The sequence below is a fragment of the Priestia sp. ABM2_011 genome (genome assembly GCF_056158845.1).
Genome location: NZ_JBSWUB010000001.1, coordinates 4,142,457 through 4,257,799, shown reverse-complemented (window position 1 = coordinate 4,257,799; position 115,343 = coordinate 4,142,457). Strand labels below are relative to the sequence as shown.

The following is a 115,343-nucleotide window of genomic DNA, read 5'->3' as shown; positions in this document are numbered from 1 at the left end:
TCTACTATTGGTACATTGTTCCCGTCACTGCCTCAGCAAATGAAAGATATCAACGTCGGATTTATTGCGCTGCTTATCAACTTTATCGTAATGTGGGCAGTCAGTATGCTCACAAAGCAAAACGAAGCTGAGACAAAAGTATATTAGACGAAGTGAAAAACGAACCATTGATCAACACGTTTGATTAGTGGTTCGTTTTTTTGTTAGGGTCAACGGTAGACCCTTCTAGCAGTTGATTGGAGGGCAAGACGAAGACTCCTGCGGGAAAAGCGGAACAGGTGAGACCCCACAGGAGCGCAAGCGACGAGGAGGCTCAACGGCCGCCCGCGGAAAGCGACGTCTTGCACGGAAATCAACTGCGGTGTCACAAGCGGTTCAGCTCATGTCTACCGTTTGTTCGTCTTTAGATTAGATTCATCTCATTATGTCTCAGCCTTGTTTTTTCTAATCAAACAGCAAAGAGCCAAAGGAATAGGATCATCCTTTGGCTCTTTACGTGGCTTTTAACCGATAATTTGTAAAATTTCCTACATCAACTGATTTACGCTAAAGCGGGAACTCGGTCGTTATAGTAAATAACTTCCGATAGGATCTTACACCCTTTAATCTCCTGAAATGTCTTTTTCGCCTCTACCTCTGATTCAAATTCAAACATAGTCGGACTTTGGTTTTTCGAGTAAACGGTAATGATCCACATTGTAAAATAAGCTCCCCCTGTAAAATAATAGTTTTCCTTTTTAGTGTAGCTATCAGGTGATGTAATAATAATTGAATAGTTGTGATACAGCCTCACATTTTAAAAGGTACTTCTACTATACAACAAAAATTACAAAATAAAACAAGAAAATCTAAAAAACTACAAAGAATAATGAAAGAGAATAAATAACCGTTTATATATGGGCTATATTTATAAATGGAAGTGGGAGTGTAAAAAATATAGGAAGAGCGATTGTCTTTTAGATTGCTAAACTATATACTTATGTTCAAAAAGTGCAGGACGTGAACGATGAAAGTTGATACGGTAGTAAAAAAAGATGTTTTACTCATTTTGGTGATGATAGTTGTTGTGCCGCTAGCAGGAGAGCTTAAATATTATCCTTTTCATGATACGTATAGAGTCAGCTTTGCTGTGCCCATTTTTTTCTTTTCACTGCTGCTTTTAAGAAAGGTATCTCCTGTAATACCAGGTATTTTAGTTGCGAGTGCTATAGTGGGCTTTCGAATGTACCTTGATTGGTATAATTACGAATCATTTGATTTTCTGCATTCTTTGCAGATCCGGTGCTCAGCAGGGATTTATTATCTTGTTTATGCCATTGCTTTTTCTTGGTTTAAGATTAACGATTTTCATTCAAAGCCGTGGATTATTGGCATATGGAGCATCATCATCGAAACGGTTTCAGGTGGCATGGAACTGCTTTGTATGTATGTGATGGTTCACCATCATATTGTGTTTCCGGAGTTCATGCAAATTTTTATTGTAGGCGTCTTTCGAAGTTTCTTTGTTTTATGTCTGTTTAGCATGATCAAGCTTTACGAAGGGCAGCTGAGAGAACGGCAAATCTCTCAAAAAAATGATCAGCTGCTTGTTGTGCTTTCAAATTTGTATGAAGAATCCATTCATTTGAAAAAAACGCTGCAAGACGCTGAGAGAATTACGAAAAAGTCGTATGATTTATATGAAGAACTACACGAAGCAGATATCCACCAGCTTACTTCGCTGCACGAATTTAGCCAAAAAGCATTACAAATTGCAGGGGAAGTACATGATATTAAAAAAGACAATCAGCGGATATCAGCAGGGTTGTCCAAGGTCATTACAAAAGAAGAATTTTCTGAGTATATGGAAATCGAAAGTCTGCTTCAAATCGTCATGCGCAGCAATGAAAAATATGCGGCGCTGTTAGCAAAAGATATTCATTTTTCATATTCGGTTCTAGGAGAGCATCCTCGCTATCACGTGTACTTGTTTTTATCATTAATTAATAACTTAGTAACGAATGCAGTCGAAGCGATTGAAAAAGAAGGCGCGATTATTATCGACGTATGCCGAGAAGAAGACCGCATTTTACTATATGTAAGAGACAGCGGTCCCGGTGTGAAAAAAAGGCATGAACGTCTCATTTTTAAAGCGGGATTTACATCCAAATACGCAAAGGACGGGACGCCTTCTACAGGTCTTGGGCTTGTCTACGTTAAGCAAATGACCGAGCAGCTGGGCGGGAGTATTCAATTTATTAATCTGTCTCCAAGCCCCGGTGTTCAATTTACTATAGATTTACCTATGTCTACGTTAATGGGGGATAAGGACTAATATGCGATTTTATATCATAGATGATGACGAAGTCTTTCGTTCAATGTTAGCTGAAATTATTGAAGATAATGATTTAGGAGAGGTTATAGGGGAGGCAGAAGACGGAATTGTCTTAAATGATCAATCTTCTCTATTGCAGCAGATCGATATTTTATTTATTGATTTGTTGATGCCCATTCAAGACGGAATCGAAACCGTGCGCAAAATAAAGGATACTTTTAAAGGCAAAATTATTATGATGTCACAGGTAGAAACAAAAGATTTGATTGGAAAAGCCTACTCGCTTGGCATTGAATACTATATCACGAAGCCGCTTAATCGTATGGAAGTGCTCATGGTCATTCAAAAAGTAATTGAACGAATTCATGTTCAACAATCAATGGAGAAAATTCAAGAATCGTTAAATACCGTACTTAATATAGGAAACCAGCAAAAAACGCCTGCTTCTGGTAAAAAAGAAAGCGATCCGGCAGAAGCGTGCAGGTTTCTTTTAAGAGAACTTGGGATTTTAGGAGAAAGCGGAAGTAAAGATTTAATCGAAATCATCAATTACCTGCATCAAACGGAAAAGAGCACGATGTATGAACAGCATTTTCCGTCTCTCAAAGAAATTTTTGAGAAAATTACCGTGAGAAAGCTTGGTTCACCTTTTTCAGAAGACGTGCTGCAAAAAGAAATGAAAGCAGCCGAACAGCGAGTCAGAAGAGCCATTTATCAGTCTTTAAATCATTTGACTTCCCTTGGAATGGTTGATTTCTTTAATCCTAAATTTGAAAATTACGCTTCTAAGTTTTTCGATTTTTCAATGGTGCATCAGCGCATGAGAGATATAGAAAAAGGAACGGGCAAAAGCAGTACGCCAAGTCGTATAAATGTAAAGAAATTTATTCAAATGCTCTATTATGAAGTCAAACAAACGCTGTAGTAAAAAAACTACAGCGTTTTCATTTTGTAATTTTCTAAAAACTTTTTGTTAGTTTCAGTAGGTTTTTGTTAGATTTTGTGATGCCCATGATAATGTAATCTTATGAATAAAAGAACTACTTAATAAACAGTTCTTAATGGAATTGTATCTGTTGAATACATTAAGTGCAAATAAACAGCTTCGAGCTGTTAGAAAAAAGAAGGAAGGTGCAAAGATATGTTCAAAAAGCTTGGATTAGCAGGACAAATTCTAATTGGTTTGATTGCAGGTATTATTGTAGGGGCCATTTTTTACGGAAATCCTAAAGCAGTTGAAGTACTGCAGCCAATTGGAGACGTATTCATTCATTTAATTAAAATGATCGTGGTGCCGATTGTTATATCTAGTATCATTGTGGGCGTTGCGGGTGTTGGTGATATTAAGAAGCTTGGTAAATTAGGCGGAAAAACAATTCTTTACTTTGAAATCATTACAACGGTTGCCATTGTTGTAGGCTTATTAGCAGCTAACTTGCTTCACCCTGGTACTGGTGTGGACCGCAGCGGTCTTGAAAAATCAGATATCAGCAGCTACACATCAACGGCAGAAGCTACAGAGCAAAAAGGATTTGTAGAAACATTTGTTCACATCGTTCCAACGAATGTATTTGAGTCAATTGCTGCAGGCGACATGCTGCCAATTATTTTCTTCTCAGTCCTATTTGGACTTGGAATTGCATCCATTGGTGAAAAAGGAAAGCCGGTTTTAAGATTTTTTGAAGGCACGGCAGAAGCGATGTTTTGGGTAACGAATTTAGTTATGAAGTTTGCACCGTTTGGCGTATTTGCATTAATCGGTGTAACTGTATCAAAATTTGGACTAGCGTCTCTGATTCCGCTTAGTAAGCTTGTAATTGTTGCTTACGGCACAATGATTTTCTTTGTATTAGTTGTACTAGGACTTGTAGCTAAATGGGCAGGCGTTAACATCTTCCACTTATTAAAAGTGTTAAAAGATGAACTGCTGCTAGCATTTTCAACTGCAAGTTCAGAAACAGTATTACCGCGTATTATTGCGAAAATGGAAAAGTTCGGATGTCCTAAAGCCATTACATCTTTTGTTATTCCGACGGGGTATTCGTTTAACTTAGATGGATCTACTCTTTATCAAGCGCTTGCTGCGATCTTTATTGCGCAAATGTACGGTATTGATATGAGCATCACACAGCAAATTTCACTGATATTAATTTTAATGGTTACATCTAAAGGAATTGCAGGAGTTCCGGGCGTATCGTTTGTTGTACTGCTTGCAACGCTTGGATCTGTAGGACTTCCAGTAGAAGGGCTTGCTTTTATCGCTGGAATTGACCGTTTGTTAGATATGGGACGTACAGCGGTAAACGTAATTGGAAACTCACTTGGTGCAATCGTCATTTCAAAGTGGGAAGGTCAATTTAACGACAAAGACAAGGAAGCTTATATTAACGAAGTAACGAAAAAAGTATCGTAATTACAAACGTATTTTAGTTGAAGGAAGATCCGAACGAGTAATCGTTCGGATTTTTTCGTTTGAATTTGCTTTGAAAAGTTGGGAATAGTAACTAAAGATGAAAAACAAATGATTGATACAAGGAGGTCACAACATGGGAAGAGCAAATAATCACAAATCATCACATAACAACAAAGGGTCACTGCCTCAAACACCAAAAGAGTTAAAAATTGCTCCGGATCAAGCAAATGAAGAATTTTCACGCGAGTTAGCGCAGCATCATGATGCTAAAGCGAAACAGGACTTAATTTTGAAACAGCAAAAAGAAAAGTAAAAGAAAAAAAGCTGAGACATAATGAAATGAATCCAGCCTAAAGACGAATAAATGAGATACATGACCTGGACTGCTTGTGACACCGCAGTTGATTTCCGTACAAGGCTTCGCTTTCCGCGGGCGGGCGCTGAGCCTCCTCGTCGCTTGCTCTCCTGCGGGGTCTCACCTGCTCCGCTTTTCCCTAAGTGAAAAATGCTTTTGTCCCATCCTCTTTTTGATAAACAACTAAAGATAAAAATTCCTAAGTAACCATTTTGTAACATTATTTAATCATAGCGTAATAGTTTTTGAGGCTTTTTTCATTATAATTAAACCGAACACATTGAAAAATAGGTTCATAGAAACGTAACGTTCGGTTACATAATGGAGGAAAAAAATGAAAAAAGCCATCATTGGGTCTATAACGGCAGCTGCAGTTTTATTTAGCGGAGCCAGTCCGTTTATTGCACCTGCTCAAACAGTGGAAGCAGCGTCATATTCATACAAAGACACGGCTATTGCTACTGGTAAAAAATTAATAGGTGTTCCTTATAAATGGGGAGGCACAACAACAAAAGGTTTTGACTGCTCTGGATTTATTCAATACATTTTCAAAAAAGCTGGAAAAACACTTCCGCGCACAACGGAACAAATGTATCGAGTAGGGACAAGCGTTTCAAAAGCAAAGCTTCAAAAAGGAGATTTAGTTTTCTTTCAAACGTATAAAAAAGGTCCTTCACATGTAGGCGTGTACTTAGGGAACAATCAGTTTCTTCAAGCTTCTACGTCTAAAGGCGTGACAATTACATCTCTTAGCAACAGCTACTGGAAAGCACGTTATATTGGTGCAAAACGGATTTAACCATCCGTCATTTTTTTGGAAAACAACACTACATTGTGTAGTGTTGTTTTTGTTTGCATATACATAACATATTGCCGATATTATTTTTAACGTTTTATACAAAAAAAACCATATTCTGTGAGATAATAGCGTTAACACATTTTGTACTTTAACATAAGGAATATCCCACTCTATTCGAAAGTTTGGTGAGCGAAGATGAAGCGCTTAGTATGGAGTTATGGAATAGGTATTGTTGCAATAGTAGCAGTACTCTCATTTTTCTTTATGATGAAAGGTCAAACAGAGAAAGCCGTCGTTAGCGGAGATGTACCAAAAGCTCATGCGCAGGGAGAAAGAGTGAAGCAGCCCATCTCACAGTTCCGAGCAGTACAGCCTCATGAAGCAGGTAATGAAGTGAAAAATGTAAAAAACAACATGCCTGAAAAAGCCGATCCGCCTCCGTTTTTAGTCTACATTGACCCTGGTCATCAAGCTCAGGCTAACCTAGAGAAAGAGCCAATCGGGCCGGGAGCAGCAGAAACAAAAATAAAAGTTTCCGGAGGTACATCAGGTGTGGTGACCAAGAAGCCGGAATACAAGCTGACGTTGGAAGCCTCTATGATATTAAAACAGCTTCTCGAAGAAAAAGGCATAACCGTAAAGCTTACTCGCAGTTCTCACGATGTGAATATCAGCAACCGGGAACGAGCGGAGCTTGCGAATAATTCAAAAGCTGACTTACACGTACGTATCCATGCAGATGGTTCTGAAAATACTTCTGTAAAAGGATTTTCTGTGCTCACTCCTGCAGAAGATAATTCCTATACAAAGTCTATTTATCAAAGCAGTTTACAAGCATCTCAAGCTATTCTGACAGAGGTGGAAAAAGATCAGTTTGTCGAAGTGGACGGCATTCGCTATCGCAGTGATCTTTCAGGATTTAACTGGTCGACTGTACCCGTAACGCTAGTAGAGCTTGGGTATATGACGAATTCAGAAGAAGACCGGAACCTGTCTGATCAGGCTTACCTTACAAAGCTGATGAATCATGTTGCAGACGGTATCGTGGCATATGAAGGAATGACAAAATAAAAGGTGGGAAGACCTATAAAAGCGTGTGACTAAATCAATTGATTTATGTCACACGTTTTTTTTGTCGTTCATATGATATAAAAAAGCGTTTTTTCGACAAAAAAATGGACGAGCAGAAAAGAAAACTAGGTAAAATGCTTTAATTTTTATAGAACTGTGTCGATATAACGAGAGATATTAAAATGCGTTAGACAGTACATGAAAATGGGGGAACAAGATGAGAAAGTTAACGGCATTAGCTTTAGTACTAAGCGTACTGCTGTTTCAATTCACGCCGCTTGCTAGCGTGAAAGCTGAAACGGTAGAACCAGTTGTGTCTGTAAAATTAGTAAACTATTTAGGAGATCAGCATGCAATTACAATTAAGCCGTCTTATTTATACACTATTAAAAACTCGGATTTGGTCTTAAATGCAAATACAGAGTATACGGTAACCGCAACAACTCAAGGTGTCACTTTAAAACAAGGAAGCACTGTCTTAGGTGAATTTACAAGCTTTGAAATTACACCGTCTCTTTATAAAAATCCCGTATCTATTAACGGCAGACAATACTTAGGTGACGTGGCGTTTACAAATGAAAAGGGAACGTATGTCAGACCTGTTAATACGCTCCCGATTGAAGACTATTTAAAAGGCGTTGTGCCAAATGAAGTCTATACATCTTGGAATCTGCAAGCTTTAAAAACTCAGGCGGTAGCAGCGAGAACATACGCAATGAGCTATGCAGGAAAAGTAATCAATGACACGGTAAGCTATCAAGTATACGGTGGCTATACGTGGTACGACAGCACAAACCAAGCAGTAGATCAGACATTCGGACAAGTAGTCACCTACAACAATAAATTAATCAACGCCGTTTTCTCATCAAGCAACGGGGGAAGAACCGAATCAAACAGCAACGCTTGGGGAGGAACTCAGCTTTCTTATTTCCCGGTGAAAGAAGATCCATACGATAAGCAGACGCCGTGGACGTTAGCTATTCAAAAAACGCAAATTGATTTAACAGGAAAAGATTTAGCTAACTATAGCGCTTGGTGGAATACGGTTTCTGAAAAAGATAAAACCGTTACAGATAATTTGAAGTCATGGTTAGTAGCCAATAAGCATCCTGGTAAAACGATTAAAATTACGTCTATTCCAAAGGTGAGTTTTTATGCTCCTTCATCAGGAGGCCGTGTGACTAAAGGTGCGATTACAGTGGACTACCTCGTTAAAGGAGATGTAGACAGTTCGCAAAAACTAGTGGTTCATCATTTGGAATTAAAAGATTTAACATCGACGAAGCTAAAATCAATGTTAAACAGCCGTGCGATGCTTAGTCTGCTTGTAACGGAAACAAATGAAACAAGCACATCAACAACTTTTAATGGGAAAGGAAATGGACACGGTGTTGGAATGAGTCAATACGGTGCTCAAAAAATGGCAAGTCTAGGAAAAGACTATCGTGAAATTTTAGATTTTTACTATCCAACAACTACTCTTTTAAGTTTTTATACAACAAAATATCCGCGAAAAGAGCAGGAGCAAGAACCACCGAAAGATACGGTTGCACCTGATGCACCTTCAGTTAATGCATTAGGAGATAACCAAACATCGCTTACGGGCGTGACAGAACCAAATGCTTCTGTTATTGCAAAAGTGGAAAATGAAGTAATTGGAACGGGTCTTGCTGATGAAACTGGAAAATTTGCAATTACGATTGCCAAGCAGCCAGCAGATACAAAAGTGTCTGTAACGTCTAAAGATGCAGCTGAAAATGCAAGCACGGCTACAGTAGTGAGCGTAACGGATCAAACGCCGCCTTCTGTTCCAATTGTAAATGAAGTAAGTGACCAAGATACGACCGTAACAGGCGTAACAGAAGCAAACGCCGTCGTGACGGTAAAAGCAGGCGATGCAACGTTCTCTGCAGTAGCGGATGGTAACGGTACATTTACTGTTTCAATTCCAGTACAAATAGGCGGAACAACAATAGCGGTAAGTGCAAAAGATAAAGCAGGAAACGAAAGCCAAGCGCCTTCTTTTGCGGTTAAATCTATGTTAAAAGCACCGCTTGCACCCAAAGTAAATGAAGTAAGTGATCAAGACACAATGATCAAAGGAACGGCTGAAGCAAATGCAACGGTTATCATTAAAAACGAAAGTCTTCAGCTTGCAGCAGGAAACGCGGATGCTAAAGGAAATTACAGCATTTCGATTGCAAAACAAAAAGCAGGAAGCACGCTGTACGTGACGGTTCAAAATGCAGGTGGAACAAGTTCAGCCGCTGCGGTGACCGTACAGGATAAAACGGCACCAGCTGCGCCAAAAGTAAATGCAGTAAGTGATCAAGATACAAAAGTTACAGGTGCAGCAGAAGCAAATTCTACAGTTACGGTAAAAGTAGGAACTACAACTGTAGGAACGGCTAAAGCAGGTGCAAATGGAGCGTTTTCTGTTTCCATTTCTCATCAAAAAGCGAATACAAAGCTAAGCGTACAAGCAAAAGATGCAGCAGGAAATAGCAGTACTGTATCGACTGTAACTGTTACGGCAAAGCAAAAAGCTCCGGTAAAACCAACAGTGAATGAAGTGAGTGATCGAAGTACAGCCGTTACGGGTACCGCAGAAGCAAATGCAACGGTTGTCATTAAAAACGGAAGTCTTCAGCTTGCAGCTGGTAAAGCAGATGCTAAAGGAAATTACAGCATTTCGATTGCGAAACAAAAAGCAGGAAGCAACCTGTCTGTAACGGCTGGAAACACAGCGGGCGTGAGTCCAGCTGTAACTGTAACCGTGCAGGATAAAACAGCACCCGTTACACCAAAAGTGAACGCTGTAAGCAATCAAGATACAGTCGTAACGGGAAGCACAGAAGCGGGCGCGGAAGTGCATGTGAAAATTGATAAAAAAGTAATTGGCAAAGGAAATGCGAAATCGGATGGAACGTTCAGCATCACCATTCCAAAGCAGCCTGCTGCTACAAAATTAGCTGTTATTGCAAAAGATGCAGCTAATAACTATAGCTCCAATGCGTTTGTAACGGTTAGTGCCGTACAGACAAAACCAGCGCTTCCAACCGTTAATACGCTTACTGAAAAAAGTACAGCAGTAACGGGAACAGGAGAAAAAAATGCGTCCATTTATATTAAAGTAGGCGGAAAGATTATTGCAAGTGGGAAAATTGATGGAAACGGCAAGTTCAGCGTGAAAATTCCTGCTCAAAAAGCAGGAACAGAAGTGACGGCGGTACTGCAAAATAAAGTAGGATACAGTCCGTATAAAATTGTAAAAGTGCAAGACACAACCCCGCCGGCACCTCCGGCGGTTGATGCCGTTACGTCTTTGTCCACGTTTCTCTCTGGAAAAACGGAAGCAAATGCCGTGATTACGATTAAAAGCGGTACAAAGCTAATCGCGTCAGGCAAAGCAGATACTAAAGGGCAATTTAAAGTAACGATTCCAAAACAAACAGCAGGCGTAAAGCTGGCTGTTACAGCAAAAGATGCAGCCAATAACTACAGCTCCAATACGTTTGTAACGGTTAGTGCCGTACAGACAAAACCAGCGCTTCCAACCGTTGCTACGCTTACTGAAAAAAGTACAGCTGTAACGGGAACAGGAGAAAAAAATGCGTCTATTTATATTAAAGTAGGCGGAAAGATTATTGCGAGTGGGAAAATTGATGGAAACGGCAAGTTCAGCGTAAAAATTCCTGCTCAAAAAGCAGGAACGGAAGTGACGGCAGTTCTGCAAAATAAAGTAGGATACAGTCCGTATAAAATTGTAAAAGTACAAGACACAACCCCGCCGGCACCTCCGGCAGTGAATGCCGTTACGTCTTTGTCCACGTTTCTCTCTGGAAAAACGGAAGCAAATGCTGTGATTACGATTAAAAGCGGTACAAAAGTAATCGGATCAGGCAAAGCAGATAGCAAAGGCCAGTTTAAAGTAACGATTCCAAAACAAAAAGCAGGCGTAAAACTGGCTGTTACAGCAAAAGATGCCGCTGGAAACACAAGTTCAGCAGTCAATATAAACGTTAAATAAAAACAAAAAAGAATTCTCTGCGGAGGATTCTTTTTTTAGTGATTTTTAAGAGGGATAGAAGGTTACTAAAAAGTTACCTTAGAACTTTGAAGTGCCTAACTTACTTTAAAGTGGGTTCTATCTTTTTCTTTTTTTCTGTTTCATAATAACAAATGTAAAGAAATTAGCAGGGGGTTTTTTATAATGAGCAATCATTTGCAAGATACAGTAACACTTCACAACGGAGTCAAAATGCCTTGGCTTGGATTAGGTGTATTTAAAGTAGAAGAAGGGCCTGAATTAGTGAACGCCGTGAAAACAGCTATCGTCAAAGGCTATCGCAGCATCGATACGGCAGCTATTTATGAAAATGAAGAAGGTGTAGGAGAAGGAATTCGCCAAGGTCTGAAAGAAGCAGGTCTTTCACGCGAAGACATTTTTGTTACATCAAAAGTTTGGAACGCAGATTTAGGCTATGAAGAGACGCTAGCTGCTTATGAAACAAGCTTACAAAAGCTTGGCTTAGAATATTTAGATCTATACTTAATTCACTGGCCGGTAGAAGGCAAGTATAAAGCAGCGTGGAAAGCATTAGAAACGCTGTATAAAGAAGAAAAAGTAAGAGCTGTGGGCGTAAGTAATTTTCAAATTCATCATTTAGAAGACTTAATGAAAGATGGAGAGGTTAAGCCTGTTATTAACCAAGTGGAATATCATCCTCGTTTGACGCAAAAAGAGCTGCATGCTTTTTGTCAAAAGCACGATATTCAGCTAGAAGCATGGTCTCCGCTTATGCAAGGAGAATTGCTAGATAACGATGTGTTAAAAGAAATTGCTGAAAAACACGGCAAATCAGTTGCTCAAATTATTCTGCGATGGGATCTGCAAAACGGAGTTGTAACGATTCCAAAATCAACAAAAGAGCATCGTATTGTTGAAAATTCATCGCTATTCGATTTTGAATTGGATGCTGAAGACGTAAGTAAAATTAATGAATTAAACCAAAATCACCGAGTAGGTCCAGATCCGGACAACTTTGATTTTTAATAGAAGAACTAAGAGGCTGGGAGAAACGTATTTTAGCCCAAGTGAAAAACGAACCATTGATCAACAAGTTTGATTAGTGGTTCGTTTTTTTTTATGGTGAATACAGCTTCATCTGTTTCGTCCTTCCAGCGGTTGATTGAAGGGCAAGGCGAAGACTCCTGCGGGAAAAGCGGGACAGATGAGACCCCGCAGGAGCGTAAGCGACGAGGAGGCTCAGCGCCCGCCTGCGGAAAGCGAAGCCTTGCATGGAAATCAACGGCGGTGTCATAAGCGGTTCAGCTCATGTATCTCATTTGTTCGTCTTTAGGTTGGATTCAGTTAGTTCTGTCCCGGCCTCTTTTTATGCATTATTACATAAATTTAACATTTTCTTCACAGTAAGCTAAAGGACGAGCCGTATCATAAAGAAAGGTCGTGAAAGATAGAGAAATCATTTCATTTTTAAGCGTAAAATAGGCGGTGTAACGATGACGAAACAAGCTTACTCTCACATACAATGTAAAAAAACATCAATGATTGATTTATTGCTGGATGCAGGAGTTTATAAAAAAGGAAACAAGCAGCTATACGAGCTTACGCTTCAAGAGCTAGAATCAGAATACGAAGCTGTTTCACAGCAGCGCATATCTCCATGAAATTTTGATACATTGCTAGAATTTGTTATAATAGAGGAAAGGATAGGAGTTGATTTATATCGAAAAGCACCCGACAGACTCGCAGCCCATCCGTATGGATATCCTCGATTCTATATTTGCTAAAATGGTATTAAATAAGGCTATCCGAGATTTTAGAAGAGATCAAATTTTACGTGAAGTCGATCAAACATTAGAAGAAAGAAACAAAGAGAAATTTTTTCAATTAATTGAAGAATTAAAATCAATTTCGTAAAGGGCGTTCGCGCGATAGAATTTGATTTTATCATTTTAGCATATAAAAACAGGTAAGAAGCGGCATGCTTAGTTACCTGTTTTTTTGTCGTTTTATTGTAAAACAAGGCCTTACATAAGAAGTGCACCTTGCTAGTAAACAGACAAAAAGAGCAAGTCTAATGTACTCACTCTTTTCAGAAAGGTATGGGTGTTAATGAGAAAATGAATGTCACTCTCTAAATGTTGCGTGTGGGGTTTAGAAAGTTCTATGCATCTGCATATTTTCTACTTCATTCGCTCTATGTATTGTTAAAGTAACAATATAACCATATCTTATCACATGAAGGAAATTCGATTCAATATATTTATTGATTTTCTTTTTAAATTGTTCTAAATAATTAGTGAATGTAAAAAATTGTTTTTATTGGGTGAATGTGTATCTATGAAAAAACAATAGAAAAATCTAGTGAGTTTTTATGGGAGACATTTGTTTATTTCTGACGGACTGTAAGCTTCAAAAGAGTACAATCCGTCCTGTAAATCAGTATTAAGAAAAAATGAGCTGAACCCAGTAGAATAGGAGGAAAAGAGTAACGATCGTGGTAAGCGGGATAACAATAAGTGATACTTTTAAATAATCTTTCCATTTTACCTTGATATGATTTTCTTTTAAAATATGCATCCAAATAAGAGAAGCCAGTGTTCCAATCGGCAATAAAAGCGAGCCCATATCACTTCCAATAATATTAGCAAGATAAATGGTTTTAAGAGTAATAGGATCGAGCCCCATTTCAGTCAAGGTAATGGTTCCGACCATTAAAGCAGGGTGATTGTTAAACAAGTTAGAGAGAATAGAAACAAGTCCTCCCATGATAAAGCTTGCTTCAAAAAGTCCTCGATTTACAATTGGTTCGCAAACTTTTACAAGCAGCTCCGTTAACCCTACGTTATGCAGTCCGTAAATAATAACGTACATCGAAAAGGCAAAAACGAAAATGTGCCACGGCGTTTTCTTTAAAATATCAATCGGGTTTGTACGTAAGTGATACCATCTCCAAATGAGTAAGATCAGTGAGCCCAGTACAGCAACCAATTCGATTGGTATGCCGAAATAAGAGGCGACAAATAGGAGACAGCGCATAACAAATACAAATAATAAAACTTTCAGCATAAATTGTGTGCGTTTACGTTTTGTTTCAACAGAAATGCTTCCTTTTAAGGGGTGAAACTGTTTCGTAAAGAAACTTTCTTCTATATCTTTTGAAGCATGCGGCAGTTTTTTTGGCAAATGGCGTTTTACGACCGTATACATGAGCCAAGACATAAATAATAAACCAAGTGTCGCCGGTACAAACATCATCGCTGTGTGCATATAAAGCGACATATGAACAATTTTTAAGGCAATCAAATTGACAATATTACTTACACCTATAGGCGCACTGGAAGCGGTAGCAATAAGCGCTCCACTTAAAAGGTAGGGGATCTGCTGGTGGGGTTTTAGCTGAAGGTTTTTCAAAAGTAGAATTAAAATTGGAGTGGTAATTAAAATACTGCCGTCATTATTAAATAGTAAAGTCATTAAAAAGCAAAGCAGTTGAATGTACCAATATAATCTGTACCCTGAGCCTTTGGATAAACTCACTAGTCGTGCAGCTGCCCAGTGGAAGAATCCAAAACTTTCTAATATGACGGCCATGACAATGGTGGCAATAATGGTGATAGAAGCGCCGCTTATCTTTGCAAAAATATCAACAATGTCTGATTTGGATACAATCCCTGTAAGCAGGATAATGGCTGCTCCTATGGCTGCCGGCCATGCTTCGTTGATGCCGTTTGGCCTCCAAAAAATGACGAGCATTGTCATTGTAAACACGAAAATGGCAATTCCAATTTCAATATTCATCAGTATGCTCCTTTCTTCTAAAATTTGTAATGAATATACCCTTGCATGTCCCTTACACTCTATTTATATTCATTTATTACTAGAAGGATTGTGCATAAGACCATTTTTGCTAATATGTTTGTTTATCTTGCCAAGGCACGTATCATCTCGGGAGAGGAGCCTATAAAAAAGAGGCTGGGACATAACTAAATCCATCCAATCTAAAAAGAAATCAATTGAATAAAGGAGCTAGTATGCGTTGCTTTTTACACCGCTGTTGATTTCCGTGCAAGACTCCGCTTTCCGCGGGCGGTCGATGAGCCTCCTCGTCGCATACGCTCCTGCGGGGTCTCATCTGTTCCGCTTTTCCCGCAGGAGTCTTCGTCTTGCCCTCCAATCCACAGCTAGAAGCCACTACATACATGAAACCTACGTTCACGTTTATCATCACAATAAAAAGATCCGAACGATTCATCGTTCGGATCTTTCTTCAACTAACATACTTTTGGTCCAGGATCTTCAAGGTCAGCAAGTATAGGTTTTTTCGTGTAAAGTTAGCGCTTGTATCTGGTCACGGTCAGGTTCATAGCCAATGCCTGGTGTATCAGGAACGGAAATAATACCGTTGTCGACCGTGATTTCCGGGTGAACGATATCACGCGGCCAGTATTTAGATGATGCAGCCGTATCTCCGGGAAGCGTAAAATTAGCTAGTGTGGTAATGGCAATATTATGTGCTCGTCCTACACCTGATTCGAGCATGCCGCCGCACCATACGGGTACACCGTGAGTTTGACAAAGGTCATGAATTTTTTTGGCTTCGGTTAGTCCGCCTACCCGGCCAATTTTAATGTTAATAATTTGCGTGCTTCCAAGTTTAATAGCTTTTCGAACGTCTTCAGCTGAATGAATGCTTTCATCCAAGCAAATAGGCGTGCGCATGCGGGCCTGCAGTTCAGCGTGATCAATTAAATCATCATGAGCTAACGGCTGTTCAATCATCATTAAATCAAACTCGTCAAGCTGAGCAAGGTGATCAGTATCTGCAAGCGTATAAGCAGAGTTCGCATCAACCATCAGCGGAATAGAAGGGAACGCGTTTCGAATCGCGCGCGTCAAGTTAAGATCCCAGCCCGGCTTAATTTTAATTTTGATTCGCTTATATCCTTCATTCAAGCCGGCTTCAATTTTTCGAAGCGTTTCGTCAATCGTAGGCTGAATGCCAACGCTGAGACCAACTTCAATTTGACTTTTACTGCCTCCTAGCGCTTTAGATAGAGAGAGGTTTTGCCTGCGCGCATACAAATCCCAAACAGCGCCTTCTAACGCCGCTTTTGCCATGTAATTGCCGCGAATATGAGCAAAGCGTTGAGATACTTCATCAGGATGCTGAATGTCTCTCTGTTGAAGCAAAGGAATTAAAAAATCCTCCATGATGTGCCAGTTTGTTTTGAGCGTTTCTTCTTTATAAAAAGGATCTGCGCACGCTACGGATTCAGCCCAGCCCGATCGTCCGTCTTCGTCTTGAATTTCTACTAAAATAAAATCTCGATCCACTTCTTTTCCAAGACTTGTCGTAAATGGATGAAGTAAATCCATTTTTAAATGGCGTAAAATGACGCGTTTGATCTTCATTTTTGCACCTCTTTTTTCGTTAAAATGTAAAAATGAACGGGCGCGCTGCTTTCTGGATGCTTCATAAAATCTGTTACTTCAAATCCTTTTGCAAAACACGTTTGAAATACGTATCTTGTACGCATCCGCCAGTCCAATGCGAGAGAAGGAGAGACTTCTTTCATTTGCTGAAAAGCAGACGGAATAGCTACAGACACGACGTCACGACCCAACCATTTTTCATCAATACCTGTAACAGAAGGAAACCCTTTATCCGTTAATGTCCATTGAATGAGCGATGCGTCCATTATTTGATCTGGCGTATAGAGAGGCTGAGCTCGCTTTGTATCCTCTAAAGATGCCCATTCTACAACGAATCGATCAGAAGGCAAGTCAGCATTTAACGGATCATTCATGTCTCCGTAGCAGTTTTCAATATATGTAGAACAAACGGCTCCAAGCTTTCCAATATTTAAATACCCGTTGGCGCTTTCTAAAGGATCATACGTCCAGCTGATATATGAATAGCCCTTTTTTTTACTTTCCTGGCGCTGCGCATGCTTAAGTTTGGCACCGATACCCATGCTGCGATAGGCAGGGTCAACTGCTAGTATATGAGAACATAAATACACGCAATCTCCGTCAAACCCTGGAAAGCTATATTGAAAGCCAATCAGCTTTTCATCTAGAAACGCACCGAGAACAAGACCTCCGTTTTTAACAGCGGTCAAAGTTTGATGAACGGGCGTTGCTTCTTCTTCTCCCCAGACGCGGCTTTCTAATGCGCGTACTTCTTCTAGTTCATTGGTTGTTATAAGTGAACGAATCGTTAAAGCTTCAGTCATTTGTTTACTTCCTTTCTTTTAATCATTTATTCTAAAAAGATGCCTTGCTCGGCATAGAGCTTTTCTAAGCTTTCTTGCCGTTTTCCAGCCGTTTTTTCATCTCTTTTTTGCATGCTGCTAATGACAATTTGAGATAGGGCAAGAAGCGATAAAATATGTTCGGTTGTACCGGCTAAAAGCGTGATATCAGCGATTTGACCTACCGGAGACAGACGGCGGTCTGTAATGGCAATGACTTTTGCTCCTTGTTTTTTAGCCTGCTGAGCTACTTCGAGCGCTTCTTTTGTATAGCGCGGCAGTGAAAATACAACAACGGCTGATGCGCTCGTGAGATTGCATAGCGTTTCAAGCAAAAATCCAGTTGGAAAAGATAAAAGAACATGATTGCGAAGCTGATTCATTTTATAATACAGCCAGTAGGCTGCCGTATGAGATTCACGGAAACCTGCAATATACACTTGATCACTTTTGATAAGCGCATCTACAGCTTGAGATAATTCCTTTTCGTCAACAGGGGAAAGCCATTCACTAAAAGGTTTCTTTTCTTCCGCTTCAGGCTTGCTAGCTGCTTCTTTTGATTCTGCAGAAGAAAGCCATTCTTTTCGCATTAGCTCCTGCAAATCGGAAAAACCATTTAATCCAAGTGCGTAAGCTAGACGAATAACGGTTGTTTCACTGACACCTGCTTCTTTGCCAATTTGCCCGGCCGTGTACAGCGAGCCTTTTTCCATAAAATTGACGAGAAACTCCGCCACTTTTTTCTGACCGCGAGAAAGGTCAGGGAATTTATGTTTAATTAATTCTTGAAATGATTGATTCATATAGCCTCCTAAAAAAAAGAAGTTATAACTTCATAAAAATATATTAATGCATTTTTAACTTCATTTCAATTACTGTTTCAAAATAAAAAGAAGCCTTCGTGATATAATAAATTGATTATTCAAAAATAAATGCCGTTATTCAAAAACGAATTGTATTTTATTCAAAAGTGAATAGAAAGCGGGGAGCATACATGAATTCAGAATGGAATGAAAATCAGTGGATCCTTCATTCATTAAAAGATGATTTGCTTGTGACGGATGAAAAAGGCATCATTGTCCGAATACATGAAGGAACGGGAAACATTTACGATGTAAAAGCTGAAAAACTGCTGGGAAAGTCTGTGTATGAACTTGAAAAACAAGGACTGTTTACCCCAATCGTTACCCCAATTGTGCTTGAAACAAAGAAGAAAATTACGCTTGTACAAACAACTAAACAAGGCAAGCAGGTGCTCGTTACGGGCATTCCGGTCAAAGATGAAAAAGGCGAGATTAAAAGAATCGTCAGCTATTCTCACGATGTGACGGAGCTGATGGAAATGAAAACATATCTTGATGCGATGGAAGGCGAAATGCAGCGCGTAAAGAGCGAGCTTATGCTGCTGCGGAACCAAAATCTATCAACAGAAGGAATTGTGTGCAACAGCGATAAAATGCAGCACGTTCTTCGTACGGCCGTTCACGTTTCGAACGTAGACGTAAATATTTTGCTTTTAGGGCAGTCCGGAGTAGGAAAAACGCATTTAGCCAAGCTGATACATAACAAAAGTACAAGAAGCAAAGGGCCGTTTATTGAAGTGAACTGCGGGGCGATTCCAGACCATTTATTTGAGGCTGAACTGTTTGGATATGAGGCAGGGGCTTTTACCGGTGCATCTAAAAATGGAAAGGTGGGGCTGGTCGAATTAGCAGACGGGGGCACGCTTTTTTTAGATGAAGTGGGAGAGCTGTCACCGGCGCATCAAGTGAAAATTTTAAAGCTCATTCAAGAAAAACAGTTTTATTCCGTTGGAGGAAGAAAGCCTAAAACCGTGGACTTTCGCTTAATTGCAGCGACGAACAAAGATTTAGAAAAAGCCGTTGCCGAAAAAGAATTTCGAGAAGATTTATATTTTCGTTTAAGCGTCGTACCGATTACCATTCCATCTTTGAACGAGCGCCCTGAAGATATTTTTCCGCTGCTCACACATTTTGCCGAGCAGTTTGAAAAGAAATACAACCGAAAAAGAACGTTTGATAATGCGGTTATTCACGCACTGCTTGCACATGAGTGGAAAGGAAACGTACGAGAGTTAATCAATGTGATTGAACACGCGGTGGTTGTGTCTTCACAAACGCTGATTACAATGGAGCATTTGCCGCATTCTCTGCATAGGAAAAAACGGATTCAACACGTTGAAGAACATGGGGAAATGAAGCTTAATGACGCGTTAAACGAGCTGGAAAAAGAGATATTAGTAAAAGCAAAAAAACAGTATAAAACGACAACAGAAATAGGCGAAGCACTCGGAATCAGTCAGCCTTCAGTTGTTAGAAAATTAAAAAAACATTCTGTTTTTTAACGTCTTTGGCACGCTCTTTGCATGTAAAACAAGTACAAACACATTACTTGATAGATTGCGAGGAGGAAGTCAGATGACACAGGCATCACTTACACAGTTAATGAACAGTTTACCGGATTTACTAGCACCAAGCATGGCGAAAGATCACCCTAATTTACCCGTGGTAAAAGCAGAGGGCTGCTACTACTACGGAGCGGACGGAAAAACGTATTTAGATTTTACATCAGGTATTGCAACAGCGAATACAGGTCATCGTCACCCTAAAGTTGTACAAGCGATTAAAGATAGCGTTGATCATCTTATGCACGGCCCGTCAGGTGTGATTATGTACGAATCTATTTTACAGCTTGCTGAAGAATTAAAAACAGTATTGCCAAGAGGCCTGGACTGCTTTTTCTTTGCTAACAGCGGAACTGAAGCAATAGAAGGAGCGTTAAAGCTAGCAAAATACGTGACGCAAAGGCCTTATACGGTTTCGTTTATGGGCTGCTTTCACGGCCGTTCTCTCGGAGCGCTTAGCGTGACAACATCAAAAAGCAAATACCGGAAATTTCTTCAGCCATCGGGCTTAACGTATCAAGTGCCTTATGCAGACGTGACTCAGTGTCCAAAAGGAGAAGATCCGGAAATCTACTGCGTGGAAAAGTTAGAAAAAGATTTTGACACGTTGTTTAAGCATCAAGTAACGCCGGAAGAAGTGGCGTGCATGATTGTAGAGCCGGTTCTTGGAGAAGGCGGCTACGTAATCCCTCCGAAAGCATGGCTGCAAAAAATAAGAGAAGTATGTGATAGACACGGCATTCTGCTTATTTTTGACGAAGTGCAAACAGGGTTTGGACGTACCGGCGAGTGGTTTGCAGCTCAAACGTTTGACGTGACGCCTGACATTATGGCAATCGCAAAAGGCATAGCATCAGGACTTCCGTTAAGTGCTACTGTAGCTTCCAAACAGCTCATGGAAAAGTGGCCGATTGGTACACACGGAACAACTTTTGGAGGCAATCCCATTGCTTGTTCAGCAGCACTTGCGACGCTGGACGTATTAAAAGAAGAAAAGCTGATTGAGAACTCAAAAGCAATGGGGAAATATGCAGCGGATCAGCTTCAGCATTTAAAAGCGAAGCATGAAGTGATCGGAAGCATTCGTTCAGTAGGACTAATGATTGGAATTGAAATTATTAATCCAAAAACAAAGCAAGGCGACGGAAATCTTCTTCTTGAGATTTTAGACAAATGTTTGGAAAAAGGGGTGCTGTTTTACCTTTGCGGAAATAGCGGAGAAGTGATTCGAATGATTCCTCCTTTAACGATTACAAAGGAAGAAATTGATGCCGGGCTTCGCGTGTTAGACGAAGCATTAACAGAAATCACAAGCCTTCACGTGATCTAAAGCTTTAGGAAGCTCTTTGTTTCAATGAAAGATAGATTGACCCATAATAAGGAGGAATCTGTTATGAACGGACTGGATATGACGGTTATGTTTGTCTATTTTGGCGTATTGGTTGTAGCGGGTATTATTGGCTCGTTAAAAGCAAAGTCATCAGAAGATTTTATTTTAGCCGGAAGAAACTTAGGGATGTTTATGTATTTAGGATGTTTATCAGCCGTTATTTTAGGCGGAGCGTCAACGATTGGAACGGCTCAGCTTGGCTACGAGCACGGGCTGTCTGGCATTTGGTTTGTGACGATGATTGGACTTGGAATCATTACGCTTGGCACGATTTTCATTAAGCGGATTTCGTCGTTGAAAGTGACCACTATCAGTGAGCTGCTAGGAAAAAGATATAACGCTCAAGCGCAAATTATCAGCGCGGTTGTTGCCGCTATTTATACACTCATGGTATCAGTCACTCAAGTGATTGGAATGGGAACAATCATTCATGCGTTGCTTGGATGGAACATGACGGCATCGATGTTAATTGGCGGTTCGATTGTTTTGTTCTATACGATTTTAGGCGGAATGTGGAGCGTAACGGTTACTGATATTATTCAATTTGTTGTGATGACGGTAGCGATTTTTGGATTTATGCTTCCAATGAGCGTATCAGAAGCAGGAGGTTTCAAAGCCCTTACCGGAGATTTGCCATCATCTTATTTTGATTTTTCATCGATTGGATACGGTCAAATCTTTCAGTATTTCCTTCTATATACGCTTGGTATGGCAGTATCTCAAGATATTTGGCAGCGAGTATTTACGGCGCGAACAGAAAAAATTGCGCGAAACGGCTCCATTTTTGCAGGGGTGTACAGCATTGCCTACGCGATTGCGGGAAGTGTAATTGGAATGTGTGCATATTTGCTGCTGCCAAACGCAGAAAGCAGTCAAAGCATTTTTGCGACGCTTGCGATTCAAATTCTGCCTCAAGGGTTATTAGGTCTCGTACTAGCGGGCGTTTGTTCGGCGCTGATGTCAACTGCTTCAGGAACGCTGCTTGCGTCTTCTACGCTGATTAGTAACGATATCATTAAAAAAGTGTGGCTTAAAAATATTTCAGAGAAAAACTATTTAGTTTTAACCCGTGTGAATACACTTATTGTCGGCGTACTTGCTATTATTTTTGCTCTTTGGATTCAAGACGTGCTTGTTGCTTTAGACGTGGCGTATGCGATTTTATCAGGAGCGATTTTTGTTCCGTTTGTTGTGTCCCTGTTTTGGAAAGACATTCATCCAAAAGCAGGAGTTTCAGCGATTGTTGTTAGTACGCTAGTAGTACTTGGAGGTCTATTGATTGAAGGACTTTCTTCTACCACTCCAATTCTATACGGTATTTCAAGCAGCATCATCGTGATGGCTGGATTTGCGGTTATGGCTCGAAACAAAGAACTGTCTGATCAAGAAAAGGTTCAAGAAGATATGTGAATAAGGGGGTAAAAAGCTTCTCATAGTAAAGTGAGAAGCTTTTTAGCATTTTGTGTGCATAAGTATAGACAACAAACGGCAGAGAGGAGTACACTAGACGCTCAGATTATAGAGATAAGGAGATTGTCAAATGAAAAGCAGAACGTCCGTAATGGTTAGTATTGTACTGGCAATGCTAGTGGCTTCGCTTGATTCAACGATTATGAATACGACGATGCCCGTTATTGCAAAAGAGCTTGGAAGATTCGATTTGTACGCGTGGTCGTTTGCTTCGTACATGATTGCAAGTACGATTTTATCTCCGGTAGCGGGAAGATTATCGGATTTATTTGGCCGCAAAAAAGTATTTGGGTTTGGAATTATTGCTTTTTTAATTGGTTCGATGCTTTGCGGCGTGGCAAATACGATGATTCAGCTTGTTCTTTTCCGTGCGGTTCAAGGAATAGGAGCCGGGTTTATGGTGGCCTTTCCCGCTATTATTGCCGGAGACTTATTTCCAGTTGAGAAGCGAGGGAAAATTCAGGCGCTCTTTACAACGATGTGGGGATTATCAGCTGTGTTGGCTCCGCTTTTAGGCGCTTTTTTTGTGGATTATTTAACGTGGAGATGGATTTTCTTTATTAATTTACCGGTATGTATCGTTTCATTTCTTACGTTAATGCCGTATCAAGAAAGCTATGAGCCGAAAAGAGCAAAAGTCGATTACATCGGTGCTATATTGTTTGGAGCTGGCGTTACGTTACTGCTGCTCGTGACGGTAGTGGAACAAAACCGAATTGTTTATGCAGTCGCTGGACTTATTTTATTGGTCATTTTTTATCTCCATGAACGAAAACATGCTTCTCCGATTGTACCGCTGTCTATGTTCCAAAACAAAACGCTGTCATGGATTAATATCAATGCGTTTATTGGAACGGTGGCTTTATTCGGAACGTCAAGCTACATTCCGTTATTTTTACAGCGAGTAGCGAATTTGTCACTGTTTATGAGCGGAGTTGCGCTGTTAGGAACAGCGGTCGGATGGATGTCTGTGTCCGTGCCTGCAGGTAAATGGATTTTAAAACATGGCTACAGAAAGCTGTTGTTAATCGGGAATGTGCTGCTCGTTGGCTCAGGAACACTTCTGCTGATGCTAAATGAAAGCCACGGTTTCTTCTACGTGTTTTGCGTCATGATTGTACAAGGGCTATCGTTTGGTCTGCTGTCTACGGTTGGAGTCATTGGTGTACAGCAATTAGTAGGAGGACATGAAAGAGGTATTTCAACGTCATTTTTTATGTTTTGCAGAAACATGGGAACAGCAATCGGCGTTACGATTATGGGTGCGTTGCTGACTTCAGGCGGAAGCTTTATGGCAGGCATTCATCACTTGTTTTTATTTGGCTTTGCCGGAAGTATCGTGGCTTTATTAACGTCGTTAAAGATTCAAAACGATACGGAAACAAAGCACAGTCGAGCTGCTAGTTAAGGGAATTTATGCTAAATATGTTTATTTCATAAAAAAACGGGAAGAAACCAAATAAGGTCATAGAATTGCCTGAGAAATCGTAGGCATATTCTTCTTCTTCTTTCACTTACTACATGTGGGACGCCGGGGATGGCGTCTTTTTTTGCGTTGTAAAAAAGCTGCTTATATAACCCAAAGCATATCTATAAATAATTTTGTTCAAATAATGGGACTTTTTACAAAAATAAGTCTTTAAATGGTAAGAAACATTAGGTATAATTTAGTGGTTATTTAGCATATTTTAGAAATGTTTGACTGAGTTTGTACGAAAAAGTGAAAGGGGATATTTCATGTCATGGCTCACCAAATGGTCGTTTAAAAACAAAGCGGCTATTACCATTATGTCTATTTTAATTTTAGCTTTAGGAGTCATTAGTTATTTTACACTTCCGATGGAGTTCCTGCCGACCGCTGATCAGCCTCAAGTGTCAGTAGTAGTTATGGGGCAAGGAACGGATGCAGACTCGATGGAAAAACAAGTGACGTCACCGATTGAAGAAGCAGTAGCCGGTGTTAAAGGAAAAAGCAACGTGTATTCAACGACGGGAGACGGCTATTCCAAAATCGATATTTCATTTGAATCCAAAACGGATATGAAAGAAGCAAAAACAAACGTCCAAGAAGCGCTGTCTTCGGTGCAGCTTCCAGCCAGTGTATCAAAGCCTAATGTTATTCAATTAAATACCTCTATGATTCCCATCGCAGATATTTCACTCACATTTAAAGAAGGATTAACGAGAGACAATCTGGATATTGCAGAGAAAAAACTGATCCCTAAATATAAAGACGTTAAAGGCATTGCGAGTGTTCAAACGTATGGAACAGCGGATTCCTACGTGTCTATTAAAGTTGATAATAAAAAATTGTCACAAAAGAACGTGACTATTGATAAAGTCATCAGCGTGTTAGAAGGAAAAAACACGTCGCTTGCAGTTGGAGAAAAAGTCATTAATAACAAGTCGAGCAATATCAACGTAACTGGTAAAATTGATAGCTTGGACAAAGTGAAAAAGCTGCCGGTTGCACAGGATGTAACGCTAGGCGACCTTGCAAAAGTAGAGGTGAAAAAGCCTGAAGGCGTCGTGACGCATATTAACGGAAAAGATGCACTTTTACTTATTGTTACAAAAGACAGTCACTCAAACGCCGTTAGCATCACAAAAGAAGTAAAAAAACTGTCTCAGCAAATTAACAAAGACTATAACAATGTGAATGCTTCTGTATTTTTTGCAACAGGGGACAGCGTACAAAACTCTGTTCATTCAATGATGAAAGAAGTGCTGCTAGGCGCACTTTTTGCGACCGTTGTCATCATGCTGTTTTTACGCAGCGTTCGCTCTACGTTTATCACGATTGTATCCATTCCGCTATCGCTTTGCTTTACGCTGTTCTTACTGTCTAAATCAGGCGTCACGCTCAATATTTTAACGCTTGGAGGAGTAGCGGTAGCGATTGGGAGATTGGTAGATGATAGTATCGTTGTCATTGAAAACATCTTCCGCAAAATGCAAAAAGAAGAGTTTTCGCTTGGACTGATTATTGAGGCCACAAAAGAAGTAGGCTCTGCTATTACCGCTTCTACGTTAACGACAGTAGCCGTCTTTTTACCAATCGGCCTTGTAAACGGAGGACTTCAAGACTTTATGCTTCCGTTTGCTCTAACGCTGACGTATTCGCTGCTGTCTTCATTAATTGTGGCGCTTACCGTTGTACCGTTAATGAGTGCAGGATTATTAAAAAATGAAAAACTTCGCAAGCACAAGCAGCCGGTTCGTTTTACAAAGTTTATTACATGGTCGCTTAATCATAAATGGGTTGTACTGCTGCTTTCGCTGCTTTTATTTGTCGGATCTATTGGCGCGTACACGATGATGCCTAAAGGAGCGGTTGATAACTCTTCATCTGACTTTGTAGGCACAACGTTAAGCTATCCAAATAACACGCCAATTAAAACCGTAGAAGAAAAATCACTGCAGCTTGAACGCTATATTTTAGCTCAAAAAGAAGTGAAAGAAGTATACATGCAGCTTGGTAATACGGCCGAAGGAGCCAAGTGGGGAGACGTTGGTTCGCCTACTGAAGCTACGTATACGATTACCGTAAAAGACGGTGGAAACACTGATTCGCTAATGAAACGAATTCAAAATCAAAAGAAACTCTATGACGGAGGAGATCTTAGCGTCAGTGCAGCTTCACTAATGGGAGCTTCTACTACTTCCATTACCATTGATGTAATTGGAAACGACATGAACAAGTTAGAAAAAACGGCAAGCAGCATTAAGAAAGAAATCAGCGATATAAAAGGAGTAGACAAAGTTTCTACGAACCAAGACGAAAAGAAAACGATTTACTCTTTAGACGTAGATCCAACAAAAGCGAATACGCAGCAAGTAGCGCAGCAGCTTGGCGTTATGCTGAATAAAACGCCGATTGGAGCGATAGATTTAGAAGGCAAGCAAGCAAACGTGCTTCTTGAATCTGTCTTAAATCCAACATCACCAAAAGAGTTAAAAGATATTTCTATTATGACAGAGACAGGACCGTCACCTGTTTCAAAAGTGGCTTCACTAACGCAAGCTGAAAAGCCAACAAATCAGTTTCATAAAAATGGAGACCCGTATATTCAAGTAACAGCGGATGTCAATCCAGAAAAGCTTTCAGAGATTAATAAAAACATCCAAACAGCGATTTTTGGAGACGGTAAGAGTAAAGGGTTATCCATTTCAAAAGATGTTGACGTTGTAATCGGCGGAGCAAGCACGCAGCAAGGAGAAGATTTCTCTGACTTGTTCATTACCATGCTCGTGTCGATTGGTATTGTGTTCTTAATTATGGTGATTACGTTTAAAACAATCCGCACGCCGTTTGCGATTTTATTTTCACTTCCGCTTGCAGCGATTGGTGCCATTTTAGGATTATTAATCAGCCGCATTCCAGTAGACGTAACGGCTTTACTGGGAGCACTGATGCTGATTGGTATTGTTGTAACCAACGCCATTGTACTATTAGACCGTGTGAAGCAAAATGAAAAGAAAATGATTATGCGCGATGCCATTGTTGAAGCAGCCGCTACGCGTATGCGTCCAATTGTTATGACGTCTGCTGCTACGATTTGTGCAATGCTGCCGCTTTTATTTAAACAAAGCGAAAGCGGAAGCCTTGTTTCTCAAAGTCTAGCAGTCGTTGTAATCGGAGGATTGGCTGTTGCAACTCTTCTTACCCTTGTAGTCATTCCAGTTGTATATGAACTGCTTCACTTCAGAAAATCGAAAAAGCAAAGAATACAGCAAAAACAGCAGGAAGACGTAATGCCGCTATAATGTTTAAAAGAGGTTAGGACATAAGTAATTTAGTTGAAGGAAGAGGCTGGGACAAAAGGATTTTAGACAAAGTGAAAAGCGAACCATTAATCAAGATGTTTGATTCGTGGTTCGGTTTTTTTGTTAGGGTAAACATAGGTTTCATGTGTGTAAGTCTTTCTAGCAATTGATTGGAGGGCAAGGCGAAGACTCCTGCGGGAAAAGCGGAACAGGTGAGACCCCGCAGGAGCATATGCGACGAGGAGGCTCAGCGGCCGCCCGCGGAAAGCGAAGCCTTGCACGGAAATCAACTGCGGTGTCACAAGCGGCTCAGCTCATTCTCTCATTTTTTTGTCTTTAGCTGGAATTGATTTGGTTACGTTCCAGCCTCTTTTTTATGAAACTTTTTGACTAGTCAAACGTATAGTTAGATAAAGAAATGGAGGGGTAGTATGTTTCGAATAAAAGAGCGATGTTCCGTTTGTCAAAAAGAAATTCAGCCGAATGAAGAAGTATGGATGAGAATGAAGTATCCGAGTAGAAGAGGAATGACCGAAATCAAAGCTTTTTTACATCAAGAGGCGCAGTTTGTATGTATGGACTGCTTTGAAAAAACAAAAAAATGAGTCAAATGCGGTGTTCTCTTTTCAAAATATTGACATATTATATTTTATAGTTTAATATTTAGATAATTATCTAAATACTTAAATATGATGGAGATGAACTTCAATTGAATGAAACGTTTAAAGCCTTAGCGGATCCTACTCGCAGAAAGATTTTAGAGCTGCTAAAAGAGCGGGATTTAACCGCAGGAGAAATTTCCGAGTATTTTAATATGACCAAACCAAGCATCTCAAATCATTTGAAAATCTTGAAGCAAGCGGACCTCGTTCAAGATGAAAAAAGAGGGCAGTTTGTGATTTATTCATTAAATACAACCGTTTTTCAAGATTTAATTGGCTGGTTTTTCAGCTTTCAGAAAGGAGAGAGTTAAATGAAAAAACACGTATTTCCTTTAAGCATTACTCTTTTAACACTAATTGCCTGGCTGATTGCACTGCCGAATCTTCCAGCTACGATGCCCATTCACTGGGGAGCAAATGGAGAAGCAGATGGATTTGCAACGAAGATAAATGCAATGATCTTAACAGTAGGAATCATGGTACTTATTTATTTTATCATCGCATTTGTTCCGCGAATTGATCCGCGTAAAGAAAACTATAAGTACTTTTCAAAAACGTATAATATCCTGTTAAACGCCGTACTGCTATTATTCTTTTTTGTAAATATGAGCACTATTTTACAGGGGCTTGGCTATAACGTGCCGATGTCGTACATTGCTCCGATTATGGCTGGACTCGTTTTTATCATTATCGGAAACTACTTGCAGCGCGTGCGCTCTAACTATTTTATGGGGATTCGTACACCGTGGACATTAAGCAATGAAAACGTATGGAAAAAGACGCATCGTTTATCTGGAAAGCTCTTTTTTATTGGCGGACTGCTAATTCTTATTAGCGCTTTTTTACCTGATGGATACAAGTCAGTTATCATGTGGGGGAGTATCGTTCTGTGCGTGGCGGTTCCTTATCTGTATTCGTACTTGGCGTATAAAAAAGAAATGAATATGTAGTCATACAAAAAATCCGGTGAACATACCGGATTTTTTTATGGATAACATATCAGCCGTAACGCCACCGTTCGTGTCACGCCGGCTGATGGGAATAAATACAGCATAAAGTATGAAACGCGTTTCAGGTCAAGACTTATCATGAAAAAACTTACATTTGCTTGCGGTCGCTTGCTTCAGGCGGCTTTTCAATCCAACCGTTTTTAATCATCACTTCGCTGCAGCGCCCCGCTACTTTTAAGTCTCGTAAAATACACGCTTCACAGTGACCGACAATATCGAGCCTCATGCTGGTAGTCATTGCCGTTGCGTAATAAGTAATGGCTACTTTAAACATTGCGCCTGCGTGAAACGTCATCAGCTTTTCTGAAAAAGGCGCGTGCGTAGACGTTGTGATTTCATTATCCAAAAGCGGAGGCGTATGAAGGTTTTCCTCGTGCATGATGGAAGAATAAAGCTCGATATGCTTATGCGCCACATCAAGCCCCGTCTCCATGACTTTCCGCACGTCTTTTCGTTTGCTCACTTGTTTAAAAGCAATTAAAAGCGCTTTGGTTGCCATGCTTTTGCGTAAATTAAAATAAATATTACCGGCTTCCGTTGCGTTTAAAAGGCGCTGCTTGCCGACAAAATCAAGAGCGTAAGTCAAATCTGTGATGGGCTCTTGTTTTTTCGGATTTAAAAAATAAGGAGCGGGTACATAAAGATTTTTTGCTAAAAGCAGATCGAGCGACCGATTATAGATCTCCATCGCATCTAAATTGCACTGATGATAATAATCTCGAAGATCTCGGCGAACCGAAACGCTAAATGAAATGCCATACCCTGATAAGCCGTGAATCGTCATGTCATGAAGATACTTCAGCCAAAACGAGTCTGTAAAAAGCGGAGGTGCGTGCAAGTCCACATCTTCATCTGTAAAACCCTTTGGCAGCGGAAAATGTTCAGCATGAAAAATGGCAGTCAGCAGCTCAATATGCTTTTTCGATAACTCCAGCGAAAAGGCAAACAGCGACCGAATCTCTGCATCCGTTATCGTTGCAAGAACGTGTTTCGCTACACAAACCGCCAGCGTATCCTGCTGATACTGGGCGCATAGACTCGTTATTTCAGGCGAAGTCAAACGCTTGCTTTCTGCGTTCAATTGGCTTTCCTCCTATCTATAAAAATGGTACGTATTTATAAAAAACAGATAAGTATAGTGTGGACAAGGGTGTGTTAAATTATTCCATGAGCAAAACGCTTATTAGTGAAGAGTTAAAAAAGGTGCTCGCTGATTGTTAAGTAGATAAATTATTTTTTCTAGGTGATGTAAGAATATAAGAAGGAAGTTTGTTCTTGATTAAGATCAATATCTGATTGAACACGACATTTGCACTAATTAGTGGATATTTATCGAAAAATGTTCTTTATTGAGGTTTACTTTTTGTCATTTGTTCTCTATAATAGTCATTACTTGGTGATTATTTAGTAAAAAAGAATTAAAAACAAAGTTTGATTAGATATATATGACAAATAACAGGGTGTAGTGGTTATCTTTGTTCTTAATAAAGAACAAGGAAGTCGTGAGAGGAGAAAATATGAGTGCAATAGCTGGAATTTACCATTTCAATAACAATCCCGTATCTCATGAAGAGGTAGCTAACGTTCTTCAAGCTTTATCCAAATATCCAGCTGATGACATACAGGTATGGAAAAAAGAAAGTGTTGCACTTTTGAGCCATACTCAATGGATTACGCCAGAATCTGTTGGAGAAAAATTACCTTATTATGACTACGAGAAGCAATTAGCTATTACCGCAGATGCGATTATTGATAATCGTGAAGAATTGGTAGATCAGTTGCAAATCAAGGATATCTATAAAACGAAAATTACAGATAGTGAATTGATTTTGCTTGCGTATCATAAATGGGGAGAAGAAGCTCCGAAATTTCTAGTGGGAGACTTTGCTTTTGTCATTTGGGATGAGAAACAGCAAAAGTTATTTGGAGCAAGGGATTTTTCAGGAAACCGTACTCTATATTTTTTCAAAAATGCTACAAGCATGGCTTTTTGCACCGCTATTAATCCGTTATTTTCGCTACCTTATATAAAAAAATCTTTAAATGAAGAGTGGCTTGCAGAATTTTTAGCCATTCCAATAACATTTGAGTCAACGGATGCTGCATCAACTGTTTATAAAGAAATTCAACAAATACCGCCTTCCCATTCAATAACCATTTGTCATAATCGGCTTGAAGTGAAAAGGTATTGTATAGTGCGAGAAGAGAAAAAGCTGAAACTAAAATCAAACGAAGAGTACGAAGAAGCATTTCGCGATGTATTTCAGCAAGCCGTGGATTCTAAGCTTAGAACCCGATTACAGGTCGGCGCTCACTTAAGCGGAGGATTGGATTCAGGATCAGTAGCTGGTTTTGCTTCTAAATCTCTTTATAAAGAAAACAAAAAATTACATACATTTAGCTATATCCCAATAAATGAGTTTGAGGATTGGTCCCCTAAAAGCAGAGTGGCAAATGAAAAGCCCTTTATCAAATCAACTGTCAATTACATAGGTAATATAGAAGATAATTACTTTGATTTTGAAGAAAAAAGTCCTTTTTCCGAAATTGATGAATGGCTGGAAATACTAGAAACACCGTATAAATTTTTTGAAAACAGCTTTTGGCTTAAAGGTATTTATGAACAAGCCTCTAAAAAAGGAGTAGGAGTTTTACTAAATGGACAGAGGGGAAATTGGACAATCTCCTGGGGGCCTGCGCTAGATTATCAGGCACAGCTTTTAAAGAAGGGAAATCTAGCTAAATTCTTTCGAGAGCTGCGTTTGTACAGCAGGAATTTAGGAGTAGGAAGATCTCGTGTTCTTCCTGTAGTGGCCAAAAAAGCTTTTCCAAGGTTGCATTCGCTCATCTCATCAGAGCAGGGTACACCATATCCACCTATCATTAATCCTGACTTTGCCCAGAGATTTGATGTATATGCCAGACTAAAAGAACATGACATCAATATGGATGGCTTACTTACTAAAAGTGCTTATGAAATAAAGAAAACACAGTTTTTACAGCCATATTACTGGAGTATTAACGGTACATATACAACAAAGCTTTCGTTATATCATTCTTTATGGGATCGTGATCCGACAAACGATTTAAGAGTTATTCGTTTTTGTTTATCAGTTCCTGAAACGCAGTTTGTTCAAAATGGTCAAGATAGATCTCTGATTAGAAGAGCAACTAAGAATGTTCTTCCGGACGATATAAGGCTTAATCAAAGAACAAGGGGCTTGCAAGGAGCCGATGGCATTCAGCGTATGATACCAGAATGGAATTTGTTTATAAATGAAATGGAAAAAGTAACAAACTCTGATTTTATAGCTGAATATTTTGATGTGAACTTAATAAAGGCCGCTTTGGCAAATTTAAGGGACAATCCTAAACCGGAATCTGTATTCAGCACTGACTTTAAGCTGTTAATGCGAAGCTTAATAGTATATCGATTTATAAATAAGTTTCTTTGAAGGGGGGTGAAACTATGAAAAAAGAGTGGAAAAAGCCAGTACTAGAAGTACTTGATGTAAATATGACGATGGCCGGTCCAGGAACTAGTATTCCTGATGCGGTACAGCCAGATCCAGACGAAACAGTTCACTACAGCTAATTTGAATAAATGATTATAGACAACAATTGCCCTGATACACATTAAGTTGTATGAGGGCTTTTCAAAAAATTAATAACATCTGGAGTGAAATCAATGATTAGTATCAAGAAAAAATATACTTATGATGCTTTTGGGCTAAATATTTTGAGTGAGCTGTCTTTGCCAGAATTAAATTGTCCAGCTTTTCCAGGTGATCATATAGACGTTTCTATCAAACTTTCAGACTTATCAATAGACAAAATTGAATTGGATCAAAAAAAGGGCTTCACGGTCCGCTGCCATTACGTAGCGTTTGAAGTTCCTAGTCTAGCCGTTTTTTCTATAAAGAACGGAAAAGAAATTGTAGTAGCACCCCTTAATGACTTTGATGAAGCTAAGGCGAGGCTATATATACTGGGAACTTGTATGGGAGTTATTTTAATGCAGCAGCAAGCTTTGCCTCTCCACGGCAGTGCAATAGCTATAGATGGAAGAGCTTATGCTATCGTTGGCAATTCTGGAGCCGGAAAGTCTACCTTGGCGTCAGCTTTTATTCAGAAAGGATACAAGCTTATAAGCGATGATGTCATTCCTCTTACGTTTTCAGATGAGCGTATTCCGATGGTTCAACCAACATATCCTCAGCAAAAGCTGTGGGAAGAAAGCTTAAACGAGTTCGGGATTGATTCCAGAAAATATAATCCTTTGTTTGAAAGAGAAACAAAATATTCAGTGCCCGTAAAAGACAGTTTTTATAATCAACCAATTCCTTTAGCTGGCATCTTTGAGCTTGTAAAAGGGAGCGGGGAATCTGTAGAAATTCGTCAAACAAATGGATTAGAAAGCTTTCGGATTTTACTTCACCATACGTTTCGAGGTTCACTTTTGCAGAGGCTAGGGTTAAAGGAGTGGCATTTTATTTATTCTTCAGAGATTCTTAAAAGCGTAAATACGTTTCAAGTAACGCGATCTTCTTCGAACTTTACCCCGTATGAGTCGGTCTCCAAAATACTAAATATAGTGAAAGAAGGGAATTTAATTGATTAAATCAGAGCAGATTCTACCTAAGCATGTTGTAACACAGAGTGAGGGAAATATCGTAAGTGATATGGGAAATGAGAAAGTTATGCTAAATATTGAAAACGGTAAGTACTACAACCTAGGTGAAATTGGAGGAGACATCTGGGAAAGCATTAGTAAACCCACACAAGTAAACGAATTAGTGAATCATATTGTAAAAAAGTACGATGTTCAAACGGATAAATGTGAAGAAGAAGTTATTTCATTTTTAGAGAACATGTATCAAGAAAATTTGATTGAGCTGGTTGTGGAAGGCTAAATTTTTATGTGTATTTTATATGAATAATATTGGAGTAGCTGTGATGAAATTGATAAAAAAAGCTAAACATTTTTTATGCTTAGATATCAGTCAAAAGCTTTTGTTACTAGAAGCATTTTATTATCTTGCTTACGGAAGAATCCTTAAAGCATTGCCATTTTCAAAGGTTACACCTATGTTAGGTGAGCATATGAAAGAGAGCAGCATGGATGAAGATAGCTATGAAACTAAAACGTTAAAGCATATTTCAAACGCTATCTATAAAATGAGTAGATATACTTTTTGGGAAAGCCAGTGCCTCGTGAAAGCCTTCGCAGGTATGAAGATGCTAGAAAGGCGCTGTATTGAAAGTACGCTGTATTTAGGTACAGGAAAAGATGAAAACGGGAATTTTATTGCACATGCCTGGCTGCGAAGCGGCTCAACATACGTAACAGGATCAGAGGGAATGGAAAGGTTTACAGTCGTAGGGAACTTCTCTAAAACCTTGAATAATAAAGGAAATCGAAAGGAAAAACAATGATAGACAAACAACCAATAATTGATACAAGTCAGTCCAAAGAGCTTCATTTTTTATTGACGCTGTTAAGAGAAGAGAACACATCTGAAGAAATCATACCCTTAAAAGAGCTTGATTGGAATCATTTTCTTGAGCTAGTAAAGCATCATCGAGTTTGTCCGTTAATTTATATAAGGTTAAAAGATAAGTCGGATGCTGTTCCATCGCACGTTATAGAAGTGCTGCTTCAAGAATATAAAAAAAATACCTTTAAGATGCTTCAGTTGAGTGGAGAAATGGAAGCACTAGATAAGGTCTTCAATGAAAATAATATTGAAACTTTGTTTTTAAAAGGGCCACCAGTCGCTTACGACCTGTTTAAAAATATTTCTCTTAGGATGTCTAAAGATTTAGATATTCTAGTGAGAGAGGAAGAACTGGAAAAAGCAGAAAATATTCTTCTCAGTCTAGGCTATGAAAAGGAAGAAATACCAACTGTATTAAATGAAATAAAATGGCGCCATCACCACATTGCCTATTATCATCCAGAAAAAAAGATTCAGGTTGAAGTTCATTGGCGGCTGCACCCTCGTTCAATGAAAAGAACGAGGTTTGAAGAACTGTGGAACGGAAAAAGAGAAAGTCAATTAACCAAGCACCCTATATCTTTTATGGGTACAGAGGATTTGCTGCTGTATTTAATTTCTCATGGGGCTCGTCACGGTTGGTTTCGTCTGCGTTGGTTAAAAGATATCGACCAAATGGTAAGGAACAAAGATATCAACTATGTGCGTTTTAAGGCACTGGCAATCAGGCATCAGCAGAAGCACTTAGTAGGGCAGGCATTTCAATTATCTACTCTGTTTTTTCAAACGCCGGTACATGAAGAGATTCAGGATATTGTAAATACAAGGAGAGCCAATCGATTAGCGGACAAAGCAATCCCTTATATAAAGGAAATGGTTCAATTACATGTGCATCCTCAGCCGAAAAATCTAGAAAAGTCCTATAAAAACTATTTATTCTCGATAAAAACAAAACGACAAAAATGTAAATTTTTCATTATTTCATTTTATCCCAACCCTCTAGACGAACGAACCTTTAGGCTGCCGAAAAGTTTGTATTTTTTATATTTCTTACTAAGACCACTTTTGTGGTCGTGGAGAAAACTAAAGAAGCCAGTGTTATTTTAAACTTTTCTTGTAAAATGGTTAGCATATGTGAATTAAGCGCGGGTGGGATAGATATTTTATAGGTCAAACTGATAGGAGGCAGAAGAACGTATATTGGAACCGTTACTGTATTATATTAAGAAACTGCATTCTTCAGCAGGGAAAATTATATATTTTAATGTTTTTGGTATGGCCATTGCTAGTTTAATGGAGGGATTCGGCATCTTGCTGATTATCCCGTTGTTAAGCATTGGTGGAGTAATAGAAACAAATACTGCGTCTAGCAAGCTCAGTCAGCTGTTTAATTTCCTTACTGCATTGCCGTCGTCTTTGTATTTACCGTTAATCTTGTGCATGTATGTAGTAATTATTATTGGGCAGAATCTCCTGCAGAGAAGCTTAGCTATTCGAGATGTTAAGATTAGAGAAAAATTCAGCAGAGACTTAAGAATTGAAATTTACAGCTTGCTGCTGCACTCGAAGTGGGCGTTATTTTTAAAAAAACGAAAGTCAACGCTTATTAATCTATTAACTTCGGAGCTGGCACGTGTGATAGGCGGTATTAATTTTGCTCTTCAGCTGCTGTCTAATACTATTTTTATGATTATACAATTAGCTATTGCCCTGTGGCTGTCTGTCAAAATGACTCTTTTTATCGTGCTGTTTGGTTTGATACTAGGGTATCTTTCAAGAAAGTTCGTACAAAAATCTAGACACTTAGGACGTAGAACCTCTCAATTAGGGGAAGACTACATGGCTGGAATCACAGATCAGCTTAGTGGCATTAAAGATATTAAAAGTAATAAATTGGAATACAGCTATATTGATTGGCTGCGTTCTTTAACTTCAAGAATGAATGCAGAACAAATTGAATATGTAAAACTTAAGTCAAGCTCTCAGCTAGTATATAAAGTGAGTGCGGCTCTTCTCGTTGCAGTATTTATATTTATATCTGTAAAAGCTTTTCATGCTCAAGGCGAGCAGCTGTTGTTAATTATTCTTATCTTTTCTCGGTTATGGCCGAGATTTATTGCGATTCAATCAAATTTTGAACAAATAGCAGCTACTCTTCCCGCTTGTCAGGCTGTTAAGAAGCTCATAGAGGACTGCTCTAAAGAACAAGAATTCAAGCAAGCAGACGCGCTTTCGCCAATTACAGAGACGCAAATAGAGTGTAAAGACGTTTATTTCCGCTACAAAAAAGGCAGTTATACGTTAAAAGATATTAACTTGACTATTCTTCCTAACCAAATGACCGCTATTGTAGGTCCTTCTGGAGCTGGAAAAAGTACGCTTATTGACTTATTAATGGGACTGAACTCTCCTGAAAGAGGCGAGGTGCTTGTAAATGGCCACCCGCTTAAAGATGAACTCCTACTGTCTTTAAGACAAGCCATCAGCTATGTACCTCAAGACTCGTTCTTATTTAACACTACCGTAAGAGAGAATTTACTGACGGTGAATGCACAAGCTAGTGAAAGAGAATTATGGGAAGCATTAGAATTTGCGATGGCAGATCAGTTTGTAGGAAATTTGCCTCAGGGTCTAGATACTGTTATCGGAGATAGAGGAATGAAGATATCGGGCGGAGAACGTCAAAGGCTTGTTTTGGCAAGAGCAATTCTAAAAAAACCAGCTCTTCTCATTTTAGATGAGGCTACAAGCGCCTTAGATACTAATAATGAGAATAAAATTAAAGAGTCAATTGACCGGTTAAAAGGGAAAGTAACGATTGTTGTTGTAGCTCACAGGCTGTCCACTATACAAGCTGCGGATCAGGTTCTTGTGTTGGAAGAAGGAAAAGTGATTCAAAAAGGGAGCTTTAATCAGCTGGCCTTTGAAGAAGGCGCGTTTCATAAATTATTAGAAGGACAATTTCAAACTGTTTAATAAAGGTAAGCGCTCTTAATTTATCAGCATAATCTATTTGATGTTTAACTCACAATAAAATAAAGGCGCAATATTATTAAAAATTTCACTTATAACTATTAACGGTGTTCCTTAAGCTAAATCTACATTTTAATAAGGAGAGTGCTTAATAATAATGATTGGTCGTCGTGTAAAAGAAATAAGAATGCAAAAAAAGCTGTCGCTTTCACAGCTTGCCGAACGTGCTGACATTGCTAAATCTTACTTAAGCAATATCGAACGTGATATTTGTATTAATCCAACAATTGATGTAGTTGAAAAGCTGGCTCAGGCCCTTAAAGTGCACCCAGCTGTTCTTTTAAGCTGGGAAATAAAAGAGCTGGGTTCTGAGAGTATGGATGATTCTTTCAGCTGTATAAAAAGCCATATCAGTACTTTAGACAGCTTACAGCTTAAGGAACTAAGAGATTCTATTGATATCGTCGTCTGGAAAAGAGAAAAAGTTCCTTTAAGTGACTTAGGTAATTTAATATAAGTGTGTTAAAAAGAAGATAGTGTCACGATACCTTTGCAGCTTAAAAGAAAGTTGATCTTACGAAAAAGACAAATTTTATCCATTGATATTTTTGAAAAAACAGATAGAATATTATAAGAATATAAAATTATTCTATCTGTGTAAATAAAAGTTTTTATATTGAATTATTTTACATATGTTTTTTGAGAGTAACCAACCGCATCGGTTGGTTTTTTGCATGAGTTGATTATTTTGTGAAAATTAAAATAAATATACCGCTACACAAAGAAATTTATTATATATTTAAAAATATAAGAGCGTTTTGGTACCAATGGGAGGCCAGCACTTGTGTCTATAAAGAAAAAAATATCGCTATTCTTTACTTTGCTAGTGTTGTGTATTTTACTGGCGAATAACACTTTGCATTACATTAGATCTAAAAATAGATTAATAGATTTTAATCAAAAAGAAATTACTCTTGTAACGGAAGAAATTGCATACGAGGTAGAAAACTCTAAAAATAGCGCTTTGTATATGGAAGATAGAATGGCACAGGAATTAAGAACAGCTTCAATTGCTATACAGCGTTCTCTGCCTTCTAAATATCAGGATATAAGTAATGAGCAGCTTAAGGAGTTAGCAAAGCAGCTCAGGGTATCTCATATTACATTATTAGCTCCTAGCGGAGATGACATTATTGGTGTGAGGTCGTCAGACTCAAAAGAAATTAATATGTCTACTAAAGAATGGGGATATTGGTACACGTCTTTTCAAGAGCTTCTGGCTAATAGACCGGTCACTACAAAAAAAGGTATGGCTCTGCCCAACTTTTGGAGCGGTCCAATTGAAGTAGCTTCTAGTAATCCAAAGCATGTTGATAAATGGGGATATTATTATGATGGTTCGACTAACTATATTATTAACCCATATTTTCGTGATAAGAATGTAATAGATATTGAAAAGCAGTTTGGCCCTACTAATGTTATGAATCGCTTTACGAAGAGTTTAGAGGGTGTTCTTGAATTAACAGTGTTTAATCCCAATAATTTTGGGAAACAAAATCAAAGCGTCTATTTGAATGGAAATAGATACGTGAAAATGAAAGATCAGCCAATTTGGTATGGAACATATACATATCAAAATACGAATCGCGATAAAACATTTATTAAAAATGCCTTGAAAACAGGAATGTCGCAAAGCTATCTTTCAGAAATCAACAAGAAAAAAGTACTAAAAACATTTGTACCAATCAAGGAAGAAAAATCTGCTTCCTACGTCATAGGGGTCGTCTATGATTATGATTTGATTGAAACAGAGCTTCATGATGAATTAGTGAAGCATCTGCTTTTATCTCTGCCTTTTATCACCCTTGTACTGATCGTCAGCATTATCTTTTCTACGTCTATTACACGCCCTATTAAAAATTTGGTGGAGCACGTGAATTATATTGCAAAAGGGAATTTCGGTGAACTATCGACTGTAAGAAGAAGGGATGAACTGGGAGGTCTTATCGAAAATATTAATCATTTATCACATTTCTTGAAAACGTATTTGGATGATTTGAAAAGCAGTCAAGAAGAAAGTGAATTTCATGCGTATCACGATTTTTTAACAGGACTGCCTAATAGAAGGTATTTCAAGGAAGAACTCAATAAGCGTTTAATGGAATCTGAGCAAAAATCAATTAAACATGTAGCTGTACTGTTTATGGATATAGATCGGTTTAAAGACATTAATGATACGTTGGGGCATTCAAAAGGCGACCAGCTGATACAGCTTGTAGCGAATAGAATTAAAGCTTGCCTGCCTCCATACAATAGCTTTTTGACAAGGCAGGGGGGAGATGAATTTGTAGTTTTATTCAGTGATTTTCCACCTGTAGAGGTCGAAAAGCTGGCCACGAAAATTATTTTAGATGTTCAGCAGCCTTGCTATATCGAAAGTGATGAAATAGTTGTAAGTATAAGCAGCGGTTTAAGTTTTTATCCGGAGCATTCTGAAAATCTTGATACACTCATTACGTATGCTGACATGGCGATGTATGCTGCTAAAAGACAAGGTGGCAATAAAGTCGTGACCTACCATCAGCTATTAAATAAAGAACAAACTGAAAAAATGCAAATTGAAAAACGTTTGCGTAAAGCTATTCAAAAAGAAACAATTGAGGTATACTACCAGCCGAAAGTAGATGCTAGACATAATACGGTAACAGGAGTAGAGGCTCTTGTTCGCTGGCATGATGAAGAGCTTGGGTTTGTTTCGCCTGAGGTATTTATTGGTATAGCGGAAGAGGCGGGTTTGATTCATTCCTTATGGGGAAGTGTGATGAACATAGCCTGCTGTCAAATCAGCAAGTGGAATAAAATGTTCAATCAAGAATTAACATTGGCAATGAACTTTTCACCACGCCAGTTTCAGGACTCTTCTTTACTAGTTCATGAGGTTAAGGCGGCTCTCTCCTTGTATAACCTTAACCCAGGAAGCTTTGAAATGGAAATCACTGAAAGCACACTGCTTATTAACACTCAGGAAACAATTAAAGCTTTACATGAACTAAAAGAATATGGTATATCAATTTCTATCGACGATTTTGGTACAGGTTACTCTTCGTTGAGTTATTTGAAAAATTTACCTATAAATTGTTTGAAAATCGATCGATCTTTTATTATGGATATGAATGAAGATGACAGCAACCGTAAGATTATACAAGCAATTATCAGCTTATCTGAAAGCTTAAATTTAAATGTAATTGCAGAAGGCGTCGAGCTAGACTACCAAAAAGATTTTCTACTTAAAAATGGCTGTGTGCATATGCAAGGATACTTATTTAGTCGACCGCTATGCGCAAAAGGCTTTGAATCATTTTTTTGTAGCGGCGATGATCAAAGTATCGATTGAGATAGAAAATTAATTAAACAGGAAAGAGGAAATAGAAACATGGCACTTAGTACACAAAATTTAATTGCTCAAAAATTTTTAGAAACAGTAGGAACAGACTCAACTGAAATAGATAAAAAAATAGATCAAGCTGACACATTTATGAATGCGGTGAAAGAACTGATTGATTTATGCGGAGATAATCCGGAAAGAGACGGTCTTGAAGAGACGCCGTACCGCGTGTTAAAGGCATTTTTGGAATACACGGAAGGCTACCGAGAAGACCCGAAAGCTCATTTGGAAAAAACATTCGATGTAAATCACAACGAACTGGTATTAATACGAGATATCGAGTTTCACTCAATGTGTGAACATCACTTTGCGCCGTTCTTTGGCGTTGCCCACGTTGGGTATATACCGGATAAAAAAATTACAGGTCTATCTAAAATCGCTCGTACGGTAGAAGGATATGCAAAGAGATTTCAAGTTCAAGAACGTCTAACAAATGAAATTGCAGATGCAATCGAAGAAGTGTTAGAGCCGAAAGGAGTTATGGTGATTATTGAAGCGAAGCATATGTGCATGTGCGGAAGAGGAATTAAAAAATCTTCAGCTTCTACAGCCACTTCATCCGTTCGAGGAACATTTATGGAAAAACCAGAAGTTCGAGGAGAATTTTTATCTCTTTTACAGCGACAAATGTAAAGAAACAAAAAGCCATATAAGCTGAGAGGCAGAAGCGAGGTGAGCTGTATGCAACATGTTGACGTACTGATTATTGGCGGAGGACCCGCTGGTATCTCTGCTGCCGTGTGGTGTAAGAGGCTAGGCGTTGAGTGCTTGCTTCTTGAAGAGCAGGCACAGTTAGGCGGACAGCTGTTTACGATTTATAATGAGATTATTGATTATCCCGGAATACAAGCGGAAAATGGAATTGAGATGCAGCGTAAAATGGTTCAGCATTTTATCGATATGGACTGCTTATATGAAGCGAATACAAAAGTAATTTCTATTGACGAACGTTCTAAAACAGTCAAAGTAAAGCAGCAGGAAACAGAAAAAGAAATTGGCTATACGTATCTTATTTTAGCAACGGGTTCTAGTCAGCGAAAGCTCGGAGTGCCGGGTGAACAGCGAATGATTGACCGAGGAGAAGTATATTCAGCTTCAGCAGACGGAGAGGGGTTAAAAGGTAAAACAGTGGCTATTATTGGGGGAGGAGACCGGGCTTTTGAAGGAGCACATCTTTTAGCATCAAAAGCAAAGCAAGTATATTTGATTCATCGCTCTACGCATTTTAAAGCAAGAGAGCAATACGTTAAAAAAGTTCTTTCCGACCCCGGTGTTAAAGTAATGACAGATACCGAAGTGACGGCTATCCACGGAAAGCATCACGTCACATCGATCGATTTAAAAAGTAAAAACAGTGAATGTAAAAACCTATCAGTAGACGCAGTGCTGATCAGACTAGGCGTAGCGCCCAATGTTGAACTCATTAAAGAAAAAGTCACCACTACGCAAAGCGGACTCATCGTCATTAATGAAGTGCATCAAAGCAGCAACCCAGCTATTTATGCCATTGGAGACGCGTGCACGACTCCCTTGTTTTCTAGTATCAGCTCTTCAGCAGGTCAAGGAGCGATTGTAGCCAAGCATGTATCGAGCCTTTTGAAAAAGTCATAATATAAAAAAGCATCTATCAAATCGATAGATGCTTTTTTACGTAACATAATAAAAGAAACATAGCAGAAGTACGTTCACAGGCAGACAAATCGTTTGGAAAAAAGCAATGTAGTTTTTAGGCGCAGCGCTGATTCTTTTTACTAGAATACACTCGGTGATGAAATTAAAAAGAACGATGATGCAAGACACCATTATATACGCCCAGACGTTCTGCTGAAACAAACGAGTAAAAAGAGGCGAGAAAAGAAGTAGAAGAGTAGCGGTTTGAAAAGAGCCTCTAGAAAATAAATCATGTTTTTTAGCACTGTAAGTCAAATAATCCCTCCTTTACATGTTTTATTTTACCAAACAAAAAAGCCTTAAAAAATACCTTTGGCTATCTTTTCCTGATATGTTCCTCATTTCGGGAAAATAAAGTAAAATATATGTCAAATATAGCTTATAATAATATAAAAGAAATAGATAAAAGGAGGCAGCATGAGACCTTGCCAGATAAAAACACGGAGAAGGAGCAGTCGATCATGATCATGAAACATCTTGATCGTTTGAATACACAGCTTTTAAAAGAATACAGTGAAGGTATTTTTTTTATCAACTGTGAAGGAGATATCATGTTTAGCAACGAAGCAGCCTTCAAGCTAACAGGAAACGAACACAAACAAAAAAGCCAGGAGCTGACAGCTCTTATACATAAATCGAAACAACAGCAGGCACAAGATCTTTTTCAACGTGCTTTAAAAGGGGAAAAAGTTCAGTTTTCGACGACAATTGATCACAAAATGAAAAAAGAACTTCACTTATATATTACTCTTATCCCTATTGTCGTAAATGAGCAAGTAGTGGGTGTCTATGCCGTATGCCGAGATGATTCAAAAGAACAAGAGCGCTCTAATCACATTTCTCAATTAGAAACACATTTGAAAATGGAGCAAAAGCTTGCGAATGTAGGAAGCTGGTATTACGATGTGACGGAAGATAAAAGCTATTGGTCACCTCAGCTGTATAATATTTACGGATTAAACACTAATCAGCTCTTTACTCCTTCTTTTAAAGACGTTCTTCAATTTATTAATGACTGTGATCAAAAAAGGTTAGAAAAAGCCGTTATGGAGGCACTTTCAACCGGGGACAGCTATAAAATTGAATACGTGCTGATGCGGCCGAGCGGTGAAGAACGTACGGTGTTTGAACAAGCGGATGCAGTAGCAGACGAGCAAGGAAACGTTATACAGCTGATTGGTGTTGTTCATGATATTACAGAATCAAAAGTGATTACGAATGAATTAAAGCAAAAAGAACAGCAGTTTCAAACAATTTATAATAATTTGGACGCTGGAATATGGTCCGTTGATGTGCAAAGTAATAAAGCAATTGTATGCTCAAAAGGGGTTAGCAACATTTACGGAGAAGACGCTGCTAGATTTTTTGGGAACAGGGATTTATGGGAAAGCTTTATTCACCCGGAAGATAAACCAGCTGTTGCAAAAGCGCAGTATCAATTAGAAAAAGGAAAAACAATTCGCCAGCAGTATCGGATCTACACAAAAGCGGGAGAGATGAAATGGCTAAAAGGTCGATGTATTCCAACGCTTGATGAGAACGGTAAGCTAGTGCGCATAGATGGCATTATTGAAGATATCACCGCAGAAAAAAAGTATATGGATCAAATTGAATATCTTGCGACTCATGATTATGTGACGAACTTACCGAATCGAAGAAAGTTTGAAAGAGAATTAAAAACCTTCATTCGACAGATGAAAAAAGATAGAGGTTCATTAGCGGTCTTTCATCTAGGGCTGAATCGTTTTAAACAGATTAACGATACATTAGGCCATGACGTAGGCGATCGCTTGCTACAGTGTATTGCCAGTCGGTTAAAAAAATTCGTGACGCCCCGTGTGATGCTAGCCAGAGTAGGAGAAGACGAGCTTGCGATTTGTTTTTTATCTCTTGCACATATAAATGAATGTCAAAAGCTAGCCGCTGCTCTTTTTCAAGAAATCGAAAAAGAAATTACGATTGACGACTTTTCTCTGTACATCACAGCCAGTATAGGAATCAGTATTTACCCGCATGACGGTGAAGATGTGAAAACCTTATTGACGAATGCCAACCTTGCTATGCGCCGTGCAAAAGAAATGGGGCGAAGCGACTGGCAGCTCTATTCTCCGTTAATGGACAGCGAGACGTATAAAAGCTATCATCTGGAAAAAGGACTGCGCAATGCACTTCTGCAAGATGAGTTTTTTATTGAATATCAGCCAAAGGTTCATACAAACAGCAGAGAGATTGATAGTATTGAAGCGTTAATTCGCTGGAATCATCCAGAATGGGGACGCGTATCACCAGGAGACTTTATTCCATTAGCGGAAGAAACTCATTTAATTATTGAACTCGGCGACTGGGTAATCGAGCGTGTCTGCAAGCAGCTGCAGCAGTGGAGGAGTCAAGGGTTACAAACCGTGCCTGTGTCGATTAACGTCTCGTCTAAACATTTGCTGAAAAGGGGATTCGTAGAGCACGTTCAACAAACGCTAGCCCGTTACAACATCGATCCTTCATTTATAGAATTTGAAGTAACGGAAAGCTCGATTATTCAGTATGAAGAACACGTAAAAAAAGTCATGGACGAATTAAAAAAATTTGGTGTAACGTTTGCTTTAGATGATTTTGGCACCGGTTTTTCTTCGTTATCACATTTAAAAGACTTTGAATTTAACACGTTAAAAATCGATAAAACGTTTATTCAACACGCGACTGATAAAGGAAAGCAGCAGGATATTACAAAAAGCATTTTGTACTTAGCTCATGCTCTTAACATGAAAGTTATCGCAGAAGGTGTTGAAACAAAAGAGCAGCTCGCCTTTTTACAAAAGCACAAATGTTCTTTTATTCAGGGCTATATCGTCAGTCAGCCGGATAGTCATCAAAAAATCGCCGAATATTTAAAGAAACGATTTCTATAAAAAAAGTGATGTCTCCGTCGAGACATCACTTTTTTTACGCTTGAATAGGTTTTCGAAGCGTCCAAATTTGGTAAAACATATAAAGAGACTGATAGATGGTCAAATACGTCAGCAAAATCCAGCCGTTCATTAAGTACGGATAAATGGCTTGCTGTACAGAAGGGCTCGTTAAGTAGTCACGGAAATAGATGCAAAGCACAACAATCATTCCTGTAAACGCAAAGCCCGTTAAAATCCCTTGCCCTAATTTACTGCGCGTTCTCCCGTTTTCTGCGTTGTATTGATTCGCCCAGCCATCTTTTTTATTCGCGGCAAGCCTCTCCAGCCATACTTGACTAAACGTAATCAAGTTCACCCACAAATAAATTTCCGGACTAATCAAAAGACCGGCCAGTATCACATCAATCGGCCTGTGCATCGGCGTTTTAACAGCGAGCATAATATTTAACACAGAAGCTAACGCAATTGGAATGATCCAAAGCCACGACCAGTAAAATTGATCGGTCGCAAGCGCAGCCGATAATAATAAAATAAACAGCAGGCGAATGAGTAAATCACACAGCGTTTTGATCTGTGAACGCCACAGCTTTCCTTTATGCTTGGTTCTAACGTCCAAGTTTCCGTTTGTCAGTAAATCAACGGTTCCAGCCTTCCATTTATTACGCTGTTCACGATACGTGTGATAGCTTCTCATCGAATCCACAAAGCAGCGAGCGCCTGGACTGATTAACGTTTTCCAGTTGGATTTTTGCAGCTGCCACGTCAGCAGCATATCTTCAACGTCGCTGTCATTTTGCCAAGGACCGTCAAGCTTATTTTCTTCCACTATATTTTGAAGCGCTTCAGGGCGAAACAGCGTAGCCTGACCGCCAAGTACATACGTGCTTCCGCCGTGGTACTGAAGATCCAAAAGCCAGCTTGCCATATCCTGCTTTTGCTGATGCGTCCACCACCGGGCGATTGGTCCGCCGTACTCGCCGCTTGCGAGCTTTTCCTCGTAGTGCACATCATCTTTTGAAAGCGAGCTTTTCTTTTTAGGCATTCTCATCGTATACTTTGCCATCACGCCGCCGATGTTTCGCGACGTCATTAAATCTTCCCATAAATTAATGAGTGCTTTCGGAGCCAAGCGGCTGTCTGCGTCCATCCCTAAAATCGCTTTAATCGACTCTTTATATAGCTGCTGATATTTCGTCAGCGTCGTATTATATAAATCCAGTGTATCTCCATATATCTTTTTCCAAGCCGTATTTAACGCGCCGACTTTTCGCTGTTTATTGCCTTCAGTGACCAGTACTTTTATATTTAAATCAAATTCATCTCCAGCCAGCTCCGCTTTTTCTTTTGTGCGGTCCGTACAGTTATCTGCAATCACAAACACATCGAGCTCCACGTTATTGGGAAGAAGCTGATCGCCTAATCCTGCCAAGCAGTCGCGAATTGATTTTTCTTCATTGTGCGCCGGAATAAAAGCCACGATGCGCGGCCTCATATACGAAGCTCCAATACTTCCAGTAACAACACGCTGATTGTTCATTTTTTTCTTTACCTCCTGATGTATCAGGAAACCCGGCCGTCCTAGTCCTGTGACCTTAGACCCGAGGTTTTGCGTCCCAGCCTTTCAACTGGTTTGCCCTTGTCTGTACAAGTATCAAATTGTTTTTTAAAAAGAACATAAAAGATAAAAAAGAAACTTTATAATGAATATTATTTTATATTTTACCATATAAATAGTTTTTTTTACCTATAAAAGTATAACAATATTCGACTGATTTTTTATTTGTTTTAGGTTTTTGAGACTATAGATGAAGTGGTTTGCTTAAGGATTGTCAGGTGCTGTAATAGCAGGAGATTCAAAGAGGTGTAATTACTAGTAAATAACATAAATTACATTTAATTCTCTTATTGATAAACTTAGCTAGGTATGATTAACTATAAAAGTTAAGTAAAAAATTTGAAATATAGGGCGAAATTATAATTATTTTTATGGTCGAAGCTTCCTATTAAAACAAAAGCTAGTCGAAATAAGGAGGAAACAATCGAAATGGTGCTTAGTATTGTCTTAATCTGTTTGTTTTTAGTCTTTGCTTACGGAGCATGGGAACAGGTTAAACATCAAAAAAATATCGATTCTATTCCGGTGAGAATAAATATTAATGGCATTCGCGGAAAATCGACAGTTACTAGATTGATAACTGGAATCGTAACAGAAGCTGGATATAAAACTATTGGAAAGACTACGGGAACTTCAGCCAGGATGATTTATTGGTTTACAGATGAAGAGAAGCCAATTGTCAGACGACCTGAAGGGCCAAATATCGGAGAACAGAGACGCGTTGTAAAAGAAGCGGCCAAACTTGAAGCTGAAGCATTAGTCAGCGAATGTATGGCAGTGAATCCTGATTATCAAATTACTTTCCAAGAAAAAATGCTTCAGGCAAATATTGGAGTTATTGTAAATGTATTAGAGGATCATATGGATGTCATGGGACCAACACTGGACGAAGTAGCAGAAGCGTTTCTACCAACGATTCCTTATAAGGGGCATTTAATTACAATAGATGGTCCGTATCTTGAGTATTTCAAAACAGCAGCTGCAAAAAGAAGAACAAAGGTAATCGTAGCAGATAATTCAAAAGTTACGGATGAGTTTTTAAGGAAATTTGATTATATGGTATTTCCAGATAATGCGTCGCTTGCGTTAGCGGTAGCAGAAGCATTAGATATTCCTGAAGAAGTTGCTTTTAGAGGAATGTTGAATGCTCATCCCGATCCGGGTGCAATGAGAATTACCCAGTTTGGAGATCCGAAAGCACCTGCGTTTTTGGTGAACGGATTTGCTGCAAACGATGCTGCTTCAACATTGAGAATTTGGGAAAGAGTAGGAGAAGTTGGGTATTCAGTAGATTCGCCAATTGTAATTATGAATTGCCGCCCTGATCGTGTTGATCGTACAGAGCAGTTTGCGCGAGATGTTTTACCATATATTAATACCGACATTTTAGTGTTGATTGGGGAAACAACAAGTCCTATTATGGATGCCTATAATGAAGGGATAATTCCAGCAAAAGAAATTTGGAATCTTGAAGGTCATAGTACAGAAGAGATAATCAATAAACTAAGACCTGAGTTACATAATCGAATGATTTACGGAGTAGGAAATATTCACGGTGCTGCTGAGCCGTTAATTGAAGCAATGAAGAATTATGAACATATTGAGGAAGTTGTCTAGGAGGAAAGTGCATGTTTGGCTCGGATTTATATGTAGCGTTGGTATTAGGGGTTATTTTAAGTTTAATTTTTACAGAAAAAACAGGGATTATTCCTGCAGGGCTAGTTGTGCCAGGTTATATTGGCTTAATTTTTGATCAGCCGGTTTTTTTAGTTATGGTATTAATTATTAGTCTATTAACCTATGTCATTGTAAAACACGGAATTGGAAGGTTTGTGATTTTGTACGGTCGTCGAAAATTTGCTGCCATGTTAGTAGTGGGAATTTCACTGAAACTAATATTCGATTACTTCTATCCTGTTATGCCTTTTGAAATCTATGAGTTTCGCGGTATAGGGATCATTGTTCCTGGCTTAATTGCAAATACGATTCAAAAGCAAGGGTTGGCAATGACGATGGGAAGCACGCTTTTAATCAGCGGTGCTACATTCAGCTTAATGTTTGTATACAACTTTTTTATTTAGGGTGATTTGATGGATAGGAAATTGGATTTTAAAGAAAAGTTACTAAAATTTATAAAATCAACAAAAAAGAATACAGATAAACATGTATGGATTACACTGGCCATTTTGGTAGTTTTCATGTACGGAGCTATTTGGATCAGTAAGCCAAGTGAAGCAGTAGAAAACAATACCAAAGATGATTCAATAGTAACAGCAACAATGGTTGGAGACATTATGCTCGGACGCAATGTTGAAAAGGTAACAAATCGTCAGGGACAAGACTATCTATTTCGTAATGTAGAATCTTATTTTAAAAACTCAGATTACTCTACGGCAAACTTTGATCATCCAGTAACAGCGAATGACGAATATCCAGCGCAGGATAAACCCATTGTACTACGAACTGATGAGCAGTCTGTAAAGACCTTGAAGAATCTTAATCTTTCCGTCTTGAATGCAGCAAACAGTCATTCTATGGATTACCTTGAGCAAGGATTAAATGATACGGTGAAGGCATTTAACCAGTCTAAAATGGACTTTGTAGGAATGGGGAGAAATCTCGAAGAAGCTAGCAACATTAACTATCAAACGGTTAATGGAATTAAAATAGCTACCCTAGGTTTTACGGATACATATACTGCTTATTCAGCTGCGAATGACAATGATCCGGGAATTCTTCCTGCTAAACCAGAAATCTTTATTCCGCTTATTCAAGAAGCAAAAGAAAAAGCTAATTTAGTTGTCGTGCATGCGCACTGGGGAGAAGAGTACGACACAACGCCTTCTCCTAGACAAAAAGGATTGGCAAAAGCAATGGCAGATGCGGGAGCTGATATTATTCTAGGTCATCATCCGCACGTGCTGCAGCCGATTGATACGTACAAAAATACTGTGATTTTTTACAGCTTAGGAAATTTTGTATTTGATCAAGGGTGGTCAGCATCACGAGAAAGTGCGCTCGTGCAGTATAAGTTGAAGAAGGATGGCACAGCTAGATTTGAAGTTACACCCTTACTCATTAAAGAAGCTACGCCTACGCTTTTAAGTAAGTGGGACGCGTATTACAAAGAAAAAATCTTTAAACGTTTGACTAAAACTTCTTCAAGTGCTCTTGCTATCAAAGAGGAAAACAACAAGTTAGTCTTTACGGTCGACCACTCTAGAGTAGTAAAAAAGGGGTTAGCTGAATAAATGAAGCGAAAATGGATTTACTGGTTGATATTCCTCATAGCTATCGCAGCTGGAGGGTATGCTGTTTTACAGCAATTTAATAGTCAAACAGATAATAAACTATATAAAAAAATTAATAAATTCGAGTCTAGCCAAGCAATTAAGAATGGCTCTGGTGAGTATGGCGTAAGTTCTTCAAATTCAATTGCTGTCGAAGTTGGAACAGATGTTTTAGAAAATGGAGGGAACGCAGTAGATGCTGCTATTGCCGTTTCGTATGCTTTAGGTGTTGTAGAGCCTTACGGATCAGGTATTGGAGGAGGGGGCGGGATGCTTATTCTTCCTGGCAATCAATCAGACAAGCCTACCTTCTTTGATTACCGAGAAACAAGTCCAATTTCAACTGAAGGTTCTGAAAAAGAGATAGGTGTCCCTGGGTTCGTAAAAGGAATGGAATTCATTCATGAAAAATATGGAAGTGAAAACATGGACCAATTAATCGACCCAGCTATTAAACTAGCTAACGATGGTTTTCCAGTTGGTCAGCAGCTTTCAGAGCGTCTAAAAGGTGCGCAGTACCGCCTATCAGAAGCGGAAATTCCTAATTTCTTCCCTAGAAACAAGCCGATTGAAGAAGGTAAAACGCTCAAGCAGCCTGAACTTGCCGAAACGCTTGAGCTCATTAAAGAAAAAGGTTCAGACGTCTTCTATAATGGCGAACTTGCCGAAGAAATAGCAGAGGACGTGCCAGGAATACAAAAAGAAGATTTAGAAAAGTATTCTGTGAAAGAAAGAGAACCTGTTCACGGAGAATTTGCCGGCTATGATGTTATTTCTGCGCCTCCTCCATTTTCTGGGATTACGCTGATACAATCCTTGCAAATGGCTGAAATGTTAAATATTCAAAAGACAGAACAAGATACGGCGCTTCTTACACATGTTATTTCTGAAATTACTAATAGAGCGAATAGTGATCGCGTGGCTCATATTGGAGACCCAGCTTTTTCTGATATAGATGATGAAGCGTTAACGTCAAAAGAATATTCAAGGAAGCTTGCACAAGACCTCTCGTTAAATAAGCTATCTGATAAGTATAAGCTTGAAGGCGATGATTTTGAAGAAGAACATATTAGTACGACGCATTTTGTTGTAACAGATAAAGAAGGAACGGTTGTATCCGTTACAAATACACTCAGCAACTTTTTTGGTTCAGGAGAAAATGTAGAGGGATTTTTCCTTAATAACAATTTGAATAACTTTAATAACACAAAGACTTCTCTTAATTATTACGAGCCTGATAAGCGTTCACGAACGTTTACGGCACCTACTATCCTTAAAAAAGATGACGAGGTTATCGGGATTGGAACGCCTGGAGGAAGCAGAATACCTATGATGCTTACGGAAGTGTTGGTTCGCCACCTTTTATTTAAGGATTCTTTACAGGATGCAATTGATGCACCAAGGTTTTCAATAGAGAATAACCATCTGTATACCGAGTTTCAATATCCTACGAGTGTAAGAGAAGAACTAGAAGGAATGGGATATGACGTGAAGGAGAAGAGCTCTGCTATTTACTACGGCGGTATACAAGCGATTGTTATTGATCAAAAAAACAATCGTATTTACGGAGCAGCAGACCCTAGAAGACAAGGAACTTGGAAAGTTAAATAATTATGTATTTAAAGGAGAGTACCATGACTATTGTAAGAAATCTTATGAAAATATTTGTTCCTATTATTATCGTGGCAGGATTCTTTTTTATTATGTCTAACTTCAAACATACACAAACATTAAGCAGTGCTGAAGAAAAAAGAATTAAAGAATACGCAAGCCTTATGCAGCAGGCTAAAGCTAAAGAAGAAGATAAAACTCAAATTCTATCGCTTAGCAGTGTAGCAGCTCTTGGCAAAGGTTCAGCAGGAGAAGAAGTAAAAGCGGTTCAAAAATCTTTAGGACTTAATCCAGACGGTTACTTTGGTCTAGAAACAGAGCAAGCCGTAAAAGAATTTCAAGTAAAACAAGGTTATACGGCAGATGGAGTAGTGGGTCCTCAAACGTGGGATGCGCTAGTAAATACGAGTAAAGATACTGCGGCATCTACTAGTAATAGCTTATAACATTTATATAAAAAAGCGAGCTTTCTTAGGAAAGCTCGCTTTTTTATTAACGTAGTAATTGAAGTACGCCTTGTGGCTGCTGGTTAGCTTGACTTAGCATAGCTTGAGAAGCTTGAGATAGAATTGAATTCTTTGTTTGTTCCATCATTTCTTTCGCCATCGTGCGAACATTTGCTTTCACAAATGACTAGACTATATCTTCACCCTCTAAAAAAGCAGGGGCCGGGCACTTCGGATATTAATATACGGAACGGCATATTAAATACCTACGGATTTCATCGTCATAGCACACATTGCCTTAGACGGTTTATCCTAGTCGTTGAACTGTCTCCAGAGTTTCCTCACAGGAGCTTAGCTGCTGATTGCCCAATCTTTTCTTTTTTAAAACCGTTACGTCTGTCGTTTCCAACTGCGCTGTGGTAAGAAAAGCTCTCAGGGGTTTCCAGCAATTCACCCGGTTATACTCACTAGCCGTTACCAGCTAGGACGACTGTGCTTTTTGCTGCTTACGCTGCTAAAGCATAATCTACGTCGCGAATTCTTGATTCAGACGCTGTTAGGTTTTCAGATGATGTACTTAGGTTATTAATAGTATGATCCAAACGGTTTTGAGTGGCACCTAGTCCAGAACGCTGCTCTGACACTTGGTTAATAGCACCATCAATAATAGCTAATTGATCATCAAATGATGTAGCAGTAAAATCTTTAACGTTAATGCTATTAACAAAAGCATCCGCTGCACCGTCTGAATTAGTATCTGCTCCTAAAGCTCCAGCACTCATATCTCCAATTTTTAAATTTACCTGCTGTCCTGCGTTCGCTCCAACTTGAAGCGTAAGATCCAGACTGCCATCCAACAGGTTTCGGCCGTTAAATTGTGCTCGATCAGAAATTCCTTTGCTGTCAGTTTCTCCACCGATTTCTTCGATTAACGAACCGATTTCATCCTGAATAGCATCTAAATCTTCAGTTTTGTTTGTACCATTACCTGCTTGAACTACTAATTCACGCATACGCTGAAGAATATCATGTGTTTCATTTAAAGCACCTTCTGCCGTTTGGATTAACGAAACACCATCTTGCGCGTTGCGAGAAGCTTGATCTAACCCGCGAATTTGTCCACGCATTTTCTCTGAAATAGCCAATCCAGCTGCATCATCAGAAGCACTGTTAATACGCTGACCTGAAGATAACTTCTCCATAGATTTTGCCTGAGCGTTGTTCGCATTGTTAAACTGACGGTACGTGTTTAAAGCTGTAATGTTGTGATTGATTCTCATTTTTCTTACCTCCGTATAATGGTTTTACTTCTTGGTTTACATCCTTGTATACAAGAAGTGTCCCGCCTTAAGACGGGATAAAAGTAATCGAACATCTTTTGAAAATATGTTCATACTATATATCGGCTGAGAGAGGAGGTTGTTTATAGCTTTTATTGATTTATTTAATGAAGAATTTGCGGATATAAAGAGAAAAACCAGTTCCCTATCTGAACTGGTTTTTAGTATTAATGAGTAGCTCCTCCTGAAACTAAAATATCATCTTCCGTTACAATTGTAGTTTTTATGATAGAAAGCAGTCCTTTCACAATCAAATCCAGCGCCATACTTGCTTTCCCTGAATGATGCACAGCCTGTTCAGGAAGATAAGGAATATGCACGAACCCACCTTTAATCGAACAATTTTGAATCATGTTCATCAGCCCGTAAAATACGTGGTTACAGACAAACGTTCCAGCAGTTTGAGAAACGCTGCTTGGAATGCCTACTTGGCGCAGGTTTTCGACAGCTGCTTTGATGGGCAGTGTCGAAAAGTATGCGGCAGGTCCGTTTACGATAATAGGGCGATCAATGGGCTGCTGGCCAATGTTGTCAGGAATCCGCGCGTCGTCCACATTAATAGCAACGCGTTCGACCGTAATTCCTTCTCGACCGCCTGCTTGCCCAACGCAAATGACAATAGAAGGGCTAATTTCTTCTATATACGTATGAAGCTTTGCAATTGATTCGCCAAACACAGTAGGAAGAGGCTTAGCGATAATGTGATAGTCTTCGACAGCTACGCCGTCTAAGGCTTTGACAGCTTCTAAAGACGGGTTAATACTTTCACCTTCAAACGGTTCAAAGCCGGTTAGTAATACAGTTGTCATTCTACTAGTCTCCTTTAAAAGTGATATACAAGGTAGTACATTAATAGTGTATTAACAACAAAAACGGATAGCGCAATCGGCACTTGAGCTTTAATTACGGCATTTTTGTCTTTTAATTCAAGCAGCATAGCAGGTACGATATTAAAGTTAGCTGCCATTGGCGTTAACAGCGTGCCGCAGTAGCCAGCAAACATGCCAAGAGCTGCCATAATGGCTGGGTTTCCTCCGTGCATATGTACAATCAGCGGAAGACCAATACCTCCCGTAATAACGGCAAACGCCGCGAAGGCATTTCCCATTACAATTGTAAATAGCAGCATTCCCAAGCAGTAAGCAAGCACAGCAACAAATGCATAGTTAGTTGGCAAAATATCACTTACAATATCTGAAACGACTGTTCCGACGCCTGACTTTGAAAAGATGCCGCCAAGCGCAGCAAGCATTTGCGGTAAAATAACCGCCCAGCCTACTGCTTGAAGCAAGCGGCTTCCTTCTTTAACAGGCACGTTCATTTTTGCTTTGGTGACGCCCATTGAAGCAATAAACGCAATCACAGCAGCGATTGCCAGTGAAATTAACGTGACTTTTTCTGGGTCGATCAATGCCCAGTTTCCAAACTTGATCTTTCCAAAAAGAAGAGTACCGATAATCGTAAAAATAGGAATAAATAAAGCCGGTAAAAAGATTTTGTTTTTTAATCTTTGCGCGTGCGCTACTCGTTCTTCAGCAGGCGTTTCGGCTTCATTTGATTTGGTCACGCGATTAAATGAAGCAAGCAGCACCATGATAATGACCAAGCATCCTACATAAAAAGGCGGAATCACGTTGCCAAATAAAAACGTAATGGAAAACAGCGCCCAGAATAGAGAAGATCCTAAACGGTTAGGATGGTTGTGATCGCGTGCGATTCGAATCGCGATAAAAGCAACAATAATACCGAGTAAGTAGTAAATCGTATCAAGCGTCAGGATACTTTTCATTTAACTCGCCTCCGTCTTTGAAGCTGATGTCGGTTTGTGTTTCGTCATTTTTTTGTGAATTCTTCGATCTAACTGACGGAAACGAATCGCGCTGATTAGCAGCGCTGCGATGGCTGTTGGGATACCCCAAAGCGCCATATCCCAGACGTCAACGTGAATGCCTACGGAGTCGAAGAATCCTTTCATTAAAAGAATTCCACCCGTAGCGATAAAGATATCTTCGCCGAAAAACCAGCCCGTATTTTCAGCTGCCGCGGCGTGAGCGCGAATATCTTCTTTTACTTTAGGCGGAAGCTCTCCGTATTTTGCGCGAGCAGCGCCTTCAGACATAGGTGCGACTAACGGACGCACAGACTGAGCATGTCCTCCAATATTTAATCCAACTGCGGCTGAGATTTCACGGATAAAAAGATATATAAGTAAAACATTTCCAGAAGAAGCGTTTTTCGCTTTTTTAATCAGTACTTCCGCTTGTTCTTTTAACCCGTATTTTTCTAACACGCCAAAGATAGGAAGAGTAAGTAAAATAGCCATAGACATATAGCGGTTATCTACAAAAAATTGGCCGAACATTGTAATTACTTCATGAAGTGACAAACCTGACACAAGGCCAGTCACGATGCCTGCAACAGTTACCACAAGCAGTGTATTTAGACGAAATAAAAAACCTACTGCTACTAGCAAAACCCCAATTAATTTCAACATAAAAATCCCCCTTGAGTATGTATAGACCGTGCTGCAAATTCACCTCCTTTGTTTTTCTAAAAAAACAAAGATGTTTCGAGTATAAACAATTCTGAAAATTAAAACAAGATGCTTAAGACATAAAATAGTTTTATTGGTGAAACAAAATTATAGAAGGAAGATTTATATAATGTGCATAGACTTAGAAGTAAAAGAAAGAATTCTGCCAGGGAGTTTGGGTAGTAATTTTTTTAGTTAATCCGTTGAAACATTTCTCCTGAAATACCAAAAATGGTGTATAATGCTAAAAGGTATGAATATAGAATTATATAGATTTCAACTATATGAATCTATATGACTATATTTTAAACAATTTATTGAAGGGGGAAGGAGTACTTGAATTGTTCAAATTGCGGCCATTTTAACGATGGCGGGAAATTTTGCGTAAAGTGCGGTCATAAACTACAAGAAGAGGCAGCTGTAAGCCAGGCGGCAGCAGCATCTGAATATCAGCCTCAGCCGCAACCAGCGTATGCGCCTCAACAGCCTAATCAGCGTGTCCGTCAAGCGAAAAAAGTGTCAAAATCATTTTTTAGTTATTTTGCAGAAGGAATTAAAAATCCAACAGCTACAGCACAAGCAGCAGGCGAAAGCCAATTCGTTAATGCTCTTATCACCGTCATTCTTTATGCTCTTAGTATACCTATTATACTGTATGTAGGCTGGAAGCTATTGTTAATTCAGTTTGTTCGAAGCATGTTCAAGCTTCCTATTATCAGTGAAGAGCTGGCTCCATCTGACATGGAGGATTTTAATACAGGTGTTGATTTGATAAAAGCCACAGATATAAACAGCATCATTCACTTCAATTTTACCGATTTTGTCTTTAAACAAGGGATTTTCATTTTTATTGGACTTGCAGTTATTATTGGGGCAACATATGTTGCAGCAAAGTTTGGAAAGGTAGACGTTTCCTTTAAAGAATTTTTCTCACGCTTTGGCACGTTTATGATTATTCCAACAGCTCTTCTTTTAATTGGGCTTGTGCTTGCATTTCTCCATGTTGAATACTTCTCTTATTTTATGAATTTTGGTTTGTTGAGCATTTTCCTTGTGGTTCCATTTATCATTGCTAGCTTTAAGCAAAGCGGAACAAGTGGGCTTGATCGTATCTATAGCACTCTTATTGTGTACGTAGTCATTACGATTGTGCTGACGTTTATTGCGAATGGTTTAGGAGAAGAAGCCAAAACCATTATTACAAGAATGGGAAACAGCAGTGAATTAAATGATCTATTTTAAGTCGGCAGAAAGCATCGTTTACAGCGATGCTTTTTCATAACACTATAAAAGGAGTGTCGAAATTGCGATATTGTAAAGAGTGTGGACATCAGTTAACCAATGAGCATCAATTTTGTCCAGAGTGTGGACATCCCGTCGAAAGAAAAGAGACTTCTAGCCAAGGAGCAAAATCACAGCGTTACGTAGAACCCGCATCAGCTTCAATAGAGGAAGAGAGAGGATCGGTAAAACCTCCGAATAAAAAAACAAAGATTATTGTGATTTCAGTTATAGCAGCAGCTGCTATACTCGGCGGTGCTTATTACGGAATAGACAAAACAATGATGGCGCCTAAAGCCGTGTCAGAAAGATTTATTGCTTCAGTAAAGGGTAATGATGTTGATAAAGTAAAAAAATATGTAAATGATGGTCAAATTCAACTAGAAGCCAACGATGAGCAAACAAAATCATTTATTACATATCTGCACGAAAATCCAGATGTTATGAAATCGATCTCTGAAGGGTTAGCGGCAGATAGCAGAGCGCTTGAAGTAGGAGTTCCAAGCGAAGATCACTCTTCATACGCTAAGTTAGAACAAGACGGAAAGAAATGGGGAATCTTTGATCATTACACGGTACAAGTAAACCCTGTGTATGCAAAAGTTCAGTCTACAGAAGACGCGACAGCGGTATATATTGACGGTCAAAAAGCTGGAACGGTAAGCAGTGATTCTTCTAAAAAGGTTGGCCCATTTTTACCTGGTACGCATACATTAAAAGGTGAAGTGCAAAATGATTATGGGAAAGTTGAAAACGAACAAGAAATTGACGGTACGGAAGGCCAAGATGTGAACGTTGAGTTTGATTGGTCAGATCATGCAGTATACATCTCTTCAGATTATGATGACGCGACGTTGTACGTTAATGGTAAAGACACAAAAACAGAAATTGGCGATATTGATTATCTAGGTCCACTGCCAATGGACGGTTCAGTAAAACTGTACGCAAAACGTGGAGAAAAGAAAACGGAAGAAGTTTCAATTAAAAAAGGCATGGAAGATGTTGCACTTAATTTTGATGAAGAAAATACGACAGAAGCTACGGCAAAAGCGTCGGCCCCTTCTAAGAATCAAGAGACGACGGACAAAGGTTCAGAAGTTAATTCTGGAGTATCTACTAGTGAAGTTTCTAGTTTTATTGAACAATATATGTACGCTACAATTTCCTCAATTAACAGTGGAGACTTCTCTATTGCAGAGCCTTATATCGATTCTAACGGACCAAAATACAAGGAACAAAAAGATTATACCGCTTACCTAATCAAAAAAGGAATAACGGAAGATTTATTAAGTTTTAACGTAAACAGAGTAACAAAACTAGATGACTCTATGTATAAAGTATATACAACAGAAGAGTATGATATTTCGTATGGAGACGGATTTGTTAAATACAAAAAATTCAACAGTATTCATAAAGTAAAAGAATTATCTGATGGAAGTTTGGGAGTTTATCAGCTTATTAGTTCAACGGAAGTAAAGTAAAAGCTGATAAATAGACTCTGAAAAAGCAAACAACTTAGTAGGTAACAATACATAAAAAGACGTCTTTTCATAGAAGACGTCTTTTTATGTAGGAGTCCCAATATCAAACCCAATATCTGGGATACTGCCGATCTTGAAATAAATTGTTATACGCAGTAGAAATCAGTACGACCACACACGCACAAATCATAATAATACCTAAATATCCCCATCCTGCTTGAGTATTAATTGCCACAATCGCGCTAGCTGCAGCGGGAGGATGAACGGTTTTGGTAAGAATCATTAAAATAAGAACAAAGGCAAGCACAATCGCAATTGTAATAAGACTTCGGTGAAATAAACTCCAAATAATAAGTGCAGAAACCGTTGCTAGTAAGTGACCTCCAAGCACGTGGCGCGGCTGTGATAAAGGCCCTTTATGAGCACCGAAGACAAGTACGCAGGTTGCGCCAATTGGAGCGAGTGCCATTGGATAACCAAGCGCTAGTGCAATCGCGCTGCTGATGATAATCGCAATTAAGCCTCCAATAGAAGAAACAACCGCATCTCTATAATTAATTTTCGGTTCTTCTTTTAATTCTCCTTTCATCTTTTTCGTATAAGAGCTTAAGTAAGACAGAAAGGGGCTTTTGCTTTGAGAAAAATTTTTTTCAAATTCCATTTCATATTTCCTTTCTTTTGTGTAAAAGTTATATGTCAAGTCGTATGTCAGAACATCTGCTATAATAAGTTAGTTTATAAGAAAAGAAGGATTACTAAAAGAGGAAAAACGACTTTTTTTGGTGGAAATTCTTTTTATGAACCAAAAAAGGCGTGATAGAGGGGAAAAGGGTCTCCATGTGCAGTAAGTGCAGGAGAGATGTATAATAAACCTAGAGGTGACTAATTATGTATCTAGTAGACTACCATCATCACACAAATAATTCATTTGACTCACAGGCAGTCATGAAAGAAGTGTGCGAGCAAGCTGTAAAAAACGGCATAAACGAAATTTGTTTTACCGAGCACTTTTCATTAAATCCATTAGCGCCAACGTACGGTCATATGGATTTTGATAAATATGAACAAGAACTAGCGGAATGCAGAGATCAATTTCAAAATCAGCTAGTGATTAAAAAAGGAATTGAAATTTGTGAGCCGCATTATTTAAAAGAGAAGTATCAAGAAACGATGAAGCAAGAGAACTTTGATTTCGTATTAGGGTCGGTGCATAACATTAATAACATCAAGCTTCGTAAACATTTGGAGCTGAATGATAAAGAAGCAATTTACCGCGCTTATTTTAATGAAATGTATAAGCTAGTAAGCGAAGCAGATATTGATGTATTGGCTCATTTAGATTTAATGAAGCGGTATGCGTTTGAGCAATACGGCATTTACGACTTTGATCAATTTAAAGATATTCTTGCGGATATTTTGAGAAAAGCCATTGATCGCAATATTGGAATTGAAATTAACACTTCAGGTATAAGAGGAAAGCTGGGCGAAGCATTGCCGGCACTTGAAGTTGTTGGCCTGTACCGCGATTTAGGCGGAGAAATCTTAACAATTGGATCCGATTCACATTTTGCCGATACCGTAGGAGCACATATAAAAGAAGCGGTTGAAATGGCGAAACAGTGCGGATTTACAAATGTTTATACGTTTGATCAACGTCAGCCAAAAGGAATAAAAATATAAGTGATAGTAAAAGCACGCTTCAATATATAAGAAGCGTGCTTTTACTATTGGTTGTTCTTATTCGTTAATAAGAATTCTCGGACGTCCTCTATTTTTAATCCGAGTTCATGAGCTGCTTTTATTAGATCAATCCATTCTTGATCTACTGCTAATTTTTCGTTTGTGTTCATCACTATTCATCCACCCTTGTCAGGGAACCCAGCCATCTTAGCATGTTGTAAACATTGCCTTAGACCTGAAGCTTTGCGTCACTGCTTTTCAGCAGCTTTGCCTTTATCTGAATAAATTTTTTAAATAACTATTATTATTTTAGTGGAAAACTACCAGAAATGGTGTCGAAATAGGTCGAGGTTTAAAAAAACATTTTACATCCATCTTTATATCCTAAAACGGGTGGATAGTAAAATGATTGAACTTAAAAAGTAACGTTTTGCTGTTAGTTTATACGCAGTTCATAAATAATAGTATTCACAATAGAAGAGAAAAGCATAGGACAAGGAGAGATAGATATGAGCTGAATGAATACCTACAAAGTATGGAGGGACTTCAGAGACCTGCAGTCACATTTAAAAGAAGACCTGCTAAGCGAATAGAGAACAATAAAATCATAAAAAAATGAACCCTGATAAAAAAGGCTCATTTTTTTATGGAAGAACTATATCTATTTCTCTCTGCTCTTCTATGCTTTGTTTTACTTTTATATAGAAGAAACAAAAACAGAGCGCCTCCAAAAGAGTCAATAAGTACATCTACAATTCGACCGTCTCGACCAATAATAAAAGCTTGGTGAACCTCGTCCAAAAATGCAAAGCAAGCAAGCAGCAGTCCTGCTTTTACATAACGCCCAGGCTTTTCTTTTAAGTTCCAATAAATTAAAACAGCTAATACACCAAAGAAGGAAATATGAGCAATTTTACGAAGGATAAATTCTAGATTAAATCCGTAGGTATAGGAAGTATAAAACTCACTGCTTGGTTTTAAAATAGACCAAAGCGTAGTATTATGGTCCCAAACAGAAGAGTTACTCCAGCTGCTTGGATCTGTGACCTGTAAATGAGGTGTGTGGGAAAAATGAGCGATGCCAAGCATCATTAAGATAACAGCGATTTTTTTTATCATGATGACATTTCCTTTATTTTACTTGATTGTATTAGCTTAAGAAAAAAAAGAGAAAAAAGCAAGAAATTTAAGCATTAATTATAAATATTCTTGAATGACTTAATATAAAAGATGTGAAATTCAGTTAATTCTGTTTATTTTCTTGAACAAACTTCTTTATCTCATCAATGGACAAGCCAATCTCATAAGCTTCTTTCATGAGTAAAATCCACTCTTTCTCTAAATCTACTTTTTCTTTTAACTTGTCAGTCATGATTATTCCTCCCCGGACCTTAAGGAGTAAAGCTGTCGTGGTTGAAAAAGCTCTCGATACTAGCCTTACTTACTTTTATTAACAATTATACAAACAATCAATTTTGCTTTGCAAATATTATACAGAATATAGTTATAAAGGATTATTTAAAAGCGAATTCTAACAAGTAAAAAGAATCATATACAGGCATTGTAGCGAGGTGTTTTTACTTAATGCTTCGAATTTTTCACTGTCTGAAGATTTTTTTTGAAGGACAGATACTGATAGAATTCAATAAAATCCTCTTGGGTCATACCTTGATCTATAGCTCTGCCTAACAGCTCCAGCCATTCTTCCGAAATATGGTGATCAGCTTCAGTATGTTCATTTGTTTCATCAATTAAGTAGTCAACGCTTGTGCCCAAAGAAGCAGCAATTTTGTGAAGCATCTGCAAGGAAGGGTTAGAGTTTGAACCTTTTTCAATTTGTGAAAGGTAGGATTTTGATATTTGTGCTTTCTCCGCCAGTCTAGTAATAGAATAACGTTTTTGCAGTCTCATGTCTTTAATGCGATCACCTATCACGTGAAAACCTCTCCTTCATATGTAGTATCTGTTGTTCATTATAAAGGAATTTTCAAGGTTTTCAATATGGAAATATTAAAAAAATAATATTCATACTAATATCTTGTTCTATATAAAGAATAAAATGATTATTAGAATAGTATGTCAATTTGTTCTAGCAAGAGAAAATTTTAAAATAAAGTGTTGAACAATAAAATGTTACCACAATAATGGATTAGTAAATATTCTTAATATAATAATATAAATTATGTATTAGCTTAAAATTCCTGTTTATTGAAAATTTTTATATGAGCAATAACTCTAGTGAATTTAACTTTAAGCCTTAATAGACATAGGAGAGGGAAATGACAATAACGTGCCTTATAATTATAGAAACTAAAATATAATATGATTAGAAATATTTACAAATGAAGAATAAAGATTTACCATAATGTAATAATTATAAATATAAGGAGTGTAAGTTATGATTTTAGTCATCGGAGGAGCAGGCTATATCGGAAGCCACCTAGTAAAAGAATTAGTGAAAACAAATGAAGTGGTGGTACTTGATAATCTATCAACGGGTCATCGCTGGGCAATCGATGAGAAAGCGGTATTCGTAGAAGGAAATCTAGGTAATGAGAAAGATTTAGAAAGCATATTCACAAATCATAAAATTGATGCTGTCATGCATTTTGCTGCTAATAGTTTAGTAGGGGAGTCAGTAACAGATCCTCTTAAATATTATCAAAACAACGTAGCTGCGACGTTAACCCTTTTACAAACGATGATGAAGCACAATGTGAAAAAGTTTATTTTTTCATCTACTGCTGCTACATATGGGATTCCTTCTGTAGATATCATTACAGAAGATACGGCAACAAACCCAATTAATCCGTACGGACGTTCAAAGTTAATGATTGAACAGATTTTAGCTGACTTTGCAAGTGCTTACGATATGGAATATGTGGTACTTCGTTACTTCAACGCAGCGGGTGCTTACGAAACAGCGGAAATTGGCGAGTGCCATGATCCTGAAACGCACTTAATTCCAATCATTCTTCAGCACCTGCTTGGTGAACGTGAAAACATCTCTGTATTCGGCTCAGACTACGATACTGAAGACGGAACGTGCATCCGTGACTACATTCACGTAACGGACCTAGCAAATGCTCACATTTCAGCGCTTCAAGCACTGTTAGACAGCACGAAGAAAACAGCAACGTACAATCTTGGAAACGGCCTTGGTTACTCTGTAAAAGAAGTGATCGAAACGTGTGAAAAAGTAACGGGTAAAAAAGCGAATGTTGTGATGGCAGACCGCCGCGCTGGAGATCCGGCACGCTTGGTCGCATCTTCTGATAAAATTCACGCAGAATTAGGCTGGAAAGCGCAAATTTCATTAGAAAAAATTATCGCATCAGCTTGGAACTGGCATCAAAACAGCGCAAAAATGAATTCTAAATAGTTTACAAAAAATATTTACATAAAACACACCTTCGTTAATTGATTTCTCATAACGAAGGTGTTTTATTGTTTATCCAATTTTAGATCATTGTGTGAAAAGGGAATTTGATTTTATAGAATTTATAAATGAGAACAGAAAGTAGCGTTTCTCTGCAGTACTAAGTCTTTTAAGCTATTAGATTTTCAATAGGTACCGTGGATTAAAATAGCATTAGAAAATAGTCTCTTGAAAAATATAATGATTTCTAAATAATGACTTTAGAACATTATAGGTATATACACTTGTTTTTATCTATGATATGTTTGGGTATAAAGAATTAATTTATTCGAACTTAAAAATAAGAAGGTTGTAAGAATAACACTGTAAGCGTTATCCTTGAATTATGAATTTATTGTATAAAAATAGAATTTTATAACAATAAATCCTTCTCCTGACCCAAGAAAACTGATAATATTGCTGGTAAACTTGTTATAATATTTAAAAAATAAAGTCGTTAGTAAAATTATTTAATTGAAACTATAATAGTACAAAACATTTATGGTTGATTTGCATAGGTCATTTAACACGAGAAAAAAGTTATAACAACCCCTAAACAGTCCATATGGCATATTTCGACAAAATAAGACATTGAAGCTATTTCTTTGTTATGCTAATATTTTAAAATGTTGAATCTTGATATGGGTCTTAGGTATGAAGATATTTATTTCTTTATAACTATATACCCCCTACATACTAATTTTTAAAAATGTAGATAACATACAGTTTTATTGGAATTTTTAGATAGTATTTATTTTATTGGATGTGTTTCTTGGAGAGTAGTCTAATTAGAAAAAGAAATGAGGGATGATTATGAAAAAAATAAGAAAAGCAATTATTCCAGCAGCTAAGAGGAACTAGCTTTCTTCCTACATCTAAGGTGATACTCTAAGAAATACTTCCAATTGTTAATAGAACAACTGTTAAATATATTGTAGAGGAAGCTATTATATTTGGAACAGACAATGGTCTGGTCAAAAGAGAAAAATTCGAACTTTTAGATAAAAATCAATAGTTATTTGAAGTAGAAACCCATTCATCTCACTAAAAAGTACCAAAATTATGAGGACATGTTGTGTGGTACGTCCATAATCTATATAGTATGATTGCCCATTGTTTTAGTAAAGGGAATTTCTATGAAAAGAGTAGTTTTGATAAAAAGTTTGTTGTGGAAACAACTCCTTCAAATTCAACGATTATGAGAAGATGTATTTGCTCCAACGGTTTTTGAGCTTTTGGAAGAATAAGAGATAGGCAGTAGAGTAGAAATTTAATTAATAGCTACCATTGGAAAATTAATCTATATTGAAATTGAAAGAGTCGTTGCTTACGCAATTTTAAAGGAAATGCTGTGATGACGGAGAAAAATTGGGTTTTATTCAAACAACTATTGAGCTTACTCTACAACACAAATATTTAGGGGATACATCATTATTATTTCTAGAAAAGACATTAAAAAAAGAAAGTGTGAACTTAAAATAAGATGAATGATACAGTATCTAAAAATAAATCGTCCAATAGCCGTAAAGAAGCCAATTTAAACCATTTAGAAAACAACCAAAAACAAAGTTCAATATATTACTTTAACAAGCGACTGATTGATATAACTGGAAGTCTAATAGGTATAGTGTTAACTTTTCCAATTTTTGTTTTAATTGGAGTGTTATATTTATTTGGATCTAATAGAGGTCCGGTATTCTTTCGTCAATATCGTGTAGGGAAAGATGGAAAGATGTTTAGAATGTATAAGTTTCGTTCTATGATTGTAAATGCAGAACAAGTCCTAAAGAATGATAAAATGCTCTATAAGAAATATTTGGATAACAACTATAAATTAGAACCGGAAGAAGATCCTCGAATTACTTTAGTAGGAAGATTTTTACGAAAAACTAGTTTAGATGAACTTCCACAATTAATAAATGTTTTAAAAGGTGAAATGAGTTTAGTAGGTCCTAGACCAGTTATTAAAGAGGAACTTAAGGAATACAACAGTCGTTTAAGAGAATTTCTTACGGTAAAACCTGGTGTAACAGGTTATTGGCAAATTTGCGGAAGAAGTGATGTTGGTTATCCTGAGCGTGCAGACTTGGAGTTCTATTATATTGAGCATCAAAGTTTTAAATTGGACTTCAAGATAATTTTAAATACAGTTCTATTAGTTATAACTAGAAAAGGAGCATACTGATATTGGGTAAGTAATATTTTTCTCAATGGTAACCTCTTAAATTCTTTATTTAGAAGTGTGAAATCAGCGTTGTTCAATTTATTTATAGTTTGTTTTCCTAAGGTTAATCCCTAATTAAGTATCTTAATAAAAGAAAATTGAAAAGTTAAGGTGTTATATGAAAAAAATTAAACTAGTATATGTTTGTGAGTGTCTAGGTGGGGGAGTAAGAAAACACCTTGTGGACTTACTCAATCATCTGGATAAGCAAAAATATGAAATACACGTCATATATAGTGAAAATAGAATGGATGCAGTTTTTGCCCAATCTATAACTCGACTAGATAAAGTGAGTTTTCACATTGTTCCTCAAATGGAACGGGAAATAAACATAGCTAAAGATTTTGTTTCTTTTAAAAAAATAGTCAAGTTATTTAAAAAGATTGGACCAGATGTTGTACATTGTCATAGCTCTAAAGCTGGAGTATTGGGGAGGGTAGCTTCAAGATACTGCGGTATAGATACAGTGTACTATACTCCGCATGGATATATTATACAAAATCCGAAAATATCTAATAAAAAAAGAAGGTTATTCAGCCTCATAGAAAAGGTGTTAGCTAAACAATTTACTACAAAAGTTATACACGTCTCTAAAGGAGAAGAAGAGGTAGCTTTAAAAAACAATATCTTAAATAAAGAAAAGTCTCTAGTTATATATAATGGAATGGATATACCTCAGACTAAAGAAAATAAAATTAATGAAAATTTTAACATTATTACTGTAGCAAGAATGGATGAACAAAAGAACCCGTGGGAAGCTATTAAAATAATAGAAGCTTTAGTAAAAAAATATCCGAAAATCAAATACACATATGTAGGTGATGGTGAATATTACCAAGAAATATTTGATTATATAAAGGATAATGGATTAGATAGAAACATCAAGTTACAGGGGTTTATGGATAATCCAATTAATCTGTTAGAAAAAGCAGATTTGTTTTTATTAACTTCTTTATATGAGGGATTGCCATATGCTTTAATTGAATCGTTAGCATGTGGTGTGCCTTTGTTGGCAACAGATGTTACTGGTAATAATGAGTTAGTTATCAATAATTTAAATGGATTTTTATACAAACAAAGTGATTTGGAAGACGGAAGGTACAAATTAGAATTATTAATCAATAATAAAGAACAGCTTTTAAAGATGTCGGACAATGCTTTTCAATACTTTTTAAGCCATTTCACTTTCGACAAAATGATGAAAAGCTATGACGATCTATACACACAACTTTGAATTTACTACCGACATCGCTAAGAAATATGAATGAAAACTATTTGTTTTTGATTTATCGGGTTAATAAGTTTATACAACAAACTTTGAAGTGCAAATTGGTTCTATGATATTGACAGTTGGCTTTCAGTATAATTATCCTCTCCAAATTCCTTCGAAAAGCAAAAGTTAATGGTAGAGAGATAGCCAACTGTTATTTATTTTAATGAACTAACTAGTAACGGCAAAGTTATTATGTTGCACATGAAAACATCAACTAATGTAACAAGCGTTTAATAAATGTATTGATTTAGTAAAAATGATAGTATTAGAAAGATCAGAGGTAGTAAAATGATTATCCTTACAAGAATAATAAAAAATGTTTTAGTGGCAGTATCTTACTTTCTGCTAAACTCTATAAGAGTATCTAAAGTAGAACGAGGTTTGAATACCCGAATTTATTACAATGTTTTAATAAAGGAACCTCAGAACATTGTAGTAGGTAATAATACGTTTATAAACAATGGTTGCCTTCTGTGGGGGGCTCCTAAAGGGAAAATTATAATTGGTAATGACGTACTATTTGGTCCTTCAGTAAAAGTTATTGCTTCTAATCATGGTACCTCGCGCGACAATTTAATAAGATGCAATACGTGGTACGACGGAGATATAGTAATTGAAGATGATGTATGGATAGGAGCAAATTCTATTATATTAAAGGGTGTTAAGATAGGAAAGGGTGCAGTTATAGCAGCTGGTACAATAGTCAATAGAGACATAGAGCCATATACTATTGTAGGTGGAGTACCTGCAAAAAAAATTAAAAATAGAATTTAGAAGTCTATCTCTACGTAACCATTTTACAGTTCTATTTTGAAAAATAAAATTGCGAGTGATATTAAATGATTAAGATAAAAAAAGTAATTTTATTTATAGTAATAGTTATTGTTGTTTTTGGAATAATTTACTTTTTCTCTCAAAAATACAGATCAAATCAAACTATTGTTAGCAATGAAATTCCTAACAATATAGGTGTACAAACCCATAGTAGAAATGGCTATACTGATGTTAAAGCAATAAGAGAAAATGGATTTAAAATAGTTCGAGATGATATTTTGTGGTCTAGGGTCGAGAAGGAAAAAAATAAATATGATTTTAAAAGTAACGGGTATGACTCTTATAATAAACAATTAAAGGAAAACAAGGTTCGCCCATACTATATACTTAGTCTTAGTAATAAACTTTATGAAAAAAATAATTCGGTGGTTACAAATGAAGGTCGCATGGCATATACAAAATTTGTCGGTAAAACTGCTTATAGGTACAGAGGTCAAAATACCTTATGGGAAATTTGGAATGAACCCAACATAGATGGGTTTTGGAGCCCTGCATTTACCAGTGTGGAAAATTATACTAGATTGGTAAAGGCAGCATCTAGTGCTATAAGAAAAAATGATCCAAGTGGAATCATTGTAGCTCCAGCTTTAGCTGGAGTTGAAGATATTTCTCTTTATTGGCTAGAAGAAACCTTTAAAAGGGGGTTACTTGAACACGTAGATGCAATCTCTGTTCATCCTTATCGAAGAACTTCTCCAGAAACTGTAATTAGTGATTATGAGAAAGTAAGAAATTTAATTTCAAAATATAGTGAAAGAGAAATTCCTATAATCTCTGGAGAATGGGGATACTCTACGGCACCTGCATTCTATGGTATTCAATTAAATCAGTTACAACAATGCCAATATTTGGTAAGGATGATGTTGGTCAATATATCTCAAGATATACCAATCAGTATTTGGTATGATTGGAAAAATGATGGGGAAGATAGACAAAGCGGTGAACAAAATTTTGGAATACGAGAATTTGATAGTTCAATACCCAAACAAGCCTCTATAGGAGTTAGTACGTTAACTAAGACACTTTCTGGTTATCATTTTTCTAAAAGAATTGAAATCAATAGCAAAAAGGATTTTCTATTAGAATTTATCAGTGATGACAATGATAAAGGGAAAATCTACGTATATTGGACACAAGAAGTTGAGCATAATTTTTATTTTCCAAATTACATAAAGGGCACAGCTAGAAAGGTTTCAATGTTAGGAGAAGTGACCTCAGATTTTGCTGTAAATAATTTACCCTTGAAAATATCAGGTAGTCCTACCTATATAATACTGAAAGTAGATAAGTAAGTTCTTTTTTGATTTTTAATATCTCTATTTTTAAAGAGTACAGTTAGAAAAATTGATCAAATTAATTTTTAAGAGCTTATACTGAATTTCTATCAGTTTTTTGTAGACCATGCACTCTTCTATAGTTGAAAATAATATCAAATAGATAACTAATTAAATGTTCTAAAATGTCATTGCTTTAAGTGAGATGAGCTTTAGTGAAAATACAGAGTAAGTCAAAGGAGGAACAAAATGACCAAATTTTCTATCATTGTACCTACATATAATGTTGAGGCTTACATAGAAAAATGTATTACTTCGGTTTTAAGCCAAAGTAATAGTGATTTTGAATTGTTGTTAGTAGATGATTGTTCTTCTGATAATACAGTTAGTATAATTAATAGTTATTCTGATAAAAGAATAAAACTATTTCAAAACTCATCTAATAAGGGACCATCGCATTCAAGAAATATAGGGATTGAAAAAGCTTGTGGAGAGTATATTACATTCCTAGATGGAGATGATTGGTGGGAACACAACCGTTTAGATATGTTATGGAACTATATTGGTAGTAAAGAGAGTTTGGACTTAGTATGGGATGATCTTTTTTTTATTGAAGATAATTCTTTAAAGCCATGGACTACTTTTACCAAACAAAAGAAAATAAACTGGAATATGCCTAAGAAAGTCGACATAACCACCTTTATTAAGATTGATTTAGGTTTGTTACAGCCAACAATCAAAAGAGAGTTTATTACAAACAATAAAGTTAAATTCAATGAAACTGTAAGATATGGGGAAGATTTTTTGTTTTCTCTAGAAATGTTACTAAAAGGTGCAGAAGCGTTCTTTTATCCCAAACCTTTATATTATTATCGTTCAAGACCAAATTCGCTAGTAACTCAAAAAGGTGATTCGCTAACACAAATGATAGAAGAAACAAATAATCTTATTAAATGTAACCACAAGAAGTTAGACCCCATTATTATTAAGGCTTTAAAACAGAGAAAAACTATATTAAATGATAACTTGAAATTTTGGAATATCCAAAACCAACTAAAAGATAAGCAAGTTATAAACTGTGTGAAACACATCATTAAATATCCGAAAATCTTTATTATAGTACTAGAAAAAAGCTTAAACTATATTTCAAAGAAGATAGAAAGATCAAAATATAGCTGAATAGTCTTTTAAAAAAGAGCTCATAGCAGTTAAAATTTTTATGTTAGGAGAATATAATTGTCTAAAGTTAGAGTTTCCATTGTAATGTCTGTATATAATTCAGCAAAATTTCTAAAAAAATCTATCTTAAGTGTATTAAACCAAACATATAAGGAATTTGAATTAATCATAATAAATGATGGATCTACTGATTCTAGTGTAGATATTATCAAACAATTTAAAGATGAAAGAATAAAGTTGTATGAGAATTCACAGAATAAGGGTTTAATTTATTCCTTAAACAAGGGAATCAGTTTAAGTACAGGCACATATATAGCGAGATTTGATGCGGATGATATATGTTCACCGGATAGAATATTAGAGCAAGTTAATTATTTAGAAAACAATAGAGATATTTCTATTGTGGGAAGTAATGCTACATTATTTTTAGATACTCTCCCTTTTATAAGAAAAAAAGTAAAGGTCTTAAAAACATCTGAAGAAATAAAAAGTGAGTTATTATTTAGAAATAAACTTTTATTTCATCCTAGTATCATGTTACGCAGATCCATATTTCAAGAAAGTACGGATTATAGATACAACCCAGATCATCAAATGTGTGAGGACTTTGGCTTGTGGCAATTACTAAGTACGAAATATGCAATGAATGTAGTACAGAAACCGCTGTTAAAATATAGAATTAGTAAAACTAGTATTACATCAAATTCTCGAAAAAAGGATGCATTATTTACTGTTTCTATGAAAAAAGTATATAGTCAAGGTCTAAAATTATTCGGGATTGACCACGATCAAAGAGAGTTAGAAATTCATACTGAATTATCTATGGTTAGTAGGGGCACAGATGCTTATTTTTCACTAGAACAAAAAAGTGAATGGCTAAACAAAATTATTAAACACAACGAAAGTATAGGAGTGTATGAAAGCCAATCATTAAAAAATATATGCTCTGAAATGTTTTATTTAAATTGTTTGAGGTGGGGAAGTTATTCAGAATATCGCTCTTCTTCATTTTTTCGAATTGTTCCTAAAAGTTGGAGTGATTTCTCAGTTAATAAATTTAAATTAATTATAATTAGAAAAATAAATCAATTATTTCGTTAGTATTTCGAAAGGTTGGATCACTTGTTTATATATGTTTTTATTATTTGTCTAGTTGCATTATGCTATATGTTAAGGAGATATCTTAATTCAAAATTAAACAACCTACTAGTTCTTTATTTGTATCTTACTTTAAGTATAGTAGCTGGCATCAGATATTATGTAGGTACAGATTTTCAGCTTTATCAAGGGATATATAACAATTCTAATAATATAAAATATTCTAGTGAATTTGTAGAGATTGGTTACATTTATATTAATAGAATGTTCTATAATTTTAATTTATCTTTCCAGTTTTTTTTAATTATAGTAGCACTGTTCATCAATTTTAATTTTATTAGAGGGGCATATAAATATACTAACGATGTAATAGGAGTTTTGTTTTTCTTTGTTACTACAGGCATATACTTTTCTACATATAATATAATGAGGCAATCTATAGTAGTATCAATTTTGTTTATCTGTTTTAGCTTATTTATAAAAAAACGATACACATTGTTTGTCGCTATAATGGGGTTATCGTTCTTAATACATAGAAGTATCTTTATTGTTCTGATAATACTAGCAGTAAGCACGATTAAACTTAGAGTTAACCCTTTAAAATTCTTTTTATGGAGCCTTGCTTTTGTAACGTTATTTGTGAACTTTTCTAGTAATAATATAGTAATGAAAATCTTTTATGTATTACCTGATAAGTATCAAATGTATTCTAGTTCTATAGGAAATATTGGGGGAATAAATTATTTTAATTTGCTATTGCCTAGTATATTGCTGATTTTAGTTTTTATCTTTTATAAAAAATTAATTTCAAAAAATGCAATCAATAAATTTTTTGTGAAAATATTCTTTGTTTTTTATTTATTACTAATAATTTCTACTAAATATTTAGACTTTTATAGGGTAGCTGCATACTTTGAAATTTCCCAATTGATTTTAATTCCTGAAATTTTAATGCTAATTAAATTGAAAGAAAAATGGTTTATTGACTTATGTGTAGTAATCGTATTTAGTGTATTCATTATTAGTAAATTAATTTTAGGCCACTATGGTGTAGTGCCATATAATTTTAGTACAGACTTATTTTTGAATAAGTAGTATATATTTGTAGATTCTAAATTAGTTTCTTATAAATAGATTAATAATTTAAGTACATGAGAAAGAAATGCTAGAGGTATTATCCTAAGGTTTCACTCTAGATGTACAATGAATATAAATAAATTTATAAATGGTATAGAAGGGAAGTAAAATGACAGATATTAGTGTGATTGTACCGATATTTAAAGTAGAGAAGTATTTAAGGAAGTGCCTTAATGGACTCTTAGCCCAAACCCATAAAAACTTTGAAATAATTCTAGTAAACGATGGTTCTCCTGATGGTTGTGGTAATATTTGCGAAGAATATAAAAAGATTGATAGTCGTATTAAAGTTATACATCAAGAAAATAGTGGAACGGGAATGGCACGAAACAGAGGGTTAGAAATTGCTACAGGCAAATATATATACTTCTGTGACCCAGATGATTATATGGAAAATACACTGCTCTCAGAAAATTTCTTATTAGCTGAACAATACGAGGCTAATATGGTTATTTTTGGTTACTACGACGTAACGTTTACTAAATCTGGAAATAAATCAAGTCCTAAATCATATAATCAAATGTTTTTAAAAAGCCAATCAACTTTTCAAAGTGAGTTTATAAATTTATATAAGGAAAACCTTATGTTTACCTTGTGGAATAAGTTATACAAAAAAGAATTTTTAGATGAAAATAATTGCTTTTTTGCTGATCGAAAAGGTTGGCCAAGATACAGTATTTAATTACAAAGTATATGAGAACTTAGATAAAGTTTACGTTAATGATAGAAAGTATTACCATTACGTAATAGATAGAACAGGTTCAGCAGTTAATGTTTATAGAAGAGATAGATTTGAAATCAGATATAAAGAAACTGAAAGATTTGAAGAGTTAGTGAACAAATGGGGAAACAATGAGAAATATAAACCTCTAATTCTAAACGATTGGGTAACTACTTTATCTGTTGGATTAAATAATTTATTTTATAATGATTGTCCTATGGATAGTAAAATGAAAATTAGTAGAATAAAGGAGTTTATAAGTACACCAAAAATTAAATATGTTTTAAACGAAATGAAATTGAAAGAAGTTACCAGTTTGTTTATGAAAATAGAATTGTATCTTTTAAAAAATAATCGGCTATTACTTGCTTTGAACATGCTGAAATTCAAAAAAACTTTGAAAACTATAATTAAATAATTTAACTAAATAGTTCAACCTTTGTTTTCTAGAAAATATACGGTTAATTCAAACGAGTTAATTTTAAAAATGAGACATTTAAAAGAGGAAATTTAAATGAAAAGAATATTTAACAATCGGTTATTTGGAAATATATTTTCGTTACTAATATTGCAAGGCAGTAATTATATATTTCCTTTAGTTACTTTTCCCTATTTAGTAAGAAAATTAGGTACAAATAACTACGGTGTATTAGTAGTTTGTATAGCTACTATGCAATTTCTTAATATTTTCGTAGATTATGGTTTTAATATATCTGGGACTAGGGAGATTTCTATAAATAAGAAGATTAAAGAAAAGGTAAACGAAATTTACAATATAATAATGACATTGAAAATAATTTTTACGTTAATTTTAGGAATTATCTATTTCATATGTATAGAGACCTTCTCAGTTTTTCATGATAATAAACTAGCTTATTTATTAAGTTATTTAATTCTTGTTGGGAACACTCTTTTTCCTATTTGGTTATATCAAGGTTTAGAGAAAATGAAATATATTACCTACATTAATATATTAGTAAAATTAATGGTTACAATGTTAATTTTTATATTCATAAAAGACAAAGGTGATATTAACATAGCTGTATTTTTTCAAACTCTTTATTATATAGTTCCTGGAATTATATCCCTTTTGTTCGTGAAGTTTAAATTTAAGTTGGAATACAAGTTCGTTTATGATGTTATACAATTAAAGGAAGAAGTATTAAAAGGGAAATTTGTATTTTTAACTAGTTTATGGATAAATTTTTATAGTCAAGGTCCTCTTATTATTTTAGGATTTATATCTGGAAATAATGCTGCAGGTAATTATGGAATTGGCCAAAAGATTATGGGAGCGTTTTATGGATTATCCCAACCTATTGTCCAAGCTATATACCCTTACATATGCGAGATGTATGACAATAGCAAAGAAAAATTCTATAAATTTCAAAAGAATTTTTTGTTTTTGAGCTTGTTCTTTTCTATTTTAATATCCGTATCCCTATTTTTACTATCTCCACATCTTGTAGTCTTTATATCAGGTGCATCTAACGCAAATTTAACTTTATTAGTCAAACTTTTCTCTTTAGTTGTATCTTTATCCATTATGAATACTGTGATGGCTAGACTTATGTACGCAGTAAACTTACAAAAAGTTTTAAATAATAGTTATTCTATAGCTGCAACAGTCTTTATTGTACTAGCAATTCCCTTAACGTTTTGGTTTCAAGAGTTTGGAATGGCTTCAGTTGTTATAGTAGCTGAAACAATAATCTTTATTTTAAATGCGAAGAATATAAAAAATATTGAATACAAATCGTAGTTTTGTATTGGAATGATTAAGTCCTGCTGATTTTGTATGTTCTATTGATATTTTTTACTTAATAAAGCAATAACAAATTAAAGTAATTGTGGTTGTCGGTATGAAGAGTAAATTATTAAATTACAAAAAAATGTATATTTGGCTTAAGAAAAAGTAAAATTTCTTTATAGAGAAAAGGAGACGAATAAATTAATGAATATAACGGTAGCAGGTACTGGCTATGTTGGTTTAGTGACAGGCGTTTGTTTAGCGGAAAAGGGTCATACAATAACATGCGTAGATAATGTTAAAGATAAAATTAGCATTTTAAATCAAGGAATATCACCTATATTTGAACCAGGTCTTGATGAATTGATTATTAAAAATGCTGAAGCAGGAAAATTGTTCTTTACAACAGATTATCAAAGTGTTTATGCAAAATCAGATGTTATTTTTATAGGGGTAGGTACACCGGAGAATGAAGATGGGTCTGCTAATTTAAACTATGTTTACGCAGTTGCACAACAAATTGCTGAATCACTAGAGCAAGACTGCCTTATTGTAGTAAAGTCAACAGTTCCTATAGGGACAAACGAAAAAATAGAAGAATTAATTAGAAGACATTTAAAAAATAATGTACAAGTTGAAGTAGCTTCCAATCCGGAGTTTTTAGCACAAGGAACAGCAGTTCACGATACGCTGTATGCGTCACGTATTGTAATAGGAGTAGAAAGTGAAAGTGCGAAAAAAACGCTGTCTGATGTTTATATGCCTTTTGAACAACCGATTTTGACAATGAATCGTCGTAGTGCAGAGATGGTAAAGTATGCTTCAAACGATTTTTTAGCGTTAAAAATATCATTTGTTAATGATATAGCTAATCTATGTGAAGTAGTGGGTGCTAATATTGAAGATGTTACAAAAGGGATGAGTTACGATAAACGTATTGGTAATAAATTTTTAAACCCTGGTATTGGTTACGGTGGTTCTTGTTTTCCTAAAGATACTAAAGCTTTACACTGGCTTTCCGAAGAAGAAGGTTATGTACTACGTACTATTAAAGCTGCTATAGAAGTGAATGAGAAACAAAAATTTACATTAATTAAGAAAGCGAGAAGAGATTTCTCAACATTTAAAGATCTAAAAGTTGCAATTTTAGGCCTGACATTTAAACCAGGAACAGATGACTTGAGAGAAGCTCCTTCAATCCCTAACATTCGTTTATTATTAAATGAAGGTGCTAACATTCATGCATACGATCCTGTAGGTATAGAGAATTTCAAAAAAATATATCCAACGCAAATTTATTATCAGGAAACACTTGAAGAAGCATTAAAAGGTGCGGATTTATGTTTCATATTTACTGAATGGGACGAAATTAGAAATATGGATATAGACTTATTCAATACGAAAATGAAAACACCATATGTCTACGATGGACGCAACTGTTTTAGTCTCGAAAAAATGAAAAAAAGAGGAATTAACTATCAGTCCATAGGGCGTCCTCACGTTAGTGAATATAATGTTAAAAATAAGGTTAGTATCTAAGTAATATTAAAAGAGTCAATTTCGTTTTTTTTAACTCTATGGTAAATATAATATATTTTTTTAGTTTTTAATTTAATTGGAGGTTGCTATATGGAAGGAAACACCAGTTTGCGAGACTTGTTTCAAGTACTCTCTAAGCGTTTATGGTTAATTGTATTAGTAACAATTAGTGCAGTAACAATTAGTGCAGTCGTCAGCTATTTTGTATTGACGCCTGTTTATCAGGCAAGTACACAAATTCTTGTGAATCAAGCTAAGTCAGAGCAGCAATTGTATAATGCAGGCGCCATGCAAACGAATGTACAATTAATTAGCACATATAATGATATTATTAAAAGCCCTGCTATTCTAGATGAAGTTGTAGAGGAATTAAAGTTAGACAGCTCAGCTAAATCTTTGAGTGGACAAATTCAAGTAACTAGCGCTGAAAATTCACAGGTTGCTTTGATTACGGTTCAAGACACAAATGCGAAGCGTGCAACAGATATTGCCAACAAGACAGCGTCCGTTTTTCAACAAAAAGTGCCTAAGATTATGAATATTGATAATGTTAGTATTCTATCCAAGGCTGATCTTGGTGCCAGTACAAGCCCTGTCAAACCGCAACCCGTCTTCAATATTGCAATTGCATTAGTTGTAGGTTTAATGGTAGGTATTGGATTATCTTTTCTATTAGATTACTTAGATAATACGATTAAAACAGAACAAGATATTGAAAATTTTCTTGAGCTTCCAGTGATGGGCGTTATTACAAATATTAAAGACGTACCTAAAACAACTAACATACAGCGTCCTGATGTTACGGTTCCTGTATCAAAAAGAGGTGAGACAATTGGCTCGTAAAGGAAAAGAAAGTAAAAATGATAAAGTGCTAACACTAAAACGCCGCCTTCTTGCTCACAACAGTCCAAAAGATCCAGTTGTTGAACAATATCGTACAATCCGTACGAATATTCAATTTTCTGGTGTAGATCAAGACATTAAGTCATTGCTTTTAACTTCAAGTGGAACAGCGGAAGGGAAATCAACTACTGCTTCAAATTTAGGTGCTGTTTATGCTCAGCAGGGGTTAAAGGTGTTACTAGTTGATGCGGATTTGCGTAAGCCAACGGTTCATTATACGTTTCGCCTAGAAAACCATACTGGTCTTACAAATGTTCTAACTAGACAGTCTAATTTGGGACAAGCCGTTCAAGAGACTGAAGTAAAAGGGCTCTATGTATTAACAAGTGGCCCTATCCCTCCTAATCCTTCTGAACTGCTTGCATCCCATCAAATGGAAGAATTATTGCAGGAAATAAAGCAGGAGTTTGACATAGTTATTTTTGATACCCCGCCTATTTTAGCGGTAGCTGATGCTCAGATTTTAGCTAATCAAGTGGATGCTTCCATTTTAGTAGTCAGCAGTGGAAAAACGGAAAAAGATAGGGCTTTAAAAGCCAAAGAATTGTTAGTTCATGCAAAATCAAAGTTACTTGGTGCAGTCCTAAATAACCGTAGAGCAGACAGTAGTAGTTATTATTACTACTATTATGGAAGCAAGTAACTTCATATTTAATAATATTTTAAAAATCTTAAAATTTTGATAGCTTGTCAATATATATTAGTTCATCAATTGTTATCATTTTGGTATTAAAATAGCTAATAAGCTGATCTAGGAGGATAGTATATGATTGATTTACATTGTCACATTCTATCTGGTATTGATGATGGAGCTTTAAATGATGAGATAAGCTTAAAAATGGCTCGAGAAGCTATATTAGAAGGTATTCATACAATTGTAGCTACACCTCATCATCAGAATGGGCGCTACCTTAATGAGAAAAAAGATATCGTACGACACTTACAGAAATTAAATGCGCTATTACAGCAGGAAAAGCTTCCATTAACAATCTTACCTGGGCAGGAAGTACGGCTTTATGGTGAAATCCTTGAAGATTATAGGGCAGGTAAAATTTTGACGCTCAATGACACAGGGAAATATTTATTTATAGAATTTCCATCTAGTCAGGTACCGCATTATGCAGAGCAATTATTGTTTGACATTCAATCAAAAGGGTTGATTCCAATCATTGTGCATCCCGAAAGGAATAGCCGTTTGCTCGAGGAGCCCGATCTGCTGTATAAATTTATAACGAACGGAGCGCTTGCTCAAGTAACAGCTGGAAGCTTAACAGGCCGCTTTGGGAAAAAAATCAAAAGGTTTTCTCATCAGTTAATTCAATCGAATCTAGTGCATTTTGTATCCTCGGATGCCCATAATCTTGAAGGCCGCTCGTTTTATATGAGGGAAGCTTTAGAAGCAATAGAAAGTGAGCATGGACAGGATACAGTATATGTATTTCTAGAAAATGCTCAGTATGTGATACAAGGCCAAATGTGCTACAAAGAGCCTCCAGAGATGATTAAAAAGAAAAAGTTTTTAGGCATTTTTTAAAGTGCTTTATTTATACGTAAACTACGTATTTAAAAGGAGAAATGAACATGCAAAAAGTTAAAAAGGCTATTATTCCAGCAGCAGGATTAGGAACTCGTTTTTTACCAGCAACAAAAGCAATGCCAAAAGAGATGCTTCCAATCGTCGATAAGCCAACGATTCAATATATTATCGAAGAGGCAATTGAATCAGGTATTGAAGATATTATCATTGTAACGGGTAAAGGCAAGCGTGCAATTGAAGATCATTTTGACAATGCACCTGAGCTAGAGCAAAACTTAGCTGAAAAAGGAAAATTTGAGCTATTAGAAAAAGTTCGTCAGTCTTCAAATGTGGAAATTCACTACATTCGCCAAAAAGATCCAAAAGGATTAGGACATGCAGTGTGGTGTGCGCGTAACTTTATTGGTAACGAGCCTTTCGCCGTATTGCTAGGAGATGATATCGTACAAGCAGAAACGCCGGGATTACGTCAGTTAATGGATGAATACGAACAAACTTTATCATCTGTTATTGGTGTTCAAACTGTTGCTGATAACGAAACACACCGCTATGGTATTGTTGATCCAACTTCAAGTAAGGGCCGTCGTTACCAGGTTAATTCGTTTGTTGAAAAACCAGCACCAGGAACGGCTCCTTCTAATCTAGCTATTATGGGACGCTATGTGTTTACACCGGAAATATTTAAGTTCTTAGAAGAGCAGGAAGTAGGAGCAGGCGGCGAAATTCAGTTAACAGATGCTATTCAAAAACTAAATGAAATTCAGCGTGTATTTGCCTACGATTTTGAAGGAAAACGTTATGATGTAGGAGAAAAGTTAGGCTTTATTCAAACATCTTTAGAATTTGCTCTTCAGCATGAAGATTTACGTGAAAATCTCCTTGTATTTATGGAAGAATTGTTGAAGCAAGAAAAAGTACGCGTATAACATTCATTTTTAATAAAAAAAGTGATGAAGTTTCCTTCATCACTTTTTTTATTAGTTAATATTTAAATGTTGTTTTAACTTGCTAGAAAGCGCTTCGCGCGTAGCATCTGATACGGCATAATAGTAAATGCCGTCGATTTTTTCACCTTTACCATCCACTTGCAACTGTTCTACATTACGACGTGCATCTTTGTAATTAGATTGAATTTGTTTCATATCATCAAATGTAAGGTTTGTTCTAACGTTTGTTCCAATTGTATCTAGAATTGTACCGTAATTAGCAAGGGATTGAACGCTTGCTCCTTCTTCAATAACTCCTTCAATAATTTGACGCTGACGCATTTGACGTCCAAAGTCTCCTCGAGGATCTTGTTTACGCATACGTGAATAAGCAAGAGCTTCTTTTCCATCAAGCGTAAGGTTTCCTTTTTCAAAGCTGTATCCATCATAATCAAAGTTCAGGTCGTTATTAACTGTAACTCCTCCCACTGCATCTACGATGTCTTTAAAGCTTTCCATGTTAACCTGTACGTAATAATCCACAGGCACGTCTAAGAATTTCTCCACTGTATTAACAGCCATATCTACGCCTCCAAATGCATAGGCATGGTTAATTTTGTCCGTGGTTCCTTTTCCTACAATTTCTGTACGCGTATCACGAGGGATACTAACCATTTTCATTGATTGATCTTTTGGATTTACGGTCATTAAGATTAACGAATCTGAACGGCCGCGATCTCCAGCGCGCTGATCTACTCCTAGAAGTAGGATGGAGATAGGATCACGCTTACTAAATGATACTTTTTCTGAGCGTTTCTCTGAAACGTCACGGTTTAATGGCTCATGTGTTTGTGTAAAAGTCTTTTCAACTGAATGCCAAATGCTGTAGGCATAAGATCCTACTCCTACAATTAGTACTAAAATAATGGCTAGGGTAATTTTTAAAGCGCGTTTTTTCTTTGGTTTTCTTCTTTTACGTCGTCGAGTTTGAGGCTCTGTCATAATCGGTTTCTCTTCCTTTGCTTAATATATTGATAAAACAAATGAACTACTTATGTACTTCATTAATTCTTATCTGTTTTTTATACATAACAGTAAGCCTATAAAAACATGACATATTGACTTATTTTTATCCACTTATTCTCAAATTATATTATAATAAAAGCAAAAAAGAAAGATATAGTAGAGGAGACAATTTATGAAAATATGGGTCAATGTTCTAGCTTTGCTTGTGCTTATAGCATCTTTAGTAGCGGGTAAAATATATTGGAATCATCAAGCTTCTGAGCAGTCAGCGGTAAGGCCAACTAAAATAGAAGGTTCTAGTTATACAGAAGGTGAAGAAGCTTCTTGGAAAAAGTATGTGCAAAACCTTCCGAAATCGGTAATAGCAAAAATAGAGCAAGCCGAAAAAACGAAAAAACCTATGAAGCTAGTAATTGTAGGCTCTGCTCCTAAAGAAAAGGTACAGAAAACCTGGGGAACTTTACTGAAGGAAAACCTGAACATCACTTACGGTGAAGATTTAATGGATACACAAGTATATGAATATACAGACATGACAACGTTGAAATTTATAAACAACGGGATTTATAAACAAATTTTGGATGAAAAGCCAGACGTTTTGTTATTTGAGCCGTTTCTGTTAAATGATAACGGAGTAGTAGGTATTGATAATACCCTAGAAAATATTAACGTCATTATAAGCCATTTAAAAGATCAGAATAGTGAGCTAGTTACGATTCTACAGCCATCAGCACCAGTATATAAGGCAGTAAACTACCCAAATGACGTAAAGGCACTAGAGAAATTTTCTAAAGAAAACGGATATGAATATCTTAATCATTGGATAGCCTGGCCTGACTATCGTTCCGAAGATATTTTAACGTTTTTAGCGGAAACGCCTGGCCAACCTAATGACAGTGGAGAAAAACGATGGGCTAAGTATTTGGAAACGTATTTTACGAATTCAGAATCAGATATATAAGAAAAAGCAGATAGTCCCTTCGGCTATTCTGCTTATTTCTTTATAGGTATAATGAACTAAAAATGAAGATTTGATGCATTTTAAGACAGAAATATAGCTTTTAAGACTTCAAATATGCACATAAGAAGATGTCTTCCTGTATGTGGAAAAGTTCGTGCAGTGTGTATGTTATAATATAATTTATGGAATATTACCCATGAATTGAGACATAGAAAGAGGAGACAAACGAATGATTGACTTACATACATACATTTTGCCGGAGATGGAAAATGGACCTAAGAGCCAAGATGAACTTTTGCAGATGGCAGATGCATTAGTGAAGCAAGGAGTAACAAAAGTGATTGTGACGCCCAAATATGAAGGGCCTGCTTCAAGCTGCACATCAGCTGTAGAGTTTGCAAATGAATACCTGCGAAAAGCTTCTATTTCACTAACCATTTTACCGGGACAAAAAGTAACTGCAACCAATCATATGACTTTGTTTAATCAAGATTTCTATAAGATGACTATAAATGAAAATGAAAAATATATGTTTTTGGAGATTCCGCAAGATATGGAAATTGAAGTAGTAGAAAATATTGCATATGAGCTGCAGCTGAAGGGAGTAGTGCCGGTCTTAAATGAACCTGAACGCCATCCGTTATTTATAGATAATCCTGCGAACTTATATACGCTTGTAAAAAATGGAGCAGAAGTTCAATTGTCTGCACAAAGTGTACTCGGGGGAAACGGCAATAAATCTAAAAAAGCAGCTTATCAGTTCATTGATCATGGATTAGCACACGTGATTGCATCAGGTGTAAATCGTGAAAACTATCAGCAGTACGGCCTGCAAAAAGCCTATTCTGCTGTTTCTAAAAAATACGGCAACAGCAAGCTTTATCATTTTATGGAAAATGCAGAGGCTATTGCGAGCGGAAAGGCTGTCTATAAACAAGAGCCTGAACGCATCAAAAAAACAAAATTCCTAGGAATCTTTTAAAGTTTCCCTTTGTACCCTGATTAACTTCTGTTTAATCAGGGTATTTGCATACAAAGACCTATTTCAGACCCTTCTTTTTTCATCATTATTTGGAGTTATTTTACAAATTGTGTTTGCGTTTTCATGTAGAGTAATAGTAAAATATTGTTAGTTAAGTAGATGGCAGGAAAGTACGCGGTTTTCCGGGGTTCGTGGTGGTAAATGTCGAGAAGAATACATAGTTTCATACTAGAAATCGTCGTAGAATAGAGCTATACAAGACGCAGGGAGGGAAATAAAGTGATTGATATTCATACGTACATATTGCCTAATATCGATAGCGGACCTGAGGAAGTAGACGGCTTTTTGAAAATGGCACGCTCCTTAGCGGATCAAGGCGTTCAGTCCGTTGTGGCGACGCCCCTTTATGATAGCGATCAAGAGTTTATGAAACACCATTTATTTCTCTATGTGAATGCAGCTAATGAATGGCTCACGAATTCATGTATTCCTCTTCAAGTATTACCAGGTCAGCTTGTCCCTTTATCGCCTCAACTTCTGCGAAACTATGAGCGAAATCAGCTTCTTACGCTTAATCACACCGATAAATATTTGTTTCTTTCACTGCCTGACTATGATGTCTCACCTTATTTTGAAAAGATACTGTCTGATCTTCTCACAAAAGGCATTGTGCCTATTCTTCGTTCACCAGAATGTCATCCGATTTTCCGAGATCATCCTGAGCGTTTATATGAGCTTGTTAAAAAAGGCGTACTCGTTCAGCTAAGCGCTGCTAGTATTCTTGGTTTAAACGGAAAGAAAGAAAGAAAAGCGGCATTTACCCTTATTAAATACCGCCTAGCCCACGTGATTGCCTCTGGCGTTCATGCTCGCAATTACCACGACTATTCACTTTCAAAAGCGTATGATTATATTTCCGATATGTACGGTGCGTCAGAACTTTATTTTTTTATTGAAAATGCGGAAGCTATTATCGACGGTCGTCCGGTGCATCAATTAGAGCCTGAGCCGATGAAAAAATTTAGTTTATTTAAATTATTCAGTTGAAAACAAGGGACTTTTCCATAAAAACGGGAAAGTCCCTTGTTTTGTCTTTCTTTCATTGTGGTATGGAATAGAAACAAAGTAAAAGAAAGGAAGGCTGAATATGATAAAAACTACAGCTGGAAAAGCAGCTATGTCGGTATTAAAAGAATGGAAGATCGATCACATTTTCGGTATGCCGGGAGATTCAATCAATCATTTTATGGACAACTTGCGCAGCGAAAAAGATGCAATTGAATTTATTCAAGTCCGTCACGAGGAAGTAGGCGCACTTGCCGCATCTTCTTACGCTAAAATCACCGGTAAAATCGGCGTGTGTCTGTCGATTGGAGGACCGGGTGCGATTCATTTATTAAACGGCTTATATGATGCCAAAGCAGACGGTGCACCGGTGTTAGTGCTAGCTGGACAGGTGCCTCGTGCGAAGCTTGGCAATGAATCGTTTCAAGAAGTGAACTTAGAACGTGTTTTTGACGATGTGTCGGTATTTAATCACCGAGTGGACTCACCTGAATCGTTTCCACATCTGCTTCAGCAAGCGATTCGAACGGCTTACGCGAAAAAAGGTGTAGCGGTATTAGTCATTCCAGATGATATTCCGTCTTCAACGATTAAAATTGATGAAAAAACGCCAATTGCCAATGTATCAAAAACCATTTCTCACAGTGACCCAGAAGATGTAGCTAAAGCGCTTCTAGCGATTAAATACGCAAAAAAACCGGTTATTTTAGCAGGAACAGGTGCAAAGCACGCCAAACTTGAATTAGCGCAGTTCGCGGAGAAAATTGCGGCGCCGATTATCTTTACGCTTCCGGGTAAAGGAATACTGCCTGATCATCATCCTTATAACCTGGGGCAGCTCGGGCAAATTGGGACAAAGCCGGCGTATGAAGCAATGGAAGAAACCGATTTGTTAATTATGATTGGAACTTCGTTTCCATACCGCGAGTTTTTACCAGATGGAGTCGAAGCAATACAGCTAGATTCCGATGCCACACAAATTGGCAGACGCTATCCTGTATCCATCGGATTAGTCGGAGACTCTAAAACGACGCTGTCACAGCTTACGCATAATTTAGATTATCAAGAAAACCGCCGCTTCTTAGAAGAGTGTCAAGTTAATATGGAAAACTGGTGGAAACACGTAGAAAAAGAAGAAAACGAAGTGAGTACGCTAATCAAGCCGCAGCAAGTCATTCCCAAGCTGCAAAAAATTGTTGACGATGATGCGATTGTATCTGTTGATGTCGGGAACGTTACGGTATGGATGGCGAGACATTTCCGCATGACGAATCAAAAATTTGTGATTTCAAGCTGGCTGGCAACGATGGGCTGCGGACTTCCGGCTGCGATCGCAGGAAAGCTTGCCCATCCGGAAAAACAATCGGTAGCCGTATGCGGTGACGGAGGCTTTACGATGGTCATGCAAGATTTTGTAACGGCTGTGAGGTACAAGCTGCCAATTGTTGTCGTCGTCCTTAATAACAGTGAAATCGGAATGATTAAATATGAACAAGCCATTCAAGGTCACTTGGATTATCAAACGCAGCTTGGTGAAATGAACTTTGCAAAGTTCGCTGAATCGTGCGGCGGAATTGGCTACCGCGTCGAAAAGTATGAAGAGCTCGAAACAGCATTTGAAAAAGCTTCTCTTGCCAATGTTCCTGTGGTAATTGATGTTGTTGTCGCGGATGAACCGCCGCTTCCAGGCAAAATTTCATTTGGACAAGCGGCCAATTATTCGAAGCATATTATGAAAAAGTTCTTTAAAGAACATGAGCTCGAAATGCCGCCGCTTCGCAAAGGACTAAGCAGAATGCTTTAATCAGTGACTCTCCTTACAGGAGAGTCTTTTTAGGAGGGATATTATGGGAGTGTTTGAAATCATTTTACTTGTTTTTGGTGTAATTGTGATGCTTGTGATTTTAGTGCCGGTTATTATTGCTATTGTTCTTTGGATGAAAGATGAAAAACAAGAAGAGCATTCGGTGCTTAGAAACTATCCGCTGCTCGGAAAAATGCGCTATATTTTTGAGAAAATGGGGCCTGAACTGCGTCAGTATTTATTTTTAAATAATAACGAAGGCAAGCCGTTTTCTAGAAATCAATACGAGCAAACCGTTAAGTCAGGTAAATACCTCAACCGAATGATGGGGTTTGGCTCAGAGCGTGACTTTAGCGAACCGGGCTATTATATTCGAAACGCGGTGTTTCCAAAGCAGCGCGATGAAATGAAAGCGGATAATACGACAAAAGTTAAAACAAAAGTATATAAAATGGACGCAGATAATTTATTTAGCCGAAGAGAGCACCTAGAAGAAAAAGAAGCGGATCCATTTTATTTGCGGGATGAAGAAGCGGTCGTTATAGGTCCTTCATGCAAAAACCCGTTTGTTGTAAAAGGATTAATCGGTCAATCTGGCATGAGCTTTGGAGCGCTTGGTGACCATGCGATTACCGCTTTATCCCTAGGGTTAGGACGAGCAGGCGGCACGTGGATGAACACGGGAGAAGGCGGACTGTCACCGTATCATTTAAAAGGAGACGTTGATATCATTTTTCAAATTGGTCCTGGGCTTTTTGGCGTTCGGACAAAAGAAGGCGAATTTTCGTGGGAAGAATTTAAAAAGAAAAGCGAAATGAAGCAAATCAAAGCGTTTGAAATTAAGCTTGCCCAAGGAGCCAAAACGCGAGGCGGTCACGTAGATGGTTCAAAAGTAACAGAAGAAATCGCCGAAATCCGCAACTTAAAGCCAGGAGAATCTGTAGACAGTCCAAACCGTTTTAAAGAGTTCGCATCGTATCCTGAAATGTTTCAGTTTATTGAAAAGCTTCGAGATGTAGGCGGCAAGCCAGTAGGTATTAAAATGGTTGTCGGAAACACAAATGATCTTGAAGAACTTGCAGCGTATATGAAAGAGACAGGAAGTGGTCCTGACTTTATTACGATCGACGGAGCAGAAGGGGGAACGGGCGCATCGTTTCAAGAATTAGCGGACGGAGCGGGGGTACCGCTGTTTTCAGGACTTCCTTTTGTGGATGAACTGCTTAAAAAGTATGGCGTTCGCGATGAAGTGAAGCTTTTTGCATCGGGCAAGCTGTTAACGGCTGATAAAATTGCGACGGCTTTATCGCTGGGTGCCGACTGTGTTAATATTGCCAGAGGCTTTATGTTTTCTGTTGGCTGTATTCAAGCGCAGGTTTGTCATAATAATCGTTGTCCAGTGGGCGTAGCGACAACAGATCCGAAGCTACAAAAAGCGCTTATTATTGAAGAGAAATCATACCGCGTGTGCAATTACGTGCTGTCATTACGTGAAGGATTGTTTAATTTAGCCGCAGCTGCCGGCATTGATTCACCGACAAAGTTTTCAAAGAAGCACCTGGTATTTAAAAACAGCAGCGGACAGTTAGCTGATATTTCTACAAAGGAAAAGATGTACGTATAAAAAAGCTGCCAATCGGCAGCTTTTTTATTGTCTTCTTTGAAGTAAATGCAGGCAAAACTCTAAGTCTTTTTGAAGGTGTTCCTGCATTAACGCTTCAGCTTTTTCAGCATTGCGTTCTTTAATAGCGTTATAAATGTCTTCGTGTTCGTCAATTAAAAATGGGCGGTTGTAAAAAACCACGGTATGACGGAACAAGTAAATGATCGACTGCATGCGGTCGATGATGTTAATCATTACGTCATTGTTGCTTGCGTTCACAATGATAGCGTGAAAACGCTCATTGGCGCTCATAATTTCTTCAAACGAGCCGTTTCTTCCGATGTCTACGCATTCTTTTAACTCTTCTAATTCGTTATCAGATAAAAAAGTTGCCGCAGCTTTAGAAGCTGAGCCTTCTAGCAGCATTCGTACTTCAAACAAGTTGCGTAAATCTTTTTCTGTCGGCGACACCACTTTTTTTCGGACAATCAGTCCTTCATATTCTAAGCGTCTGATGGAATCACGAATCGGCGTTCGGCTGAATCCAAGCTCGCTCGCTAATTTTTCTTCGACGATTTTTGTACCGCCTTCAAGCTCACCGTTTAAAATTTTATCTCGAATCATCTCATAAGAAGGGTGATGAGACGAACGAGAACCTTGATTTCTTAACATACTCTACTTCACCTCTAGCATTCGACACGAGGAAATCTCGTCTCTTTCTCTCTTTATTTTTTATCATTTTGTACGCGTATACCCAAATCATACTATAACTTGTGAAAAGGTGGGACGGAAAGTTTCGCTTTTAGAAATAAATTTCATTTAAAAAAAGGCTAGACAAATAAATAAAATGCGAATATGATGAGTGTATACAAAATTATCAGAAATGTATACAAAAAATATTTTAACGTATACATTATTTTTTAAAACGTATTTGAAAACGTATACAACAAGGGGAGGAAACGAAAATGACAAAACGCGTTGGATTTATTGGACTTGGAATTATGGGAAAACCGATGACGCTCAATTTATTAAAAGCAGGTTTTGAGGTAACGGTTTACGATATTAATAAAGCAGCAGTGGAAGAAGTGAAAGCAGCGGGAGGATTTGGAGCAGAAAGCCTTGCTGAAGTTGCAGTGAACAGCGACGTGATGATCACGATGCTTCCAGCTTCACATCATGTAAAAAGCGTAGTACTTGGAGAAGAAGGGTTAATTCATAGCGCAAAAGAAGGAAGCGTTATCATCGATATGAGTTCCATTTCACCGGTAGCATCAAAAGAAATTGCAGCTGAACTTGCACAAAAAGGAATTCATATGCTAGACGCTCCGGTCAGCGGCGGAGAGCCAAAAGCAATTGACGGCACGCTTGCGATTATGGTCGGAGGAAACGAACACATCTTTGAAAGCGTTTCATCCATTCTTCATGCGATGGGAGCAGAAGTAACGCTTGTTGGAGACAATGGAAGCGGCGTAACGGCGAAGCTTGCAAACCAAGTGATTGTAAACTTAAACATTGCAGCGATGTCTGAAGCACTTGTATTAGCAGCTAAAGCAGGCATTGACGTTGAAAAAATGTATCAAGCGATTCGCGGCGGATTAGCAGGAAGCGCTGTATTAGATGCAAAAGTACCGCTTATTTTAGACCGCAACTTTGTAGCAGGCGGACGTATTGATATTAACTTAAAAGATATGACAAACGTGATGGAAACGGCTCATGACATTGGCGTACCGCTTCCGCTTTCAAGTCAGCTTGTGGAAATTTTCCACGCGTTAAAAGTAGACGGAAAAGCAAGCGATGATCACGGCGGAATTGTGCAGTACTATGAAAAATTAGCAAACGTTGAAGTGAAAAAGAAGGTGGAAGCATGATTAAACAACAAGAAAAACGTCTTGTAAGCGATGTGTTTAAAAACATTCCAGCGGTCGATGAAGCGCTTGTACAAAAAATGCTTGATGAAGAGCTGCTTACGTTTAATCAAAAAATCATTGTCCTAGATGATGATCCAACGGGCGTTCAAACGGTTAACGGTATTTCCGTGTACACAGATTGGAGCAAAGACAGCATCAAGCAAGGGTTTTTAGAAGAAAATTCAATGTTTTTTATTCTAACAAATTCACGCGGATTTACCGCTTCTGAAACGGAAAAAGCCCACGCGGACATTGCGGCTGTTATTACAGAGGTAGCGGCTGAAGTAGATAAAGAGTTTTTAATTATCAGCAGAGGTGATTCCACTCTTCGCGGTCATTACCCGTTAGAAACAGAAGTATTAAAGAAAACCGTTGAACAGCACTCCAATCAAGTGCTTGACGGCGAAGTGATTTTTCCTTTCTTTAAAGAAGGCGGACGATTCACAGTTGATAACATTCACTACGTGCAAGATGAAGACTACTTAGTGCCGGCAGGAGAAACGGAGTTTGCAAAAGACCGTACATTTGGCTACAGTAAGTCTCATTTAGGCGAATGGGTAGAAGAAAAGTCAGAAGGGAAATTCAAAGCAAGTCATACGACGTATATTTCGCTTAGGAGCATTCGTGCACTTGATTTAGTGACGATCACAAATCAGCTGATGGAAGTGAAAGACTTTAACAAAGTCGTTGTGAACGCAGTGGATTATGTAGACGTAAAAGTTGTGACGATTGCGCTTCTTCGCGCGATGAAGCTTGGAAAGCACTTTATGTATCGAAGCGCGGCGGCTTTAACAAAAGTAATGGGCGGCGTGAGCGACAAAGACCTTTTAACAAAAGAAGAGCTCATTAAAGAAAAGTCGTCAAACGGCGGATTGATTATGGTTGGGTCACACGTCAAAAAAACAACGGAGCAGCTGGAAGAATTAAAGAAATGCAGCTTCATTGAATTTATTGAATTTGACTGTCATCTTGTCTTAGAACCTGAAAAGTTTGAAGAAGAAGTGAATCGTATTATCAATGAAGCAGAGAAGCTTATTTCCAAAGGTCAAACGGTAGCTGTGTATACAAGACGCGAGCGATTAAATCTTGGCGAAGGAAAAAAAGAAGAAGAGCTTAAATTATCAGTAAAAATTTCAGACGCGGTTACAAGCATTGTTCGCCGCTTGAACGTTCGTCCAAACTTTATCGTCGCAAAAGGCGGCATTACGTCAAGTGATATTGGCGTAAACGGCTTATCTGTAAAGCGTGCGACGGTTGCTGGACAAATCAAACCCGGCATTCCGGTATGGGTAACGGGAGAGGAAAGCAAGTTTCCAGGCATTGCGTACATCATTTTCCCTGGGAATGTTGGAGCTAAAACAACGCTTCGAGAAACGGTTGAATTATTAAGTAAATAGAAAGAAGTGAACGTACGAGGTGCGTTCACTTTAGAAAATATTTGAAAGCGTATACATTATTTGGATGTACGTACATGAAAAATGGTCACACTAAGGGGATGAACATATGAATTCAGTATTCGGATTAAGTCATGAAGCAAGTCTTTTGCTGTATGCGATTGTATCGATTGTTGGACTTATCTTTTTAATTGCTAAGTTTAAAACAAATCCGTTCGTAGCACTAATCGTTGCGGCTTTGTTTATGGGTCTTATTTCAGGAATGAAGCTGCCTGATATCGTAACGGCTTTCCAAGAAGGAGTAGCGAGCGTCTTAGGATTTATCGCGATTGTTCTTGGTCTTGGAACGATGTTAGGTAAAATGATGGCAGAGTCAGGCGGAGCCGAGCGTATTGCCCGCACGTTAATTAAAGTATTCGGTGAAAAGAACGTACACTGGGCAATGATGGTTGTAGCCGTTATTTGTGGTATTCCCGTCTTTTTCCAAGTAGGGGTTGTGCTATTAATTCCACTTGTGTTTGTAATTGCCAAGCATACAGGTACGTCACTTATTAAAATTGGTTTATCGTTAATTGCCGGTTTAGCCGTTGTTCACAGTTTGGTACCTCCGCATCCGGCAGCGATGCTAGCGGTGGATATCTTTAAAGCAGATTTAGGTAAAACGATTTTGTATTCATTAGTTGTGGCATTCCCAGCTGCAGCTGTGGCAGGTCCTATTTACGGATCGTTCATTTCACGCCGTGTTCACGTAGAGCCAACGGGTGAAATTATGGAGCAGTTCACAGAGTCGAAGCATAAAGATCTTCCTGGCTTCGGAATTACGCTATTTACGATTTTACTTCCAGTCCTATTAATGCTTTTAGCAACAATTACTGGGTTTGTTTATCCAGAAACAAGCACGATTCGCTATGTAACAAACTTTATCGGAAGTCCAATCGTAGCGCTGTTAATTTCGCTAGTGTTTGCTTTTTATTCGTTCGGTTTTGCAAGAGGATACAACAAAGACGATCTATTAAAGTTCACAAATGAATGTCTTGGACCCGTTGCTTCGATCATTTTAATCATCGGTGCAGGCGGCGGTTTTAATAAAATTTTAACAGCAAGCGGTGTAGGTGACGCGATTGCAGGATTTGCTCAAGACGCCCATCTTTCTCCTATCGTGCTAGCGTTTGTGATTGCCGGCTTGATTCGTGCAGCAGTTGGTTCAGCAACAGTAGCCATGACAACAGCAGCAGGTATTGTCGCACCCATTGCAGCAACCATGCCAAACGTAAGCCCAGAGCTATTGGTGCTAGCAACAGGCGCAGGTTCTGTAATGCTATCGCACGTAAATGATTCTGGCTTCTGGTTAATCAAAGAATTCTTCAACATGTCAGTGGCTCAAACGTTAAAAACGTGGACAGTGATGGAAACGATTCTATCATTTGCGGCGTTTGCAATGGTTCTTATTTTAGACATTTTTATTTAAAAGAAAAGCGCTGGTTTCAGCGCTTTTTTTCTTAATCTAAAATAAAATGCAAAAAAATTTCAAATAATGAGAAAAAAATACTAGATTTTCCTTATTTCGATAGTATAGAATAGTGATAAAGTAGCAAAAGGGGGTAGATGTATGACAAATAATGAAAATTATCGAATTAGTTTGACAACAAAAGCACTGGTTCCCGTGAATGATCCTATTTACCGCACGAAGGTGCTAGATGAAGCAGGAGAATATATGATAAGCAAGACATGTAAACAACTATTAGAAGAAGCATGTATTCGAGAATTAAGTACGTTCAAAGGTTCCATCGCTGCCGTTCGAAAAATGTTTCCGTACAAGCAGCTTACGCCTCTTGTCATTAGTCGTTCACAAGCCATCATTGCGTTTCCTACATCTTCGCCCAACGACTACAGCTGCGCTTGGATTTTTTCCTCTCATGTTCATACTTCTCATACGCTTGCTTCAGTTAGTTCAAATTCAACGGTGATTTACTTCAAAGACGACACGTTCATTACTGTCAAACTTTCCTATTACAGTTTAGAAAAAAAGTTAGCGAGAGCAGCCGTTATTCGAAACTATTGCTTAGAAAGTCGGCTTTTTTTTTCTTAATCTGTTCGTTTTATCAAACGCACTTATTTACATACGATCAGCATTTTGGTCTCGGTGTGTTGAGAGGAAGCTTAAACAAGCTTCCTCTATCTTATTCTTTTATTCTTGAAAAAGCAGAACCTTTAGTTTTTTACGGGCTGTCTTTCCCCAGTTCTTAACGGCTCCTGTTGATACGTGATATTTGTATGCAATTTCTTTATAAGAATATCCTTCAAGCAAATATTCTACTACATAGATTTTTTCTCGAGGGGTGAGATGTTCAATATATTGGTTAATTGTATCAGCTTCTAAAGGAACAATAGGAGCGGGGTCTTCATTTAATGCAAGTAAATCATATTCAGCAGGAGTTTCTCGTTCTTCACGCAATGCATTTCCTTTTAAATAAGAAAGGATAGTTCCACGCACAGTTGTGTAAGCATAAGCGGAAAAAGAACCTTTGCTTTCATCAAATTTTTGGTGTGCTCTCCATAAACCAATCAAAGCAACTTGATAATATTCATCGAAGTCTTTGTAAATATGAAATCTTTTAATCATCGACACAATTAATGGATGAAAAGATGAAGCAATTTGATCAAACGAGCTTTTTTGCATGTAGCATTCCTTTTTCAAAAACGCGTTTTTGCTGTATTCCGTCGGTATCTCTACTGTACAAGGGAGAGGTTATATGTGCGAATGAGCGTACATTATGTTTTCTTTTTAAGAAACGTGACGTAATTTCTCCGGAAACTTCATGTTTCGCTAGGAAATATGCGAAGTATACGTGTATTTGTAGAGATTTTACGTACGAAAGGTCCCCCATTCCAAATTCTACTAATCTATAATTATTTCTATATCTATTATCGATGTAGCAACTCTACCATCATGTAAGAGCAGTGATGGTAGAGTTGCTACACCTATCCGGTTGAGTCACTCCCTTGCGGGCTGGTCTCAACCGGATAGGTGGACCTTTGAGGTTAGATTCGCAGGAGCTACTAATTTTAAGTTCTTCTTTATGAAAGCAAGTCGCTGAGGTTGTAAGAAGAACTTGTAAAGGGGAGATTGAATGAAGGCGATGGTTGGGGTAAATGTGGCAGCGGCTGTTTTGTGCGGGGCAGTGATATATGGAGGGACGCAGCACTGGCAGGAGAGAGCGGAGGCACAGGTTCAAGCAAGTGAAACGAAAGCGCATGTTGTACATAAAGAAAAACAGTTTTCTGACGTGTCTGCTTATACAAGAAATCTTCCAGACTTTATTACAAAGCAAATCGAGTCGGCGATTGCAAATAAAAAACCTCTAACTCTTGTACTTGCTACTTCTGCAAAGGAAACCGGCTGGCCCCAGCAGTTAAAGAAAGAGCTAGAAGCTACATATGGAAGTGATGTATTCACTGTTAAAACACTTTCATACGGCAGCCAAACAACTGGTGAGCTTTTATCCTCACATATTGTGAATCAAATTAATCAACTTCAGCCAAATATTATTTTATTCGAAGCACCTCTTAAAAATGATTATCAGAAGCTTACGTTAGACGATACGCTTAAAAATACAGAGACACTGATTCATCAGCTTAAAGACTTGAAAAAAACTCTGATGCTTCAACCGTCTCAGCCGTACATTTCCCAGACGGAGTCCTATGAAGAAGGGGTAGAAGCTATTCGGGGAGTGGCAGAAGAAAATTGGGTTCACTATTTAAATCATTCGCTCATTTGGCCATTTCATTTAGGAGAGTATATTAATACAAACACAGGAGGGACAACAATAAAAGGAAATCATGTATGGGGTAATTATTTAGTACGCTGGTTTACCGGGAATAAAAACACAGAGTGAAATTTTGTTTAATTTTAATTACGTAAACATAAATTTATATGATTAATTTTTACACTTTAAGAGTGAAACTAGGGACAAGATTTTTTAAACTGCATAGAATAAATTATATTTAGTTTGGGGGGGTGAAGATTATTTGTGAAAATAGTAATTTTGTCGAATCGTCATTAAATCGTGTAGCTATTAATAAAGGTGAAGCTATAACACTACAAGTTAAACTTCGAAACGGACACGGAGAATTAATAAATCTTCTAAATTCCAGCGTTGTGATTATCATAATTAATTCTACAAAAAATTCATTTGAAAAACCTACTGAATTAATAGATGAATATACAATTCAGTTCACAATTGATTTTAATGATATAACTGGTGAAGAAGATTCAAATATAAGGTTTAATGTAACCTATTCAGATGGAAAAGTAGAAAGATTTCCTTCTGAAGATGCCCAGAACATTATTATTTCTTCAGTGTTAGAAATTAATAGCAATATTGTTGGGTATGTAACCTTTGAGAAAGTAAAAAAAACGTGTGAGAAGTATAGTCATATGAACTTAAATGCTAGCAATATTCCATTTAACGATTCCAATGAAATGTTGAGTAAAATTGGTGATTTAAAAAAGCTGGGTATAACACCTCGTAGTTTAACAGACACTATTATGGAAAGAGGGCTCAATCCAAAAGATTTTGGAGCAGTTGGAGATGGAAAAAGCCATCCTCTATCAGAAATTTACCTCACCCTTGCCTCAGCACAAGAAAAATATCCGCATGCTACTGATCTTTCTGACGAAATAGATTGGTGCGCAATACAGGGGCTTGTTAATTTTTGTGTAAATACGATTAAACAGTCAGGTGAATTTCAAAATCCGTGCGTACTTGAATTTCCTTCTGGTATATATGTAACCAATAAAACTATTAATTCAAAGCCATATATTAAATTTGTTGCCAAAGGGTTTGTAGTGATTAGACTGAATAATGCAGGTACTGCATTGAAAATTAGTTGCGATAGTAACGAACCTAACTTTTATAAAGAAATGTGGTCTATTGGTAGTCTAATTACTGCAGCAACAGGAGGAGCTTTTATTTTGCAATGCTCTAAAAATAAAGTTGCTAATTCAGTTGGTCTAGATATAGGTAATTCTGCATCCAATGAAAAAGATTTTGCAAGATTCAACATAAGTCATCTTGGTATTATCGGATTTGATGTAGGTCTACAAATTAGAAATATTAATACGTATTTAGGAGTGTTTAATTCTCTTCATTTAGAAGGAAATAGAGTGAATATCAAAACTTTAAATGTAAAAGGAAATGCTATAAATGCAGGTGAGAATATGAGATTCAACAATTCCATCATTGCAGGTGCTGTTATTGGTTTAAAAAATGAATCAGATGTTTTTGATTTCGTTTTTTCAAACTGTAGCTTTGATTTTTTAGATAATGTTCTTGAGTTGAATAAAGGATATTCGACTATTCGATTCAATCATTGTTATTTTGAGGAGATTAGTTATTCGTTAATTAATAGCTTGGCTACGCCTATTAGTATACAAGGACGAGGAAACGTAGTTACATTCATTAACTGTGAAATGTATAGTCCCCGTAGGCAATATATAAAAGGTAAACACTTAACTGTGGTGGTAGATGGATTCGTTTTAAGGTATACAAGGACAGATATATTGCCAAATGCTTTATGTTTCTTTGAAAAAGAGGACACCAATAAATACAAGACAAAGCATTTTCTCTTTACGAGGGACTACGCCCAGTGTACAGCTGAAAATCTTAATTTAAATAGATACGGTGATTTTGAAAATGCTAATTTGGGTGAGAGCTTACTAAATAACACATTAAACAGTTATCGTAAAGTTTCATCATTTAATGTCAAAGTAGCAGAAATATCTGGGGAAGTCTCTTATTCAGGCGGTCAATCTTTAAAAATAGTAGGAACACAGGGGTGTTATTTAGCTTTTGAATTAGCAAATAAGATTAAAGCTATGGCATTTGAAGAAATCGTAGTGGGTTTTCGCTTTGCCTTAAATATAACCAACGCGCTCAACTTAGCAGTTAGAGTAGATGCATATGACAATAATGAAGTATTGATTAAATCTAGTGACAGTTATGTTCCATCGGTTTCTGGTACTAATATTTTGGAGTGGTCATTTACTCCATATATTAAAAACTTTGTATTACCTGCCGGGACACAAAGCTACAACATTAATATTATAGTCAGTAATTTTAATGGAACTGTTTATTTAGATGATATTATAATAAATAAGATATAAAGCTTTGGTCTATTATTTGATTATCCCCAATAAAAACTTTACAACTCGAAACATGAAAGAAAGTATCATCTTATTCTACAAAGAACTTTATATTCTTGCTGAGGGGTAATAAGTTTACCAAAAGATTAAACTTAATTCAGGAGTTTAAAGTTTTTATTCCCTAAATAGGACATGTTTAACAGTTTTATTTGTAATATGAGGTAGAGCTAATAGTAAATAAATAAAACCCTTACGTAATAAATAGTAAAGGTTTTATTTTCTTGAGTTACCTATTTTACTTTTTTTAAATGCCGGTTTGCTCTGCTTTTATAATAATAAGAGCCGGTGCTTGGGCATTTATAAAGCGTGATACCAAAAAACTGCAAAGGTGTTTTAATTCGTTTTAAAGAATAAGATAAGGGCATTATGGTCCTCCTAAATAAAATGGATTAATATTACAAAATTTGAGTTAATTATACAAAAAAATCCTCGGTTGGTAAACCTTAATAAAGAACAAAATCAAAAAATGTTCTTTATCAGAAACAAAAAAGCGATTTTTCTCTAGAATAATGTCTGTTTTACTGACATAATAGTTTAGGGAGTTTAGTATAATTTTATTAAATTAACGTAAAAAAATAGGTATGAGGGTTATATTGCAACAGAATTTGATTTATAATTAGAAAGGTTGAAAGAAGGGATAAAATGGATATTGATGAAAAAAATGATATATTGCTTCCTCCAGAATGGATGGCCCTTGTTAAGGAAGCAATGGATTCAAATATAACGAAGAGTGAGTTTGAAGAGTTTCTTAAACAAAAATCTCTAGAAAATAAAAGTATACGTAGCAGCAAAAAAACCATTAGAACCTAAGTTCTAATGGCTTTTTTATTATCGTGCTTTATTTTGTTGTAAAAAATCCTTAATTTCTTTGCTAGATAAGCCCAGCTGTTTTGCTTCGTAAATAAGCTGCAGCCAATCTTTATCTAGTTCGTTATCAAATACTTTATTCAGCTTTTCCATCAAGTCTGCTCCTTTAGTAAAGGAAACTCAGCCATCATAGTGTAAAAACCGTATATTTGTAGTTTTGCGTCCTAACTTTTCAATTAGTTTGCCTTTTTCTGTAATAATATAATTTAAATTATATTCTACTATACTTAGTCTGTGAAAACATGTAAAAAATAAGTTTTTGAGACTAAGTTTCCGTTATTTTAAGCATCTTCAAAAGCATTCTATTCCCTATGCCAGACTTTTCGTATAAATATTTTTTCTTTATATTCCAACATTGTAATCGCATACATAAAACTTATATGTTAGATAACCTAAGACATAAGTTAAATTATTCAGAAAATTCATATACCTCAAATGTATCTTTAAAGATGCATAAAAAATATACCTTTGAAACAAGCAGGTATAGACGCCAGGGGAGGAATGGAAGATGCAAAAAAAGAAACTCGTATCGATTGGAAATGGAATGGCTGGAGTTCGAGCAATTGAAGAAGTATTGAAGGTTTTAAGCGAAGCGTTTGAAATTACGATTTTCGGAAGCGAGCCGCATCCGAACTATAATCGTATTTTACTATCAAAAGTGCTGCAAGGAGATACGAATGTTGAAGACATTACGTTAAACGATTGGAACTGGTATCAAGAAAACAATATTACATTATATACGGGCGAAACGGTTACTAGTATCGATTCGATAAAAAAACAAGTAGCGACAAACAGCGGCAGAGTAGAATCGTATGATGAGTTGATTTTAGCAACGGGCTCTTTTCCTTTTATTCTTCCGATTCCAGGATCTGATAAAAAAGGAGTTACGGCTTTTCGAGATATAAAAGACACGGAAGATATATGGGGACGCAGCACTGGCAGGAGCAAACGGAAGCGCAGGCAAGTGAAGTAAAAACTGCTGTTGTACATAAAGAAAAACAGTTTTCGGATGTATCTGCTTATACAAAAAAAATTCCGGACTTTATCACAAAGCAAATCCAGTCATCTATCGCAATTAAAAAACCTCTGACTCTTGTGCTTGCCACATCCGTAAAGGAAACAGGGTGGCCACAGCAGTTAAAAAAAGATCTAGCATCTACATATGGAAGCGATGTATTTACGGTTAAAACACTTTCATATGGTAACGGGACAACGGATGAGCTTTTATCCTCACATATTGCTGATCAAATTAATCAACTTCAGCCAAACATTATTCTGTTTGAAGCACCTCTTAAAAATGATTACCAGCACCTTACGCTAGATGAGACGTTTGAAAATACAGACAAGCTGATTCATCAGCTCAAAGATTTGAAAAAAACCCTTATGATTCAGCCTTCACAGCCATATATTTCACAAACCGAGTCCTATGAAGAAGGGGTAGAAGCGATCAGGGGAGTATCCGAAGCAAACTGGGTTTATTATATGAATCATTCGCTCATTTGGCCGTTTCATTTAGGAGAGTATATCAATAAAGACAGCGGCAATTTAACGAAAAAAGGAAATGAAGTGTGGGGAGAATACGTTGTGAATTGGTTTACGGGAAAATAAAAAGACAAGCCCTATTATATGTAGAATAGGGCTTGTCTTTTTAGAGTTTTTAGACCAAAACTCTGAAATTATTAATCATTTTTAATAGGAGTGATTTTTATCATAGCTCAGGTTATTTATTCTTGCTAAATTAATGTTGTGAAAAACATCACAAAATAAAATGCAAAGGATGATCCAAATTAAAACGTAATTAGAGCACTTATTTTTTTTGCTTGCTGTTAAAGCAATGGAATCGCATACATACCATAACTGTGTTAGATAACCTAACACATAAGTTGAACGATTCAGAAAATTCATATATCTTAAATATATCTTTAAAGATGCATAGAAAATATATCTTTGAAACAAGCAGGTATAGACGCCAGGGGAGGAATGGAAGATGCAAAAAAAGAAACTCGTATTGATTGGAAATGGAATGGCTGGAGTTCGAGCGATTGAAGAAGTATTGAAGCTTTCAAGCGAAGCGTTTGAGATTACGATTTTCGGAAGCGAGCCGCATCCGAACTATAATCGTATTTTGTTATCAAAAGTGCTGCAAGGAGATACAAATGTTGAAGACATTACGTTAAACGATTGGAACTGGTATCAAGAAAACAATATTACATTATATACGGGCGAAACGGTTACGAGTATCGATTCAGTAAAAAAAGAAGTAGCGACAAACAGTGGGAGAGTAGAATCGTATGATGAGTTAATTTTAGCAACGGGCTCTCTTCCTTTTATTCTTCCGATTCCAGGATCCGATAAAAGAGGAGTTACGGCTTTTCGAGATATAAAAGACACGGATGAAATGCTGCAGGCATCACAGCAGTATAAAAAAGCAGCGGTTATTGGAGGCGGACTGCTTGGATTAGAAGCGGCGCGCGGACTGTTAAATTTGGGAATGGACGTATCTGTGATTCATTTAGCTCCGTATTTAATGGAACGTCAGCTCGACCCAACAGCCGGCAAATTGCTTCAAAACGAATTAGAAAAACAAGGCATGGAGTTTTTGCTTGAAAAACAAACGGCCGAAATCGTCGGCGATGAGCGAGTTGAAGGATTATCTTTTAAAGACGGGACGTTTTTAGAAGCTGATTTGGTCGTGATGGCCGTTGGAATTAAGCCAAATGTTCAGCTTGCAAAAGAAGCGGGACTTGACGTAAACCGAGGAATTGTTGTGAATGACTATATGCAAACGGATATTCCAAACATCTACGCGGTTGGAGAATGTGCAGAGCATAGAGGAATGGTATACGGACTAGTGGCACCTTTGTATGAACAAGGAAAAGCATTAGCAAAAGCGATTTGCGGGGCAGAAAAAGTGCCTTATGAAGGATCGGTTTTATCCACGCAGCTAAAAGTATCAGGTGTTGAAGTGTTCTCAGCAGGAGACTTCACGGAAGATGAAAAGAAAAAAGCAATCAAAGTGTTCGATGAACAAGACGGTATTTATAAAAAACTTGTTTTGCGAGGCAATCAAATCGTAGGAGCCGTTCTTTTTGGAGACAGCAGCGACGGAAATCGACTGTTTTCAATGATTCAAAAGCAAGAAGATGTATCCGATGTCGCAAAAGTGTCGATTTTACAGCCGTCTGGCGGTAACGCGGGTGAAAGCTTAGTAGCAAGCATGAGCGCCGATGATATTATTTGCGGCTGTAACGGCGTAACAAAAGGTACGATTGTGGAAGCTATCCAAAAACAAGGATGCTCATCGGTTGATGAAATCAAAGCTTGTACAAGTGCCTCTCGCTCCTGCGGAGGATGTAAACCGCTTGTAGCGGAAGTGCTTCAGCATACTCTTGGCGCTGACTTTGACGCTACGGCTCAAAAAGAAGCGATTTGCGGCTGTACGACTTTGTCACGAGATGAAGTTGTCGAAGAAATCAAAGCAAAGGGCCTTTCGCATACGCGTGAAGTGATGAATGTACTTGAATGGAACAATGAAGAAGGCTGTTCGAAATGCCGTCCAGCGCTAAACTATTATTTAGGTATGGTGAATCCAACCGGATACGTTGATGAACGCGAATCACGATTTGTGAATGAACGCATGCACGCCAATATTCAAAAAGACGGCACGTATTCTGTTGTTCCTCGCATGTACGGAGGCGTCACAAACGCAGAAGATTTACGAAAAATTGCAGATGTTGTTGATAAATATGAAATTCCGCTCGTAAAAGTGACGGGTGGTCAGCGTCTTGATTTGTTTGGTGTTAAAAAAGAAGATTTGCCTAGCGTATGGGAAGAGTTAGATATGCCTTCTGGCTACGCGTACGGTAAGTCGCTGCGGACCGTGAAAACATGCGTCGGCGAGCAGTTTTGCCGTTTTGGCACGCAGGATTCAATGGGCGTTGGAATTGCGCTTGAGAAAAAATTTGAAGGACTATGGACGCCTCATAAAGTGAAAATGGCTGTATCTGCTTGTCCAAGAAGCTGCGCTGAGTCAGGTATTAAAGATATCGGCTTTATTGGAATTGACGGCGGCTGGGAAATTTACGTAGGCGGAAATGGAGGTACGCACCTTCGCGGCGGAGATCTGTTGTATAAAGTAAAAACAGACGAAGAATTGATGGACATTACAGGAGCTTATTTGCAGTATTACCGAGAAACGGCTAATTACTTAGAGCGTACGTCTGCATGGATTGAGCGCATGGGACTTTCGCACATTCAGTTAGTGCTTGATGACGCTGAGACGAGAAGAGAGCTGAATATGCGTATGGACGAAGCGTTATCTACGTACCGTGATCCTTGGAAAGAAATCGTCGAAAGCAAAAAGACGAAAAAAGAGCTGTTCGAAACAGTTGTCACATCATAAAGCTGGGGGGAAATAAAGATGGTGAATAAAAACATTACAAAAGTATGCGTAGGATCGATTCATGATTTTCCGGTAAGTCTAGGTAAAACAGTGAAAGTAAACGGAAAAGAAATTGCGGTGTTTAAGCTATCAAGCGGAAAAATACGGGCAATTGAAAACCGCTGTCCGCATAAAGGCGGCGTGCTAAGTGAAGGAATCGTGAGCGGCGACTCGGTGTTTTGTCCGATGCACGACTGGAAGATTTGCTTGCATGACGGTAACGTACAAGAGCCTGACAGCGGATGTGTAGACACGTACGAAGCGTCTGTTGAAGGAGATTTACTGTATCTTTTAATTGAAGAATAAGTACCGTGGCGCGTTGACTTTCAACGCGCCACAAAAATTCAAGGGGACACACTAAAAGGAGCGAAGCAAAAATGAGAACAGGAAAAGTGTACATTGTAGGAGCCGGACCAGGAGATCCAGATTTGCTAACGATAAAAGCAGCCAAATGTTTAGAAAAAGCAGACGTTATTTTATATGACCGCTTAGTGAACCCTGTTCTTCTTCAGTATGCAAAAGAAGGAGCAGAACTCGTCTACTGCGGGAAAAAGCCTGGTGATCACTGCGTTTCTCAAGATGATATTCATGATTTGCTTGTATTCTACGCAAGAAAAGGAAATACCGTGGTGCGGTTAAAAGGCGGAGATCCGTTTATTTTCGGAAGAGGCGGGGAAGAAGCAGAAGTGCTCGTTCAGAATGGAATTCCATTTGAAGTCGTTCCGGGTATTACAGCAGGCATCGCGGCACCGGCTTATGCTGGAATCCCTGTGACGCATCGAGAGCTGAGCCGTTCGTTTGCCGTTGTGACGGGACACTGCTTGAGCGGCAAGCCGGAAAGTATTCGCTGGGAGCATTTAGCAAAAGGAGTTGATACGCTTGCGATTTATATGGGCGTTAAAAACTTACCGTATATTTGCCGTCAGCTTTTAGAAGCGGGGAAAAGCGCAGATACGCCGGTCGCTCTTATTGAGCAAGGGACGTCGCTTTATCAGCGCACGGTTACAGGTACGCTTGGCACAATCGTAGACACGGCTGCCGAGCAGCAAGTCAGCAATCCCGCGATGATTGTGATTGGTGAAGTGGTGAACCAAGCTTCTGCTCTTTCTTGGTTTTTGGAAAAAACAGAAGAAAAAGTATGCGTCTAAGATGAATAAAAGGAGGAAACGCTTTTGCTTAAGAATTCACTGCAGTCAATGAATGAGTTAGCCCGTGAAAAAACGAAGCTTGTGAATGATCATTTGCCGAGTTATTTGCTTTTAGCCGTGCTAGCGGGTGCTTACGTAGGACTTGGCGTTATATTAGCTCTATCGGTAGGAGCGCCTTTAGCTTCTGCTTCTTTACCGGTCGTTTCTCTTGTGATGGGGTTATCATTTGCTGTTGCTCTCCTGCTTGTCGTATTTGCAGGAGCAGAATTGTTTACGGGGAATCATATGGTTTATACGGTCAGTACGCTATCAGGAGTCACAACATGGAAAGATACGTTTAAAAACTGGGCGTGGTGTTTTATCGGAAATGCGATAGGTGCGTTTGGGCTTTGTTTGTTAATTACCGGAACCGGTTTGTTTAAAGGAATTGAACCTAATCATTTACTTATGGCGCTGGCAGCTAAAAAAATGAATTTGCCGGTCAGTGAATTATTTTTCCGCGGCATCCTTTGCAACTGGCTTGTTTGTCTTGCGATTTGGACCGCTTCGCGCACTAAAAGCGATGCGGCAAAGATCATGCTTATTTTTTGGATGCTGTTTGCATTTGTTGCTTCAGGATACGAGCACAGCGTGGCAAATATGACGTTTCTTGGTCTGGCTTTATTGCTTCCGCATCCTGATGCGATTTCGGCTGCTGGACTATTGCATAATTTAATTCCTGTTACACTCGGAAACATCGTAGGGGGAGGACTGTTTGTAGGAAGCATTTACTGGTTCGTGAACGCTAGGCAGCTAAAAGAAGTTAAAAAACAGCCGGCTGCTCTCTCAGCTGATTTGGATTCTGCAAAACTGTCTAAATAGCAAAAACCGCTCTTTGTACCATATAGTCTGCTTTTTAAAGCTATCATCACGGTATTTTAGAGCGGTTTCTTCTATATAATATAAACTGCTTAAAGCGTATTCACATCTATACGTATCGAACAAGCAGTATTGTTCTTCATTTTATAGAAACAGGATGTCTGTGAGAATTGAATCGGACAGATTCTGTTGAAATGAATGTGTGAGGGTGCAGATATCATCGAAGAGGCAGAGGGCATCTTAGAATTTTAATGTTGTTTGGCATTTTATGCTCTTTTTGAGCTTCCTTAAAGCAGTTGTACATTGCTTTGCTGCCTAAATGATTGGCGGAGTGAATCGTAATTCGATCGGCATATAAATGGTGCTTTACCATAAAATGCACGAGCATTAATCCATTCCGTGTCTTGCTGAGTAAATCGTGATCGAGTGACAAATGTTCAACATCGAATGATCTTAGCAGATCAATACATTCATCAATCGTTTCGGCTAAAACATGACCGTCAGGGCACTTGCGATAGTCGTCTAGAAAAACATTGATTTTCATGACTGATTCTCCCTTCCTTGCCTTGTATTTAGTGTAACATACATAATGTCATATACCTACCTAAGTCTATTCGACACGTTTTAAGCTATTCCTTCTTAAATAGGGGTAAAAACACGAAATTTTATCATTATTTGCATATCCGAGGCGAATAAACAGGAAATAAGAGAAGAAATGTCGAACGAAAAATGAGTAGATAAACAGTTAAAACTAGACATTGCTTTTTTTATCCCTCTATCTTTATGTAAGAAAGTCATTTTAATCCCAGATTTGACAAGGGATGGAAGCGATTTGGCCAATAAAGGATTGTCAGAAAAAAACGATCATTTACGATTTTTTTAAAAAAAATGGGAAATTTCTCTTTACGAAAAAGATGTTTGGGACGTATAATTTGATTTAAGGATTTTTTGGAACATAGTATGATAGTATGACAATATGACAAAAAAGAAAAGTAAGGTGAATAGAATGGGTAAGTTATTTAGTATCGGTGAAGTATTAATTGATATGATTCCAGCTCAAAAAGGTCTTCAATTAAAAGAAGTGGAATCGTTTACGCGTGTGCCAGGCGGAGCGCCGGCAAACGTTGCGGCAGTTGTTGCTACATACGGTAATGAGTCAGCGCTTATTACGAAAGTTGGAGAAGATGCGTTTGGAGACTTTCTAGTAGATACGCTTTGTGAAGTAGGAGTAGGTACTGATATGGTCTATCGTACAGAAGAAGCAAACACAGCTTTAGCTTTTGTTTCTCTTCGTGAAGACGGAGAAAGAGATTTCAGCTTCTATCGTAATCCTTCAGCAGATTTATTGCTAACTGAAGACGAAATTAACCCTGATTGGTTTGCAAGCAACGATCTTCTTCATTTCTGTTCGGTTGATTTAGTTGAAAGTCCTATGAAATACGCTCATATGAAAGCGATTAAAAGCATGAAAGAAAAAGGCGGCGTTATCAGCTTTGATCCAAATGTACGTCTTCCACTGTGGAAAGACCACGAGCTATGCCGTCAAACGATTTTAGAATTTATTCCTCAAGCGCACATTGTCAAAATTTCAGACGACGAGCTAGCGTTTATCACAGGCATTGAAGATGAACAGCAAGCGATTCAGTCTCTATTTACAGGTGACGTTCAAGTAGTTGTGTTCACAAAAGGTGCAGAAGGCGCAACGCTTTATACAAAAGAAGCTGTCTATGAATCAAACGGTTACAAAGTAGCGGTTGTTGATACAACAGGTGCAGGAGATGCGTTTATTGGCGGATTCCTTTATCAGCTATTAAGCCGCGATGTGTCACAAGAAAACTTAACGGCTATTCTTGACCGCGACCACGATGCTATTTTGCGCTTTGCAAATGCAAGCGGTGCCTTAACGACAACTGGAAAAGGTGCGATCAGTTCAATTCCAGCCAAAGAAGTAGTAGAGCAATTTTGTAAGCCTGTAGCTAACTAAAATGAAAAGGCTTTATCTCATCTTATTTTCAATCAGCAGAGGCGTCCGTTTCTGCTGATTGCAGACTACATAAGAGGGAGAAGCAAGCTGCGGAGCAAGAAGAAAAAAATTTTTTCTGTTTTTAAAAAATAATCAAAAAAATTTCTAGCTAAATAATAAATGTTCGTGTTAGTATAATACGAGCAGCAAAAAGTAGCAGTTTTACCACTATTTATGAAAACGTTATATATTTTTATCGATGTAGAAAATTTAATAGGATCAAAGAGCGATCCTATTAAATTTTCTAGACCTTTTGGGGAATATTCAAGGGAGTATAAGTGCTTGGCCCTGGATGAAAGAAAAGCAGCAGGTCGTTACATACGATGCACATAGATTAGAAATAGGAAAGTAGGTTAAGAGAAAGATGGATATTTTGCTAGGTGTTCTTCCTTCCGTTGCGTGGGGAAGCATGATTTTAGTTAGTATGAAGATGGGCGGTGGACCTTACAGTCAAACGCTGGGAACAATTATTGGAGCTTTGATTCTTTCATTTGTTCAGTTTATGATTGTGCAGCCGGTGTTAACGCCAACGCTTGTTATTGTCGGAATTGTTTCAGGTTTGTTCTGGTCAGTAGGTCAAAGCAATCAGTTTAAAAGTGTTCCATACCTTGGGGTTTCAAAGTCAATGCCGATTTCAACGGGTATGCAATTAGTATCAACGGCTCTTTTTGGTGTTATTGTATTTAAAGAATGGTCAACGCTTCAAACGATTGTACTTGGATCTATTGCAATTCTTTTAATACTAGCAGGCGTTGTGCTTTCTTCATTAGACGGTAAAAAAGAAGGAGCACAAGGGACTCCAGGACAAACGAAAAAAGGAGTTATCACTCTTATCATTTCAAGTCTTGGATTCTTAGTTTACGTAGTTATCGCACGTATTTTCAACGTAGACGCATGGGCAGCTTTATTCCCGCAAGCAATTGGTATGTTAATTGGCGGTTTAATCATTACATACAAACATAAGCCATTTAACAAATATACGATTCGTAATATCTTACCAGGTCTAATCTGGGCATCTGGAAACATGTTCTTATTCTTATCTCAATCAAGACTAGGCGTAGCAACAAGCTTTTCATTATCGCAAATGGGTATCGTTATTTCTATCTTTGGCGGTATTGTCTTCTTGGGAGAAAAGAAAACGAAGCGTCAATTATTCTATGTATCTCTTGCGAGTGTACTGATTATTTCAGGCGGTATCTGCATAGGCCTCGCAAAAGCCCACGCTTAATTTATCGATGTAGAAAAACCCCCATGGCTAAAGTGCAGCCATGGGGGTTTTTCTAGACCTAAGGGTTTGAGGCACCCCTTGCGGGGTAGCCTCAAACCCTTAGTCAAATTCAAAGTCAAAGTCAAACCCACAGTGCTCTTCGGAATTTCCAAGCTGTACGTTTGTGTTAGGGGTTTCTCGTTCTTAAGGCTGATTGTTTTTCATTCTTTGTTAGGAAGCTGTTTGGTGTGAAATGGCTTATAGTAGTAGGAAAGGATGGAGGAGAGGCTATGATCAAGAGTATTTATGAGACGCATGTACAGGTTCGGAGTTTGGAGGATTCGATTGAATTTTATAGACGTCTTGGACTGACGTTTGTTCATAAAATTGAAGAGAGGCGCTGTGCTTTTTTCTTTGTAGGAGAACAAAAGCAGATGCTCGGGCTGTGGGAAACAAACGAAAAAGAGTTAAAAAGGAGTCATTTTGCTTTTGGAATTGAGGCAGCAGATATTCATGAAGCGTTAACGTGGCTGCGTTCAAAAGGCATTGAGCCGGAAGAAACGTCGTTTGGAAAGCCTCAAACAGAGCCAATTGTTCATACGTGGATGCCGGCAGCTTGCGTGTATTTTAATGACCCTGACGGTAACAGCTTAGAGTTAATTACGCTTTTGAATGATGAGCCTGTCGTATCTAAGGATTTTCCGTATTTAAGTGAATGGAATAAAGAGACAGGGACGAAATTATTTTAGCCGAAGTGAAAAACGAACCACTGATCAACGTGTTTGATTAGCGGTTCGTTTTTTTAGTTATGGTAAACGTAGGTTTCATATGTGTAGGTCTTTCTAGCAGTTAATTGGAAGGCAAGGCGTAGACTCCTGCGGGAAAAGCGGAACAGGTGAGACCCCGCAGGAGCGCAAGCGACGAGGAGGCTCACCGGCCGCCCGCGGAAAGCGAAGTCTTGCATGGAAATTAACTGCGGTGTCATAAGCGATCTATACGAGCTCGTGTATCCCGTTTGTTCATCTTTAGGTTGGATTCATTTCGTTATGTCTCAACCTTTTTTATGTATCATAAACGTAAGATTGACATAAGAATAAACATATAATATATTTGTTTATAAATTAATAAACAAAATAGAAAGGTGTCTATTTAAATGGTAAACGACTTGTTTTGGGAATCATCTTTTGAAGATATGAAGAAAGGGTACGGGGAAAGCGAAAATCACTACCACTGCTTACTGTGCGGTGAAAGCATTGAAAAAGGCATTATTTATCCGGTGGAAGGTGTTTTTTATGAAGCAAAACGCTATATGAAGCTTCATGTGGAACAGCAGCACGGGTCTGTGTTTCATCATTTGATAGGGCTAGATAAAGAAGTAACGGGTCTTTCTGATCATCAAAAAAATTTAGTGAAGTTTTTTAAAGAAGGAAAAAGTGATAGTGATATCCAAAAAGAAATGGGAATCGGCAGTTCATCCACCATTCGGAATCACCGCTTTACATTAAAGAAAAAAGAGCGTCAGGCAAAAGTGTTTTTAACGCTGATGGAACTGTTAAATGAAGGGGATGAAGAGAAGGCGGTACCCGTAACAAATACGGTGCCTAGAAGAAATCAGCGCTACAGCGTCAGTGATGAAGAACGTGAAAAGATTTTAGCGAAGAATTTTCCTCAAGGTTTAAACGGACCGCTTCGTACTTTTCATTTGCAAGAAAAACACCGTCTTGTTGTTCTTGAAGAATTAAGCGGGCATTTTGATTTTAATAGCACGTATACCGAAAAAGAAGTAAATGATAGGTTAACACCTTTTTATGACGATTATGCGGTGCTGCGACGCTATTTAATTGAGTACGGTTTCTTAGAGCGCAGCGCAGACGGAAGCAGCTACTGGAGAAAAGGAGAGACAGAGATGAGTACTGATTCGAAAGACTATAAAAAACAAATGAAGCAGCTAGCGAAAGAAGTAAAAACAGAAGGCGGCGTGTATCAAATTAAAAACCTTCAAAACGATAAGATTTACATTGGCTCTACGCCTAACATCAAAACGTTAAACGGCGTAAAGTTCACGTTAAAGACGAACACTCATCAAAATAAAGAGCTTCAAAACGAGTGGAATACGTACGGAGCGGATGCTTTTTCAATTGAGATGTTGGAAACGATTAAAAGAGAAGAAGAAAAAGCACTTTCAAAAAAGGATTTGCTGAAACTAGAAGCGAAATGGTTAGAGAAGCTGCAGCCTTACGGCGAAAAAGGCTATCATTCGCCGAAAGCTGATACAAAGGAGAAATAGGTGTGAAGAATCAAGATGTGAAAAGTGAAGTAGTGGAATCGGAAAAATCCGTCAGTAAGCTGATGCTTGTGTTTTTGATTCCGCTCATGTTAAGTAACGCCATGCAGTCCGTTGGGCAGCTGGCGGGGAGTATTATTGTCGGAAGAGCGCTTGGAGTTGATGCGTTAGCCGCTATTTCCGCTTTTTTTCCTCTGTTTTTTCTGCTTGTGTCGTTTTCAATTGGAATTGGGTCAGGAAGTTCCATTTTAATCGGGCAAGCGTACGGGGCACAAAATGAAAAACGAGTCAAAGAAATTATCGGTACCACGCTCACGTTTACATTTTTAGTCGGAATTGTGCTTGCTGTTTTGGGAAGCATATTTGCTCCGGAGATTCTTCGGATTATGGGAACGCCGGCTAATATTATTGATGTAACGGTTCACTATGCGCGCATTTTGTTTGTGGCGATTCCTGTTTTGTTTTTATACTTTGTTTATACGACGTTTATGCGCGGAACCGGAGACTCTAAAACGCCTTTTTACTTTTTAGTTGTGAGTACGGTCTTAAACCTCATTTTTCTTCCGATTTTAATTTTTGGATGGATCGGAGTGCCAAAGCTTGGAGTGTACGGCGCTGCGTACGCAACGGTGTTTTCAACCGTATTAACGTTCATTATTATGATCATTTATTTACGCAAGAAAAATCATCCGCTAAAGTTTGACTCATCTATTTCATTAAAAATGGACGGAACGCTGTTAAAGCTGCTTATGCGTTTAGGGATTCCCGCGAGTATCAATATGATTTTAGTTTCTCTTTCTGAAATTGCGGTTATTACGTTCGTAAACGGATTTGGCTCAGACGCTACAGCGGCGTACGGAGCGGTGAACCAAGTGGCAAGCTATGTACAAATGCCGGCAATCAGCTTAGGAATTGCGGTTTCTATTTTTGCGGCGCAGTCGATTGGTGCCAATAAATTTGAGCGTTTAAAAGAAGTGATTCGCTCTGGAATTATGCTGAATTACGTTATTGGAAGCATATTGATTTTACTTATTTATCTCTTTTCTAATCAAATTTTAGCACTGTTTTTAACAAGTCAGCACACGCTCCATATTGCCGAAGAGCTGTTAGTGATAACGCTTTGGAGCTATTTGATTTTCGGCCATGCGCAAATTATTACCGCTACGATGCGAGCAAGCGGTACGGTGCTTTGGCCTACGGTATTTAGTATTATGGCGATTTGGTGTGTAGAAGTGCCCGTAGCCTACGTGTTATCGCAGTTCACGTCTCTTGAAATCAAAGGAATTTGGATTGGATATCCAGCGGCGTTTGTGGTCAGCTTAATCCTGCAGTACAGCTATTATCAATTTGTATGGAAGAAAAAGAAAATTGAACGTCTTGTCGGATAAAAAACGAGCGGAAACGCTCGTTTTTTATTTTTTCTAATTAAAACACCCTTAGCAAAGAGTTTTAATAGGATAGTGCATATAACTTTTTAATGAAAAGAGGGTATGACACTATGAGTAAATCTGGATTTGTACCGGATAATTCAAATATTAAAAAAAGCTCAGGAACGCCTAATCTGTCAGTGAATTATAAGCAAAACGTCCTGTTCAAACGAAACGACCGAAATATAGCGTATCAACTAACCTCAACTCAGCTGCCAGCAATGCTCGGAGGTGCGTTTGTTGATTTATATATGACGAAAGGGCATATGAGAGAACCGCACTGGCATCCAAATGCGTGGGAATTAGATGTTGTCGTTTCAGGTGAAGTGCAGGTGTCTATCTTGGACCCTGATACAAGCAGCATGCACAATTACCGAATAAAAGAAGGCGAAGTTGTTTTTATACCGATGGGCTGGTGGCATTGGATCGAACCGCTATCGGAAGAAGCGCATCTGCATCTCTTTTTTAACAACGATCAATTTGAGTCTACAGAAGGATCCGACGTGCTGCGCTTAACGCCTCCGATCGTGTTTCAAAAAGCATACGGAGTAAGTGCAAGCGAAGTAGCAGAAGCCGTCGCTCCGATTACGGATACAGTTGTGATTGGACCGCCTAATAATCATTCTTTTTATCAAAAGAGCTATCTCAAAGATGAACGGGATGAAAGAATTGTGGTTAAAATAAATGAAAAAGTGGTGCCTGCTGAAGATAAGTAGCAAAAAAAGAGGGTGGGACAAAAGTCTTTTAGCCGAAGTGAAAAACGAACCATTAATCAAACTGTTTGATTAATGGTTCGTTTTTTTATTACGGTGAACGTAGATCTTATCTGTTTCACTCCTTCTAGCAGTTGATTGGAGGGCAAGGCAAAGACTCCTGCGGGAAAAGCGGAACAGATGAGACCCCGCAGGAGCGCAAGCGACGAGGAGGCTCAGCGGCCGCCCGCGGAAAGCGAAGCCTTGCACGGAAATCAACTGCGGTGTCACAAGCAGTTCAGCTCATGTATCTCCTTTGGTCGTCTTTAGATAGGTTTCATTTTGTTATGTCCCAGCCTCATTTTCGTGAGGCGTCTTTTATAAAAACAGCTCCTCACGTTCTAAGTGCTTGTGTAGACGGGTTGTGACTTGTTTTTGATTCCATTCGTTTTGCGGAAACTGCTGCTTGTCTACGTGAGCAACGGCCGGCTTATAGGTTTTTTGAATCCGTTTGATATCATTAAACGTTGCGTTGGTTTCAATGTGATCAGCCAGCGTAAATACAAGAGAATGCAGCTTTGCAACGTTGGGTACCGTAGCTGCTTGACTGAAAATGGCCTTTGCTACGGACAGCTGTCTTTCATGCGCAGTAAAGACGTCTTGTTCATTACGCTCTTTTAAAAAAACAAGTGCTTCTTTTCCGTTAAGGCGAATCGATCCTTTTGGAAAAACAATGTTGCTGTGTTCAAAAGCACGTTTGTTTGTGACGATAATGCCGCCTAATTTATCTACAGCATCGACGACTGCCTGCTGATCCATTTTGACATAATAATCAACAGGAAGCTTTGCATATGCTTCGACTTTCTTTACCACAGCATTCATATTTCCTTGGTGATAAATAGTTCGCAGTGTTTCATTACCGAGCTGAGTTGACCCTGGCAAGTGGGTCATTTTTATTGATTCATGCTGTTTATTAACAGTCATATACACAAATGACGTATTTTGATGGTTTTCTTGAATTAAAAGCAGGGAAAACGGTTGTCCTTTTTTTAAATTGACGTGTGTTTTGTTACCATGCTCAAGCGGTACATACGTTTGATCAACGGCAGCTTTCACCGTATGATAGCCTGCAAACGTGATGCTGACAAAACTGACGAGTAAAAATAGTACGAGACCGCCAATCCACTCTTTTTTTGCTTTGCTGCTCATCGTCTCACCTTTTTCTATCGAATTCGTTCGTAGTATTGCCATCTTAAAAGGGGAGTAAAACAAATGAGCGCTATTTTTATTGGATATCTTGCTTTTTCTTGGCGTAGGTTTTGAGTTCTGTAATTAAAATTGCTTGTTCTTCCACATTGTTAAACGCTTCAATGCCATAAAGGTATTCGGTGTGCCGTTTTTCTTTCCACACGCAAAGTCCGGTAATATGGATCGGTTTTTCATTTAAATAAAAGCTGATTTTTAGCTGAATTTGATGATTGAAAATAGGTAAATCAAGCGGCGTAATTATTTTGATTCCTTTTGGTGAAAGGTCGATAACAGACAAAGGACCTGGCTTAGAATCGATTTCTTTGTTGTCGTATTTAGCAATGGAAAACGTTCCAACAATGGGAGTCTCAAATAAAAAGCGAAACGGTTCTTCACGTTTAAAATGCATGTATCATCAGTCCTTTTCGTAATCTAAGTTTGTTAAGTAAGTATTCGATGAAAGTCTAAAAATTCCTACACGTTTTTCCCCATCCCTCATATAATGTTTATCGATGTAGAATATCTACCATGACCAAAGGGCGGCCATGGTAGATATTCTAGACCTAATCGTAGGTCACCCCCCTTGCGGGGTTGGTGGCCTACGATTAGGTGAACCTTTGTGGGAGGATTCGAGAGGTCTGGGGTAGCGAATACTGTTTCTAAGTACTGTTGCATTATTAAATAGCGGGTATATTAGTAAGGCATTCTTAAGAATTATAATAACTGCTTTTATAGTATCGGAAGTTCTGTTTGAAACTTTAAATAGAGAGGAAAAGGTTTTGAAAAAAGCGCTACGCTAGAGTTGGATTGTATGTTAAAATTAAACTTTGTGAAGTAGCTGTATTACAAGTCAGCGTTCCTTCAACTAATTAGGAGGTGAGATGAATGGGCACTGATGACCCCATTTCGATGAAGGTTACTGCAAAACAAGATAGGGGCAACAAAGGTGTATGTGTTCCTCTCATTTCAACGAAGGAAAATACTCCTTAATGCCTCAATGATGTGAGGTGAAAAATCAATGATTAAAACATACTTATATGATGATGAAACAAAAGAAATGGTAACGAATCTTGATTTAGGAGACGTGCATGAGAAATTGCGCAATCCTGATAATTTGCTGTGGATTGATCTGTATGATGTCCACGGACAAGAGCTTGCTCAAATTGCTAAATTATTCGATTTTCACCCATTGGCGATTGAAGACTGCTTACACGACAGTCCTCGCGCTAAAATGGATGATTACGAAGATTATAAATTTTTCGTTTTTCACGCGCTTCGCTATAACGAAGAAAGTGATGACGAGATTACGACGCTTGAGTTAAATGCCTTTGTCGGATCAAATTACGTAGTGACGATTCATAAACATAAAATGGGCTGGCTTCGCAAAATGGATGCCGTGTGCTCACGCTATCCGAAGTTTATGAACCGCGGCGCCGACTTTTTACTATATGCTTTGATTGATGGCATCACGGACGAATACTTTCCGATTTTAGACCGAATTGACATGCGCATTGATGAATTAGAAGATGAAATCTACAACAAAGAAGTGCGCGGAGTGACGGAAGAGTTCTTAGCCTTAAAAAGAACGATTATCTTAATCCGTCGCGTTATTCTGCCTCAGCGCCGAATTTTCTTAACGGTTAATGGAAAGTGGAAAT

Annotated in this window: 107 protein-coding genes, 1 pseudogene and 3 riboswitches (2 of these 111 cut by a window edge); of the genes and pseudogenes, 84 read left to right on the top strand and 24 right to left on the bottom strand. The window is 37.7% G+C overall.

Translation table 11 applies throughout. The features are described 5' to 3' along the window. The 6 genes from ACXAE4_RS22530 to ACXAE4_RS22505 form a co-directional block, all read left to right on the top strand. A protein-coding gene (locus ACXAE4_RS22530; RefSeq protein WP_028412714.1) for a sodium:solute symporter family protein crosses the window boundary here: on the top strand, positions 1–147 show its 3' end. Its footprint begins 1,317 nt before the window's first position; 147 of the gene's 1,464 nt are visible here — the last part of the coding sequence; its start codon lies beyond the left edge, outside the window; it ends in the stop codon at positions 145–147. Between the two features lie 85 nt (positions 148–232). Beyond that, a complete protein-coding gene (locus ACXAE4_RS22525) occupies positions 233–412 on the top strand; it encodes a hypothetical protein (RefSeq protein ID WP_108674453.1) in 180 nt (59 codons plus the stop codon). Between the two features lie 594 nt (positions 413–1,006). Further along, complete coding sequence (locus ACXAE4_RS22520) at positions 1,007–2,314, top strand: sensor histidine kinase (protein WP_108674454.1); 1,308 nt, start codon at positions 1,007–1,009, stop codon at positions 2,312–2,314. 1 nt (position 2,315) lies between these two features. Next, on the top strand, positions 2,316–3,239 hold the full coding sequence (locus ACXAE4_RS22515; RefSeq protein ID WP_108674455.1) for a response regulator: 924 nt from the start codon (positions 2,316–2,318) through the stop codon (positions 3,237–3,239). A 216-nt stretch (positions 3,240–3,455) separates the two neighbouring features. Further along, a complete protein-coding gene (locus ACXAE4_RS22510; protein ID WP_028407730.1) occupies positions 3,456–4,727 on the top strand; it encodes a cation:dicarboxylate symporter family transporter in 1,272 nt (423 codons plus the stop codon). Between the two features lie 133 nt (positions 4,728–4,860). After that, positions 4,861–5,040: a YfhD family protein gene (locus ACXAE4_RS22505; protein ID WP_013055768.1), complete on the top strand. Its 180-nt coding sequence runs from the start codon at positions 4,861–4,863 to the stop codon at positions 5,038–5,040. Here ACXAE4_RS22505 and ACXAE4_RS22500 read toward each other — a convergent pair. Continuing rightward, positions 4,986–5,234, bottom strand: a complete 249-nt coding sequence (locus ACXAE4_RS22500) for a hypothetical protein (protein WP_289578957.1) — start codon at positions 5,232–5,234, stop codon at positions 4,986–4,988. The two genes, ACXAE4_RS22505 and ACXAE4_RS22500, sit on opposite strands and share 55 nt — an antisense overlap. A gap of 182 nt (positions 5,235–5,416) precedes the next feature. On the opposite strand from ACXAE4_RS22500, the gene ACXAE4_RS22495 reads away from it, so the two are divergent. From ACXAE4_RS22495 to ACXAE4_RS22465, 7 genes are all read left to right on the top strand, one after another. Continuing rightward, positions 5,417–5,881, top strand: a complete 465-nt coding sequence (locus tag ACXAE4_RS22495) for a C40 family peptidase (RefSeq protein ID WP_013055770.1) — start codon at positions 5,417–5,419, stop codon at positions 5,879–5,881. Between the two features lie 195 nt (positions 5,882–6,076). Next, positions 6,077–6,952, top strand: coding sequence for an N-acetylmuramoyl-L-alanine amidase family protein (locus ACXAE4_RS22490; protein ID WP_289578744.1), 876 nt, complete (start codon positions 6,077–6,079; stop codon positions 6,950–6,952). 217 nt (positions 6,953–7,169) lie between these two features. After that, positions 7,170–10,982 (top strand): SpoIID/LytB domain-containing protein, encoded by a 3,813-nt coding sequence (locus ACXAE4_RS22485; protein ID WP_165573265.1) that lies wholly within the window; start codon positions 7,170–7,172, stop codon positions 10,980–10,982. 183 nt (positions 10,983–11,165) lie between these two features. Next, positions 11,166–12,008 (top strand): aldo/keto reductase, encoded by an 843-nt coding sequence (locus ACXAE4_RS22480; RefSeq protein WP_099330662.1) that lies wholly within the window; start codon positions 11,166–11,168, stop codon positions 12,006–12,008. Between the two features lie 93 nt (positions 12,009–12,101). Next, positions 12,102–12,278 carry a hypothetical protein gene (locus tag ACXAE4_RS22475; RefSeq protein WP_165573266.1) on the top strand — a complete coding sequence of 59 codons (177 nt, stop codon included), beginning with the start codon at positions 12,102–12,104 and terminating at the stop codon, positions 12,276–12,278. Between the two features lie 197 nt (positions 12,279–12,475). Next, positions 12,476–12,643 carry a Fur-regulated basic protein FbpA gene (locus ACXAE4_RS22470; RefSeq protein WP_080974226.1) on the top strand — a complete coding sequence of 56 codons (168 nt, stop codon included), beginning with the start codon at positions 12,476–12,478 and terminating at the stop codon, positions 12,641–12,643. A gap of 49 nt (positions 12,644–12,692) precedes the next feature. Further along, positions 12,693–12,896, top strand: coding sequence for an IDEAL domain-containing protein (locus tag ACXAE4_RS22465; protein WP_016766443.1), 204 nt, complete (start codon positions 12,693–12,695; stop codon positions 12,894–12,896). Positions 12,897–13,424: 528 nt separating this feature from the next. Here ACXAE4_RS22465 and ACXAE4_RS22460 read toward each other — a convergent pair. The 4 genes from ACXAE4_RS22460 to ACXAE4_RS22445 all read right to left on the bottom strand — a co-directional run bounded on the left by ACXAE4_RS22460 (position 13,425) and on the right by ACXAE4_RS22445 (position 18,039). Continuing rightward, a complete protein-coding gene (locus ACXAE4_RS22460) occupies positions 13,425–14,780 on the bottom strand; it encodes an arsenic transporter (protein ID WP_049163175.1) in 1,356 nt (451 codons plus the stop codon). A gap of 504 nt (positions 14,781–15,284) precedes the next feature. Further along, positions 15,285–16,394 (bottom strand): o-succinylbenzoate synthase, encoded by a 1,110-nt coding sequence (menC, locus tag ACXAE4_RS22455; RefSeq protein WP_475236964.1) that lies wholly within the window; start codon positions 16,392–16,394, stop codon positions 15,285–15,287. Further along, entirely contained in the window at positions 16,391–17,218 is an 828-nt protein-coding gene (locus ACXAE4_RS22450; RefSeq protein ID WP_155017036.1) for a GNAT family N-acetyltransferase, read from the bottom strand. The genes menC and ACXAE4_RS22450 overlap by 4 nt, the downstream gene beginning before the upstream one ends. Before the next feature lie 26 nt (positions 17,219–17,244). Then, positions 17,245–18,039 (bottom strand): MurR/RpiR family transcriptional regulator, encoded by a 795-nt coding sequence (locus ACXAE4_RS22445; protein WP_155017037.1) that lies wholly within the window; start codon positions 18,037–18,039, stop codon positions 17,245–17,247. Between the two features lie 191 nt (positions 18,040–18,230). Between ACXAE4_RS22445 and ACXAE4_RS22440 the strand changes: the two genes are divergently transcribed. The 9 genes from ACXAE4_RS22440 (at position 18,231) to ACXAE4_RS22400 (ending at position 28,900) form a co-directional block, all read left to right on the top strand. Then, positions 18,231–19,601: a sigma-54 interaction domain-containing protein gene (locus ACXAE4_RS22440; RefSeq protein ID WP_155017038.1), complete on the top strand. Its 1,371-nt coding sequence runs from the start codon at positions 18,231–18,233 to the stop codon at positions 19,599–19,601. 73 nt (positions 19,602–19,674) lie between these two features. Continuing rightward, positions 19,675–20,991: an aspartate aminotransferase family protein gene (locus tag ACXAE4_RS22435; protein WP_155017039.1), complete on the top strand. Its 1,317-nt coding sequence runs from the start codon at positions 19,675–19,677 to the stop codon at positions 20,989–20,991. 63 nt (positions 20,992–21,054) lie between these two features. Beyond that, positions 21,055–22,461, top strand: coding sequence for a sodium:solute symporter family protein (locus tag ACXAE4_RS22430; RefSeq protein ID WP_033578249.1), 1,407 nt, complete (start codon positions 21,055–21,057; stop codon positions 22,459–22,461). A 130-nt stretch (positions 22,462–22,591) separates the two neighbouring features. Beyond that, positions 22,592–23,929, top strand: coding sequence for an MFS transporter (locus ACXAE4_RS22425; RefSeq protein WP_289578747.1), 1,338 nt, complete (start codon positions 22,592–22,594; stop codon positions 23,927–23,929). A 329-nt stretch (positions 23,930–24,258) separates the two neighbouring features. Further along, positions 24,259–27,288 (top strand): efflux RND transporter permease subunit, encoded by a 3,030-nt coding sequence (locus ACXAE4_RS22420; RefSeq protein WP_475236959.1) that lies wholly within the window; start codon positions 24,259–24,261, stop codon positions 27,286–27,288. Between the two features lie 166 nt (positions 27,289–27,454). After that, a complete protein-coding gene (locus ACXAE4_RS22415) occupies positions 27,455–27,628 on the top strand; it encodes a hypothetical protein (RefSeq protein WP_204247885.1) in 174 nt (57 codons plus the stop codon). A 91-nt stretch (positions 27,629–27,719) separates the two neighbouring features. Continuing rightward, a complete protein-coding gene (locus ACXAE4_RS22410; RefSeq protein WP_028407741.1) occupies positions 27,720–27,893 on the top strand; it encodes a hypothetical protein in 174 nt (57 codons plus the stop codon). Positions 27,894–27,997: 104 nt separating this feature from the next. Continuing rightward, positions 27,998–28,261 (top strand): autorepressor SdpR family transcription factor, encoded by a 264-nt coding sequence (locus tag ACXAE4_RS22405; protein WP_013082079.1) that lies wholly within the window; start codon positions 27,998–28,000, stop codon positions 28,259–28,261. Continuing rightward, positions 28,262–28,900 carry an SdpI family protein gene (locus ACXAE4_RS22400; protein WP_289578749.1) on the top strand — a complete coding sequence of 213 codons (639 nt, stop codon included), beginning with the start codon at positions 28,262–28,264 and terminating at the stop codon, positions 28,898–28,900. A 148-nt stretch (positions 28,901–29,048) separates the two neighbouring features. Here the strand turns inward: ACXAE4_RS22400 and ACXAE4_RS22395 are convergent, their stop codons facing one another. After that, positions 29,049–30,041, bottom strand: coding sequence for a DUF3231 family protein (locus ACXAE4_RS22395; protein WP_289578750.1), 993 nt, complete (start codon positions 30,039–30,041; stop codon positions 29,049–29,051). Positions 30,042–30,477: 436 nt separating this feature from the next. Here ACXAE4_RS22395 and ACXAE4_RS22390 point away from each other — a divergent pair, with 436 nt between their 5' ends. From ACXAE4_RS22390 to ACXAE4_RS22335, 12 genes are all read left to right on the top strand, one after another. Next, a complete protein-coding gene (locus ACXAE4_RS22390; RefSeq protein ID WP_289578751.1) occupies positions 30,478–32,415 on the top strand; it encodes an asparagine synthase-related protein in 1,938 nt (645 codons plus the stop codon). Between the two features lie 14 nt (positions 32,416–32,429). After that, entirely contained in the window at positions 32,430–32,555 is a 126-nt protein-coding gene (locus ACXAE4_RS22385) for a paeninodin family lasso peptide (protein ID WP_014461234.1), read from the top strand. A 93-nt stretch (positions 32,556–32,648) separates the two neighbouring features. Then, positions 32,649–33,581, top strand: a complete 933-nt coding sequence (locus ACXAE4_RS22380; protein ID WP_289578752.1) for an HPr kinase/phosphorylase — start codon at positions 32,649–32,651, stop codon at positions 33,579–33,581. Next, the gene (locus ACXAE4_RS22375; RefSeq protein ID WP_014461232.1) at positions 33,574–33,873 is read left to right on the top strand and encodes a lasso peptide biosynthesis PqqD family chaperone; all 300 of its coding nucleotides are present in this window, start codon (positions 33,574–33,576) and stop codon (positions 33,871–33,873) included. Before ACXAE4_RS22380 ends, ACXAE4_RS22375 begins: the two co-directional genes overlap by 8 nt. 43 nt (positions 33,874–33,916) lie before the next feature. Then, positions 33,917–34,396, top strand: coding sequence for a lasso peptide biosynthesis B2 protein (locus ACXAE4_RS22370; protein ID WP_289578753.1), 480 nt, complete (start codon positions 33,917–33,919; stop codon positions 34,394–34,396). Beyond that, on the top strand, positions 34,393–35,565 hold the full coding sequence (locus ACXAE4_RS22365) for a nucleotidyltransferase domain-containing protein (RefSeq protein ID WP_289578754.1): 1,173 nt from the start codon (positions 34,393–34,395) through the stop codon (positions 35,563–35,565). Before ACXAE4_RS22370 ends, ACXAE4_RS22365 begins: the two co-directional genes overlap by 4 nt. Before the next feature lie 93 nt (positions 35,566–35,658). Continuing rightward, the gene (locus tag ACXAE4_RS22360) at positions 35,659–37,434 is read left to right on the top strand and encodes an ABC transporter ATP-binding protein (RefSeq protein ID WP_289578755.1); all 1,776 of its coding nucleotides are present in this window, start codon (positions 35,659–35,661) and stop codon (positions 37,432–37,434) included. A gap of 154 nt (positions 37,435–37,588) precedes the next feature. Beyond that, on the top strand, positions 37,589–37,948 hold the full coding sequence (locus ACXAE4_RS22355) for a helix-turn-helix domain-containing protein (protein WP_014461229.1): 360 nt from the start codon (positions 37,589–37,591) through the stop codon (positions 37,946–37,948). A gap of 327 nt (positions 37,949–38,275) precedes the next feature. Beyond that, positions 38,276–40,825: an EAL domain-containing protein gene (locus tag ACXAE4_RS22350; RefSeq protein WP_289578756.1), complete on the top strand. Its 2,550-nt coding sequence runs from the start codon at positions 38,276–38,278 to the stop codon at positions 40,823–40,825. A gap of 39 nt (positions 40,826–40,864) precedes the next feature. Then, positions 40,865–41,509, top strand: coding sequence for a GTP cyclohydrolase I FolE (gene folE, locus ACXAE4_RS22345; RefSeq protein ID WP_014461227.1), 645 nt, complete (start codon positions 40,865–40,867; stop codon positions 41,507–41,509). Positions 41,510–41,557: 48 nt separating this feature from the next. Further along, positions 41,558–42,487 carry an NAD(P)/FAD-dependent oxidoreductase gene (locus tag ACXAE4_RS22340; protein ID WP_014461226.1) on the top strand — a complete coding sequence of 310 codons (930 nt, stop codon included), beginning with the start codon at positions 41,558–41,560 and terminating at the stop codon, positions 42,485–42,487. Positions 42,488–43,008: 521 nt separating this feature from the next. After that, positions 43,009–45,453: a sensor domain-containing protein gene (locus ACXAE4_RS22335; RefSeq protein ID WP_289578757.1), complete on the top strand. Its 2,445-nt coding sequence runs from the start codon at positions 43,009–43,011 to the stop codon at positions 45,451–45,453. Between the two features lie 34 nt (positions 45,454–45,487). Here ACXAE4_RS22335 and ACXAE4_RS22330 read toward each other — a convergent pair whose 3' ends face one another. After that, positions 45,488–46,990: a glycosyltransferase family 2 protein gene (locus ACXAE4_RS22330; RefSeq protein WP_289578758.1), complete on the bottom strand. Its 1,503-nt coding sequence runs from the start codon at positions 46,988–46,990 to the stop codon at positions 45,488–45,490. Positions 46,991–47,013: 23 nt separating this feature from the next. After that, a riboswitch (cyclic di-GMP riboswitch) is annotated at positions 47,014–47,098 on the bottom strand. Positions 47,099–47,497: 399 nt separating this feature from the next. Here ACXAE4_RS22330 and pgsB point away from each other — a divergent pair. Genes pgsB through ACXAE4_RS22305 form a run of 5 tightly spaced genes read left to right on the top strand, consistent with a single transcriptional unit; the run spans position 47,498 to position 52,415 of the window. Beyond that, complete coding sequence (gene pgsB / locus ACXAE4_RS22325) at positions 47,498–48,685, top strand: poly-gamma-glutamate synthase PgsB (protein ID WP_014461221.1); 1,188 nt, start codon at positions 47,498–47,500, stop codon at positions 48,683–48,685. An 11-nt stretch (positions 48,686–48,696) separates the two neighbouring features. Beyond that, positions 48,697–49,149: a poly-gamma-glutamate biosynthesis protein PgsC gene (gene pgsC, locus ACXAE4_RS22320; protein ID WP_014461220.1), complete on the top strand. Its 453-nt coding sequence runs from the start codon at positions 48,697–48,699 to the stop codon at positions 49,147–49,149. Between the two features lie 9 nt (positions 49,150–49,158). Continuing rightward, on the top strand, positions 49,159–50,319 hold the full coding sequence (locus ACXAE4_RS22315; RefSeq protein WP_289578759.1) for a CapA family protein: 1,161 nt from the start codon (positions 49,159–49,161) through the stop codon (positions 50,317–50,319). After that, on the top strand, positions 50,320–51,969 hold the full coding sequence (gene ggt / locus ACXAE4_RS22310) for a gamma-glutamyltransferase (protein ID WP_475236951.1): 1,650 nt from the start codon (positions 50,320–50,322) through the stop codon (positions 51,967–51,969). It abuts the gene before it with no gap. 23 nt (positions 51,970–51,992) lie between these two features. Next, positions 51,993–52,415, top strand: a complete 423-nt coding sequence (locus ACXAE4_RS22305) for a peptidoglycan-binding protein (RefSeq protein ID WP_014461217.1) — start codon at positions 51,993–51,995, stop codon at positions 52,413–52,415. 46 nt (positions 52,416–52,461) lie between these two features. On the opposite strand, the gene ACXAE4_RS22300 is transcribed toward ACXAE4_RS22305, so the two are convergent. From ACXAE4_RS22300 to ACXAE4_RS22280, 5 genes are all read right to left on the bottom strand, one after another. Continuing rightward, complete coding sequence (locus ACXAE4_RS22300; protein WP_013082094.1) at positions 52,462–52,596, bottom strand: flagellin; 135 nt, start codon at positions 52,594–52,596, stop codon at positions 52,462–52,464. A 325-nt stretch (positions 52,597–52,921) separates the two neighbouring features. Continuing rightward, positions 52,922–53,695, bottom strand: coding sequence for a flagellin N-terminal helical domain-containing protein (locus ACXAE4_RS22295; protein ID WP_140451540.1), 774 nt, complete (start codon positions 53,693–53,695; stop codon positions 52,922–52,924). A 227-nt stretch (positions 53,696–53,922) separates the two neighbouring features. Next, positions 53,923–54,564 (bottom strand): pyroglutamyl-peptidase I, encoded by a 642-nt coding sequence (pcp, locus tag ACXAE4_RS22290; protein ID WP_475236948.1) that lies wholly within the window; start codon positions 54,562–54,564, stop codon positions 53,923–53,925. A gap of 14 nt (positions 54,565–54,578) precedes the next feature. Further along, on the bottom strand, positions 54,579–55,544 hold the full coding sequence (locus ACXAE4_RS22285; RefSeq protein WP_153251814.1) for a DUF979 domain-containing protein: 966 nt from the start codon (positions 55,542–55,544) through the stop codon (positions 54,579–54,581). Then, complete coding sequence (locus ACXAE4_RS22280) at positions 55,545–56,249, bottom strand: DUF969 domain-containing protein (protein ID WP_098366676.1); 705 nt, start codon at positions 56,247–56,249, stop codon at positions 55,545–55,547. It lies immediately after the preceding gene. A 375-nt stretch (positions 56,250–56,624) separates the two neighbouring features. Between ACXAE4_RS22280 and ACXAE4_RS22275 the strand changes: the two genes are divergently transcribed. Together ACXAE4_RS22275 and ACXAE4_RS22270 are read left to right on the top strand one after the other, a co-directional pair. Then, entirely contained in the window at positions 56,625–57,530 is a 906-nt protein-coding gene (locus ACXAE4_RS22275; RefSeq protein WP_289578762.1) for a zinc ribbon domain-containing protein, read from the top strand. Positions 57,531–57,592: 62 nt separating this feature from the next. Beyond that, the gene (locus tag ACXAE4_RS22270) at positions 57,593–59,050 is read left to right on the top strand and encodes a zinc ribbon domain-containing protein (protein WP_475236945.1); all 1,458 of its coding nucleotides are present in this window, start codon (positions 57,593–57,595) and stop codon (positions 59,048–59,050) included. A gap of 103 nt (positions 59,051–59,153) precedes the next feature. Here ACXAE4_RS22270 and ACXAE4_RS22265 read toward each other — a convergent pair whose 3' ends face one another. After that, positions 59,154–59,711 carry an HPP family protein gene (locus ACXAE4_RS22265; protein WP_289578764.1) on the bottom strand — a complete coding sequence of 186 codons (558 nt, stop codon included), beginning with the start codon at positions 59,709–59,711 and terminating at the stop codon, positions 59,154–59,156. Between the two features lie 227 nt (positions 59,712–59,938). On the opposite strand from ACXAE4_RS22265, the gene ACXAE4_RS22260 reads away from it, so the two are divergent. Beyond that, complete coding sequence (locus ACXAE4_RS22260; protein WP_289578765.1) at positions 59,939–60,730, top strand: histidinol-phosphatase HisJ family protein; 792 nt, start codon at positions 59,939–59,941, stop codon at positions 60,728–60,730. Positions 60,731–60,774: 44 nt separating this feature from the next. Here the strand turns inward: ACXAE4_RS22260 and ACXAE4_RS22255 are convergent, their stop codons facing one another. From ACXAE4_RS22255 to ACXAE4_RS22240, 4 genes are all read right to left on the bottom strand, one after another. Next, complete coding sequence (locus tag ACXAE4_RS22255) at positions 60,775–60,900, bottom strand: anti-repressor SinI family protein (protein WP_289578766.1); 126 nt, start codon at positions 60,898–60,900, stop codon at positions 60,775–60,777. A 19-nt stretch (positions 60,901–60,919) separates the two neighbouring features. Beyond that, positions 60,920–61,012: riboswitch (cyclic di-GMP riboswitch) on the bottom strand. A 354-nt stretch (positions 61,013–61,366) separates the two neighbouring features. After that, entirely contained in the window at positions 61,367–61,849 is a 483-nt protein-coding gene (locus ACXAE4_RS22250; protein ID WP_289578767.1) for a VanZ family protein, read from the bottom strand. A gap of 124 nt (positions 61,850–61,973) precedes the next feature. Further along, positions 61,974–62,102, bottom strand: coding sequence for a DNA-binding anti-repressor SinI (sinI, locus tag ACXAE4_RS22245; protein WP_098591227.1), 129 nt, complete (start codon positions 62,100–62,102; stop codon positions 61,974–61,976). A gap of 209 nt (positions 62,103–62,311) precedes the next feature. Then, positions 62,312–62,665, bottom strand: a complete 354-nt coding sequence (locus ACXAE4_RS22240) for a helix-turn-helix domain-containing protein (RefSeq protein WP_289578768.1) — start codon at positions 62,663–62,665, stop codon at positions 62,312–62,314. 463 nt (positions 62,666–63,128) lie between these two features. Here ACXAE4_RS22240 and galE point away from each other — a divergent pair, with 463 nt between their 5' ends. From galE to galU, 16 genes are all read left to right on the top strand, one after another. Further along, positions 63,129–64,112 (top strand): UDP-glucose 4-epimerase GalE, encoded by a 984-nt coding sequence (gene galE / locus ACXAE4_RS22235; RefSeq protein ID WP_289578769.1) that lies wholly within the window; start codon positions 63,129–63,131, stop codon positions 64,110–64,112. A gap of 1,519 nt (positions 64,113–65,631) precedes the next feature. Further along, on the top strand, positions 65,632–66,333 hold the full coding sequence (locus tag ACXAE4_RS22230; protein WP_289578770.1) for a sugar transferase: 702 nt from the start codon (positions 65,632–65,634) through the stop codon (positions 66,331–66,333). Between the two features lie 157 nt (positions 66,334–66,490). Continuing rightward, entirely contained in the window at positions 66,491–67,606 is a 1,116-nt protein-coding gene (locus ACXAE4_RS22225) for a glycosyltransferase family 4 protein (RefSeq protein WP_475236939.1), read from the top strand. 327 nt (positions 67,607–67,933) lie between these two features. After that, positions 67,934–68,419 carry an acyltransferase gene (locus ACXAE4_RS22220; RefSeq protein WP_289578772.1) on the top strand — a complete coding sequence of 162 codons (486 nt, stop codon included), beginning with the start codon at positions 67,934–67,936 and terminating at the stop codon, positions 68,417–68,419. Positions 68,420–68,484: 65 nt separating this feature from the next. Then, entirely contained in the window at positions 68,485–69,771 is a 1,287-nt protein-coding gene (locus ACXAE4_RS22215) for a cellulase family glycosylhydrolase (protein ID WP_289578773.1), read from the top strand. Between the two features lie 231 nt (positions 69,772–70,002). Then, positions 70,003–70,932, top strand: a complete 930-nt coding sequence (locus ACXAE4_RS22210) for a glycosyltransferase family 2 protein (RefSeq protein ID WP_475236937.1) — start codon at positions 70,003–70,005, stop codon at positions 70,930–70,932. 57 nt (positions 70,933–70,989) lie between these two features. Next, positions 70,990–72,033 (top strand): glycosyltransferase family 2 protein, encoded by a 1,044-nt coding sequence (locus ACXAE4_RS22205; RefSeq protein ID WP_289578775.1) that lies wholly within the window; start codon positions 70,990–70,992, stop codon positions 72,031–72,033. Positions 72,034–72,099: 66 nt separating this feature from the next. Beyond that, positions 72,100–73,125, top strand: a complete 1,026-nt coding sequence (locus ACXAE4_RS22200) for an EpsG family protein (protein WP_353479629.1) — start codon at positions 72,100–72,102, stop codon at positions 73,123–73,125. A 151-nt stretch (positions 73,126–73,276) separates the two neighbouring features. After that, complete coding sequence (locus tag ACXAE4_RS22195) at positions 73,277–73,849, top strand: glycosyltransferase family 2 protein (RefSeq protein ID WP_475236935.1); 573 nt, start codon at positions 73,277–73,279, stop codon at positions 73,847–73,849. Beyond that, the gene (locus ACXAE4_RS22190) at positions 73,794–74,306 is read left to right on the top strand and encodes a hypothetical protein (protein ID WP_475236932.1); all 513 of its coding nucleotides are present in this window, start codon (positions 73,794–73,796) and stop codon (positions 74,304–74,306) included. The genes ACXAE4_RS22195 and ACXAE4_RS22190 overlap by 56 nt, the downstream gene beginning before the upstream one ends. Positions 74,307–74,402: 96 nt before the next feature. After that, positions 74,403–75,650, top strand: a complete 1,248-nt coding sequence (locus ACXAE4_RS22185) for a flippase (RefSeq protein ID WP_289578777.1) — start codon at positions 74,403–74,405, stop codon at positions 75,648–75,650. Positions 75,651–75,842: 192 nt separating this feature from the next. After that, positions 75,843–77,177 (top strand): UDP-glucose dehydrogenase family protein, encoded by a 1,335-nt coding sequence (locus ACXAE4_RS22180; protein ID WP_289578778.1) that lies wholly within the window; start codon positions 75,843–75,845, stop codon positions 77,175–77,177. A gap of 90 nt (positions 77,178–77,267) precedes the next feature. Further along, positions 77,268–78,020 carry a YveK family protein gene (locus tag ACXAE4_RS22175; RefSeq protein WP_289578779.1) on the top strand — a complete coding sequence of 251 codons (753 nt, stop codon included), beginning with the start codon at positions 77,268–77,270 and terminating at the stop codon, positions 78,018–78,020. Then, the gene (locus ACXAE4_RS22170; protein WP_289578780.1) at positions 78,010–78,723 is read left to right on the top strand and encodes a CpsD/CapB family tyrosine-protein kinase; all 714 of its coding nucleotides are present in this window, start codon (positions 78,010–78,012) and stop codon (positions 78,721–78,723) included. The genes ACXAE4_RS22175 and ACXAE4_RS22170 overlap by 11 nt, the downstream gene beginning before the upstream one ends. Before the next feature lie 123 nt (positions 78,724–78,846). Continuing rightward, positions 78,847–79,614 (top strand): tyrosine-protein phosphatase, encoded by a 768-nt coding sequence (locus tag ACXAE4_RS22165; protein ID WP_289578781.1) that lies wholly within the window; start codon positions 78,847–78,849, stop codon positions 79,612–79,614. Positions 79,615–79,661: 47 nt separating this feature from the next. Continuing rightward, positions 79,662–80,543: a UTP--glucose-1-phosphate uridylyltransferase GalU gene (gene galU / locus ACXAE4_RS22160; RefSeq protein WP_029325012.1), complete on the top strand. Its 882-nt coding sequence runs from the start codon at positions 79,662–79,664 to the stop codon at positions 80,541–80,543. A gap of 51 nt (positions 80,544–80,594) precedes the next feature. Here the strand turns inward: galU and tagU are convergent, their stop codons facing one another. Then, a complete protein-coding gene (tagU, locus tag ACXAE4_RS22155) occupies positions 80,595–81,545 on the bottom strand; it encodes a polyisoprenyl-teichoic acid--peptidoglycan teichoic acid transferase TagU (RefSeq protein ID WP_289578782.1) in 951 nt (316 codons plus the stop codon). A 196-nt stretch (positions 81,546–81,741) separates the two neighbouring features. Between tagU and ACXAE4_RS22150 the strand changes: the two genes are divergently transcribed. From ACXAE4_RS22150 to ACXAE4_RS22130, 5 genes are all read left to right on the top strand, one after another. Continuing rightward, positions 81,742–82,530, top strand: a complete 789-nt coding sequence (locus tag ACXAE4_RS22150; RefSeq protein WP_289578783.1) for an SGNH/GDSL hydrolase family protein — start codon at positions 81,742–81,744, stop codon at positions 82,528–82,530. Positions 82,531–82,759: 229 nt separating this feature from the next. After that, positions 82,760–83,512, top strand: coding sequence for a tyrosine-protein phosphatase (locus ACXAE4_RS22145; protein ID WP_289578784.1), 753 nt, complete (start codon positions 82,760–82,762; stop codon positions 83,510–83,512). 279 nt (positions 83,513–83,791) lie between these two features. Continuing rightward, positions 83,792–84,559, top strand: a complete 768-nt coding sequence (locus ACXAE4_RS22140; RefSeq protein ID WP_289578785.1) for a tyrosine-protein phosphatase — start codon at positions 83,792–83,794, stop codon at positions 84,557–84,559. A 100-nt stretch (positions 84,560–84,659) separates the two neighbouring features. After that, complete coding sequence (locus ACXAE4_RS22135; protein ID WP_289578786.1) at positions 84,660–86,381, top strand: pyruvate oxidase; 1,722 nt, start codon at positions 84,660–84,662, stop codon at positions 86,379–86,381. A gap of 43 nt (positions 86,382–86,424) precedes the next feature. Further along, entirely contained in the window at positions 86,425–88,005 is a 1,581-nt protein-coding gene (locus ACXAE4_RS22130) for an FMN-binding glutamate synthase family protein (protein WP_475236925.1), read from the top strand. A 24-nt stretch (positions 88,006–88,029) separates the two neighbouring features. On the opposite strand, the gene ACXAE4_RS22125 is transcribed toward ACXAE4_RS22130, so the two are convergent. Beyond that, entirely contained in the window at positions 88,030–88,656 is a 627-nt protein-coding gene (locus ACXAE4_RS22125; protein WP_047751465.1) for a GntR family transcriptional regulator, read from the bottom strand. A gap of 293 nt (positions 88,657–88,949) precedes the next feature. Here ACXAE4_RS22125 and garR point away from each other — a divergent pair, with 293 nt between their 5' ends. The 4 genes from garR (at position 88,950) to ACXAE4_RS22105 (ending at position 93,374) form a co-directional block, all read left to right on the top strand. Next, on the top strand, positions 88,950–89,852 hold the full coding sequence (gene garR / locus ACXAE4_RS22120) for a 2-hydroxy-3-oxopropionate reductase (RefSeq protein WP_154973339.1): 903 nt from the start codon (positions 88,950–88,952) through the stop codon (positions 89,850–89,852). Continuing rightward, positions 89,849–91,288, top strand: coding sequence for a four-carbon acid sugar kinase family protein (locus ACXAE4_RS22115; RefSeq protein ID WP_475236923.1), 1,440 nt, complete (start codon positions 89,849–89,851; stop codon positions 91,286–91,288). Before garR ends, ACXAE4_RS22115 begins: the two co-directional genes overlap by 4 nt. Positions 91,289–91,394: 106 nt before the next feature. Further along, positions 91,395–92,753, top strand: coding sequence for a GntT/GntP/DsdX family permease (locus ACXAE4_RS22110; RefSeq protein WP_013055857.1), 1,359 nt, complete (start codon positions 91,395–91,397; stop codon positions 92,751–92,753). Positions 92,754–92,894: 141 nt separating this feature from the next. Further along, entirely contained in the window at positions 92,895–93,374 is a 480-nt protein-coding gene (locus ACXAE4_RS22105; protein WP_289578789.1) for a competence protein ComK, read from the top strand. A gap of 99 nt (positions 93,375–93,473) precedes the next feature. Here the strand turns inward: ACXAE4_RS22105 and ACXAE4_RS22100 are convergent, their stop codons facing one another. Continuing rightward, positions 93,474–93,965, bottom strand: a complete 492-nt coding sequence (locus ACXAE4_RS22100) for a sigma-70 family RNA polymerase sigma factor (RefSeq protein WP_475236918.1) — start codon at positions 93,963–93,965, stop codon at positions 93,474–93,476. A 451-nt stretch (positions 93,966–94,416) separates the two neighbouring features. Between ACXAE4_RS22100 and ACXAE4_RS22095 the strand changes: the two genes are divergently transcribed. The 3 genes from ACXAE4_RS22095 to ACXAE4_RS22085 all read left to right on the top strand — a co-directional run bounded on the left by ACXAE4_RS22095 (position 94,417) and on the right by ACXAE4_RS22085 (position 98,300). Then, a complete protein-coding gene (locus ACXAE4_RS22095; protein WP_289578791.1) occupies positions 94,417–95,181 on the top strand; it encodes an SGNH/GDSL hydrolase family protein in 765 nt (254 codons plus the stop codon). Between the two features lie 122 nt (positions 95,182–95,303). Further along, positions 95,304–97,451 (top strand): hypothetical protein, encoded by a 2,148-nt coding sequence (locus ACXAE4_RS22090; RefSeq protein WP_289578792.1) that lies wholly within the window; start codon positions 95,304–95,306, stop codon positions 97,449–97,451. A 681-nt stretch (positions 97,452–98,132) separates the two neighbouring features. Beyond that, a complete protein-coding gene (locus ACXAE4_RS22085) occupies positions 98,133–98,300 on the top strand; it encodes an anti-repressor SinI family protein (RefSeq protein ID WP_289578793.1) in 168 nt (55 codons plus the stop codon). An 18-nt stretch (positions 98,301–98,318) separates the two neighbouring features. Here the strand turns inward: ACXAE4_RS22085 and sinI (ACXAE4_RS22080) are convergent, their stop codons facing one another. After that, positions 98,319–98,450, bottom strand: coding sequence for a DNA-binding anti-repressor SinI (gene sinI / locus ACXAE4_RS22080; protein WP_289578794.1), 132 nt, complete (start codon positions 98,448–98,450; stop codon positions 98,319–98,321). An 18-nt stretch (positions 98,451–98,468) separates the two neighbouring features. After that, positions 98,469–98,553: riboswitch (cyclic di-GMP riboswitch) on the bottom strand. Positions 98,554–98,865: 312 nt separating this feature from the next. Between sinI (ACXAE4_RS22080) and ACXAE4_RS22075 the strand changes: the two are divergent. The 6 genes and pseudogenes from ACXAE4_RS22075 to ACXAE4_RS22050 form a co-directional block, all read left to right on the top strand. Continuing rightward, positions 98,866–99,279, top strand: a pseudogene (locus tag ACXAE4_RS22075) (FAD-dependent oxidoreductase); the annotation flags it as partial. Continuing rightward, on the top strand, positions 99,279–99,965 hold the full coding sequence (locus ACXAE4_RS22070; RefSeq protein ID WP_289578795.1) for an SGNH/GDSL hydrolase family protein: 687 nt from the start codon (positions 99,279–99,281) through the stop codon (positions 99,963–99,965). The pseudogene ACXAE4_RS22075 and the gene ACXAE4_RS22070, both read left to right, overlap by 1 nt. Before the next feature lie 379 nt (positions 99,966–100,344). After that, a complete protein-coding gene (nirB, locus tag ACXAE4_RS22065) occupies positions 100,345–102,759 on the top strand; it encodes a nitrite reductase large subunit NirB (RefSeq protein WP_289578796.1) in 2,415 nt (804 codons plus the stop codon). A gap of 18 nt (positions 102,760–102,777) precedes the next feature. After that, positions 102,778–103,104 (top strand): nitrite reductase small subunit NirD, encoded by a 327-nt coding sequence (gene nirD / locus ACXAE4_RS22060; protein ID WP_013055862.1) that lies wholly within the window; start codon positions 102,778–102,780, stop codon positions 103,102–103,104. A gap of 71 nt (positions 103,105–103,175) precedes the next feature. Beyond that, entirely contained in the window at positions 103,176–103,946 is a 771-nt protein-coding gene (gene cobA, locus ACXAE4_RS22055; RefSeq protein ID WP_289578797.1) for a uroporphyrinogen-III C-methyltransferase, read from the top strand. Between the two features lie 24 nt (positions 103,947–103,970). After that, positions 103,971–104,807: a formate/nitrite transporter family protein gene (locus tag ACXAE4_RS22050; protein ID WP_289578798.1), complete on the top strand. Its 837-nt coding sequence runs from the start codon at positions 103,971–103,973 to the stop codon at positions 104,805–104,807. Positions 104,808–105,021: 214 nt separating this feature from the next. On the opposite strand, the gene ACXAE4_RS22045 is transcribed toward ACXAE4_RS22050, so the two are convergent. After that, entirely contained in the window at positions 105,022–105,348 is a 327-nt protein-coding gene (locus tag ACXAE4_RS22045; protein ID WP_014461165.1) for a cyclic-phosphate processing receiver domain-containing protein, read from the bottom strand. Positions 105,349–105,810: 462 nt separating this feature from the next. Between ACXAE4_RS22045 and ACXAE4_RS22040 the strand changes: the two genes are divergently transcribed. From ACXAE4_RS22040 to ACXAE4_RS22010, 7 genes are all read left to right on the top strand, one after another. Next, entirely contained in the window at positions 105,811–106,788 is a 978-nt protein-coding gene (locus ACXAE4_RS22040) for a carbohydrate kinase family protein (RefSeq protein WP_475236913.1), read from the top strand. A 403-nt stretch (positions 106,789–107,191) separates the two neighbouring features. Further along, positions 107,192–108,055, top strand: coding sequence for a GRP family sugar transporter (locus ACXAE4_RS22035; RefSeq protein ID WP_014461163.1), 864 nt, complete (start codon positions 107,192–107,194; stop codon positions 108,053–108,055). Positions 108,056–108,324: 269 nt separating this feature from the next. Then, entirely contained in the window at positions 108,325–108,783 is a 459-nt protein-coding gene (locus tag ACXAE4_RS22030; RefSeq protein ID WP_289578800.1) for a VOC family protein, read from the top strand. A 404-nt stretch (positions 108,784–109,187) separates the two neighbouring features. After that, positions 109,188–110,321: a DUF2087 domain-containing protein gene (locus ACXAE4_RS22025; protein ID WP_289578801.1), complete on the top strand. Its 1,134-nt coding sequence runs from the start codon at positions 109,188–109,190 to the stop codon at positions 110,319–110,321. A 62-nt stretch (positions 110,322–110,383) separates the two neighbouring features. Next, positions 110,384–111,706 carry an MATE family efflux transporter gene (locus tag ACXAE4_RS22020; protein ID WP_226556148.1) on the top strand — a complete coding sequence of 441 codons (1,323 nt, stop codon included), beginning with the start codon at positions 110,384–110,386 and terminating at the stop codon, positions 111,704–111,706. 110 nt (positions 111,707–111,816) lie between these two features. Next, positions 111,817–112,461, top strand: a complete 645-nt coding sequence (locus tag ACXAE4_RS22015) for a cupin domain-containing protein (RefSeq protein WP_099330724.1) — start codon at positions 111,817–111,819, stop codon at positions 112,459–112,461. A gap of 131 nt (positions 112,462–112,592) precedes the next feature. Continuing rightward, positions 112,593–112,865, top strand: a complete 273-nt coding sequence (locus ACXAE4_RS22010) for a hypothetical protein (RefSeq protein WP_165573209.1) — start codon at positions 112,593–112,595, stop codon at positions 112,863–112,865. On the opposite strand, the gene ACXAE4_RS22005 is transcribed toward ACXAE4_RS22010, so the two are convergent. Then, positions 112,816–113,646: an LCP family glycopolymer transferase gene (locus ACXAE4_RS22005; RefSeq protein WP_165573297.1), complete on the bottom strand. Its 831-nt coding sequence runs from the start codon at positions 113,644–113,646 to the stop codon at positions 112,816–112,818. The genes ACXAE4_RS22010 and ACXAE4_RS22005 overlap by 50 nt on opposite strands. A gap of 76 nt (positions 113,647–113,722) precedes the next feature. Next, the gene (locus ACXAE4_RS22000; RefSeq protein ID WP_098627393.1) at positions 113,723–114,094 is read right to left on the bottom strand and encodes a PilZ domain-containing protein; all 372 of its coding nucleotides are present in this window, start codon (positions 114,092–114,094) and stop codon (positions 113,723–113,725) included. A 609-nt stretch (positions 114,095–114,703) separates the two neighbouring features. Between ACXAE4_RS22000 and corA the strand changes: the two genes are divergently transcribed. Then, positions 114,704–115,343, top strand: the 5' portion of a protein-coding gene (corA, locus tag ACXAE4_RS21995) for a magnesium/cobalt transporter CorA (protein WP_013055874.1). Its footprint extends 332 nt past the window's final position; only the first 640 of its 972 coding nucleotides appear in the window; the start codon lies at positions 114,704–114,706; its stop codon lies beyond the right edge, outside the window.

Coding starts and splice junctions, on each gene's coding strand:
- folE (WP_014461227.1), top strand. CDS start 40,865: ATGGCACTTAGTACACAAAATTTAATTGCTCAAAAATTTTTAGAAACA.
- ACXAE4_RS22175 (WP_289578779.1), top strand. CDS start 77,268: ATGGAAGGAAACACCAGTTTGCGAGACTTGTTTCAAGTACTCTCTAAG.
- ACXAE4_RS22490 (WP_289578744.1), top strand. CDS start 6,077: ATGAAGCGCTTAGTATGGAGTTATGGAATAGGTATTGTTGCAATAGTA.
- ACXAE4_RS22335 (WP_289578757.1), top strand. CDS start 43,009: ATGATCATGAAACATCTTGATCGTTTGAATACACAGCTTTTAAAAGAA.
- nirD (WP_013055862.1), top strand. CDS start 102,778: ATGGTGAATAAAAACATTACAAAAGTATGCGTAGGATCGATTCATGAT.
- ACXAE4_RS22255 (WP_289578766.1), bottom strand. CDS start 60,900: ATGAACACAAACGAAAAATTAGCAGTAGATCAAGAATGGATTGATCTA.
- ACXAE4_RS22505 (WP_013055768.1), top strand. CDS start 4,861: ATGGGAAGAGCAAATAATCACAAATCATCACATAACAACAAAGGGTCA.
- ACXAE4_RS22355 (WP_014461229.1), top strand. CDS start 37,589: ATGATTGGTCGTCGTGTAAAAGAAATAAGAATGCAAAAAAAGCTGTCG.
- ACXAE4_RS22265 (WP_289578764.1), bottom strand. CDS start 59,711: ATGGAATTTGAAAAAAATTTTTCTCAAAGCAAAAGCCCCTTTCTGTCT.
- ACXAE4_RS22520 (WP_108674454.1), top strand. CDS start 1,007: ATGAAAGTTGATACGGTAGTAAAAAAAGATGTTTTACTCATTTTGGTG.
- ACXAE4_RS22150 (WP_289578783.1), top strand. CDS start 81,742: ATGAAAATATGGGTCAATGTTCTAGCTTTGCTTGTGCTTATAGCATCT.
- ACXAE4_RS22215 (WP_289578773.1), top strand. CDS start 68,485: ATGATTAAGATAAAAAAAGTAATTTTATTTATAGTAATAGTTATTGTT.
- ACXAE4_RS22005 (WP_165573297.1), bottom strand. CDS start 113,646: ATGAGCAGCAAAGCAAAAAAAGAGTGGATTGGCGGTCTCGTACTATTT.
- ACXAE4_RS22035 (WP_014461163.1), top strand. CDS start 107,192: ATGGATATTTTGCTAGGTGTTCTTCCTTCCGTTGCGTGGGGAAGCATG.
- ACXAE4_RS22400 (WP_289578749.1), top strand. CDS start 28,262: ATGAAAAAACACGTATTTCCTTTAAGCATTACTCTTTTAACACTAATT.
- galU (WP_029325012.1), top strand. CDS start 79,662: ATGCAAAAAGTTAAAAAGGCTATTATTCCAGCAGCAGGATTAGGAACT.
- ACXAE4_RS22370 (WP_289578753.1), top strand. CDS start 33,917: ATGAAATTGATAAAAAAAGCTAAACATTTTTTATGCTTAGATATCAGT.
- ACXAE4_RS22340 (WP_014461226.1), top strand. CDS start 41,558: ATGCAACATGTTGACGTACTGATTATTGGCGGAGGACCCGCTGGTATC.
- sinI (WP_098591227.1), bottom strand. CDS start 62,102: ATGACTGACAAGTTAAAAGAAAAAGTAGATTTAGAGAAAGAGTGGATT.
- nirB (WP_289578796.1), top strand. CDS start 100,345: ATGCAAAAAAAGAAACTCGTATTGATTGGAAATGGAATGGCTGGAGTT.
- ACXAE4_RS22195 (WP_475236935.1), top strand. CDS start 73,277: ATGACAGATATTAGTGTGATTGTACCGATATTTAAAGTAGAGAAGTAT.
- ACXAE4_RS22130 (WP_475236925.1), top strand. CDS start 86,425: ATGGGAGTGTTTGAAATCATTTTACTTGTTTTTGGTGTAATTGTGATG.
- ACXAE4_RS22185 (WP_289578777.1), top strand. CDS start 74,403: ATGAAAAGAATATTTAACAATCGGTTATTTGGAAATATATTTTCGTTA.
- ACXAE4_RS22475 (WP_165573266.1), top strand. CDS start 12,102: ATGGTGAATACAGCTTCATCTGTTTCGTCCTTCCAGCGGTTGATTGAA.
- pgsC (WP_014461220.1), top strand. CDS start 48,697: ATGTTTGGCTCGGATTTATATGTAGCGTTGGTATTAGGGGTTATTTTA.
- ACXAE4_RS22020 (WP_226556148.1), top strand. CDS start 110,384: ATGCTTGTGTTTTTGATTCCGCTCATGTTAAGTAACGCCATGCAGTCC.
- ACXAE4_RS22045 (WP_014461165.1), bottom strand. CDS start 105,348: ATGAAAATCAATGTTTTTCTAGACGACTATCGCAAGTGCCCTGACGGT.
- ACXAE4_RS22000 (WP_098627393.1), bottom strand. CDS start 114,094: ATGCATTTTAAACGTGAAGAACCGTTTCGCTTTTTATTTGAGACTCCC.
- ACXAE4_RS22040 (WP_475236913.1), top strand. CDS start 105,811: ATGGGTAAGTTATTTAGTATCGGTGAAGTATTAATTGATATGATTCCA.
- ACXAE4_RS22145 (WP_289578784.1), top strand. CDS start 82,760: ATGATTGACTTACATACATACATTTTGCCGGAGATGGAAAATGGACCT.
- sinI (WP_289578794.1), bottom strand. CDS start 98,450: ATGGAAAAGCTGAATAAAGTATTTGATAACGAACTAGATAAAGATTGG.
- garR (WP_154973339.1), top strand. CDS start 88,950: ATGACAAAACGCGTTGGATTTATTGGACTTGGAATTATGGGAAAACCG.
- ACXAE4_RS22295 (WP_140451540.1), bottom strand. CDS start 53,695: ATGAGAATCAATCACAACATTACAGCTTTAAACACGTACCGTCAGTTT.
- ACXAE4_RS22230 (WP_289578770.1), top strand. CDS start 65,632: ATGAATGATACAGTATCTAAAAATAAATCGTCCAATAGCCGTAAAGAA.
- ACXAE4_RS22480 (WP_099330662.1), top strand. CDS start 11,166: ATGAGCAATCATTTGCAAGATACAGTAACACTTCACAACGGAGTCAAA.
- ACXAE4_RS22365 (WP_289578754.1), top strand. CDS start 34,393: ATGATAGACAAACAACCAATAATTGATACAAGTCAGTCCAAAGAGCTT.
- ACXAE4_RS22485 (WP_165573265.1), top strand. CDS start 7,170: ATGAGAAAGTTAACGGCATTAGCTTTAGTACTAAGCGTACTGCTGTTT.
- tagU (WP_289578782.1), bottom strand. CDS start 81,545: ATGACAGAGCCTCAAACTCGACGACGTAAAAGAAGAAAACCAAAGAAA.
- ACXAE4_RS22250 (WP_289578767.1), bottom strand. CDS start 61,849: ATGATAAAAAAAATCGCTGTTATCTTAATGATGCTTGGCATCGCTCAT.
- ACXAE4_RS22430 (WP_033578249.1), top strand. CDS start 21,055: ATGAACGGACTGGATATGACGGTTATGTTTGTCTATTTTGGCGTATTG.
- ggt (WP_475236951.1), top strand. CDS start 50,320: ATGAAGCGAAAATGGATTTACTGGTTGATATTCCTCATAGCTATCGCA.
- ACXAE4_RS22070 (WP_289578795.1), top strand. CDS start 99,279: ATGGGGACGCAGCACTGGCAGGAGCAAACGGAAGCGCAGGCAAGTGAA.
- ACXAE4_RS22110 (WP_013055857.1), top strand. CDS start 91,395: ATGAATTCAGTATTCGGATTAAGTCATGAAGCAAGTCTTTTGCTGTAT.
- ACXAE4_RS22260 (WP_289578765.1), top strand. CDS start 59,939: ATGTATCTAGTAGACTACCATCATCACACAAATAATTCATTTGACTCA.
- ACXAE4_RS22410 (WP_028407741.1), top strand. CDS start 27,720: ATGTTTCGAATAAAAGAGCGATGTTCCGTTTGTCAAAAAGAAATTCAG.
- ACXAE4_RS22330 (WP_289578758.1), bottom strand. CDS start 46,990: ATGAACAATCAGCGTGTTGTTACTGGAAGTATTGGAGCTTCGTATATG.
- ACXAE4_RS22510 (WP_028407730.1), top strand. CDS start 3,456: ATGTTCAAAAAGCTTGGATTAGCAGGACAAATTCTAATTGGTTTGATT.
- pcp (WP_475236948.1), bottom strand. CDS start 54,564: ATGACAACTGTATTACTAACCGGCTTTGAACCGTTTGAAGGTGAAAGT.
- ACXAE4_RS22495 (WP_013055770.1), top strand. CDS start 5,417: ATGAAAAAAGCCATCATTGGGTCTATAACGGCAGCTGCAGTTTTATTT.
- ACXAE4_RS22165 (WP_289578781.1), top strand. CDS start 78,847: ATGATTGATTTACATTGTCACATTCTATCTGGTATTGATGATGGAGCT.
- cobA (WP_289578797.1), top strand. CDS start 103,176: ATGAGAACAGGAAAAGTGTACATTGTAGGAGCCGGACCAGGAGATCCA.
- ACXAE4_RS22210 (WP_475236937.1), top strand. CDS start 70,003: ATGACCAAATTTTCTATCATTGTACCTACATATAATGTTGAGGCTTAC.
- ACXAE4_RS22180 (WP_289578778.1), top strand. CDS start 75,843: ATGAATATAACGGTAGCAGGTACTGGCTATGTTGGTTTAGTGACAGGC.
- ACXAE4_RS22470 (WP_080974226.1), top strand. CDS start 12,476: ATGACGAAACAAGCTTACTCTCACATACAATGTAAAAAAACATCAATG.
- ACXAE4_RS22450 (WP_155017036.1), bottom strand. CDS start 17,218: ATGACTGAAGCTTTAACGATTCGTTCACTTATAACAACCAATGAACTA.
- ACXAE4_RS22315 (WP_289578759.1), top strand. CDS start 49,159: ATGGATAGGAAATTGGATTTTAAAGAAAAGTTACTAAAATTTATAAAA.
- ACXAE4_RS22190 (WP_475236932.1), top strand. CDS start 73,794: ATGAAAATAATTGCTTTTTTGCTGATCGAAAAGGTTGGCCAAGATACA.
- ACXAE4_RS22515 (WP_108674455.1), top strand. CDS start 2,316: ATGCGATTTTATATCATAGATGATGACGAAGTCTTTCGTTCAATGTTA.
- ACXAE4_RS22115 (WP_475236923.1), top strand. CDS start 89,849: ATGATTAAACAACAAGAAAAACGTCTTGTAAGCGATGTGTTTAAAAAC.
- ACXAE4_RS22200 (WP_353479629.1), top strand. CDS start 72,100: ATGTTAAGGAGATATCTTAATTCAAAATTAAACAACCTACTAGTTCTT.
- ACXAE4_RS22385 (WP_014461234.1), top strand. CDS start 32,430: ATGAAAAAAGAGTGGAAAAAGCCAGTACTAGAAGTACTTGATGTAAAT.
- ACXAE4_RS22030 (WP_289578800.1), top strand. CDS start 108,325: ATGATCAAGAGTATTTATGAGACGCATGTACAGGTTCGGAGTTTGGAG.
- galE (WP_289578769.1), top strand. CDS start 63,129: ATGATTTTAGTCATCGGAGGAGCAGGCTATATCGGAAGCCACCTAGTA.
- ACXAE4_RS22125 (WP_047751465.1), bottom strand. CDS start 88,656: ATGTTAAGAAATCAAGGTTCTCGTTCGTCTCATCACCCTTCTTATGAG.
- ACXAE4_RS22305 (WP_014461217.1), top strand. CDS start 51,993: ATGACTATTGTAAGAAATCTTATGAAAATATTTGTTCCTATTATTATC.
- ACXAE4_RS22225 (WP_475236939.1), top strand. CDS start 66,491: ATGAAAAAAATTAAACTAGTATATGTTTGTGAGTGTCTAGGTGGGGGA.
- ACXAE4_RS22085 (WP_289578793.1), top strand. CDS start 98,133: ATGGATATTGATGAAAAAAATGATATATTGCTTCCTCCAGAATGGATG.
- ACXAE4_RS22420 (WP_475236959.1), top strand. CDS start 24,259: ATGTCATGGCTCACCAAATGGTCGTTTAAAAACAAAGCGGCTATTACC.
- ACXAE4_RS22135 (WP_289578786.1), top strand. CDS start 84,660: ATGATAAAAACTACAGCTGGAAAAGCAGCTATGTCGGTATTAAAAGAA.
- ACXAE4_RS22280 (WP_098366676.1), bottom strand. CDS start 56,249: ATGTTGAAATTAATTGGGGTTTTGCTAGTAGCAGTAGGTTTTTTATTT.
- ACXAE4_RS22285 (WP_153251814.1), bottom strand. CDS start 55,544: ATGAAAAGTATCCTGACGCTTGATACGATTTACTACTTACTCGGTATT.
- ACXAE4_RS22095 (WP_289578791.1), top strand. CDS start 94,417: ATGAAGGCGATGGTTGGGGTAAATGTGGCAGCGGCTGTTTTGTGCGGG.
- ACXAE4_RS22460 (WP_049163175.1), bottom strand. CDS start 14,780: ATGAATATTGAAATTGGAATTGCCATTTTCGTGTTTACAATGACAATG.
- ACXAE4_RS22380 (WP_289578752.1), top strand. CDS start 32,649: ATGATTAGTATCAAGAAAAAATATACTTATGATGCTTTTGGGCTAAAT.
- ACXAE4_RS22025 (WP_289578801.1), top strand. CDS start 109,188: ATGGTAAACGACTTGTTTTGGGAATCATCTTTTGAAGATATGAAGAAA.
- ACXAE4_RS22445 (WP_155017037.1), bottom strand. CDS start 18,039: ATGAATCAATCATTTCAAGAATTAATTAAACATAAATTCCCTGACCTT.
- ACXAE4_RS22390 (WP_289578751.1), top strand. CDS start 30,478: ATGAGTGCAATAGCTGGAATTTACCATTTCAATAACAATCCCGTATCT.
- ACXAE4_RS22220 (WP_289578772.1), top strand. CDS start 67,934: ATGATTATCCTTACAAGAATAATAAAAAATGTTTTAGTGGCAGTATCT.
- ACXAE4_RS22435 (WP_155017039.1), top strand. CDS start 19,675: ATGACACAGGCATCACTTACACAGTTAATGAACAGTTTACCGGATTTA.
- ACXAE4_RS22100 (WP_475236918.1), bottom strand. CDS start 93,965: ATGCAAAAAAGCTCGTTTGATCAAATTGCTTCATCTTTTCATCCATTA.
- ACXAE4_RS22440 (WP_155017038.1), top strand. CDS start 18,231: ATGAATTCAGAATGGAATGAAAATCAGTGGATCCTTCATTCATTAAAA.
- menC (WP_475236964.1), bottom strand. CDS start 16,394: ATGAAGATCAAACGCGTCATTTTACGCCATTTAAAAATGGATTTACTT.
- ACXAE4_RS22015 (WP_099330724.1), top strand. CDS start 111,817: ATGAGTAAATCTGGATTTGTACCGGATAATTCAAATATTAAAAAAAGC.
- ACXAE4_RS22425 (WP_289578747.1), top strand. CDS start 22,592: ATGAAAAGCAGAACGTCCGTAATGGTTAGTATTGTACTGGCAATGCTA.
- pgsB (WP_014461221.1), top strand. CDS start 47,498: ATGGTGCTTAGTATTGTCTTAATCTGTTTGTTTTTAGTCTTTGCTTAC.
- ACXAE4_RS22105 (WP_289578789.1), top strand. CDS start 92,895: ATGACAAATAATGAAAATTATCGAATTAGTTTGACAACAAAAGCACTG.